Genomic DNA, 97,333 nt, shown 5'->3' on the forward strand with positions numbered 1-97,333 from the left:
CCATGATTTTATATCAGTAAGAGCCCTGAGAGATGATCAGGTAGATAGGTTAGAAGTGGAAGTGTGGCGACACATGTAGCGGACTAATACTAATAGCTCGAGGACTTATCCAAAGTAACTGAGAATATGAAAGCGAACGGTTTTCTTGGTTTGAATAGATATTCAATTTTGAGTAGGTATTACTCAGAGTTAAGTGACGATAGCCTAGGAGATACACCTGTACCCATGCCGAACACAGAAGTTAAGCCCTAGAACGCCGGAAGTAGTTGGGGGTTGCCCCCTGTGAGATATGGAAGTCGCTTAGCTCTAGGGAGTTTAGCTCAGCTGGGAGAGCATCTGCCTTACAAGCAGAGGGTCAGCGGTTCGATCCCGTTAACTCCCATTTAAGCGGGTGTAGTTTAGTGGTAAAACTACAGCCTTCCAAGCTGTTGTCGCGAGTTCGATTCTCGTCACCCGCTTTGAACTTTGTTCAAATTACATTACCAAGTTTTTAACTTGGGCGCGTAGCTCAGGTGGTTAGAGCGCACGCCTGATAAGCGTGAGGTCGGTGGTTCGAGTCCACTCGTGCCCATAGAGTTTGGTCCGTTGGTCAAGGGGTTAAGACACCGCCTTTTCACGGCGGTAACACGGGTTCGAATCCCGTACGGACTATTATGGAGGATTACCCAAGTCCGGCTGAAGGGAACGGTCTTGAAAACCGTCAGGCGTGTAAAAGCGTGCGTGGGTTCGAATCCCACATCCTCCTTTTGTATTAACGCGGGATGGAGCAGCTCGGTAGCTCGTCGGGCTCATAACCCGAAGGTCGTAGGTTCAAATCCTGCTCCCGCAATAAGGCTCGGTAGCTCAGTTGGTAGAGCAATGGATTGAAGCTCCATGTGTCGGCGGTTCGATTCCGTCTCGCGCCATATTTTATTTATAACTTGGAAGGGTAGCGAAGAGGCTAAACGCGGCGGACTGTAAATCCGCTCCTTCGGGTTCGGGGGTTCGAATCCCTCCCCTTCCATTACTTTAGTTACGGGCATAGTTTAAAGGTAGAACTAAGGTCTCCAAAACCTTCAGTGTGGGTTCAATTCCTACTGCCCGTGTTAATATGATTATGGCGGGTGTGGTGAAGTGGTTAACACACCAGATTGTGGCTCTGGCATGCGTGGGTTCGATCCCCATCACTCGCCTATTTTATATTATTGGGGTATAGCCAAGCGGTAAGGCAAGGGACTTTGACTCCCTCATGCGTTGGTTCGAATCCAGCTACCCCAGTTACTATTTGCCGGCGTGGCGGAATTGGCAGACGCGCTGGACTCAAAATCCAGTGTCCGCAAGGACGTGCCGGTTCGACCCCGGCCGCCGGTATAGTATAGAGCTAGGAACGTAGTTAATCTTCGTTCCTTTTTTGTATTATTTTTGGTATAATAGTAGTTATTCAAATTTCATTTAGATTAAGAAAGAGTAGGATAGTATGTCTCGTTCTATCGATTTATTAAAACATCGGTATTTGAAAAATATTAAAGAAAATCCTGAATTATTTATTGGGGTTGAGCTGGAATATCCTGTTGCAAATTTAGAGGGGCTTGCTACAAATGTTGATGTTATAAAGGAACTGTTTAATTATTTAGTTTCTGCTTTAGATTTTATTGTAGAGAAGGTAGATGATTTTGGAAATCCTATCCAGTTAGTGGATCCGATAAGTCAGGATGCTATTTTATTTGAAGTTTCTTATACAACGATTGAGTTTGCATTTGGTAAGGCTGAAACGATTCAAGAGGTCGAAAATCGTTTCAATAATTATATGAATGTAATTCAGAGAAAATTAGACGAATCTAATCATGCTATTGTTGGCTGTGGCATTCATCCCAACTGGGATAAAAATGAGAATTGTCCAGTGGCTTATCCACGCTACCAGATGTTGATGGATTATTTGAATTTGAATACAAATATTACTCAATCAGATCTACATCATTTCCCTGAATATGGTGCTTTTATCTGTGGGAGTCAGGTTCAGTTGGATATTTCAAAATCCAACTACTTACGGGTTATTAATGCTTTTACTCAAATTGAAGCGGCTAAGGCTTACTTGTTTGCAAACTCTGAGTTTTCGGGAGCAGATTGGGACACGAAAATTTCAAGGGATATTTTCTGGGAAGAATCCATGCATGGTATCTATACAGAGAATGTTGGGGTTAATGCTAGACTCTTTAATGATGAAGCTGATTTTTTTGACTATCTAAATCATTCTGCAATTTTTACTGCAGAACGTGATGGGCAAACATATTATTTTTATCCGATTCAGGCAAGAGATTATTTGGCTATGCCTGAAATCCAGACATTTGCTTTGAATGGGGATGAGGTTATTATTTACCCTCAAGAGAAGGATTTTGAAACTCATCGCAGTTATCAGTACCAAGACTTAACGACTCGCGGAACAATTGAGTTTCGTAGTGTGTGTACACAGCCACTTGATAGGACTTTTGCTTCTGCAGCTTTTCACTTGGGATTATTAGTTAATTTAGAGAAACTTGAATCTTACTTAGAAATCGCACCTTTCTTTAAAGCATTTGGGAGAAATTATAAGTCTTTAAGGCGGCAATTTTCTAAGAAAAAGCTAACAGATGAGGAGAAAACTGCGATTATAGAGTTTTCAAAAGACTTACTCTTGCTAGCTGAGGAAGGCCTGAAGATGAGAAATAAACAAGAAATGATTTATTTAGAGCCTTTGAAGAAAGAATTGGGACTATAATTTCTCTTATAAAGGGAGAATTTTCTGAAAAATCATGATATAATGGAAGAGACTATAGATAAAGGATAGAGAGTAATGACATTAGTTTATCAATCAACGCGTGATGCCAACAATACAGTAACTGCTAGCCAAGCAATTTTACAAGGTTTGGCAACGGATGGTGGTTTGTTTACACCAGTTACTTATCCAAAGGTAGATTTGGATTTTGAAAAATTGAAAGATGCTTCTTACCAAGAAGTTGCTAAGTTAGTTTTGTCAGCCTTTTTAGATGATTTTACGGCTGAGGAGTTGGACTACTGTATCAACAATGCCTACGATAGCAAGTTTGATACTCCAGCTATCGCGCCTTTGGTGAAATTAGACGGGCAATACAACTTGGAACTGTTCCATGGTTCTACGATTGCCTTTAAGGATATGGCCTTGTCTATCTTGCCATACTTTATGACGACTGCTGCTAAAAAGCATGGTTTGGAGAACAAGATTGTCATTTTGACAGCGACATCTGGTGATACTGGGAAAGCTGCTATGGCGGGATTTGCGGATGTGCCTGGTACAGAGATTATCGTCTTTTATCCAAAGGATGGTGTCAGCAAGGTGCAAGAGTTGCAAATGACCACTCAGACTGGCGACAATACTCATGTTATCGCCATTGACGGTAACTTTGACGATGCGCAAACAAACGTTAAGCATATGTTCAATGATGTGGCTCTTCATGAAAAATTGGTGGCCAACAAGTTGCAATTTTCATCTGCAAACTCTATGAATATCGGTCGTTTGGTGCCACAGATTGTTTATTATGTTTATGCCTATGCTCAGTTGGTTAAGTCTGGTGAGATTGTGGCTGGTGATAAGGTCAACTTCACAGTACCAACTGGAAACTTTGGAAATATCTTGGCTGCCTTTTATGCTAAGCAAATTGGTCTACCAGTTGGCAAATTAATCTGTGCTTCAAATGACAACAATGTTTTGACAGACTTCTTCAAGACACGTGTTTACGACAAGAAGCGTGAGTTTAAGGTAACAACTAGTCCATCTATGGATATTTTGGTATCTTCAAACTTGGAGCGCTTGATTTTCCATCTTTTGGGTAATGATGCGGTTAAAACAGCTGAACTCATGAATGCTTTGAATACACAAGGTCAATATGAGTTGACTAATTTTGATGCAGAGATTCTTGATCTCTTTGTGGCTGAATATGCTACTGAGGAAGAAACAGCGGCAGAAATCAAGCGTGTTTATGAGTCAGACTCTTATATTGAGGATCCTCATACAGCAGTTGCCTCGGCAGTTTATAAGAAATACCAAGTGGCTACTGGCGATGCGACTAAGACAGTGATCGCTTCAACAGCGAGTCCATACAAGTTCCCAGTGGTTGCAGTAGAAGCTGTAACTGGAAAATCAGGGCTTGGCGACTTTGAAGCCTTGGCTCAATTACATGATATTTCAGGAGTGGCAGTGCCGCCAGCAGTTGACGGTCTTGAAACAGCTCCTGTTCGTCATAAGACAACTGTTACAGCAACAGACATGCAAGTAGCGGTTGAGGCTTATCTAGGACTTTAAGACAGAGGGAGTAAACTCGGTTGGGAAACCAACTGAGTTTCTTTTCATCAGGAGGAGAGATTGTTTAAGAAAAATAAAGACATTCTTAATATTGCCTTACCAGCTATGGGTGAAAACTTTTTGCAGATGCTCATGGGAATGGTGGACAGTTATTTAGTTGCTCATTTAGGATTGATAGCTATTTCAGGTGTTTCAGTGGCTGGTAATATTATTACTATTTATCAGGCGATTTTCATTGCTCTGGGGGCAGCTATTTCTAGTGTTATTTCAAAGAGTTTGGGGCAGAAGGATCAGTCTAAGCTAACCTATCATGTGACTGAGGCATTGAAGATTACTTTACTATTAAGTTTCCTTTTAGGAGCTTTGTCTATCTTCGCTGGACAAGAGATGATAGGACTTTTGGGGACTGAACAGGCTGTGGCCGAGAGTGGTGGACTCTACTTATCTTTGGTAGGCGGATCGATTGTTCTCTTGGGCTTGATGACGAGTTTGGGAGCCTTGATTCGTGTAACGCATAATCCGCGTCTACCCCTCTATGTGAGTCTCTTATCTAATGCCTTGAATATTCTTTTTTCAAGTCTAGCTATTTTTGTCCTTGATATGGGCATAGCGGGTGTTGCTTGGGGGACTATCTTGTCTCGATTAGTCGGTCTTGTGATTTTGTGGTCACAATTAAAACTGCCTTATACGAAACCAACTTTTGGTTTAGATAAGGACCTGTTGACCTTGGCTTTACCAGCAGCTGGAGAGCGACTTATGATGCGGGCTGGAGATGTCGTTATCATTGCCTTGGTCGTTTCTTTTGGGACGGAGGCAGTGGCTGGAAATGCGGTCGGAGAAGTCTTGACCCAGTTTAACTACATGCCTGCCTTTGGCGTTGCTACGGCAACGGTTATGTTGGTGGCCCGAGCAGTTGGAGAGGCTAATTGGGAAAGAGTAGCTAGTTTGAGCAAGCAAACCTTTTGCCTTTCTCTGTTTCTCATGTTGCCCTTGACCTTTAGTATCTATGCCTTAGGAATACCACTGACTCATCTCTATACGACTGATCCTCTAGCGGTTGAGGCTAGTGTTCTAGTGACACTTTTTTCACTACTTGGTACTCCCATGGCGACAGGGACAGTTATTTATACGGCAGTTTGGCAGGGTTTGGGGAATGCTCGGCTTCCATTTTATGCGACAAGTATTGGAATGTGGTGTATCCGCATTGGAACAGGATATCTGATGGGGATTGTGCTTGGTTGGGGTTTGTCTGGTATTTGGGCAGGGACTCTCTTGGATAATGGTTTTCGCTGGTTATTTCTACGCTACCGTTACCAGCGTTATATGAGCTTGAAAGGATAGGAAATGCAAAAAACAGCTTTTATTTGGGATTTAGACGGGACTTTATTGGACTCTTACGAAGCGATTTTATCAGGGATTGAGGAGACTTTTGGTCAGTTTTCTATTCCTTATGATAAGGAGAAAGTGAGAGAGTTTATCCTTAAGTGTTCTGTGCAGGATTTGCTTGTGCAGGTGGCTGAAGAGCGAAAGCTAGATGTGGAAGTACTAAATCAGGTGCGTGCCCAGAGTCTGGCTGAGAAGAATGCTCAGGTAGTTTTAATGCCAGGTGCGCGTGAAGTGTTAGCTTGGGCAAAAGAAACAGAGATTCAGCAGTTTGTCTATACTCATAAGGGGGACAATGCTTTTGCCATTCTAAGAGACTTGGGGTTGAAATCCTATTTTACAGAGATTCTAACCAGTCAGAGTGGCTTTGCGCGGAAGCCAAGTCCAGAAGCGGCTACCTATCTGTTAGACACGTATCAGTTGGATCCTGAGAAAACCTATTATATAGGAGACCGGACTCTGGATGTGGAATTCGCCCAGAATAGTGGGATTCAAAGTATCAATTTTTTAGAGTCGTCTTATGAAGGCAATCACAAGATTCAAGCGTTAGCAGATATTTCCCGTTTTTTTAAGGCTGAGCGATAAAAAGATTGTGTCAGTTTTGTGACAGAGACCTAACAAACTATTTCAAGTAATCGAGTTTGTTACAAGGAATAGACAGTTCTGTTAAATAGGCCCGCGAGGGCTTTTTTTCTGCATTTTTTGTGTTATCATAGACAGGTACTCATTTGAAAGGAATTTGAAAGAATGAAGAAAAGAATATTATTAGCATCAACAGTAGCCTTGTCATTTGCCCCAGTATTGGCAACTCAAGCAGAAGAAGTTCTTTGGACTGCACGTAGTGTTGAGCAAATCCAAAACGATTTGACTAAAACGGACAACAAAACAAGTTATACTGTTCAGTATGGTGATACCTTGAGCACTATTGCAGAAGCCTTGGGTGTAGATGTCACAGTTCTTGCGAATTTGAATAAAATCACGAATATGGACTTGATTTTCCCAGAAACTGTTTTGACAACGACCGTCAATGAAGCAGAAGAAGTAACGGAAGTTGAAATCCAAACACCTCAAGCAGATTCTAGTGAAGAAGTGACAACTGCGACAGCAGATTTGACAACCAATCAAGTGACCGTTGATGATCAAACTGTTCAAGTTGCAGATCTTTCTCAACCAATTGCAGAAGCTCCAAAAGCGGTAGAAACTCCAAGCGCAAAAGAAGTAGCATCAAATTCAGAAGTTGCAGAGACAGTGACTGCTGCAGAAGAAGTGGCATCTTCTACAGGAACTTCTGCTTCAGAGGAGCAAACAGCCGAGACAAGCAATGCAGTTGCAGAGGCAGCTCCTCAGGCAACGACTCCAGCTGAGAAAGAGGAAACACAAGCCAGCTCTCAAGCTGCTTCAACAGTGGAAGAAACTAGAACTCCAGTAGAAGAAAAAGCAACCGAAACAACTGCAACCAGTTCAGAAGAAGCAAAAGAAGCCTCATCAAATGAAGCTACAACAGCAGTTTCTACTTATCAACCAGAAGAGACGAAAACAACTTCAGCAACTTACGCAGCTCCAGCTGCGCCCGATTATGCTGGACTGGCAGCAGCGAAATCTGAAAATGCTGGCCTTCAACCACAAACAGCTGCCTTTAAAGAAGAAATTGCCAACTTGTTTGGTATTACATCCTTTAGTGGTTACCGTCCAGGCGACAGTGGAGATCACGGAAAAGGTTTGGCTATCGACTTTATGGTACCAGAAGGCTCAGAACTAGGGGATAAGATTGCGGAATACGCTATTCAAAATATGGCCAGCCGTGGCATTAGTTACATCATTTGGAAACAACGTTTCTATGCTCCATTCGATAGCAAATATGGACCAGCTAATACTTGGAATCCAATGCCAGACCGTGGTAGTGTGACAGAAAACCATTATGACCACGTTCACGTTTCAATGAATGGATAAACCATACTTTGTAATATCATTTTGACGAATGAGATCTAGCTTTCGTGATAGAAAGCGATTCTCGTTCGTTTTTTCTTTATCATACTCTTCAAAAATTTCTTCAAACCACGTTAGTTTCGCCTTGCCGTAGGTATGGTTACTGACTTCGTCAGTCTTATCTACAACCTCAAAGCAGTGCTTTAAGCAACCTACGGCTAGCTTCCTAGTTTGCTCTTTGATTTTCATTGAGTATCAATATGAATGGAAAATGGAAGTTAGCATTTTGTAATGATTGAAGCAACATTCTTGCAATCTATTTTAATTTATATTATACTTGATTAGTCAATTATTGATAAATCAATCGAAAAGAGAAAAGAAATGATAGAGATTCAAGATCTGCTTTATCAACTCCGCTTGTCTGAGCAAGCGAGTACGCAATTGTTTGAAAAAAGACTTGGGATTAGTTTAACACGGTATCAGATTTTATTATTTTTGCTGGAGAATTCTCCCTGTAACCAAATGGCGGTTCAGGAGCGTTTGAAAATTGATCAGGCTGCTTTGACACGGCATTTCAAGATTCTGGAAAAGGAAGGTTTGGTGGAGCGCCATCGCAATCCTGAAAATCAGCGAGAAGTGTTGGTAGAGGCTACGAAGTATGCCAAGGAGCAGTTAGTGGTGAATCCCCCTCTGCAACATATCAAGGTTAAGGAAGAGATGGAAAGTATCTTAACAGAGTCTGAAAGAACAGAACTCAGCCGTTTATTAAATAAATTGGTTTTGGGTATTGAAAATATAGAAATTTAAGGAGAAATAGATGTCAATTATTACAATCATTTTAGCAACGATTATTGCTTTGGAGCATTTTTACATTTTTTATTTGGAAAGTATTGCAACGCAATCAGATGCGACTAGTCGTGTCTTTAACATGGACAAGGAAGAACTGGCTCGTCCGTCAGTAAGTTCATTGTTTAAAAATCAAGGGATTTATAATGCTCTGTAGGAGTCTTTCTCTTGTATGGGATTTATTTCTCACAGAATTTAGAAATTGTGACTATTTTTGTTTTATTTGTGATTGGTGCTGCGGCTTATGGCTCTCTCACAGCAGATAAGAAAATTATTTTGAAGCAAGGTGGACCAGCTATTTTGGCCTTGATTAGTATTTTTCTCTTTAAATAAACTTTAATGCCGGTCTGATCCTCTCTAGTCCTTTTCACTCCAGAATAAGGGAAATATGTTATACTTGTTTTTAAGAAAATAGTTTCATGGAATTGGTTGTAAGGAGTTAGAAATGAAAGTATTAGTGACAGGTTTTGAGCCCTTTGGAGGGGAAAAGGTCAATCCAGCTTTGGAGGCCATTAAAGGTTTACCAGCTGAAATCCATGGTGCTGAGGTCCGTTGGCTAGAAGTGCCAACAGTCTTTCACAAATCGGCCCAAGTATTGGAAGAAGAAATGAGTCGTTATCAACCGGACTTTGTCCTTTGTATCGGCCAAGCAGGTGGAAGAACCAGCTTGACACCTGAACGAGTAGCCATTAATCAAGACGATGCACGCATTCCTGATAACGAAGGTAATCAGCCGATTGACCTTCCCATTCGAGCGGATGGTGCTTCGGCCTACTTTAGCAGTTTGCCGATTAAAGCGATGGTTCAAGCTATAAAAAAAGAAGGCTTGCCGGCCTCTGTTTCCAATACGGCAGGGACTTTTGTCTGCAATCATTTGATGTATCAGGCCCTCTATTTGGTAGAAAAGAAATTTCCACATGTTAAGGCAGGTTTTATGCATATTCCTTATATGATGGAACAGGTGGTGAATCGACCGACTACCCCAGCTATGAGTTTAGTGGACATTATGCGAGGGATAGAAGCAGCAATCGGGGCTATTATAGAACATGGAGATCAAGATCTCAAGTTGGCAGGCGGAGAAACTCATTGATAGAAAAAAGCTTGAGGGGCCACCTTCAAGCTTTTAGACGTTTTCGAGCCAATACTGCTCGGTAAAAAATCATTTTATTAATTTGAATGTAGGGTAGGAGTGAGAAACTAGCAATCCCAAAAGTAATCCAATTGAGGAAGTACCAAGGAAGGAGTTGTAAGTCTAGGACGAAACGCTGGAACTTGTATCCTTTCATCAGGAAGCGGCTGGTTTTAAGGATTTGTCCTGGTCTAGCTTGTCCTAAGTCTAGGGTGTCACAGAGGAGAAATTCTACCTGTGAATAAGCATAGTATTGTGGAATATAGAGACTATTTCCGACAATCATCAAGAGGATACTTGCTAGAAAGTAAAGACCAAAGGTCATGAGGAAACGCTCGGTTTCAATTGACGTGAGATCCAGATTGGGAAACTCAGGGTGAAGGGCAACGAATTTCTTTGCAAGAAAGCTACTGTAAAAGAGGAAGTAAATTCCAAGTAAACTAGGAATGCTCCATAAGAAGAGATAGAAACGTTTGAGAAGGAGAGTCAAAAAGGTTTGTGAAAAGTGCTCTTCGTTAAAGAGAGTGAGACTATTTTTGACGAATAGTTCTGTATCTGGATTCTTGATGAGTTTCAGAGTTGTATAAACTGAACTGGTTAGAAGTATTGTTCCGATAAAGGAGACTAATAGAGGAAAAAGGTAGGCTTGGAATACATGGCCAAACACGCTTAAAAAGGGTTCTTCTAAAATAGCTTCGTTGATACGCTCTAAGGGATTAAGAAAGCCAGACAAGATGACCAGTATACTAGGTAAGAGATAGACGAGAAAGAGGCGGGGATTTTCAGCCTGAAATTGTCTGGCCTGCAGACGAATGGTTTTTAAATCAATTTTTGGGTATTTCATTCTCTCATTATACCATAGTTCGTGACAGTTCCTACTTTTTTTGATAAAATCATACAGTATGCCCTTGTGCACAAAGTATGAACTGGGACTGTCTTTCCCAGCTTCGGAGGTAAAAAATGTCAGATTCACCAATCAAATATCGTTTGATTAAGAAAGAAAAACACACAGGAGCTCGTCTGGGAGAAATCATCACTCCCCACGGTACCTTCCCAACACCTATGTTTATGCCAGTTGGGACACAAGCCACTGTCAAAACTCAGTCGCCTGAAGAATTGAAGGAGATGGGTTCGGGAATTATCCTATCCAATACCTATCATCTCTGGCTTCGTCCTGGAGATGAACTCATTGCTCGCGCAGGCGGTCTCCACAAGTTTATGAATTGGGACCAGCCTATCTTGACAGATAGTGGTGGTTTTCAGGTTTATTCCTTAACAGATAGCCGTAATATCACAGAAGAAGGAGTAACCTTTAAAAACCATCTCAATGGTTCTAAGATGTTCCTATCGCCAGAAAAAGCTATCTCTATTCAGAATAATTTGGGCTCAGACATCATGATGTCCTTTGACGAATGTCCTCAGTTTTATCAACCTTACGACTACGTTAAGAAATCAATCGAGCGTACCAGCCGTTGGGCTGAGCGTGGTTTGAAGGCTCACCGTCGTCCACATGACCAAGGTTTGTTTGGAATTGTGCAGGGGGCTGGATTTGAAGACCTGCGTCGCCAATCGGCTCATGACCTTGTCAGTATGGATTTCCCAGGCTACTCTATCGGTGGCTTAGCAGTGGGAGAAACCCACGAAGAGATGAATGCGGTCTTGGACTTTACAACACAACTGCTGCCTGAAAATAAACCTCGTTATCTGATGGGTGTGGGAGCGCCAGATAGCTTGATTGATGGGGTGATTCGTGGGGTGGATATGTTTGACTGTGTCTTGCCGACTCGAATCGCTCGTAATGGGACTTGTATGACCAGTCAAGGTCGTTTGGTTGTCAAAAATGCCCAGTTTGCTGAGGACTTTACGCCACTGGATCCTGAGTGTGATTGCTACACATGTAAGAACTATACACGCGCTTACCTTCGTCACCTGCTCAAGGCCGATGAAACCTTTGGTATCCGCTTGACTAGTTACCATAACCTTTACTTCTTGCTTAACCTGATGAAGCAAGTGCGACAAGCCATCATGGATGACAATCTCTTGGAATTCCGTGAGTATTTTGTGGAAAAATATGGCTATAATAAATCAGGCCGTAATTTCTAAAATGGAAGTGATATAAGCTAAAAATCCTAAGTTTTCTCTTGGGATTTTTCTTCTTTTTTTGATAGAATAAAGTGTATAATGAAAGGGAGAATAAACTCGTATGCGCATTAAATGGTTTTCCTTGATTAGGATTACAGGTTTACTTTTGGTACTCTTGTATCATTTCTTTCAGACCATCTTTCCTGGAGGATTTTTCGGGGTAGATGTCTTCTTTACATTTTCAGGTTTCCTGATTACAGCTCTACTTATCGAAGAATTTTCTAAAAATCATGAAATTGATTTGGTTGGATTTTTTAGGAGACGCTTTTATCGTATCGTGCCACCTGTGGTTTTGATGGTCTTGGTAACCATGCCCTTTACTTTTCTAGTTCGGCAAGATTATGTGGCTGGAATTGGGGGTCAGATTGCGGGTGTCTTAGGCTTCATGACCAACTTCTATGAACTGCTAACAGGTGGGAGTTATGAATCTCAGTTCATTCCTCATTTATTTGTTCATAATTGGAGTTTGGCTGTTGAGGTGCACTACTATATCCTCTGGGGATTGGCAGTTTGGTTCTTATCTAAACAGTCGAAATCAAATGGTCAGTTGAGAGGGATGGTCTTTCTTTTATCTGCTGCTGCCTTCTTGATTAGTTTCTTCTCAATGTTTATTGGTAGTTTTCTAGTAACCTCTTATTCATCTGTTTATTTCTCCAGTTTAACTCATGTCTATCCATTCTTTTTGGGAAGTGTGTTAGCAACTATCGTAGGCGTTCGTCAGACGACTTCTCTCGTCAAGCAGTTGGATAAAATCTGGGATTTACGCAAGACCCTGTTGGTTTTTGCAGGAGGTTTTGGCTTCTTACTCATTTTGACCTTCTTTGTCAAATTTACCTATCTCTTTGCCTATCTTATGGGCTTCTTGCTTGCCAGTCTTGCAGCCCTTGCTATGATTCTGGCAGCGCGTGTCTTACATGAAAAGACTCCTAATATGCAGGAGCCAAAGATGATCAGTTTTTTAGCGGATACTAGCTATGCGGTTTATCTTTTCCATTGGCCTTTCTATATCATTTTCTCGCAGTTGACATCAAATCTTCTTGCTGTCTTACTGACTTTGATTTTTTCTTATGGATTTGCCAGCCTGTCATTTTATGTGTTGGAACCTTGGATTGCAGGAAAGAACACACCTATTATACAAACCCTTCGTCCCTTGCCTCATATTCACACAATCCTTGCAGCAAGTACAGGTATCTTGACTTTCATTGTCTTCTTAGTGACCTTGTTGGCACCACAAGTGGGAGCGTTTGAGACAGACTTAACTGTCAATGGTTTGAAGCAAGCCGCGACAAATATTGGACAGACCAAGGTGATGGCAGAACGGGCAGAAGCTGATAGTTTAGGAATTGCTGATGGCACTATGTTAATTGGTGACTCGGTGGCCTTGAGGGCAAATACAGCCCTACAGACAGCTCTTCCTGGAGCACAGATTAATGCGCAGGTTAGCAGAACAACCAAGACTGCCAATGAAATCATGCTAAACAATAGCCAGAATAAATTTTTACCAAAGATGGTTGTCATTGCAACAGGGGTAAATAATCCTGAAAATTACAAGGAAGACTGGGATAGTATCGTGAAAAATCTTCCTAAGGGACACCATATGGTTTTGGTGACTCCTTATGAGGGAGATAAGACAAAAGAGACCTATGGCATCGTTGAGAAGGCTGCTGCCTATATGAGAGAACTGGCAGAGAAGACTCCTTACATCACGATAGCAGATTGGAATCAAGTTGCGAAAGAGCATCCAGAAATTTGGACTGGAACAGACCAAGTCCATTTTGGAAGTGACAACAGTAAAATTGAAGCAGGAGCAAAATTGTATGCAGATACGATTGCTACAGCCTTGCAAACAGCTCAAGACAAGCCAGTCAAATCAAAATAACTTGTATTTAAAAGAGAAGAGTTGGAGAAATCCAGCTCTTTTAAAATATCTCTAGAAAATAGGTCTATACCATTTACAAATAAAAAAGAAAGGTTTATAATGTAATTGACATAATAAATTATAGAATCAATCTTTTAAGGAGGTTAACATTATGCCTAACTATATTAAAGCGGATCAATTTTTCTACCCACACGGAGTTCGTCGCGGTGGTTACTTGGAACTTGTGGACGGCAAGTTTGGAAAACATGTCGAGCAGATTCCTGAAGGCTCTGAGGTGATTGACTATACAGGTTATAGCATTGCTCCAGGACTTGTCGATACCCATATTCATGGATTTGGCGGTGTGGATGTTATGGATAATAATATCGAAGGAACCCTTCATACCATGAGTGAAGGACTCCTCAGCATGGGGGTAACGAGCTTCTTGCCAACCACTTTGACATCATCTTATGAGCAATTGCTCGCGGTAACTGAAAATATTGGTGCTCGTTACCAGGAAGCAAGTGGAGCCAAGATTCGTGGAATTTATTTTGAAGGGCCTTATTTCACAGAGAAATACAAGGGGGCTCAAAACCCTGCCTACATGAAAGATCCTCGCATGGATGAGTTTCGTGCTTGGCAAAAAGCAGCTAATGGCTTGCTTAATAAAATTGCTCTTGCGCCAGAGCGTGAAGGTGTAGAAGACTTTGTACGGACTATCACTGGAGAAGGTGTGACGGTTGCTCTTGGGCACTCAAACGCGACTTTTGATGAAGCTAAAAAAGCAGTCGATGCTGGAGCGAGTGTTTGGGTACACGCCTACAATGGAATGCGTGGCTTGACTCACCGCGAACTGGGTATGGTTGGAGCCATGTACCAATTGCCACATACCTATGCAGAGTTGATCTGTGACGGCCATCACGTAGATCCAAAAGCCTGCGAAATTCTTATCAAACAAAAAGGAACTGAAAATATTGCCCTTATCACAGACTGTATGACAGCGGGTGGATTGGAAGACGGCGACTACATGTTGGGAGAATTCCCAGTTGTCGTTGCCAATGGAACTGCTCGTCTCAAATCGACAGGTAACTTGGCAGGTTCTATTCTCAAACTCAAAGACGGTTTGAAAAATGTTGTCGACTGGAACATTGCCTCTCCACACGAAGCAGTTATGATGGCCAGCTTCAACCCAGCAAAATCTGTTCACATTGATGATGTTTGTGGACAAATCCGTGAAGGCTATGACGCGGACTTTATCGTACTAGATAAAGATTTAGAATTGGTAGCAACCTACCTAGATGGCGTGAAACGTTATCAAGCATAAGAGAGAAGGCAGGAGTTAAAGACTGATTTCTTTTCAGGTTTTATAAAGAATCAATTGCACCCCAAAAGTTAGATTTTTTCCGACTAACTTTCGGGGTGTTTTCGTTGTGTGTAAAACAGAACTAAATCTCTAGATAAACTATTCATCTAACTTTTTTTGGGAGTACTGTTATGAAAATTTTTTAATTTCCTTAAACTCATTCTTTTTCTATAGGTAAATCTCCTTAAATGAGTAGTAAAAGTACAAATAAGAAAATTTTTTGTTGTCTTGAAGTGGCTTCCTTTTGTCTTTAGAAAATACCTCTAAATATGGTAAAATAGTAGGAGAATAATGTGAGGAAAATGAATGTCAAACAGTTTTGAAATTTTGATGAATCAACTGGGGATGCCTGCTGAAATGAGACAGGCTCCTGCTTTATCACAGGCTGATATTGAGCGAGTTGTAGTTCATAAAATTAGTAAGGTATGGGAGTTTCATTTCGTATTTTCTAATATTTTACCGATTGAAATCTTTTTAGAATTAAAGAAAGGTTTGAGCGAAGAATTTTCTAAGACAGGCAATAAAGCTGTTTTCGAAATCAAGGCTCTGTCTCAAGAATTTTCAAATCAACTCTTGCAGTCCTACTATAGGGAGGCTTTCTCTGAAGGGCCATGTGCTAGTCAAGGTTTTAAGTCCCTTTATCAAAATTTGCAAGTTCGTGCGGAGGGCAACCAACTCTTTATTGAAGGCTCCGAGGCGATTGATAAGGAACACTTTAAGAAGAATCATCTTCCTAATTTAGCCAAACAACTTGAAAAGTTTGGTTTTCCAACTTTTAACTGTCAGGTGGAGAAGAATGATGTCCTGACTCAAGAGCAGGAAGAGGCCTTTCATGCTGAAAATGAGCAGATTGTGCAAGCCGCCAATGAAGAAGCGCTTCGTGCTATGGAGCAACTAGAACAGATGGCACCTCCTCCAGCGGAAGAGAAACCAGCCTTTGATTTTCAAGCGAAAAAAGCTGCAGCTAAACCCAAGCTGGATAAGGCAGAGATTACTCCTATGATCGAAGTGACAACGGAGGAAAATCGTCTGGTCTTTGAAGGGGTTGTTTTTGATGTAGAGCAAAAAGTGACCAGAACAGGGCGTGTTTTGATCAACTTTAAAATGACTGACTACACTTCAAGTTTTTCGATGCAAAAGTGGGTTAAGAACGAGGAAGAGGCTCAGAAGTTTGATCTAATTAAGAAAAATTCTTGGCTCCGAGTGCGTGGGAATGTGGAGATGAATAACTTCACACGCGATTTGACTATGAACGTGCAGGATGTGCAGGAAGTTGTTCACTATGAGCGGAAGGATTTGATGCCAGAAGGTGAGCGTCGGGTTGAGTTTCATGCTCATACTAATATGTCGACCATGGATGCTCTACCAGAGGTAGAAGAAATCGTTGCTACAGCTGCTAAGTGGGGACACAAGGCGGTTGCCATCACGGACCATGGGAATGTCCAGTCCTTCCCACATGGCTATAAGGCGGCCAAGAAAGCGGGAATCCAGCTGATCTATGGTATGGAAGCCAATATCGTGGAGGACCGTGTCCCTATCGTCTATAACGAAGTAGAGATGGACTTGTCAGAAGCGACCTATGTGGTCTTTGACGTGGAAACAACGGGACTTTCAGCTATTTATAATGACTTGATTCAGGTTGCGGCCTCTAAGATGTACAAGGGGAATGTTATTGCCGAATTTGATGAATTTATCAATCCTGGTCATCCCTTGTCAGCTTTTACTACTGAGTTGACTGGAATTACAGATGACCATGTCAAAAATGCCAAACCACTAGAACAAGTTTTGCAAGAATTCCAAGAATTCTGCAAGGATACAGTCTTAGTTGCCCATAATGCTACCTTTGACGTTGGCTTTATGAATACCAATTATGAGCGTCATGGTTTGCCTAAGATTAGTCAACCAGTGATTGATACGCTTGAGTTTGCTAGAAATCTCTATCCTGAGTATAAACGTCATGGTTTGGGGCCTTTGACCAAGCGTTTTGGTGTGGCCTTAGAGCATCACCACATGGCCAACTACGATGCGGAAGCTACAGGTCGCCTGCTTTTCATCTTTATCAAAGAAGTAGCAGAAAAACATGGTGTGACCGATCTGGCTAGACTAAATATTGATTTGATTAGTCCAGATTCTTATAAAAAAGCTCGGATCAAGCATGCGACCATCTATGTCAAGAATCAGGTGGGGCTAAAAAATATCTTTAAGCTGGTTTCCTTGTCTGATACCAAGTACTTTGAAGGGGTGCCACGGATTCCAAGAACGGTTCTAGATGCCCATCGGGAAGGTCTGATTTTAGGTTCAGCTTGCTCTGAAGGCGAAGTTTTTGATGCGGTCGTTTCCCAAGGTGTGGATGCGGCGGTTGAGGTGGCCAAGTATTATGACTTTATCGAGGTCATGCCACCAGCTATCTATGTGCCATTGATCGCCAAGGAGCAGGTCAAGGATATAGAAGAACTCCAGACCATTATCAAGAGTTTGATAGAGGTGGGAGACCGTCTTGGTAAGCCTGTTCTGGCTACCGGAAATGTTCACTATATCGAACCGGAAGAAGAGATTTATCGTGAAATTATCGTCCGTAGTTTGGGACAGGGGGCTATGATTAACCGAACCATCGGTCATGGGGAACATGCACAACCAGCACCTCTTCCCAAGGCTCATTTTAGAACGACTAATGAGATGTTGGATGAATTTGCTTTCTTGGGAGAGGAACTGGCACGAAAACTAGTTATTGAAAATCCCAATGTCTTGGCAGAAACCTTTGAACCTGTTGAGGTTGTTAAGGGGGACTTGTATACGCCTTTCATCGACAAGGCTGAAGAAACGGTTGCTGAACTGACCTACAAGAAAGCTTTTGAGATTTATGGTAATCCGCTGCCAGATATCGTTGATTTGCGGATTGAAAAAGAATTAACTTCTATTCTGGGGAATGGATTTGCTGTGATTTATCTGGCTTCGCAGATGCTAGTGCAACGTTCCAATGAACGGGGTTACTTGGTTGGTTCCCGTGGATCTGTAGGATCTAGTTTCGTTGCGACCATGATTGGGATTACGGAGGTTAATCCTCTCTCTCCTCACTATGTCTGTGGTCAGTGTCAGTACAGTGAGTTTATCACTGACGGTTCTTACGGTTCAGGTTTTGATATGCCCAATAAGGACTGTCCAAACTGTGGTCATAAACTCAGCAAAAACGGACAGGATATTCCTTTCGAGACCTTCCTTGGTTTTGATGGGGATAAGGTTCCTGATATTGACTTGAACTTCTCGGGAGAAGACCAGCCTAGCGCCCACTTGGATGTGCGTGATATCTTTGGTGAGGAATATGCCTTCCGTGCAGGAACGGTTGGTACGGTGGCTGCCAAGACTGCCTATGGCTTTGTCAAGGGTTACGAGCGAGATTATGGCAAGTTTTATCGTGATGCAGAGGTGGAACGTCTTGCTCAAGGCGCTGCCGGTGTCAAGCGTACAACAGGACAACACCCCGGGGGAATCGTTGTTATTCCTAACTACATGGATGTCTATGATTTTACGCCTGTCCAGTATCCAGCAGATGACGTGACGGCTGAATGGCAAACGACCCACTTTAACTTCCACGATATCGATGAGAACGTCCTCAAACTCGATGTACTGGGACATGATGATCCGACCATGATTCGGAAACTGCAGGACTTGTCTGGGATTGACCCTAATGAAATTCCTATGGATGACGAAGGCGTTATGGCCCTTTTTTCTGGGACTGATGTGCTAGGGGTGACACCTGAGCAAATCGGGACGCCAACGGGCATGCTAGGGATTCCTGAGTTTGGGACCAACTTTGTCCGAGGGATGGTAGATGAAACGCATCCGACGACTTTTGCGGAGTTGCTTCAGCTGTCTGGTCTGTCCCACGGTACCGACGTTTGGCTGGGCAATGCCCAAGATTTGATTAAACAAGGGATTGCTGACCTATCAACCGTTATCGGTTGTCGGGACGACATCATGGTTTACCTTATGCATGCGGGTCTCGAACCTAAGATGGCCTTTACTATCATGGAACGGGTACGTAAGGGCTTGTGGCTGAAGATTTCAGAAGATGAGAGAAATGGCTATATCGAAGCCATGAAAGCTAATAAGGTGCCAGAGTGGTATATCGAGTCCTGTGGTAAAATTAAGTACATGTTCCCTAAAGCCCATGCGGCAGCCTACGTTATGATGGCCTTGCGTGTAGCTTACTTCAAGGTTCACCACCCCATTTATTATTACTGTGCTTACTTCTCAATCCGCGCCAAGGCTTTTGATATCAAGACCATGGGGGCGGGCTTGGAGGCCATCAAACGCAGAATGGAAGAAATCTCTGAAAAACGGAAGAACAATGAGGCTTCTAATGTGGAAATTGACCTCTATACCACTCTTGAGATTGTCAATGAAATGTGGGAACGTGGTTTCAAGTTTGGGAAGTTAGACCTCTACCGTAGTGATGCGACAGAATTCCTCATCGATGGGGATACCCTCATTCCGCCATTTGTAGCAATGGATGGTCTGGGAGAGAACGTTGCCAAGCAGTTGGTGCGAGCGCGTGAAGAGGGAGAATTCCTCTCCAAAACAGAACTACGCAAGCGTGGTGGACTCTCATCAACCTTGGTTGAAAAAATGGATGAAATGGGAATTCTGGGCAATATGCCAGAGGATAATCAGTTGAGTTTGTTTGATGAGTTGTTTTAAAAAATTGCTTATTTTGATCAAGTGGACAAAATATGTCCACTTGATTTGTTATAATTCTCTTAAAAATAATAGAAAAGAGAGTATAATATGGTGGATCAAGGAATTTTAAATTCTAATGTGTCAATTGAAGAGGAAATTTATAATTTTGAAAAAGGCTTGAAAGATGATGGGAATGATTGGACCGGATTCCCACAAATAGACTTAAAAGAAGATTCTCAATGTATTTACATTTGCGGTATTTCAGAGACTGATAGATGGCATTTGTTTTATTATACGTTAACTAAAATAAAACCTGTTACTCCAATAGCATCACTTGCATATTATCGAGTGAGAGATAATTTGATTTTTTCTAAACATAGTCAATGGATGAAACTGCAAATGGGGTATACAGAGTATGATTTGATTTTTCTGGATGGAGTTCAATTTTTGGGAGAGGCTGATCAAAGGGTACAGGAATACTGGATGCAGCGATTCAAAGAGAGTAAGAAAAGAAACAAACTCTTCATTGTATATTCAGACTGCTTACCCGAAGACTTAAAAAATATGGCTGAATCCGTAGTTGAGTTCTTCGAATCTGGCATAGTGGTACAGTTGAAATCACCTAAGGGCTAGTTTATTTTGCTTTAATCGTTTTGAATATAAAGTGCAAAGTTAGAGGTTAAAATGATGAACAATACAGGATTAGATAACAAATATCAATTAAAAAATTTTCTAGAAAAAGATGGTAATGATTTAGCAAAGAAAGGGGCCGTAGCTGTAGTAGAAAACTTAGGGTTACAATATAATCCCCTTTATATTTATGGGGAATCGGGTTCAGGTAAAACACATCTCCTTCAAGCTATTGGGAATAAGGTGCTTGAGAACAATCCAGAAAAACGAGTAAAATACATTTCTGCCGAAAACTTATTGGAAAATGAGCTAGAAATACAAAAAGTTAGAAGTGAGGAGTTTGATCTCCTAATTGTAGATGATATTCAGGTATCGGGAGAAAAAGATGATATGATTCAAGAAAAATTTTTTAATCTATTTAATTCTCAACATATTAAGAATAAGCAAATTGTTTTATCTGGTGATTCTGAACCAGATCAGTTGAAAAATGTTCAATCTCGTTTAATTGTGCGTTTTAAGTGGGGGATGACAGCGTGTTTAACATCGCTTGAAAAATAATAAGAAGGACTGAAAATGAATGATCAAGAGAGACTACTAACGATTTTTTTACGTTTACAGTTAGGTACTTCATTTGAAAAAAAGCAATTGGCTCAGGAATTTGAGGTTAGTGAAAAGACTATACAGAGAGATTTTTCGCTACTCCGTGATATTTTATCTAGTAACACCAGTTATAGTGGAGATTTTCTTTATAACCGTAAGACGAATAAGTATTGTTTAGCAAGTAAGTCAGTTTTTAATAAAAAGGATATTCTCGTTATTTCAAAGATTTTATTGGAAAATCGAGCACTGAACAGACCAGAAATTGATAGCTTACTAAAAAATTTGCTGGTTTTAGTTCCTCGTGATGACCAAAAAGAAATTGAGCAGATTATTGGCAGTGAAAAGCTGAACTATGCTCCCTTAACGGATCAACAAAATAGAATAGAGAAAATTTGGAATTTATCAGAAGCTATTTTGCATGAACAGGTTCTAGATATTATCTATCAAAAACCTTATTCTGAATCTTCTAAGAGGCAGACTGTTTTGCCAGTCTCTCTTTACTATGATAATCATTATTTCTATCTGGTTGTTTACCAGTTGAAACATGCTACTTATATTACTTTAAGAGTAGACCGTATCCAGTCCTGGTCTTTTAGTGGTATAGAGAAACCTTCTATTTCTTATCGAGATAAATTTAGAGATGGTGATATTCGTAACGAGAGAGTGGATGCTTTTATCGGGAAGAAAATCAGTATTGAAATCGAGTACTTGTACGATCCGACGATTGTGATGGATCAATTTCCAAATGCAAAAATAGTTGGGAAAAATGGCGATTGGACTCATTTTCAGTTTGAAAGTCAGCATACACCGGGGCTTAAACGCTGGTTGCTGGGGCAAGGAGAAGCGGTTACTGTTTTGTCTCCTCGGATTTTAGTAGAGGATATGAAGCAAACAGCTCAAGAAATGATAGATAAATATAGATGAGGGTAAAATGACTATTCAATTTACTTCTAAAAAGGTTGGAGAACTATTGAAAGAAGGGAATTTGCGAATTCCTTCTTATCAAAGACCATATAAATGGAACAGAAAACATATCCGTAATCTTTTTTATGATTTACGAGATGCTATGGGGAAAAAGGAATATCAGATTGGTTCCGTTATCTTGCATGAAAATGATGAAAATGATGGAAATGATAGATACTTAGATATTGTCGATGGACAGCAACGGCTAATTTCTATTTCCTTGTTTCTTCATTTATTAGATGATTTAGAGAATTATAAGGGTGCTAATCAACTGCTGAGTGCTGAATTTGGAGAGCTATCTTGCTATCATGCGAGTGAAAATTATAACGAGTGGGAAAATTTGACTCAATTGGTTAGCGAAAATGAGGCAAAAGATATTTGCAACTTTTTATTAGAGAATTGTGCTGTCTCTGTGATTATTATGCCCAAAAAACGATTATCAGAGGCTTTTCAGCTATTTGATTCTCAGAATAATCGTGGAAAACCTTTAGAACCTCATGATTTGCTCAAAGCCTATCATCTCCGCAAGGAAGATTCAGAAGATGAAAAGATTGTTGAAAAGTGGGAGCAATTTGTAGAAGATAAAGATTTAAGTCTCAAAGAGTTGTTTGATAAACATCTTTTCCGTATGAGACGTTGGTCTCGAGGAGATACAGGATTGACAAAAAAGCGTTATGGATCTTATCTCCGTTTTACAGAGGATTTTATTGACGATTTTAAAGGCGTTGATTTGAATCAGAACTTTCCATACTTAGAATTGTATCGTCATATTGAAAATCTCCCCATGTCCATTACTATGCCAATCATTGATGGAAGTAAATTTTTTGAGTATATTGAATCTGCTCATGAAACTGTTAAAAATCATAAAGATTTTTTAAATGAACAGTTAGGAATATCTAATGAGTTAGAGGAGGAAGGACAAAATTTAGCTTACCCAGAAGGTATGTTAAACATTTACAATAGCTCAAAAGGACGCTATCTTAAATGTCACAATATATTCCTAAATATTTGCTCGCTTTTCGCAGATAGATTTGGAAAAGAGGAGCTATCAAAGGAGATAGTAGAGACCTTGTTTATTTGGTCTTACTACCCTAGAGTTAAATCTAAAGCCATATATGATGCGACAGTTGGGAACTATGCTGCTGGTGGAAGGTTTAGACAAAAAGAGGTTCAAAAGCTATTTCAACTTTTATCTCATGCTGTCACTCCGAATGATTTTATGGTCAAAATAGATAGAGAGCTATTTGAAAATTATACTGTGGACAAGATTATAGAAGAGGAAAAAGATAAATGGTAGAAACACATATAAGCTTATCAGTTAATCGTTTGTTAAATGAAGATACCTATGCTATCCCTCTTTATCAGAGAAATTTTGCTTGGACTTATGATGAAATTGAGCAGTTATTGAACGACGTAGCAGATGCTGTTCAAGAAAATAGAGACAATTACTATATTGGAACATTAGTCGTTAATAAAGAGAATGACATTTTCAAAATCATAGATGGGCAACAACGAACAACAGCCCTTAATTTGATTGCCTTAGCTTTGAAGCATGAGTTTGGTTTTGATAGATTGAAAGCTGTCAATCTTACCTTTCCAGCTAGGAAGAAATCAAATAAGAATATTCAAGATTTATTTTCCAAGAAAAAAATTTTAGAGGGCGATGAAAATGAGCTGACTAGAGGTTACGGACATGCTAGAGACGCATTGAAAAAAGTGTTAGAAGAGCGCCAATTGAATCCTCAGTCTTTCGTTGGTTATCTTTTTGAAAAGGTCATCATTTTTCGGAGTATACTTCCTGAGGATTTAGATTTGAATCTTTATTTCGAACGTTTCAATTCTCGAGGAGAACAACTAGAGGCTCATGAAATCCTTAAGGCACAAATGATGTCTAAATTTGGTGAAGATCAAGAAATGGCGCAAAAGTTTGCAAGAATTTGGGATGCCTGTGCAGAGTTTGATAAGCCGGTAGCAAGTCAGTTTAAGATGCGACGGAAGAGAGCAGATGACTTTCAAGAACGTGAACGTATTTTTGGATGGCATTTTACAAATTATTCATTTCATAATATTTATAATGATATTGATTTTCATCAAAATGAAAGAAGAAAGTTATCAGATATATTAGGAAAAAAGATAAATGAAAAAAATATAGAAGTAGAAAAAGATTTTGGCGATTATACTACAATCATTGATTTTCCAACATTCTTACTCCATGTATTGGCAATTGCGGAAGGTAAGAAAACTGATGAGATTCAACTAGATGATAAGAAACTCTTAGCACTATTTGATATAAAAAATAAAGATAAAACTTGGGTTATTGAATTTAGTGAATTTCTTCTTAGAATAAAACACATTTTCGATAATTACATCGTTAGAAATTCGAATATGGACTCTTCAAGTAGAAATAAGGATGAATGGTTTTTACAGAAGGGGACTTATTATGAATATCAACCAAATGGAAAATCTAAAGAGCATTATATAGTCGAAGAACGTTTTACTAATAATACGTTTTCGGATTCGGAAATTAACCAAAACATCATTCTTCTCCAATCCATGTTTGCTGTGACCTTTACTGCTAATCGTGATAGTCGTTGGTTATATGAAATCTTGCAATTCCTGTTTAACCATATTGAAGAGTTAAATCAAACAGAATTTGCTAGTCTCTTTAAGGATTTTCTTGAAAAAATGGCAGTGAGATATGCTGAGGAAAGATTGTTTACCGAAGATAAAAGTATCAAAAAATATGGGGCAATTCCTGTTTACGCTTTTAACTTTGTAGATTATGTTTTATGGAAAAATCGTGAAGAATTGAAGAAAGATTACGATATTGAGTTTAAAGATTTTAAATTTGCTTATCGTCGCTCCGTAGAACATTGGTATCCTCAGAATCCAAATGGACATGATGGAGAGAGCCAATTACCTGCTGAGTTTTTACATTCCTTTGGCAACCTTTGTATTATTACCGATAGTCAGAACTCTAGGTTTGGCAACTCCTATCCAGAAGCTAAATTAAAACAATGGGAAAAAGAAGATATATTCCATCGCCAGAGTTTAAAATTACAGATGATGGCAGAGATAACTTCTAAAAAAAATAGATGGGATATTGGTGAGATTCAATCTATGGAAAAAGAAGTGGAAAGATATGTACAAAATTTTTGTAATAGCTAATTAAAACAAGCTTCAGTAAGCTTGTTTTTTAAAATACCAATATATGTGATATACTAGTAAGGGAAGGATTTTGTAAAAGACAAACCAGCTCAAAATTTTTTGACTATCAATTAGAACTTGCTGATCAGACAATTCTTCTATCAACAGCACTCTTGTCAGGTGCTATTGCTTTAGCAGGATTATTCTCTGCCTTGAAAGAAAAATAAAAATAGAAAAGAGAAACAACATGGTTTTACCAAATTTTAAAGAAAATCTAGAAAAATATGCGAAATTATTGGTTGCAAATGGAATCAACGTGCAACCTGGTCACACTTTGGCTCTCTCTATCGATGTGGAGCAACGTGAGTTGGCTCACTTAATCGTCAAAGAAGCTTATGCTTTGGGTGCACATGAGGTGATCGTTCAGTGGACAGATGATGTCATCAACCGTGAGAAATTTCTCCATGCGCCGATGGAGCGTCTGGACAATGTGCCAGAATACAAGATTGCTGAGATGAACTATCTCTTGGAGAACAAGGCTAGCCGTCTCGGAGTTCGTTCATCTGATCCAGGTGCCTTGAACGGAGTGGATGCTGATAAGCTATCAGCTTCTGCTAAAGCTATGGGACTTGCTATGAAGCCAATGCGAATCGCAACTCAATCTAACAAGGTTAGCTGGACGGTAGCAGCCGCTGCTGGACTTGAGTGGGCTAAGAAAGTCTTTCCAAATGCTGCGAACGATGAAGAAGCAGTCGATCTCCTTTGGGACCAAATCTTCAAAACTTGCCGTGTCTACGAAGAAGATCCTGTTAAGGCTTGGGAAGAGCATGTAGCTATCTTGAAGAGCAAGGCCGATATGCTTAATAAAGAGCAATTTTCAGCCCTTCATTACACAGCACCAGGAACTGATTTGACACTTGGCTTGCCGAAGAACCACGTTTGGGAATCAGCTGGTGCTATCAATGCGCAGGGTGAAGGATTCTTGCCGAATATGCCGACAGAGGAAGTATTCACAGCACCTGACTTCCGTCGCGCAGATGGTTATGTCACTTCTACAAAACCGCTTAGCTATAATGGAAATATCATCGAAGGAATTAAAGTAACCTTCAAGGATGGACAAATTGTGGATATTGCTGCAGAAAAAGGCGATCAAGTCATGAAAGACCTTGTCTTTGAAAATGCGGGTGCGCGTGCCTTGGGTGAATGTGCCTTGGTACCAGATCCAAGTCCAATTTCTCAGTCAGGCATTACCTTCTTCAACACCCTTTTTGATGAGAATGCTTCAAACCACTTGGCTATCGGTGCAGCCTATGCGACTAGCGTCGTTGGTGGAGCAGAGATGAGCGAAGAAGAGCTTGAAGCTGCAGGGCTTAACCGTTCAGATGTTCATGTGGACTTTATGATTGGGTCTAGTCAAATGGATATCGATGGTATCCGTGAGGATGGGACACGTGTACCACTCTTCCGTAACGGAGATTGGGCAAATTAAGGAGATAATATGTTAGGAAGTATGTTCGTTGGTCTCCTAGTGGGATTTTTAGCAGGTACTCTAACCAATCGTGGAGAACGCATGGGATGTTTTGGAAAAATGTTTCTCGGATGGATTGGTGCCTTTATAGGGCATTTGCTTTTTGGGACTTGGGGACCGATAATAGCAGGAACTGCCATTATTCCGGCAATACTAGGTTCCATGATTGTCTTAGCGATTTTCTGGAGACGAGGAAGTTAATTCCTTAAATCTGATACTCAATGAAAATCAAAGAGCAAATTAGGAAACTAGCCGCAGGTTGCTCAAAGCACTGTTTTGAGGTTGTAGATAGAACTGACGAAGTCAGTAACATATATACGGCAAGGCGACGTTGACGCGGTTTGAAGAGATTTTTGAAGAGTATGAAACGAAAAGGAGGTTGGTCATTGTACCAGCCTCCTTTTGAGTATGATATAATAGTTCTATGAGATTGGATAAATTTTTAGTTGCCTGCGCTGTGGGGAGCCGAACTGAGGTCAAAAACTTGCTCAAGGCTGGTCGCGTGACGGTAAATGGTAAAAAAGAAAAGTCAGCTAAATTGCAGATTGATGAAGAAAGAGATGACATTCGCTTTGATGGGAAAGTGTTGGAGTATGAAGAGTTTGTCTACTACATGATGAACAAGCCCAAAGGGGCTATTTCAGCGACTGAGGATCCCAAACACAGAACCGTTCTGGACTTGCTGGATGATATTGCTCGGAGCAAGGAAGTTTTCCCAGTAGGACGCTTGGATATTGACACGCATGGTCTTTTGCTCTTGACTAATGACGGCCAGCTTGCCCATGCTCTTCTTTCACCCAAGCGTCATGTGGATAAGACCTATCTGGCACAGGTTAAGGGAATTATGACCCAAGAAGACGTAGAGATATTTGCTAAGGGAATTCCTCTCAAAGACTTTACCTGTCAGCCCGCCAGACTGGAGCTTGTGTTGGTAGATTCAGAAAAGAATCAGAGCCAAATCCGTGTGACTATTGCAGAAGGGAAGTTCCATCAGGTCAAGCGTATGGTGGCCTACTGTGGTAAGGAAGTAGTAGACCTACAGCGTTTGACTATGGGAACTCTGATGTTAGATGATAACTTACAAAGAGGGGAATGGCGTCGCTTGACCAAGGAAGAGTTAGAAGCTCTCCTTGCGAATATTGCCTAATTTGATTTATATTCGAAAAGGTGAGGAAGAATATCCTTGCCTTTTATGTTTTTCAGTTGCTTACTTTGTGAAAAGCGTTATAATAGACTGTAGAATAAAAGGAGGAATCTATGAACGCGATTCAAGAATCATTTACTGATAAATTATTTGCCAACTATGAAGCAAATGTAAAATACCAAGCGATTGAAAATGCTGCTAGCCATAATGGAATTTTTGCAGCCCTAGAACGTCGCCAAAGCCATGTAGACAACACACCTGTTTTCTCATTGGATTTGACCAAGGACAAGGTAACAAACCAGAAAGCGTCTGGTCGTTGCTGGATGTTTGCAGCCCTTAACACCTTCCGTCACAAACTCATCTCTCAATATAAATTGGAAAACTTTGAGTTGTCACAGGCTCATACATTCTTCTGGGATAAGTATGAGAAATCCAACTGGTTCTTGGAGCAAGTCATTGCAACCGCAGACCAAGATTTGACGAGCCGTAAGGTTAAATTCCTACTTCAAACACCTCAACAAGATGGCGGTCAATGGGATATGGTCGTTTCTCTCTTTGAGAAATACGGTGTCGTGCCTAAGTCAGTTTACCCTGAGTCTGTTTCATCTAGTAGTAGCCGTGAGTTAAATGCAATACTTAACAAATTGCTTCGCCAAGATGCTCAAATCTTGCGTGACTTGCTTACTTCTGGTGCGGACCAAGCGACTGTTCAAGCTAAGAAAGAAGACCTCTTGCAAGAAATCTTTAATTTCCTTGCCATGTCATTAGGACTTCCACCACGTCAGTTTGACTTTGCTTATCGCGATAAAGATAACAACTACCAAAGCGAAAAGGGCATTACACCACAAGAGTTTTACAAGAAATATGTCAATCTTCCTCTAGAAGATTATGTTTCTGTTATCAATGCTCCAACTGCTGACAAGCCTTACGGAAAATCTTACACAGTTGAGATGTTAGGAAATGTGGTTGGTAGCCGTGCGGTTCGTTACATCAACGTGCCGATGGAGCGCTTGAAAGAGTTGGCAATTGCTCAAATGCAAGCAGGTGAGACTGTTTGGTTTGGTTCTGATGTCGGCCAGCTCAGCAACCGTAAGGCTGGAATCCTTGCGACAGATGTTTATGACTTTGAATCAAGCATGGACATTAAACTCACTCAAGACAAGGCTGGACGTTTGGATTACAGCGAAAGTTTGATGACCCACGCCATGGTCTTGACAGGTGTTGATTTGGATGAAAATGGGAAGTCAACCAAGTGGAAGGTTGAAAACTCATGGGGAGACAAGGTTGGTACCGATGGGTACTTTGTTGCCTCAGACGCTTGGATGGACGAATACACTTACCAAATCGTTGTCCGTAAGGAATTGCTGACAGCAGAAGAACAAGCTGCCTATGAATCAGAACCAATTGTACTCGCACCATGGGATCCAATGGGTGCCTTGGCCGAATAAAAGTATAGAAAAAAGGAATCAGATTTTAGAACCTGATTCCTTTTAAGTTGCTTGATTACATGATGTGAAGAACATGTGCCACAATACCCACTGCGAAGAGTGCAAGGATAATAGTGATTGGAGATACTTTTTTCTTAAGCAAGTACATGCAAAGGAGAGTAAGGAGTAGTCCTGATAGTCCAGGGATCAACATATCCAAGTTTTGTTGGAAAGTAGTAACTTTTTCAGGTGTTTGAGACAATCCTTGTCCTACTTGTGCGAATGCTTCTTGGATACCTTTAGATCCTTCTGGCAATTTATCCCAATGGATATAAGCCTTTTCATCTAGTTGAACTTTGGCAACATCGAAAGCAAATTTAATATTTACCCAACGTTGAACAAGGACAGCAAGAATGAACATACCAAGGATAGAAGCTCCTTTAGTGATGTCTTGAAGGATACCGCCAGACATATCTTTAGTGATTTCTGATCCAGCCTTGTATCCAATCTCTTGTGTATACCACAAGAATGACATACGAATCAAGTTCCAAAGAACGAAGAAGAGGATTGGACCTAAGATATTACCAGTAAGGGCAAGTGAAGCACCGAGTGATCCAAGGATTGGGCGTACTGTAAACCAGAATACTGGGTCACCGATACCAGCAAGAGGTCCCATCATACCGATTTTAACCCCTTGGATAGCAGCGTCATCAATTTCAACACCGTTAGCACGTTCTTCTTCAAGTGCAAGAGTAACCCCCATGATTGGAGCGGCTACGTATGGGTGAGTGTTGAAGAACTCAAGATGGCGTTCAAGAGCAGCGATTTGATCTTCTTTTTTAGTGTAGAGTTTTTTAAGAGCTGGAATTAATGAGTAAGCCCAACCCAAGTTTTGCATACGTTCATAGTTCCAAGAACCTTGTAAGAAAGTTGAACGCCACCAAACTTTTTTACGATCTGATTTAGTTAATTGAAGTTTTTCAGTCATGATGTTTTCAGTCCTTTCTTATCTTAGTAGTCTTCTAGGATATCGCCGATTGGGTCGTTAGAAGTTGCGGCTCCTCCGCCACCATTTCCACCAGTTTTAGAAAGGTGAAGGTAGATAAGAGCGATAGCAACACCGATAGCACCAAATCCGATTAGAGTAATATCTGACACGGCAGCAAGCACGAAACCGATAGCGAAGAATGGCCATACTTCACGAGTTGCCATCATGTTGATAACCATAGCGTAACCAACGGCAACGACCATACCACCACCGATAGCCATACCATCTTTAAGCCAATCAGGCATAGCATTTAGAATGCTTTGTACTGTTTCAGTTGGTACCATTAGAAGGAGTGCTGCAGGGACTGCAATACGAAGACCTTGAAGAAGAAGTGCGACAAAGTGAGCACGTTCAACTGCTTTGAAGTCACCTTTTTTAGCAGAAGCATCAGCAGTGTGAACCAATCCGACAGAGAGTGTACGGACAATCATAGTCAAGAATAGACCAGCAACTGCAAGAGGGATAGCAACCGCTTGGGCAACACCGATACCTGTCTTAGTAAAGTCGCCACCAAGAACCATGATAATGGCAGCAGCAACAGAAGCAAGAGCAGCGTCAGGAGCTACGGCAGCTCCGATGTTAGCCCAACCAAGGGCGATCATTTGAAGAGAACCACCAAGGATAATCCCTGCTTCAAGGTTACCGGTAACAAGACCGATAAGGGTACAAGCTACGATTGGTTGATGGAATTGGAACTGGTCGAGGATACCTTCAAGACCTGCTAGGAAGGCTACAACGACTACTAAAACCATAGAAATAATAGACATCTTTAAAATCCTTTCATAAAATCGATTATTGCACGTTTGCTTTGTTGATCAAGTCAAACAAATCTTTTTTGGTGTCGTTTGGTACTTTACGTACATCAAATTCAACACCAAGGTCACGCATTTTTTCAAATGTAGCAACGTCTTCTTTATCCATAGACAAAACGTTGTTAACCATTGTTTTACCAGTTGAGTGAGCCATTGATCCAACATTAAGAGTTTTGATTGGCACGCCACCTTCAATAGCACGAAGGGCATCTTGAGGTGTTTCAAACAAGATAAGGGCATGTGTTCCTCCGAAGCGAGGATCTTTTGCAACGTCGATTAGTTTTTGGATAGGAACAACGTTTGCTTTCACTTTACCTGGAGCTGCTTGTTTAATCAATTCTTTACGTAATTCATCTTTAGCTACGTTATCTGAAGCAACGATGATACGATCTGCTTTTGAATCTGGAGTCCAAGCAGTTGCAACTTGACCGTGAAGTAAACGAGTGTCTAGACGGGCAAGGTTGATTTTGAGTTTACCGTCTCCGATGACAGTTCCTTCTGGAATAGCAGCTTGGGCAACTGGAGCAGCTGCAGCGCTTGCTACTTCCTCAACTGGGTTTAGCTCTTCTGGAAGAGCTTTGATGCCATCTTTGGCTTCTTTAATGATATTAGCAGCGACTTTTTCTACACCTGCAGCAGCGTCCATGAGGCGCTCTGTGTAGGCTTGAATTAACATCGGTAAGTTCAGTCCTGTGATGATGGCAAACTTACGCTCAGGATTTTCTCCCATCACGCGACTAGCTTGGTTAAATGGAGATCCACTCCAAAGGTCAGCCAAAACTAGAACCTCATCTTCTGCGTCAAATGCAGCAACAGCGTTATTAAACTTAGCGTATAGATCATCAGGACCTTCGTTTGGCATAAAGGTTACAACTTGAACCTTTTCTTGTTCACCAAAGATCATAGATCCTGACTGATGAATACCCGCAGCAAATTCGCCGTGGCTCGCAATAATGATTCCGATACTCATTATTGTCATTCCTCCTTTTTTGTTTTAGTTTTCGTTTAAGAAAACTTTAAGACTTTTTAAGTATAAACCGTTTTCATCAAAAAATCAACTATTTATCATAAAATAATTAAAAAGATTACATCTGAAAATATTGATATATTGAGTTTTAGAGAAGTTTTTTTGAATCCTTATTAAAAAATTTAATATAAAAAAGTTGGAAGCGTATTCCAACTTTTAAAATAGGTTTTTATTAGATTAGTGGGTGAAGTCGAGTACCATACGTCCTTGGATTTGACCTTTTTCCATTTCGTCGAAAATGGCTACGGCATCTTCTATTGGACGTTTTTGAACAACTGGAACTACTAAACCTTCTGCACCGAATTGGAAGGCTTCTTCCAAGTCTTTACGAGTTCCAACAAGAGAACCGATGACTTGGATTCCATCTAGAACGGTTTTGACGATGCTGAGTTCCATCATTTCAGAAGGAAGACCAACAGCGACTACGCGACCACCGGCACGAACTGAGTCAACAGCCTGGTTGAAGGCAACTTTAGACACAGCAGTTACGACAGCTGAATGAGCTCCACCATCAGTTTTTTCCTTGATGAGTCCAGGTACATCTTCAACTTCGAGTCCGTTAATAACAATGTCAGCGCCTACTTCTTTTGCAAGGGCAAGTTTGTCGTTATTGATATCAACGGCGATGACATGAGCATTGAATACTTTTTTAGCATATTGAACAGCTAGGTTACCAAGGCCACCAGCGCCGTATAGAACAACCCATTGACCTGGTTCAACTTTGGCTTCTTTAATGGCTTTATAGGTTGTTACACCAGCACATGTGATAGAAGAAGCTTGGGCTGGATCAAGTCCGTCAGGAACTTTGACAGCATAGTCTGCAGTTACAATACATTGTTCAGCCATACCACCATCTACTGAGTAGCCAGCATTTTTCACTGTACGGCAAAGAGTTTCACGGCCAGTAGTACAGTATTCGCAAGTGCCACATCCTTCAAAGAACCAAGCAACGCTGACGCGGTCGCCGACTTTAAGGCTTTTTACATCTGGGGCAATTTCTTTAACGATACCAACACCTTCATGTCCTAGAACACGGCCTGGTACTTGACCAAAGTCACCATGGGCAACGTGGAGGTCAGTGTGGCAAACACCACAGTATTCAATTTCTACAAGTGCTTCCCCAGTTTCAAGTGGACGGAGTACTTTTTCTTCAACAGCAACACCAGTGCTTTCTGGATTTACAACAACAGCTTTCATAGCTATCCTCCTTGATATTGACCGAGAACAGGGATAACGGGACTGGATTGATTTTGTGTCAACAGAGTCGAGTATGACGAGCTCTCTTGTATTTATATGTGAATTATATCACAAAAGAAAGCCTTTTCCAAGGTTTTGGGGGTAAAAAATAGAATAATCGATTAACTAGTTGATGAGATTGTGAAAAGAACACAAAGACCAGCTCGCAAGCTGGTCAGTAGGGGCTATAAGAATAAGTCTTGCAGGGTTTTGGCAACCCCATCTTGGTCGTTGGTCAGGGAAATTTGCTCATCCGCATAAGGGAGTAGCTCTGGATTGGCATTTTTCATGGCATAGCCCTTTCCAGCAAAAGCTAGCATTTCGGTATCATTGTGTTCATCTCCAAAGGCAATCAAATCTTTTTTGTCACGGTTCATTACCTTGAGCAAGTAGTCCAAAGCAAAGGCCTTATTAACTCCTTTGGGTGTACACTCAAGGATATTGAGCGGACCTCCCCAGGTATTGATAGAAAGTTGATGCTGGTAGAAGGCGTTCATTTCTTTTGCCAAGGCATATTTGTCACTGGCTCTGGTCTGCAACAGGATACAGTTAGGGTCCTTGGTCACCAACTCAGGCTGGAATTGATCTTCAGGCTGGAAAGCTTCTACACCAAATAGTTTGGGATTGGCAATTTCTTCATTAGGATTTGTAATGTAGAATTTTTTACGGTATTCTCCAGCGATAAAATCGGCTTGAATGTCCTCTGAACGTCGAACCATGTCTAGCAGATATTTTTTGTCCACCGTCAAACACTTTTCAAAGTCCCAAGTTTGGTCTGGTAAATGAGTAAGGGAGCCGTTGAAATTAATCATAGGAGTGTCTAAGCCTAGTTCACGGTAGAAATCTTTTGACATGCGGTAAGGGCGACCCGTTGTAATAATAACCTGATGCCCTTTTTCGGCAACTTTTTTTATGGTTTCTTTGGTAAAGTCAGAAATTTGACTGTCTGAGTTGAGTAGGGTTCCATCCAGGTCAACTGCAATAATTTTTTTCGTCATAGGGACCTTTCTAGTGTCTTTTCAGATAAGATGTCTACTATTATAACAGAAAGCAGGAAGAAAAGCAGATTCGAAACCAAAAAAGAAATTCCATCAAATTCTTAAATAAATCAAACAAAGATATTGAAAAAGTGAATGATAAATGATATAATTCTATTATTGTTCGTAAAAATTAAAAGGAGATTGATAATGGACAAATTATTTAAACTAAAAGAGAATGGTACAGACGTTCGTACAGAGGTTCTCGCTGGTTTAACAACTTTCTTTGCAATGAGTTATATTCTCTTTGTAAATCCACAAATTCTTTCGCAAACAGGAATGCCTGCTCAGGGTGTGTTTCTCGCAACAATTATTGGTGCAGTAGCAGGTACCTTGATGATGGCTTTCTACGCTAACTTACCTTATGCCCAAGCGCCAGGTATGGGACTTAATGCCTTCTTTACCTTTACAGTTGTATTTGGACTCGGTTATTCTTGGCAAGAAGCCCTAGCTATGGTCTTCATCTGTGGGATTATCTCATTGATTATTACCTTGACAAATGTTCGTAAAATGATCATTGAATCGATTCCAAATGCTCTTCGCTCAGCTATTTCAGCTGGTATCGGTGTCTTCCTTGCCTACGTAGGAATTAAGAATGCTGGATTTTTGAAATTTACGATCGATCCAGGTAACTATACTGTTGTAGGAGAAGGGGCTGACAAAGCTAAAGCAACGATTGCAGCAAACTCTTCAGCAGTTCCAGGATTGGTTGACTTTAATAACCCAGCTGTTTTGGTGGCACTTGCAGGACTGGCCATTACAATCTTCTTTGTTATCAAAGAAATTAAAGGGGGAATTATCCTCTCTATCTTGACAACAACTATTCTTGCTATCGCAGTTGGTTTGGTAGATTTGTCAAGCATCGATTTTGCTAATAACCATGTTGGTGCAGCCTTTGAAGATTTGAAGACAGTCTTTGGTGCAGCTCTTGGTTCAGAAGGTTTGGGAGCTTTGATTTCAGATACAGCTCGCTTGCCTGAAACTCTGATGGCTATTCTTGCCTTCTCATTGACAGATATTTTTGATACAATTGGTACCTTGATCGGTACAGGTGAAAAAGTTGGTATCGTAGCGACAAATGGTGAAAACCACCAATCAGCTAAGTTGGATAAGGCTCTTTACTCTGACTTGATTGGTACTTCAATTGGTGCCATCGCTGGTACTTCGAACGTAACGACTTATGTCGAGTCTGCTGCTGGTATCGGTGCAGGTGGACGTACTGGTTTGACAGCCTTGGTCGTGGCAATCTGTTTTGCGATCTCAAGCTTCTTTAGCCCACTTCTAGCGATTGTACCAACAGCCGCTACAGCTCCAATCTTGATTATCGTTGGGATTATGATGTTGGCTAGCTTGAAAAATATCCATTGGGATGATATGTCTGAAGCGGTTCCTGCTTTCTTCACATCTATCTTTATGGGATTCAGCTACTCTATCACTCAAGGGATTGCAGTTGGTTTCTTGACTTACACTTTGACTAAGCTTGTTAAAGGTCAAGCTAAAGATGTTCATGTCATGATTTGGATTTTGGATGCCTTGTTTATCCTTAACTACATCAGCATGGCCTTATAATAGGATAACCCAGGGGGATTTTCCCCCTTTTTAATACAAAGGAGATAGGTGATGAAAGAGAAAAATATGTGGAAAGAATTATTGAATCGTGCAGGTTGGCTGTTAATCTTTTTTCTGGCGACAATTTTATATCAGATTCCTATAGGGGTTACTGCTATTTTAACTTTAAATGCAGTACCACTGTTGCAGTCAGGACTGATAGTTTCTGGTATTTCGATTGTGATTCTGGTGCTGTTTATTATTGGAGCTCGTAAAACGCAGTTAGCAAGTTTTAATTTTTCTTTTTTTAGAGCGAAGGATTTGGCACGTTTGGGATTAAGTTATTTAGTCATTATCTGTTCAAATATACTTGGTTCCATTTTATTGCAACTATCAAATGAGACGACAACAGGGAATCAGTCTCAGATTAACGACATGGTTCAGAATAGTTCTCTGATTTCCAGTTTCTTCTTGTTGGCCTTGCTTGCTCCAATTTGTGAGGAAATCTTGTGCCGTGGGATTGTTCCTAAAAAGATTTTCCGAGGAAAAGAGAACTTGGGATTTATAGTCGGTACGATTGTGTTTGCTTTATTGCATCAACCAAGTAATTTACCTTCTTTATTGATTTATGGAGGTATGTCGATCGTTCTGTCTTGGACGGCTTACAAGACAGAACGTTTGGAAATGTCTATCTTACTTCACATGATTGTGAATGGGGTTGCTTTCTGTTTGCTGGCTCTCGTGGTGATTTTGAGTCGGACATTAGGGATTTCTGTTTAAGATTTTTGACAATTGCTTACCTGTTTCTACTGGGAAAAAGATGAATGCAATCGTGTCCATCTTTTTCTTTTTATGGTAAAATAGAGAAATAATATGGTGAAAAGCCTTGAGGGAGTGACCGATATGTCAACTAAAGCCAATCATGCAAAGACAGCTATTTGCGGAATTATCAATGTAACCCCAGACTCCTTTTCGGACGGTGGTCAATTTTTTGCTCTTGAGCAGGCGCTTCAGCAGGCTCGTAAATTGATAGCAGAAGGAGCCAGTATGCTAGATATCGGCGGAGAATCGACTCGGCCGCGGCCGGGAAGTAGTTATGTTGAGATAGAAGAGGAAATCCAGCGTGTTGTTCCAGTGATCAAAGCTATTCGCAAGGAAAGTGATGTCCTCATCTCTATTGATACTTGGAAGAGTCAAGTAGCAGAAGCTGCTTTGGCTGCTGGTGCCAATCTAGTCAATGATATCACTGGTCTTATGGGTGATGAGAAAATGGCCCATGAGGTTGCTAAGGCTGGTGCGAAAGTAGTCATTATGTTTAATCCAGTCATGGCACGACCTCAGCACCCTAGCTCGCTCATCTTCCCTCATTTTGGCTTTGGTCAAGCTTTTACAGAAAAAGAGTTAGCTGACTTTGAAAAATTGCCAATCGAAGAGTTGATGGAGACTTTTTTTGAACGAGCACTAGCGAGAGCAGAGGAAGCTGGGATTGCTCAAGAAAACATCCTGCTGGATTCAGGAATTGGCTTTGGTCTGACCAAGAAAGAAAATCTGCTTCTTTTACGGGATCTGGATAAACTACATCAGAAAGGCTATCCAATCTTTCTCGGAGTGTCGCGCAAGCGGTTTGTCATCAATATTCTTGAAGAAAATGGTTTTGAAGTCAATCCTGAGACAGAACTTGGTTTCCGCAATCGAGATACGGCTTCGGCTCATGTAACCAGTATCGCTGCGAGACAGGGTGTGGAAGTGGTGCGCGTGCATGATGTAGTTAGTCACAGGATGGCAGTTGAAATTGCCTCCGCCATTCGTCTGGCTGATGAAGCGGAAGATTTAGATTTAAAACAATATAAATAAGATGAAAGAAATTGAAAATAATCAGTGGATTGCTAACTACCGGACGGACCAACCGCATTTTGGCTTGGAACGCATGGTGGAACTGTTAGCTTTGCGTGGCAATCCCCATCTCAAACTCAAGGTTATCCATATCGGAGGAACCAATGGCAAGGGTTCGACCATTGCTTTTTTGAAAAAGATGCTAGAAAAGCTAGGGCTGAGAGTTGGCGCGTTTAGCTCGCCCTATCTCATTCATTACACAGATCAGATTAGCATCAATGGGGAATCTATCCCAGAAGCGAAGCTAGAAACCCTCATGGCAGACTATCAGTCTTTGCTGGAGGGAGAAGCGGTCGCTAATTTACAGGGCACAACCGAGTTTGAGATTATCACAGCCATAGCCTATGACTACTTTGCTTCAGAGCAAGTAGATGTGGCTATCATGGAAGTCGGCATGGGTGGGCTTTTAGATAGTACCAATGTCTGTCAGCCCATTTTGACAGGAATTACGACTATTGGATTGGACCATGTAGCCCTACTTGGTGACACCTTGGAAGCCATAGCAGAGCAGAAAGCTGGTATTATCAAACAAGGTATTCCCTTGGTGACAGGTCGTATTGCTCCAGAAGCTTTGGCTGTGATTGACCGCATTGCGGAAGGGAAAGATGCACCGAGACTTGCCTATGGGAAAGATTATCAGGTCAGTCACCAAGAGAGTGTGGTAATGGGAGAAATCTTTGATTATACCAGTTCGGTCAGACAAGGTCGATTCCAGACTGGTTTGCTTGGTTTGCACCAGATAGAGAATGCTGGGATGGCCATAGCTTTACTTGATACTTTTTGTCAAGAAGATGGCCAAGAGCTAGCAAGCAATGACTTGATTGCTCAAGCCTTGGAAGAAACAAGATGGCCAGGGCGTCTGGAGGTCGTGTCAAGGGAACCCTTGATGATTTTGGATGGAGCCCACAATCCTCATGCTATCAAGGCTTTAATAGAAACCTTGCAAGAACGTTTTGCGGATTATCATAAGGAGATCCTCTTTACCTGCATCAAAACCAAGGCCTTGGAAGATATGTTGGATTTGTTGGAGGAAACCCCAGATACCGAGCTTACCCTGACACATTTTGACGATAGTCGGGCGACTGATGAAAGCGTGCTGAAAGAGGCAGCTAAGTCTAGAAATCTCAGCTACCAAGGTTGGCAGGGTTTTCTAGAGCAGAAATTGATAGATAAAAAAGAAGAGAAACAAACAGTTAGGATTGTCACGGGTTCCTTGTATTTCTTGAGCCAAGTGAGAGCCTATCTGATGGAGAGGAAGAACGAGAATGGATACACAAAAGATTGAAGCAGCTGTAAAAATGATTATCGAGGCTGTAGGAGAGGACGCTAACCGCGAGGGCTTGCAGGAAACACCTGCTCGTGTCGCTCGTATGTACCAAGAGATTTTTTCAGGTCTTGGTCAAACAGCGGAGGAACATTTGTCAAAATCCTTTGAGATTATCGATGATAACATGGTAGTAGAAAAGGATATCTTTTTCCACACGATGTGTGAGCATCACTTTCTGCCATTTTATGGTAGAGCGCACATTGCCTACATTCCAGATGGTCGTGTGGCAGGATTGTCTAAGCTAGCCCGTACGGTTGAAGTTTATTCTAAAAAACCACAAATTCAAGAACGATTGAATATCGAAGTGGCCGATGCCTTGATGGAGTATCTGGGTGCTAAGGGAGCCTTTGTTGTTATTGAGGCGGAACATATGTGTATGAGCATGCGTGGTGTCAGAAAACCAGGTACTGCAACCTTGACGACAGTAGCTCGTGGTTTGTTTGAAACAGATAAGGACCTCCGAGATCAGGCTTATCGTTTAATGGGACTATAATACTCTTCGAAAATCAAATTCAAACCACGTCAGCTTCCATCTGCAACCTCAAAACAGTGTTTTGAGCAGCCTGCGGCTAGCTTCCTAGTTTGGACTTTGATTTTCATTGAGTATAAAAAGAATCCGCTTTGGGCGGATTTTTCTAGAAAGGACTAGTTATGGATCAACTGCAGATTAAAGATTTGGAAATTTTTGCCTACCATGGTCTGTTCCCTAGTGAGAAAGAATTGGGGCAGAAGTTTGTCGTTTCAGCCATCCTATCCTATGATATGACCAAGGCAGCGACAGACTTGGATTTAACAGCCTCTGTCCATTATGGAGAACTGTGTCAGCAGTGGACGACTTGGTTTCAGGAAACCACTGAGGACTTGATTGAAACGGTAGCTTACAAGTTGGTAGAACGTACTTTTGAGACCTATCCTCTTGTCCAAGAAATTAAGTTGGAACTGAAAAAACCTTGGGCGCCAGTGCATTTGCCACTAGATACTTGTTCGGTGACTATTCATCGTCGTAAGCAACGGGCCTTTATCGCCCTAGGAAGCAATATGGGGGATAAGCAAGCAAATTTGGAGCAAGCTATTGACAAACTGCGAGCTCGTGGCATCCATATTCTCAAAGAGTCCAGTGTCTTAGCGACGGAGCCTTGGGGTGGAGTGGAGCAGGATAGCTTTGCTAATCAAGTGGTTGAGGTGGAAACCTGGCTACCAGCACCAGTCTTGTTAGAAACCTTGTTAGCCATTGAGTCAGAGCTGGGACGGGTGAGAGAAGTGCATTGGGGACCTCGTTTGATTGATTTGGACCTGCTCTTTGTAGAGGACCAGGTTGTTTATACAGACGACCTCATCTTGCCCCATCCTTACATAGCGGAACGCCTGTTTGTTCTTGAGTCTCTACAAGAAATTGCGCCTCATTTTATCCATCCGACATTAAAGCAACCTATCCGCAACTTGTATGATGCTTTGAAAAAATAGAAAAAACTCTAGTTTTCAGTCGTTTGTAACTGAAGGCTAGAGTTTTTATACTCTTCGAAAATCTCTTTAAACCACGTCAGCTTCCATCTGCAACCTCAAAACAGTGTTTTGAGCAGCTTGCGGCTAGCTTCCTAGTTTGCTCTTTGATTTTCATTGAGTATTAAAATAGGTCATTTTCTTCTGGGAGGAGTATAGTCTCTCTACCATCCATGTCTAAAACCAGTACTCTCGGGGGATAAAGAGGGTCGAATGGATGGTTAAAATCAAAATCAATGGCTGTAGGGAGGTGTTGGCTTGAGAAGTGGAAGGTAATTTTTCCTTGGTTATTGAGCAATTGAAACTCGAGTTCCTCCTCCAATTCAAAGACATTTTTTAAGAAGTGGTCGATGATATACCAAAAAGAGTCAATGACATCATCAGGCAAGCTGGTAACAATGCCAAAACTAGCAGACCGCATCTGGGTATTGGTAAAAGCCATATTTCTGCCCCCCTTTCTTTTCCCTTATCATACAGCAAATAGGATTAAAAATCAAGAAAAGGTGATTTTTTCTTCATAAACATAGCTTCCTATGAAATTTTTTCAAATAATCTTCAAAAAAAGCTTGAAAGTGTTTACAAATAGTGATAAAATGGAATAAGTAGAATCATGAAAACGAAATTTTCATACCGTCTCTTTTTTAGAGTCTCGTGAGGTATGATATAGAAAGGAAATGGAATGAATACAGACGATACAGTAACGATTTATGATGTCGCCCGTGAAGCAGGGGTTTCAATGGCGACGGTTAGCCGTGTAGTCAATGGCAATAAGAATGTAAAAGAGAACACACGTAAAAAAGTGCTTGAGGTGATTGATCGTTTGGATTACCGTCCAAATGCCGTGGCGCGTGGTCTTGCAAGTAAAAAGACAACTACTGTCGGTGTCGTGATTCCAAATATCACCAATGGTTATTTTTCAACGCTTGCTAAAGGGATTGATGATATCGCTGAAATGTACAAGTACAATATCGTCCTTGCTAACAGTGATGAGGATGATGATAAGGAAGTTTCAGTTGTCAATACACTGTTTTCTAAGCAAGTAGATGGTATCATCTTTATGGGTTACCACTTGACTGAAAAAATTCGTTCAGAGTTTTCTCGTTCTCGGACACCGGTTGTTCTTGCAGGAACTGTGGATGTAGAACATCAGCTTTCAAGTGTCAATATTGACTACAAACAAGCTACGATTGATGCAGTGACCTACCTTGCTAAAGAAAATGAGCGCATTGCTTTCGTAAGCGGTCCATTAGTGGATGACATCAATGGTAAGGTTCGTTTGGTTGGCTACAAGGAAGCCTTGAAAAAAGCAGGGATTTCTTATAGCGAAGGATTGGTATTTGAATCTAAATACACTTATGAAGACGGCTATGCCTTGGCAGAACGCTTGATTTCATCAAACGCAACTGCAGCAGTTGTAACAGGTGATGAATTGGCAGCAGGTGTCTTGAACGGTCTTGCTGATAAGGGTGTGTCAGTACCAGAAGAATTTGAAATCATTACTAGTGATGATTCACAAATCTCACGCTTTACCCGTCCAAACTTGACAACTATTGCCCAACCTCTTTATGACCTTGGTGCTATTAGTATGCGTATGTTGACTAAGATTATGCACAAGGAAGAGTTGGAAGAACGTGAAGTTCTCTTACCTCATGGTTTGACAGAACGTCGTTCGACACGAAAACGGAAATAGAAAAAATCAGGGAATCGTGAAGATTTCCTGATTTGTTTTTAGAGAAGAGACTTACCCTTCCATATAGTCTTTCAAAGCTGGCCCTGTTAGTCCGGCATTGAGGGCGATGAGGAGTTTCAAGCGGGCTTTTTGGGCGTTGAGTTCTTTAACAAAGAAGACACCAGATTTTTGCAACTGCACGCCCCCACCTTGGTAGGCATAAACAGGCTCGGCAATACCGTTAAAGCATCGTGAAACCAGGGCGACTGGTATTCCTTTTTGCAGAAGGGTTTCTAATTTTTGAGCCGTTTCTTTTGGAATATTACCAGCTCCGAAGGCTTGGATAATCAAACCGTCCAATTGTTCCAAATCCAGCATATCAATCAGCTCATCTGTCATACCAGCATAAGCAGAGATGATAGGGACTAATCCTTGTATGTGATCAAGGTCAAAGCGGACACGAGGTTCAGCTGTTTTAAAGTAGAGGATTTCCTGTTTCATAATCAGACCAAGTGGCCCGTGTGTTGGAGTCTGGAAGGTGCTGACGTTGGTTGTATGCGTTTTGGTAACATACTTGGCAGCGTGGATTTCATCGTTCATAACGACCAAAACTCCTTTGTCAGCAGCCCTGTCATCGCTAGCCACTCGTAAAGCACTCAGATAATTATAGACACCGTCACTACCGAGTTCGTTGGAGCTACGCATGGCCCCTGTTAGAACGATAGGCATATGGGGAACTTCCATGGTATCAAGGAAATAGGCTGTTTCCTCTAAAGTATCGGTCCCGTGTGTGATTACCACTCCATCGTAGTTAGCAGTTTCCTCTTTAATTTTCTGGTAGAGGGCTAGCATATGCTTGGGTTTGATATGGGGGCTTGGCAGGTTAAAAAAGTCTAAGGCGTGGACTTGGATTCCTTCAAGTGGGTTGGACACATGGTTCATGGGATTATCTGAACTCGTCACAACAGCGCCAGAAGCATCGGCCTGCATGGAAATAGTTCCACCCGTATGTAAAACAAGGATTTTCTTAGGCATGATTTACTCACTCTTTCTGAAATGTGGTATAATCATTGTATCACAAAAGGGGAGATTGGGATAGGATGGAAGTCAAAGCTGTTTTTTTTGATATCGATGGAACCTTGGTCAACGATCACAAGAGTGTTTTGAAATCCACTAAGGACGCGATTAAGATTGTCAAAGAACAAGGGGTGCTTGTCGGTGTAGCGACAGGACGAGGACCTTTTTTTGTTAAGGAATTGATGGACGATTTGGATCTGGACTTTGCGGTAACCTACAATGGCCAGTATATCTTTACTAAAGACAGAGTCTTGTTCACGAGCCCAATTTCCAAGTTACATTTGCGCCAGTTAATCAGTTATGCTAAAAAAGAGGGCAAGGAGATTGCTCTAGGGACCAAGGATGCCATGTTGGGTTCCAAAATCATGTCTTTTGGTCTGGGTTCTTTTTCCCAACGAATCAGTCGCTTCGTTCCCTCAGTTTTAACTCGGACAGTGAGTCATTCCTTTAATCGTATGGTCAGCAAGGTTGTTCCCCAAAAGGAAGAAGACCTGCTTGATCTGATGAATCAGCCTATCTACCAAGTTTTGATGCTGATGACGCCAGAAGAATCTGAGAAGGCAGCAGCTGATTTTGAAGACTTGAAATTGACACGTAGCAATCCTTTTGCAGCGGATGTTATCAATCAAGGAAACTCTAAGTTGGAAGGCATACGCCGAGTCGGGAAAGAATATGGTTTTGATCTCAACCAAGTCATGGCCTTTGGTGATTCAGATAACGACCTTGAAATGCTTGCAGGTGTTGGTATGTCGGTCGCTATGGGAAATGGTAGTAGCAGTGTCAAGGAAGTTGCCAAGCACATTACCACTAGCAATCAGCAAGACGGAATCCACAAGGCCCTGGAACATTTTGGTGTTCTAGCTTCAGAAAAAGTCTTTGTCAGCCGTGACTATCATTTCAATAAGGTCAAGACCTTCCACCACATGATGGATGAACGAACCCAAGAAGAACCACGAGCTTGGGATTTAGAAGGTGCAACCCACAGGGCTGGCTTTAAAATAGAAGAATTGGTGGAATTTGTTAGAGCTGCCAGTCCTTCTGAAGAGGACTTTGGTCGAGCTCTATCGCAACTTCATCAAGCTCTTGATAAGGCGGCCGATAAAGTGGCTAAGAAGACGCCTGCTCAGCAAGATTTGATAGGTCAGGTAGATGCCCTGATCGACACGCTTTACTTTACCTACGGTAGTTTTGTCTTGATGGGGGTGGATCCAGAACGTATTTTTGATATTGTCCATCAGGCCAATATGGGGAAAATTTTTCCAGATGGCAAGGCTCACTTTGATCCAGTGACCCATAAAATCTTAAAACCAGATGATTGGGAAGAAAAATATGCTCCAGAACCTGCTATTAAAAAGGAACTGCAGCGCCAGCTCAAGGCTTATGAGCGTCATAAAGAGAGAAATAATACTCAATGAAAATCAAAGAGCAAATTAGGAAACTAGCCGCAGGCTGCTCAAAACACTGTTTTGAGGTTGTAGATAGAACTGACGAAGTCAGTAACATATATATACGGCAAGGCGACGTTGACGTGGTTTGAATTTGATTTTCGAAGAGTATAAATAGTAAACAAAAAGGAGCGCTGAGCTCCTTTTCTTTGTGATTATAAGGTTTTTTCTTGTTCTCTCACAACCAGCAAATCAACCTTAGCATGGCGGAGAATGTATTCAGATGAAGAGCCGACCAAGAGGCGTTCAAAGGCGTTGAGACCAGTTGCGCCAACGAGGATGAGGTCCACTTCCTCAGCATCGGGAATAGTACGTGCTAGTAGGGTCTTTGGATTTCCCATTTCAACGACGATATGAACATCTGCCACACCAGCATCCCTTGCACGTTTTTCGTACTCTTTCATCAGACTTTCAGCGTCGACTTGGAGTTCTTCGTAAACTTCAGCATCAAAGGTGGATACGCTTTGGAGTGCGCGTGTGTCAATGACATGTGCGATGGTGAGTTTAGCGTCGTTTCGTAGAGCAGAATGAACTCCCTTGACAAAAGCCAAGTCCGCTTCCTTAGAACCATCGATTGCGACCATAATATTTTGGTAACGTTGTGCCATAATGAAACCTCCTGAAATTTTCTTACTATAATTGTAAACCTTTTCACTATAGAAGTAAAGCAAAAAAAGTATTTTTCAAAAGAATGTTAGCGATTAAAATCTATATAAATATATGATAAAATAAAAGAAAGGATAGCAGGAAAGAAGTGAAGGGAGGGAGAATGATGAAAAACGCTTTTCAAGAAACAAAAAAATCAAATTTCCTTTATTATGGAATCATCCTAGTTTCAGTCTTGCTAGAAGTTATCATGATCTGGCAATTAGAGAAGCTAATTCCGCTTCTCTATCCAGGTTTTGTTGGCTTTTTAGTCTTTCATTTACTCTACCATTTGGTATTATTCCTAGTTGCAAAACGAAGTGGGCGTTGGGATTACTTGATGATATGGGGACTTTTCCTCATGTTCAATCTTCTTTATGACTCCTTTTTAGGATTGCTTTTTCTAGGTTTATCTTTTGGTATGTGATGTGACTTTCGCAAAATACCTGCTATCTCCCCTGTCTTGGCCTCGCTTTTAGCGAGGTTTTTCTTCTATCTTAATCTAGTAAAACTCAATGAAAATCAAAGAGCAAACTAGGAAACTAGCCGCAGGCTGTACTTGAGTACGGCAAGGCGACGTTGACGTGGTTTGAATTTGATTTTCGAAGAGTATAACACATTTCAGTAAACTTGTCGCATTCTCTTTCTAGTGGTATAATGTTACTATCCTGATGAATTGAGGAAACAAGATGAAAGAATATAACAAGTCTAGTAAGTTAGAGCATGTTGCTTATGATATCCGTGGTCCTGTTTTGGAAGAAGCCATGCGAATGCGAGCAAATGGAGAAAAGATTTTACGTCTGAATACAGGAAATCCAGCAGAATTTGGTTTTACAGCGCCAGACGAGGTCATTCATGACTTGATTATGAATGCGCGTGATAGTGAAGGTTACTCTGACTCCAAAGGGATTTTCTCAGCCCGTAAGGCTATCATGCAGTATTGTCAATTGAAGAAATTTCCAAATGTAGATATTGATGATATCTACCTTGGAAATGGTGTTAGTGAATTGATTGTCATGTCTATGCAGGGGCTTTTGGACAACGGGGATGAAGTCTTAGTGCCAATGCCAGACTATCCTCTCTGGACAGCAGCTGTCAGCCTAGCTGGGGGAAATGCCGTTCACTATATCTGTGATGAAGCTGCAGAATGGTATCCAGATATTGACGATATCAAGTCAAAAATCACTTCCAATACCAAGGCGATCATCCTTATCAATCCAAATAATCCAACTGGAGCCCTTTATCCTAAGGAACTCTTGTTGGAGATTATTGAGATTGCCCGTCAAAACGATTTGATTATCTTTGCGGATGAAATTTACGACCGCATGGTCATGGATGGACATGTGCATACGCCTGTGGCAAGCTTGGCACCAGATGTTTTCTGTGTCAGCATGAATGGTCTGTCAAAATCTCACCGTATCGCTGGTTTTCGTGTAGGTTGGATGGTCTTATCTGGACCTAAGACACACGTCAAGGGCTATATTGAAGGTCTCAATATGCTGTCCAATATGCGTCTTTGCTCTAACGTTTTGGCCCAACAAGTCGTACAAACTTCCTTGGGTGGTCACCAGTCAGTCGATGAATTGCTTCTTCCTGGTGGACGAATCTATGAGCAAAGAAACTTCATCTACAATGCTATTCAAGATATTCCAGGCTTGTCTGCCGTTAAACCCAAGGCGGGACTCTATATCTTCCCGAAAATCGACCGCAACATGTACCGTATCGATGATGATGAGCAGTTTGTCCTTGATTTCTTGAAGCAGGAAAAGGTTCTATTAGTTCATGGTCGAGGCTTCAACTGGCAGGAACCAGACCACTTCCGTATCGTTTATCTTCCGCGTGTTGATGAACTAGCCCAAATCCAAGAAAAGATGACTCGTTTCTTGAAACAGTATCGTAGATAGGGCTTACATTAGAAAAAGCTGGAAACATTTGCCTAGAGCTATTGACAAAAGTGAAAGAATCAGATAGAATAGTAAAGTATGTTTAGTAACTGATCACTTTATAGCCGGCTAAACGAATACAAAATCTATGAGGAGGTATTCATCGTGAAACGTACTTATCAACCAAGTAAACTTCGTCGTGCGCGCAAACACGGATTCCGTAACCGTATGTCAACTAAAAACGGTCGTCGCGTATTGGCAGCTCGTCGTCGTAAAGGACGCAAAGTTTTGGCTGCATAATCCAAACGAACTATATCAAAAATCAGTAGGAACTCGAGTCTACTGATTTTTATTTTTGTAAAAAAGTACAAAAGGCTTTATATTTTTGCTCAAATGGTGTATAATATTTCACATACTGTAAAAAATGGAGAATAATCATGAAGAAATCAAAAGTTATGCTTTTTGGAGCTATGGCTTTGACAGCAGGTCTAGCTTTAGCAGCGTGTGGGTCATCTCAATCAAGTAATGCAGATAAGACTTACTCTTATATCTTTGTCAATAACCCAGATACCTTGGATTATATTACTTCTACTCGAGACTCTACATCTAGTATCACAGCCAACTTGATTGATGGCTTGTTGGAAAATGACCAGTATGGCAATCTCATCCCCTCTATGGCTGAGTCATGGACGGTGTCAAAAGATGGTTTGACTTACACTTATAAAATCCGTCAGGGGGCTAAATGGTATACTTCTGAAGGAGAAGAGTATGCGGATGTAACAGCTCATGACTTTGTGACTGGTCTCAAGTATGCGGCTGATAAAAAGGCTGAAAACTTGTACTTGGTACAAGACTCCATCAAGGGTCTAGCAGACTATGTTGAAGGAAAATCATCTGATTTTGGAACTGTTGGTGTGAAGGCTGTGGATGATTACACACTACAATACACCCTCAACCAACCTGAAACTTATTGGAACTCTAAAACAACAGCAAGTATTCTTAGTCCTGTAAATGAAGCCTTCTTGAAGTCTAAGGGAGATGACTTTGGAAGTGTGACACCATCAAGTATCTTGTCAAATGGTCCTTACTTGTTTAAGTCCTTCACCTCAAAATCTTTGATTGAATTTGATAAAAACCCTAATTACTGGGATAAGGATAATGTTAAAATCGAGAAAGTGAAACTCTCATTCTTTGATGGATCTGATCAAGACAGCATTGCTAGAGGCTTCTTGGATGGTAACTATACAGACGGCCGTATTTTCCCAACAAGTTCAGTCTTTGCTGAACTCAAGAAGGGAAATGAGGACAAGATTACCTATACACCGCAAAACTCAGTTACTTTCTATTATCTTTTCAACGTCAATCGTCAAAGTTACAAGCAGACTATGAAACAGTCTGATAAGGAAAAAACAGATTCACGCGCAGCTATGCAGAATAAGGATTTCCGTCAGGCTATCAACTTTGCCTTTGACCGTCATGCTTATGCAGCACAGACAAATGGTGAAGATGGAGCAGACCGTATCTTGCGTAACACGGTTACACCAAGTAACTTTGTCCAAGTTGGCGATAAGAACTTTGGTGATATTGTCAATGAAAAAATTGTCAACTATGGTAAAGATTGGGCCAATATCAACCTAAACGATGGTAAGCAAGCATTCTTGAATCCTGAAAAGGCCAAAGAGAAGTTTGCTAAGGCCAAAGAAAGTCTGCAAGCTCAGGGAGTAACTTTCCCAATTCATTTGGATATGCCAGTTGACCAGACTGCTAAGTTAGATGTACAACAGGCCGGTTCTTTCAAACAAACAGTAGAAGAAACCCTTGGTAAGGAGAATGTGGTCATCGATGTTATCCAACTATCTCCAGATGAAAAAGACCAAGCAACCTACTTTGCAGATACAGCAGAGCAAAAAGACTACGATATTGACATTTCAGGATGGGGTGGAGATTATTCAGATCCTAAGACGTACCTAGATATCCTTGATCCAGAGAAAGGTTCTCAGTTGAAAAACATGGGCTTGTCTGAAGGAAAAGACAAAGAAGTCAAGGACAAGATTGATCTTGCTGACTACAAGAAACTCTTGGATCAGGCAGACGCAGAAATCACAGATACTCAAGCCCGCTATGAAAAATATGCTGAAGCCCAAGCTTGGTTGACAGATAGCGCCTTGTTCCTACCAGTTCAAAGTGGTGGAGCCAACCCAATCTTCCGTAAGACTGTACCGTTTACAGGCCCATTCTCATTCGTTGGTCATAAAGGAAATGCGGACAACTACAAATATGTTGAATTACAAAAAGAGCCAGTAACTGCTAAACAGTACCAAGAACTCTACGAAAAATGGCTAAAAGAAAAAGCTGAGTCAAATAAAAAAGCTCAGGAAGATTTAGCTAACCACATTCAATGATATTCCTAGTCATGCTTTTCAGTTAATACTCTTCGAAAATCTCTTCAAACCACGTCAGCGTTGCCTTACCGTATATATGTTACTGACTTCGTCAGTTCTATCTGCAACCTCAAAACAGTGTTTTGAGCTGACTTCGTCAGTTTCATCTACGACCTCAAAGCAGTGCTTTGAGCAGCCTGCGGCTAGCTTTCTAGTTTGCTCTTTGATTTTCATTGAGTATAAGCATAGTGACTGGATTCAGAAAAAAGGTCCTACCAGATGCTTCTTGGTTCTGGTAGGGCCTTTTCTTTATTCTTTTAAGTGATAAGAGTAGCTAGCGACAACGACGTCTTGGTGCCAACGAAGGGCGTATTTGAGTTTGAGGCTCATTTGATTGTGCAGGATATTTTGCCAAGGTTTATTAGGGATAAACTGGGGGACGAGGACAGTGACTGTATAGTTCTTTTTCTGAGCTTCCTCGGAAATTCGTTTGACATACTTGACAGTAGGGGTGATGATGTCGCGGTAGCTGATCTTGATATTTTTTAGAGTAATGGTTGGGAAGTAATCGGCAAATTCTTGAAGAATCTCTTGGTCTTTTTCTGCTGTTTCTTTGGTAGAAATATGCATGGCTAGGACTTCGTCACCGATACTTTGAGCGTAGTTAATGGCTCCGACGCTGACTCGGGTGACATTTCCTACTAGGACGAGGACAAGATTGCCATCGTAGGTACGTTTTTCGATTCCTTCATAGAGTCGCAGTTGTTGGGCCACTTTTTGGTAATGACTGTGAATCGCCAAGAAGAGTAGAGTGAGTACGAGAATAATCGGGAAGAAAGGCCAGATATCACTGAGACGGAAAAAGAGCAAGATTAGCACAATCGCGTAGCAAATGATAGCTCCAAGGATATTAGCAAGAGCAGGTTTTAAGAAATTTGCCCCCTTTTCTTTTTTCCAATGGCGAATCATCCCAGTCTGAGAAAGGGCAAAGGGAACGAAGACCCCGATAGTATAAAGAGGAATCAAACGTTCGGTATTGCCATTAAAAATGAGAAGAAGAATCATAGCCCCAAAGGCCAGAGTTAAAATTCCATTAGAGTAGCCTAGGCGGTCTCCTTTTTCCATAAAGAGGTGGGGCATGTATTTGTTTTTAGCCATATTGTAGGCCAGCATAGGGAAGGCTGAAAAGCCAGTATTTGCAGCTACGGCTAAAATCAAGGCTGTGGAGAATTGGAAGGTATAATAGCCAAGGTGACCTAAGAAGGAATTGCCAAGGATGGCTTGAGCCATCTGTGAAAGAATAGTTTCTCCGTGTTGAGGCATAATCCCCATCCAGTAGTTTAGGAAGGTGATACCAGCAAAAAGAAAACCTAAAATCAAGGCCATGATGGTCAAGGTCTGAGCAGCATTCTTTTCTTTCGGAGTCTTGAAAAAGGGAACGGCATTTGAAATAGCTTCAACTCCTGTCAGAGAGGCAGAACCACTGGTAAAGGCTCTTAGAATGAGAACGATAGACAGACTCGGTACAGCATGCCCGATAGGAGAAGTTGCCTGATAGCTGAGAGAACCAGTTACTAGTTGAAAGATTCCATAGAGCAAGAGAAAGACAGTACTGATGATAAAGAGATAGACAGGAATCATCAGTGAACTGGCAGATTCTTTTAAGCCCCGTAAATTCAAGAGCATAAGCAAACAAACTAGAAAAATGGAAATGTGGAGGTTGTAAGGGTGGAGAGCAGGGAGAGCTGCTGTGATAGCATCGGCTCCAGATGACACCGATACCGCCACAGTCAGCATGTAGTCAACCAGCAGACTACCTCCAGCAATTAAGCCAAGTTCGGGAGATAGATTTTCTCGAGTAACCATATAGGCCCCTCCTCCTTGAGGGTAGGCATGGATGATTTGACGGTAGGAGACGGTCAGGCTAGCTAGGAGCAGGAGGACAAAGAGGCCGATAGGAAGGCTCCACCATATAGCAAGTGGAGAGAGACTAGCCAAGACGAGAACTACTTGCTCAGGTCCATAGGCAATGGAGGACAGAGCGTCGCTTGACAACATGGCTAGTGCCTGCATTTTTCCCAGTAGTCCCCCTTCGCCTTCTGTTAAGGATTTAAGAGGCCGACCGATAAATGTATGTTTTAATTTTGTAAACATGGTCATTTCCTTTTCTGAAAATTTCAATAAGTGCTATTATACTGCTTTGGAAAAATAGCGTCAAGAGACGACGATGGATTTTAGAATATTTTTTACAGATGAGGAGAGAAGGCAGTTTTTTGGTATAATAGAAGATAGAAAACGAGGTTAGAAGAGATGATTTTTGATACACATACACACTTGAATGTAGAAGAATTTGCAGGTCGTGAGGCGGAAGAAATTGCCTTGGCTGCTGAAATGGGTGTGACACAGATGAATATTGTTGGTTTTGATAAACCGACGATTGAGCGTGCTTTGGAGTTGGTAGAAGAGTATGACCAACTCTATGCGACGATTGGTTGGCATCCTACAGAAGCTGGAACTTACTCAGAGGAGATTGAAGCCTACTTGCTTGATAAGCTCAAGCATCCCAAAGTAGTTGCCTTGGGTGAGATTGGTTTGGACTACCATTGGATGACAGCGTCCAAAGAAGTGCAGGAGCAGGTTTTTCGCCGTCAGATTCAGTTATCTAAGGACTTGGATTTACCTTTTGTGGTCCATACCCGTGATGCGCTGGAAGATACCTATGAGATTATTAAGAGCGAGGGCGTTGGTCCTCGTGGTGGTATCATGCATTCTTTCTCAGGAACTCTTGAATGGGCAGAGAAGTTTGTCGAGCTTGGTATGACTATTTCCTTCTCAGGAGTGGTGACTTTTAAGAAGGCAACCGATATTCAAGAGGCGGCTAGAGAACTTCCTTTGGACAAGATTTTGGTAGAGACGGATGCGCCTTATTTGGCTCCTGTTCCTAAACGTGGTCGCGAAAACAAAACAGCCTATACTCGCTATGTAGTAGATTTTATCGCGGATTTGCGTGGCATGACGACAGAAGAGCTAGCGGCGGTAACGACTGCAAATGCAGAGTGCATTTTTGGATTGGAAAACAAGTAATGAAAGAAAAAATTTCCCAAGTCATCGTGGTTGAAGGTCGTGATGACACGGCCAATCTCAAACGTTATTTCAATGTAGAGACCTATGAGACTCGAGGTTCTGCCATCAATGACCAGGATATAGAGCGGATTCAGCGTCTACACCAACGCCATGGAGTCATTGTCTTTACAGACCCAGATTTTAATGGGGAGCGGATTCGTCGCATGATTATGACGGCCATTCCAACAGTTCAGCATGCTTTCCTCAAACGAGATGAAGCTGTTCCCAAGTCCAAGACCAAGGGCCGTTCTCTGGGAATTGAGCATGCCAGCTATGAAGACCTGAAAACGGCTCTAGCTCAGATTACAGAACAATTTGAACATGAGAGTCAGTTTGATATCAGTCGTAGCGACTTGATTCGCCTTGGTTTTCTAGCAGGGGCAGACAGCCGTAAGCGTAGAGAATATCTAGGAGAAGCCCTCCGGATTGGCTATTCCAACGGCAAGCAACTTCTCAAACGCTTAGAGTTGTTTGGGGTCACCTTGGCAGAAGTGGAAGAAGCTATGAAATCTTATGAGAATAGTTAAGCAGACCCCAAATGTAAGGGGAATGTGTTACAATAGTAGTAGCAGATAGTAGTAGCAGATAATAGAAAAGAGAATAGATGAGAATTGCAGATTATAGCGTGACCAAGGCAGTGCTGGAGCGTCACGGTTTTACCTTTAAAAAGTCCTTCGGGCAAAATTTCTTGACGGATACCAATATTCTTCAAAAAATCGTGGATACGGCTGAGATTGATGACCAGGTTAATGTCATCGAAATCGGGCCAGGGATTGGTGCCTTGACGGAGTTTTTGGCTGAGCGTGCAGCTCAAGTCATGGCTTTTGAGATTGACCATCGTTTGGTGCCTATTTTGGCAGATACCTTGCGTGATTTTGACAATGTGACCGTAGTCAACGAGGACATTCTCAAGGTCGATTTGGCGCAGCATATCCAGAATTTTAAAAATCCTGACCTGCCAATTAAGGTAGTAGCCAACTTGCCTTACTACATCACGACGCCTATTCTCATGCACTTGATCGAGAGCGGAATTCCTTTTAGTGAGTTTGTGGTCATGATGCAAAAAGAGGTAGCTGACCGCATTTCCGCTCAACCAAATACCAAGGCATATGGCAGTTTGTCAATCGCGGTGCAGTATTATATGACTGCCAAGGTTGCCTTTATCGTACCTCGTACGGTCTTTGTGCCAGCACCAAACGTGGACTCAGCCATCTTGAAAATGGTGCGCCGTCCAGAGCCAGCTGTAGCAGTGGAAGACGAGAGCTTCTTCTTTAAGATTTCTAAGGCTAGTTTCACCCATCGCCGTAAGACCTTGTGGAATAACCTGACAGGTTACTTTGGCAAGACTGAGGAAGTTAAGGACAAGCTGACCAAGGCTTTGGACCAAGCAGGCTTGTCACCAAGTGTGCGTGGAGAAGCACTCAGCTTGACAGAATTTGCCAGTCTAGCAGACGCGCTTAAAGGGCAAGGACTCTAAGATGCAGGGACAAATTATTAAGGCCTTGGCAGGCTTCTACTATGTAGAGAGTGATGGTCAGATCTATCAAACACGCGCGCGTGGGAATTTCCGTAAAAAAGGCCATACTCCCTACGTTGGGGATTTAGTAGATTTTTCTGCCGAGAAAAATTCAGAAGGCTATATCCTCAAGATTCATGAACGGAAAAACAGTCTGGTCCGTCCGCCTATTGTCAATATTGACCAAGCTGTGGTGATCATGTCTGTCAAGGAACCTGATTTTAACAGCAATTTGCTGGATCGTTTCTTGGTTCTTTTGGAGCACAAGGACATCCATCCCATCGTTTATATTTCTAAAATGGATTTGTTGGAAGATAGAGGAGAACTGGATTTTTATGAACAGACTTATGGTGACATCGGCTATGACTTTGTGACTAGTAAAGAGGAACTCCTGCCTTTATTAACAGGCAAGGTTACGGTCTTTATGGGGCAGACAGGTGTTGGGAAGTCAACACTTCTCAATAAAATCGCACCAGACCTCAATCTTGAAACAGGAGAAATTTCAGACAGTCTGGGTCGCGGGCGCCACACTACTCGAGCTGTTAGTTTTTACAACCTCAATGGGGGTAAAATCGCAGATACACCGGGATTTTCATCATTGGACTATGAAGTGTCAACGGCTGAAGACCTCAATCAGGCCTTCCCAGAGATTGCTAGTGTCAGTCGAGACTGCAAATTCCGCACTTGTACCCATACCCATGAGCCGTCCTGTGCAGTGAAGCCGGCAGTAGAAGAGGGTGCCATTGCCACCTTCCGTTTTGACAACTACCTGCAATTCCTCAGTGAGATTGAAAATCGCAGAGAAACCTATAAAAAAGTCAGCAAAAAAATTCCAAAATAAGGAGAAACCTATGTCTCAATACAAGATTGCTCCGTCAATTCTGGCAGCAGATTATGCCAACTTTGAACGTGAAATCAAACGCCTAGAAGCAACTGGGGCAGAATATGCCCATATCGATATCATGGATGGGCACTTTGTGCCACAAATCAGTTTTGGTGCAGGTGTGGTCGAAGCTCTTCGCCCTCATAGCAAGATGGTCTTTGACTGCCACTTGATGGTAGCTAATCCTGAGCATCATTTAGAAGACTTTGCGCGTGCGGGAGCGGATATCATCAGCATCCATGTGGAAGCAACACCCCATATCCACGGAGCCCTCCAAAAGATTCGTTCGCTCGGTGTCAAACCTTCGGTTGTCATTAACCCTGGTACGCCTGTTGAAGCCATTAAGCACGTGCTTCACCTAGTTGACCAAGTCTTAGTCATGACGGTAAATCCTGGATTTGGCGGACAAGCATTTCTACCTGAAACTATGGATAAGGTTCGTGAGTTGGTTGCCCTTCGTGAGGAAAAAGGTTTGAACTTTGAAATCGAAGTCGATGGTGGGATTGATGACCAAACTATTGCTCAAGCCAAAGAAGCTGGTGCGACTGTTTTTGTAGCAGGTTCCTATGTCTTTAAGGGAGATGTCAATGAGCGAGTACAAACTCTCAGAAAACAACTGGACTAGAGTTGCCGTTTTTGCAGGCGGAGACCGCGGTCACTACCGGACGGATTTTGATTGCTTTGTCGGTGTGGATCGAGGCTCAATCTGGGTCTTGGAAGAAGATCTGCCTCTCGCTCTAGCAGTTGGGGATTTTGATTCGGTGACTGTAGAAGAGTGTCAGGTAATTCAAAAAAATGCCCAGCACTTTGTCCAAGCCCATCCGGAAAAAGATGATACAGATCTGGAATTGGCTCTCTTAACCATCTTTGAGCAAAATCCTCAGGCTCAGGTCACTATTTTCGGTGCTCTTGGTGGTCGTATTGACCATATGCTGGCCAATGTCTTTCTGCCTAGCAATCCCAAGTTGGCACCCTTTATGCGTCAGATAGCGATTGAGGATGGGCAAAACTTGATTGCCTATTGTCCAGAAGGGATCAATCAGCTTGAACCACGTTCGGATTACGATTATCTAGCTTTTATGCCAGTTCGGGATAGCCAGCTGACGATTATCGGTGCCAAGTATGAGTTGACAGAGGAAAATTTTTTCTTTAAAAAAGTGTACGCTTCTAACGAATATATAGATAGGGAAGTGTCGGTGACTTGCCCAGATGGCTATGTGGTTGTCTTGCATAGCAAGGACAGGAGGTAGGATGGAAAGTTTACTTGTTCTATTATTAATTGCCAACCTAGCTGGACTTTTTCTCATTTGGCAAAGGCAGGATAAGCAGGCAAAACATCTAAGCAAGAGCTTGGAGGATCAGGCAGATCATTTGTCAGACCAGTTGGATTACCGCTTTGAACAAGCCAGACAAGCCAGCCAGCTGGACCAAAAAGATTTGGAAGTGGCTGTCAGCGACCGTTTGCAAGAAGTGAGAATAGAATTGCACCAAGGCCTGACTCAAGTTCGTCAAGAAATGACAGATAATCTCCTCCAAACTAGAGACAAGACTGACCAACGCCTTCAAGCCTTGCAGGAATCAAATGAGCAACGCTTGGAACAAATGCGCCAAACGGTCGAGGAAAAGTTAGAAAAGACCTTGCAGACACGCTTGCAGGCTTCCTTTGAGACAGTTTCTAAGCAACTGGAGTCGGTAAATCGTGGTCTGGGAGAAATGCAGACAGTTGCGCGTGATGTCGGGGCCCTCAACAAGGTTCTCTCTGGAACCAAGACGCGAGGGATTTTGGGTGAATTGCAACTGGGACAAATCATCGAAGACATCATGACACCTGCCCAGTACGAACGAGAATACGCAACGGTTGAAAACTCTAGTGAACGAGTGGAGTATGCCATCAAGTTGCCTGGACAGGGTGACCAGGAATATGTCTACTTACCGATTGACTCCAAGTTTCCACTGGCAGATTATTACCGCTTAGAAGAAGCCTATGAAGCGGGTGACAAGGACGAGATCGAACGCTGTCGTAAGTCGCTCCTAGCCAGCGTCAAACGCTTTGCCAAGGATATCAAGAGCAAGTACATAGCACCGCCTCGGACTACCAATTTTGGAGTTTTGTTTGTTCCGACAGAAGGTCTCTACTCAGAAATCGTCCGCAATCCGGTCTTCTTTGATGACTTGAGACGGGAAGAGCAGATTATTGTCGCAGGTCCAAGTACCCTATCAGCTCTTCTCAATTCCCTATCAGTTGGTTTCAAAACCCTTAATATCCAAAAGAGTGCTGACCATATTAGTAAGACTCTTGCTAGTGTTAAGACCGAGTTTGGCAAGTTTGGTGGCATTCTGGTCAAGGCACAAAAACACCTCCAACATGCCTCTGGCAATATTGATGAACTATTAAACCGTCGTACCACAGCTATCGAGCGGACGCTCCGTCACATTGAGTTGTCAGAAGGTGAGCCTGCGCTTGATCTACTCCATTTCCAAGAAGATGAGGAAGAATATGAAGATTAGTCACATGAAAAAAGATGAGCTATTTGAAGGCTTTTACCTAATCAAGTCAGCTGACCTGAGGCAAACTCGAGCTGGGAAAAATTACCTAGCTTTTACCTTTCAAGATGATAGTGGCGAGATTGAAGGGAAACTCTGGGATGCCCAACCTCATAACGTTGAGGCCTTTACCGCAGGTAAGGTTGTCCACATGAAAGGACGCCGAGAAGTTTATAACAATACCCCTCAAGTCAATCAAATTACCCTCCGCCTGCCTCAGCCTGGTGAACCCAATGATCCAGCTGATTTCAAGGTCAAGTCGCCAGTTGATGTCAAGGAAATCCGTGACTATATGTCGCAAATGATTTTTAAAATTGAAAATCCTGTCTGGCAACGGATTGTCCGAAATCTCTACACCAAGTATGATAAGGAATTTTACTCCTATCCAGCAGCCAAGACCAACCACCATGCCTTTGAAACGGGTTTGGCTTTCCACACTGCAACCATGGTGCGTTTGGCAGATGCTATTAGCGAAGTTTATCCTCAGCTCAATAAGAGCCTGCTCTATGCGGGGATTATGCTGCATGACTTGGCTAAGGTCATTGAGTTGACGGGACCAGACCAGACCGAGTATACAGTGCGAGGCAATCTCCTTGGGCATATTGCTTTGATTGATAGCGAAATTACTAAAACAGTTATGGAACTCGGTATCGATGATACCAAGGAAGAAGTCGTTCTGCTTCGTCACGTCATCCTTAGTCACCACGGCTTGCTTGAGTATGGAAGTCCAGTCCGTCCACGCATTATGGAAGCAGAGATTATCCATATGATTGACAATCTGGATGCAAGCATGATGATGATGTCAACTGCTCTTGCTTTGGTGGATAAAGGAGAGATGACCAATAAAATCTTCGCAATGGACAATCGTTCCTTCTATAAACCAGATTTAGATTAATAATTTAAGAAAAATGAGCATTTTTAGGATAAGAATGTTCGTTTTTTTATGTGAATATGGTATAATAGATAAAATATCAAAATTAAATGAAGTGGGAAATAGAAATGAAATTAAGAAGAAGTGATCGGATGGTTGTCATTTCCAACTATTTGATTAATAATCCTTATAAACTAACTAGTCTCAATACTTTTGCTGAAAAGTATGAATCTGCTAAATCATCCATCTCAGAGGATATCGTGATTATCAAACGCGCCTTTGAGGAAATTGAAATCGGTCATATCCAGACAGTAACTGGTGCTGGTGGTGGTGTCATTTTCACACCATCAATCTCAAGCCATGATGCCAAGGAAATGGTTGAGGACTTGCGTGCCAAGTTGTCAGAAAGTGACCGTATCTTGCCAGGTGGCTATATCTACCTGTCTGATTTGCTTAGCACACCAGCTATCTTGAAAAATATTGGTCGCATTATTGCCAAGAGCTTTATGGACCAAAAAATTGATGCGGTTATGACAGTAGCGACTAAGGGTGTTCCACTTGCAAATGCAGTTGCCAATGTCCTCAATGTTCCTTTTGTTATTGTGCGCCGTGACCTGAAAATTACCGAAGGTTCAACTGTCAGCGTCAACTATGTATCCGGTTCAAGTGGTGACCGCATTGAGAAAATGTTTCTATCAAAACGTAGTCTCAAGGCAGGCAGCCGTGTCTTGATTGTGGATGACTTCTTGAAAGGTGGCGGAACTGTCAATGGGATGATCAGCCTCTTGCGTGAGTTTGATTCAGAATTGGCAGGTGTAGCGGTCTTTGCGGATAATGCCCAAGAAGAACGTGAAAAGCAGTTTGACTACAAGTCACTCTTGAAAGTAACCAATATTGATGTCAAGAACCAAACTATCGATGTTGAGGTTGGCAATATCTTTGACGAAGATAAATAAGAGATAAAACTAAAGGTTGGAACGATTGTCCCAGCCTTTCTTTGCAAATAGAATAGAAGGAAACTTATGAAAACACCATTTATTAATAAAGAAGACTTAGAAGCGATTGTTGCCGAGTTCCCGACTCCCTTTCACTTGTATGATGAGAAGGGAATTCGTGAGAAGGCAAGAGCCGTCAACCAAGCCTTTTCGTGGAACAAGGGCTTTAAGGAATATTTTGCAGTTAAGGCTACTCCAACCCCAGTTATTTTGAAAATTCTCCAAGAGGAAGGTTGTGGCGTGGACTGCTCTAGTTATGTAGAGCTCTTGATGAGCCATAAACTGGACTTTCCAGGTTCTGAGATTATGTTCTCTTCTAACAATACGCCAGACAAGGAATATGCCTATGCGCGTGAATTAGGTGCGACCATTAACTTGGATGCTTTTGAAGATATTGAACATCTAGAGCGAGCGGCAGGCATTCCAGAAATCATCTCTTGTCGTTACAATCCTGGCGGTATTTTTGAACTGGGGACCGACATTATGGACAATCCTGGAGAAGCCAAGTTTGGGATGACTAAGGACCAGCTTTTTGAAGCCTTTGCGATTTTGAAGGAAAAAGGAGCTAAGACCTTTGGGATTCACTCCTTCCTAGCATCCAATACAGTGACCCATCTCTATTATCCAGAGTTGGCTCGTCAGCTCTTTGAATTGGCTGTTGAAATCAAGGAAAAGTTGGGTATTTCGCTAGACTTTATCAATCTTTCTGGCGGTATTGGTGTCAATTATCGTCCAGACCAGGAGCCGAACGATATCGCCTTGATTGGTGAGGGAGTTCGTAAGGTGTATGAAGAGGTCCTTACGCCAGCAGGTCTTGGTCAGGTTAAGATTTTTACCGAATTGGGTCGCTTTATGTTAGCACCTCACGGTGCTTTGGTCACAAGAGTTACTCATAAGAAGAAAACCTACCGTACCTATCTAGGTGTGGATGCATCAGCAGTCAACCTTATGCGTCCAGCTATGTATGGAGCCTACCATCATATTACTAACGTGACCCATCCAGATGGGCCAGCTGAAGTGGTAGATGTGGTTGGTTCACTCTGTGAAAACAATGATAAATTTGCAGTGAATCGCGAACTGCCTCATACAGAAATCGGTGATTTGCTGGTAATTCATGATACAGGTGCCCACGGATTTTCAATGGGCTACCAGTACAATGCCAAACTTCGTTCTGCGGAAATCCTCTATACCGAAGAAGGCAAAGCCCGTCAAATCCGCCGTGCAGAGCGCCCTGAGGACTATTTTGCAACCTTGTATGGTTTTGATTTTGAAGAATAAAATGATAATTAATTGAAAATGAAATTGAAAAACAGATTGCTTTCTAAAAAATAGGCAAAAATCTTGTTTTTCTTTCAAGTCATGATATAATAAAACTATAAAACGTTTTCAAGGAAGGTAACGATATGTCTGAAGAAACAATTGATTATGGACAAGTGACAGGAATGGTGCATTCGACAGAAAGCTTTGGGTCAGTAGATGGGCCTGGTATTCGCTTTATTGTCTTTTTGCAGGGCTGTCACATGCGTTGCCAGTATTGCCACAACCCTGACACTTGGGCTATGGAGTCCAATAAGTCACGTGAACGGACGGTAGATGATGTCTTGACTGAAGCCTTGCGTTACCGCGGTTTCTGGGGGAATAAGGGTGGGATTACAGTCAGTGGAGGAGAAGCCCTCTTGCAGATTGATTTCTTGATTGCCCTCTTTACCAAGGCCAAAGAACACGGAATCCACTGTACCTTGGATACCTGTGCACTGCCTTTCCGTAATAAACCACGTTACCTTGAGAAGTTTGACAAACTCATGGCTGTTACTGACTTAGTTCTCTTGGATATCAAGGAAATCAACGAAGAACAGCACAAGATTGTCACTAGCCAAACCAATAAAAATATCTTGGCTTGTGCCCAGTATCTATCAGATATTGGAAAACCTGTCTGGATTCGCCACGTGCTAGTTCCAGGATTGACAGATAGAGATGATGACTTGATTGAACTTGGGAAGTTCGTCAAGACCCTCAAAAATGTGGATAAGTTTGAAATTCTACCTTATCACACTATGGGTGAGTTCAAATGGCGTGAATTGGGAATTCCATATTCCCTCGAAGGGGTTAAACCACCAACAGCAGATCGCGTCAAGAACGCTAAGAAACTCATGGATACCGAAAGTTACCAAGACTATATGAAACGTGTACATGGATAAAAAAGAAGCCTGATGGAAACATCGGGCTTTTGATACTCAATGAAAATCAAAGAGCAAACTAGGAAGCTAGCCGCAGGCTGCTCAAAACATGGTTTTGAGGTTGTGGATAGAACTGACGAAGTCAGTAACATATATACGGCAAGGCGAAGCTGACGTGGTTTGAAGAGATTTTCGAAGAGTATGACTTGCAAAAAAGACTTAGCAAACTAGCTAAGCCTTTTTCTTCTTATCTCGAACGTTGTTTTCCAGCGTTGCGATTTTTGTGTTTTTTCTTGCTTGTGATAGCAGTTGGTTGTTCAGGGGTAACGTCTTTTCGTCCACTTGGTGTAGAGAAAGCACGTGCTTTTGGTGGGTTCTTTGCCAGTTCTTCACGGACTTTTTTGCGAAGTTTTGGACGAACGATATAGTTGACGATAAACTGTTGGAGAATCATCATGAAACCACCGACAACCCAATAAAGTGTGACACTAGCTGGTGAGATGAGGGAGAAGCCGGCAATCATGACTGGGCTCACGTAAGCCATTTTCTTGATTTGATCTCTTTGCGTTTCATCTTCTACTCCGTGAAGTGAAAGGAGTGATTGAAGATAGTAAAGGACACCAGCGCAGGCAGCTAAAATCATACTTGGAGAGCCTAGAGGAATTCCTAGGTAACTTGCTTGAGCAACACCTTCAGTATATTGGGCAGCAAAGTAAATTGCAGAGAAGAAAGGCATTTGAAGGAGGATAGGGAAACATCCTACACCACCAAACATGCTGATACCGTGCTCTTTTTGAGCTGCAAAGAGAGCTTGTTGGGCTTCGAGTTTTTCTTCTTGAGTTGTTGCTTCCTTGAGACGTGTTTGGTGTGGCTCAAGGACGTGCTTGAGGGCGTTCATCTTTTCAGAGTGAAGCGTTGCCTTCCATGATTGGTAGATACCAAGTGGCAAGATAATCAAGCGCACGATAATGGTTACGATGATGATAGCGACACCAAAGCCTAGACCTTGATCGGTAGCGAAGTACTTGATAGCTTCAGCCATAGGCGCTCCGAAAGTATTCCAAATAAATCCTGTTGGCTCTCCTGTTGCTTTATCGACGCTAACACAGCCAGTCAAGACAAGCAACATAGCCACTCCCATAGCCGAGAGTGCAAAACGTTTAATAGATTTCACTGTTTTTATTCCTTCTTAAAAAATTATACCTTTCTATTCTACTGTTTTTTTACAAAATATACAATAGTTCTAGAGACCTAATTTGCGATTTTAAAGTCAGGGTAAGGAGGAAAGTTGCTCAGTTGGACATCTAAGTAGCTGACTTTTGAAAAAGGTGTGGGTCCTTTGCGGATTTCTTGGATAAATTTTGCCATGGTAGCAGATGAGTCTGCTTGGGCTAAAATTTCCACTGTACCGTCGTCATTGTTCCAAACTCGTCCAGTAATACCACCGATTTCAAGCGCCAGGCTGTAAACACCCCAACGAAATCCAACTCCCTGCACTCTACCTTGGGCAATCATTCTAACCTTTTGCATACCAAACCCCTTTGATTGTGTTATAATATTTCTATGACTATTATAACCTCAAAAGCCAATTCTGTGGTAAAAAATGCCAAGAAATTACACCAAAAAAAATACCGCAAGTCTGCCTATTTGATTGAAGGCTGGCACTTGTTTGAAGAAGCTGTCCAAGCTGGAGTGACGATTGAGAAAATCTTTGCCCTAGAAAGTTATCGAGAACAGTTAGCCTCGTTTCCGCAAACTGTCTGGGTTTCAGAGGATATTTTGCTAGATTTGGCGGATTCTCAGACTCCGCAGGGAATCGTCGCGGTGGTTCAAAAAGAAGAAGTAGGACAAGCTGACTTGAGTCAGGGCAAGTTTTTATTTTTGGAAGATGTGCAAGATCCTGGTAATGTGGGAACTATCATTCGGACTGCGGATGCAGCAGGTTTTACAGGAGTAATTGTTTCAGATAAATCGGCAGATATCTACAGTCTCAAGACCTTACGTTCCATGCAAGGCAGTCATTTCCATCTGCCTATTTACCGGATGTCTAGTCAAGCGCTTCTTAAGGAAATCAAAGAGGTTGCTATCCCAGTGCTGGCAACAACCCTATCTAAAGATTCTGTTGATTACAGAGAACTGCCTCCTATAGAAAATTTTGTACTAGTCATGGGAAATGAGGGGCAAGGAATTAGTCCCCTTATGGCTGAAAGTGCAGACCAGTTGGTCCATATTAGCATGAAGGGGAAGGCAGAGAGTTTGAATGTTGCCGTTGCAGCTGGTATTTTAATTTTCCATTTAAGCTAATTTTAACTTTCTTTGTTATAATCAAGGAAAGATGTTCATAGAAAAGGAGAAAAGATGAATCACACTATTATTCACGACCGCGCAGGTCTCAATCAATTTTATGCTAAGGTTTATGCCTTTGTTGGTCTGGGGATCGGACTATCCGCTTTAGTATCAGGTCTTATGTTGACCGTCTTTCAGTCTCAGTTGGTTTACTTTTTGATGCAGGGACGCCTCTGGTTGACCATTGCTACTTTTGCAGAGCTAGCTCTGGTCTTTGTTGCCAGCAGTATGGCTTCGAAGAATAGTCCAGCGGCTCTTCCAGTATTTTTACTTTACTCAGTATTAAACGGCTTTACCCTCAGTTTTGTGGTGGCCTTCTATACTCCAGGTACAGTTTTATCTGCCTTTGTATCAAGCGCCCTTCTCTTCTTTGTCATGGCGGCAGTCGGTATGTTCACCAAGAAAGATTTGAGTGGCCTTGGTCGGGCTATGATGGCGGCTCTTATCGGTTTGTTGATTGCTATGGTAGTCAATATTTTCTTGGCTAGCGGTTTCTTTGATTATATGATTAGCGTAGCCATGGTCTTGGTCTTCTCTGGGCTGATTGCTTGGGACAACCAAAGAATTCGCTATGCATATGAGCAATCACAAGGTCGTGTAGAGACAGGTTGGGTTGTGTCAATGGCTCTCAGTATCTATCTTGATTTTATCAATCTTTTCCTAAGTATTCTACGTATCTTTGGTCGCAATGACTAAAAGGTCCCTAACATCAGTGTTCGAAGGAGCGCTGATTTTTTTATATTTGGTCTTTTCTTTTCTTGGAAATAGGTGTATAATGCTTTTAATTAAATTTTTGAGGAGTAGTTTATGAAGAAAAGTTTTATTCATCAACAAGAAGAGATTTCCTTTGTCAAAAACACTTTTACCCAGTATTTGAAAGATAAGTTAGAAGTTGTCGAAGTTCAAGGTCCTATCTTGAGTAGGGTCGGTGACGGGATGCAGGATAATTTATCAGGTGTTGAGAATGCCGTATCAGTCAAGGTTCTCCAAATCCCTGATGCTACTTATGAAGTGGTGCACTCACTTGCTAAATGGAAACGCCATACTTTGGCCCGTTTTGGTTTCGGTGAGGGAGAAGGTCTTTTTGTCCACATGAAGGCCCTTCGTCCAGACGAAGATTCGCTGGATGCGACCCACTCTGTTTATGTTGACCAGTGGGACTGGGAAAAAGTTATCCCAAATGGTAAACGGAATATCGCTTATCTAAAAGAAACAGTTGAGAAGATTTACAAGGCCATTCGCTTGACTGAGCTAGCTGTTGAAGCCCGCTATGACATCGAATCAATCTTGCCAAAACAAATCACTTTTATCCACACAGAAGAGTTGGTAGAACGCTACCCAGACTTGACACCGAAAGAACGTGAAAATGCTATCTGTAAAGAATTTGGAGCAGTCTTCTTGATCGGTATCGGTGGGGAATTACCAGACGGTAAACCGCACGATGGACGTGCACCAGACTACGATGACTGGACGAGCGAATCTGAAAATGGTTACAAGGGTCTGAATGGCGATATTCTTGTTTGGAATGAGTCTCTGGGGGGAGCCTTTGAGTTGTCTTCTATGGGAATCCGTGTAGATGAAGAAACGCTTCGTCGTCAGGTTGCCATTACAGGTGATGAAGACCGTTTGGAATTGGAATGGCACAAGGCTTTGTTGAACGGCCTATTCCCATTGACAATCGGTGGGGGAATTGGACAATCTCGGATGGCCATGTTCCTACTTCGCAAGAAACACATCGGAGAAGTGCAAACAAGTGTTTGGCCTCAAGAAGTCCGCGATACTTACGAAAATATTTTGTAGAGAATCGAACCGTAAGGTTCGGTTTTCTTTCTCTTTTCGCCCATAATTTGGTATAATAAACGGTATGAAAATCGTATCAGGAATCTATGGGGGACGTCCCCTCAAGACACTAGAAGGAAAGACGACAAGACCTACTTCGGATAAGGTTAGGGGAGCTATTTTTAACATGATTGGTCCCTACTTTGAAGGGGGGCGGGTCTTGGACCTTTATGCAGGTAGTGGTGGCTTATCTATTGAGGCAGTATCGCGTGGCATGGCCAGTGCTGTTTTGGTGGAACGAGACCGTAAGGCTCAGGCTATCGTGGCTGAAAATATCCAGATGACCAAGGAAGTTGGAAAATTTCAACTCCTCAAGATGGAGGCGGAAAGGGCTCTGGAGCAGGTATCTGGGGAATTCGATCTCATTTTCTTAGACCCTCCTTATGCCAAGGAACAAATCGTAGCAGATATTGAAAAAATGGCTGAGAGAGAGCTTTTTTCTGAAGATGTCATGGTCGTGTGTGAGACGGATAAGGCCGTTGAACTTCCAGAAGAAATTGCCTGCCTGGGCATCTGGAAGGAAAAGATTTATGGAATTAGTAAGGTGACAGTCTATGTCAGATAAGATTGGCTTATTCACAGGCTCATTTGATCCGATGACAAATGGGCATCTGGATATCATTGAACGGGCGAGCAGACTTTTTGATAAGCTCTATGTCGGTATTTTTTTAAATCCCCACAAACAGGGATTTCTCCCTCTTAAAAATCGTAAACGGGGGCTAGAAAAGGCTTTGGAACATTTGGAAAATGTTGAAGTCGTGTTTTCACATGATGAATTGGTGGTTGATGTTGCAAAAAGACTGGGGGCTACCTTTCTGGTACGAGGCTTGAGAAATGCAACGGATTTGCAATATGAAGCCAGTTTCGATTACTACAATCATCAGCTGTCTCCTGATATAGAAACCATTTATTTACATAGCCGACCTGAACATCTCTATATCAGTTCATCAGGTGTTAGAGAGCTTTTGAAGTTTGGTCAGGATATTGCCTGCTATGTTCCTGATAGTATTTTGGAGGAAATAAGAAATGAAAAAAAAGATTAGATGGCCCTTATATGTCATTGCGGCCTTAATTGTGACTTTCTTGGCATTTGTAGTGCCCTTGCCCTACTATATAGAAGTTCCAGGTGGTTCGGAAGATATTCGCCAAGTCCTTAAAGTCAATGACACAGAAGATAAGGAAGCTGGTGCCTATCAATTTGTTACGGTTGGTGTCCAGCACGCTACTTTAGCCCATATGATTTATGCGTGGTTGACGCCTTTTACAGATATTCGTAGTGCCCAAGAGACTACAGGTGGCTCTTCTGATGTTGAATTTATGCGGATTAATCAATTCTACATGCAAACATCGCAAAATATGGCCAAGTATCAAGGGCTAAAAACAGCTGGTAAGGATATTGAACTAAAATATCTTGGGGTTTATGTTTTGACTGTGACGGATAATTCGACCTTTAAAGGGATTCTTAACATCTCTGATACGGTCACAGCAGTCAATGATCAAACCTTTGACAGTTCCAAAGACTTGATTGATTACGTCAATTCTCAAAAACTAGGGGACTCCGTCAAGGTCACCTATGAAGAGGATGGGCAAACCAAGTCTGCAGAAGGTAAGATTATCACCTTGGAAAATGGCAAAAATGGAATTGGAATCGGTTTGATTGACCGTACAGAAGTGACCAGTGATGTTCCAATTCGCTTTTCAACAGCCGGTATCGGTGGCCCAAGTGCTGGTCTCATGTTTAGTCTGGCCATCTATACCCAAATAGCTGACCCTGGCCTTCGTAATGGTCGTATCGTTGCCGGTACAGGAACCATTGACCGCGATGGGAATGTGGGGGATATTGGAGGTATTGATAAAAAAGTTGTAGCTTCGGCTAGAGAAGGTGCCGCGATTTTCTTTGCCCCTGATAACCCTGTTAGCGAAGAAGAACAAAAAGCGCATCCGGATGCTAAAAACAACTACCAAACAGCTCTGGAAGCAGCTAAAACAATCAAGACAGATATGAAAATCGTGCCTGTTAAAACCCTACAAGACGCAATTGATTACTTGAAAAACAATCCCTAGTTTTAAGTTAAGTTTCCAAACTAGCGCACAAACAGAGAAGATGGTATAATAGTCAAATGGTTCAATTATTATTCACTCTAAGCAGTCACATGCTCTTTATTTATGTGAGTTTTTACCTTTTAAAGGATCTTGTTAGATGGGAAAAGGTTTTAAAAGTGACAACTGAGAATACAGGAAAAGTTCGTTTACTAGTAGCCTTTTTCAGTATTGTAATGGGCTACATCATGAGTTCTTTCTTTATCAGCCTATATCAGTTGTGGCAAGAAGCGCTTAGAGGATCATTATAATTTGCGTGTTTAAGAAATTACTTTCAAGATATTATTAAACTTATAGGGAGAAATAGAATTCATGGATATTATAATCTTATTGTTGATAACGCTATTAATTTATTTGTTACCTCAAAATAAGGAATATCTAAATGTTAAATCTACATCAGGGCTTAGAGGATTTCTAGCTATAGGAATAATATTTCATCATTTGTCACAATGGGTTACATCTGGTGATGAATTTTCTAATTTTTCCTATATGGGAACTTATATCGTTTCTATTTTCTTCTTTTTATCAGCCTATGGATTGTATTTTCAGAACGAAAATAAGAAAAACTATCTAGATAATTTTTTAGTTAAGAGACTTTCTAAAATTCTAGTTCCATTTTTTTCTATATCTTTGATTTATATGTTTTACAGATTTTTAAGCGGTCAATTAATGGATTTAGATTTTTTTGCTAACTTATTTAAAAAAGGAAGTACAATTATTTATAATGGATGGTTTGTCGATATTATAATTCTAATGTATATATTTTTTTATATATCATTTAAGTTTTTCAAAAATAAGTTTATTTCTATTGTTATCAATACAGTATTCATAATTGGTTATATTTGTTTAGCTATAAAATTAGGTTACGGTTTTTGGTGGTATAATAGTGTTTTCCCCTTCATAATTGGCTTAATATGGGCTAAAAATAAAGAGAAAATTGATGGAGTTTTAGATAGACATTATTTTATCATACTTGTTTTAGTAACTGTGTTACTCTTTATTTCACATCAATACGATATTTTGTTGAGGTATGTGCATTTAGAAGATAGTTATAGTTATGCGTTAGCTGCTAATTTAGATAATATTATTTTTACAATCTACTTTATTATTGTTTTTTTGAAAAAAATAAATTTTTCAAATATATATTTGATTTTAATAGGTAGTATATCGTTTGAATTATATATGATACATGGATTAGTTATTTCTATGCTAGGAAAAACACTTGTGTCATCCAGAATAAATGATGTGATATTTACATTTTTTGTGCTGGTCCTTAGTCTAATTTTAGCTTGGATTATTAATAAATTAGTTAATAGAATTACAAAGAAAGTAAGTCTATTACAAAATCAAGAGTAAAGGAAATAAGTATGGAAAAAATTGTGGTTCAAGGTGGCGATAATCGTCTGGTAGGAAGTGTTACGATCGAAGGAGCAAAGAATGCAGTCTTGCCCTTGTTGGCAGCGACTATTCTAGCCAGTGAAGGAAAGACCGTCTTGCAGAATGTTCCAATCTTGTCAGATGTTTTCACTATGAATCAGGTGGTTCGTGGTTTGAATGCCAAGGTAGATTTTGATGAGGAGGCTCATCTTGTCGAGGTGGACGCGACTGGCGATATCACTGAGGAAGCTCCTTACAAGTATGTCAGCAAGATGCGCGCATCCATCGTTGTTTTGGGGCCAATTCTTGCCCGTGTAGGTCATGCTAAGGTATCCATGCCAGGTGGTTGTACGATTGGTAGCCGTCCTATTGACCTTCATTTGAAAGGTCTAGAAGCTATGGGTGCTAAGATTAGTCAGACAGCTGGTTACATCGAAGCCAAGGCTGATCGCTTACATGGCGCTCATATCTATATGGACTTCCCAAGTGTTGGTGCTACGCAGAACTTGATGATGGCGGCGACTCTGGCTGATGGGGTGACAGTGATTGAAAATGCTGCGCGTGAGCCTGAGATTGTGGACCTAGCCATTCTCCTCAATGAAATGGGAGCCAAGGTTAAAGGGGCTGGTACAGAGACCATTACCATTACTGGTGTGGAGAAACTTCACGGTACGACTCACAATGTGGTCCAAGACCGTATCGAAGCTGGAACCTTTATGGTGGCTGCTGCCATGACTGGTGGTGATGTCTTGATTAAAGATGCTGTTTGGGAACACAACCGTCCCTTGATTGCCAAATTGCTTGAAATGGGAGTGGAAGTGACAGAGGAGACTGAAGGAATTCGCGTTCGCTCTCAATTAGAAAATCTAAAAGCTGTCCATGTGAAAACCTTGCCCCACCCAGGATTTCCAACAGATATGCAGGCTCAATTTACAGCCTTGATGACCGTTGCAAAAGGCGAATCAACTATGGTGGAGACAGTTTTTGAAAATCGTTTCCAACATCTAGAAGAAATGCGCCGCATGGGCTTACATTCTGAGATTATCCGTGACACAGCTCGTATTGTTGGTGGACAGCCTTTGCAGGGGGCAGAAGTTCTTTCAACTGACCTTCGTGCCAGCGCAGCCTTGATTTTGACAGGTTTGGTAGCGCAAGGAGAAACTGTGGTTGGTAAATTGGTTCACTTGGATAGAGGTTACTACCGTTTCCATAAGAAGTTAGCGCAGCTGGGTGCTAAGATTCAGCGGATTGAGGCAAGTGATGAAGATGAATAAGAAATCAGGCTACGTAGCCAAGCGTTTGCTTTTAGTCATTCTGGTACTGATTTTAGGTGCTTTAGCCCTAGGAATCGGTTTGATGGTCGGTTATGGAATCTTGGGCAAAGGTCAAGATCCATGGGCTATCCTGTCTCCAGCAAAATGGCAGGAATTGATTCATAAATTTACAGGAAATTAGGCTGGTAGACCAGCCTTTTTCTAGAGATAAGGAGAAATATGAACAAAAAAACAAGACAGACACTAATCGGACTGCTGGTATTGTTACTTTTATCTGCGGGAAGCTACTATATCAAGCAGATGCAGTCGACAGCAAATAGTCCCAAAACCAAGCTTAGTCAGAAAAAACAAGCGTCTGAAGCTCCTAGTCAAGCATTGGCAGAGAGTGTCTTAACAGATGCAGTTAAAAGCCAAATAAAAGGGAGTCTTGAGTGGAATGGCTCAGGTGCCTTTATTGTCAATGCTAATAAAACAAACCTAGATGCCAAGGTTTCAAGTAAACCTTACGCTGATAATAAAACAAAGACAGTGGGCAAGGAAACAGTGCCAACCGTAGCTAATGCCCTCTTGTCTAAGGCTACTCGCCAGTACAAGAATCGTGAAGAAACTGGGAATGGTTCGACTTCATGGACTCCTCCAGGCTGGCATCAGGTTAAGAATCTAAAGGGGTCTTATACCCATGCGGTCGATAGAGGTCACTTGTTAGGCTATGCCTTAATCGGTGGCTTGGATGGTTTTGATGCCTCGACAAGCAATCCTAAAAACATTGCTGTTCAAACAGCCTGGGCAAATCAGGCTCAAGCCGAGGATTCGACTGGTCAAAACTACTATGAAAGCATGGTACGTAAGGCCTTGGACCAAAACAAGCGTGTCCGTTACCGTGTAACCCTTTACTACGCTTCGAATGAGGATTTAGTTCCTTCAGCTTCACAGATTGAAGCCAAGTCTTCAGACGGAGAATTGGAATTTAATGTTCTAGTTCCCAATGTTCAAAAAGGGCTTCAACTGGATTACCGAACTGGAGAAGTGACTGTTACTCAGTAAAATACAAAATAAACTCCTATGTCACTTGTGGATATAGGAGTTCTTTCTTACTAGTTTAAGCAGGGCTACAATAGACACTGATACTCAATGAAAATCAAAGTGCAAACTAGAAAGCTAGCCGCAGGTTGCTTAAAGCACAGCTTTGAGGTTGCAGATGAAGCTGACGTGGTTTAAAGAGATTTTCGAAGAGTATGAGAAAAAATAATATGTATTGGACTATATTTTGTGATATAATAGAGGGTAAGATACTATTTTAGGAGAAGAACTATGGAAGACCCAAGTAGTCAGAATTTGTTGCTACAATTTGTTTTATTGTTTATCTTGACGGTATTAAATGCCTTTTTCTCAGCTACAGAAATGGCCATGGTGTCACTAAACCGTGCGCGAGTTGAACAAAAGGCAGAAGAAGGAGATAGACGCTATATCCGTCTGCTGAAGGTACTAGAAAATCCTAACCACTTTTTATCAACTATTCAAGTAGGAATTACCCTGATTACGATCTTATCAGGGGCGAGTTTGGCAGACACTCTGGGACGAGAAATTGCATCTTGGCTTGGAAATGGTGAAACATCTTATGCCGTTGCAAGTTTTCTGTCTTTAGCATTTTTGACTTATATTTCCATCGTTTTTGGGGAATTGTATCCTAAGAGAATCGCTCTTAATCTAAAGGATGCCTTAGCGATTCGTACAGCGCCAGTTATTATTGGATTGGGGAAACTAGTTAGTCCCTTTGTTTGGCTCTTATCTGCATCTACCAATCTCTTGAGTCGCTTGACTCCTATGACCTTTGACGATGCTGACGAAAAAATGACCCGTGATGAAATTGAGTACATGCTGACAAATAGTGAAGAAACACTAGATGCTGACGAAATTGAAATGTTACAAGGGATTTTTTCACTGGACGAATTAATGGCCAGAGAAGTTATGGTTCCTCGAACAGATGCCTTTATGGTCGATATTCAGGATGATAGTCAAACCATCATCCAAAGTATTTTAAAACAAAATTATTCTCGTATCCCTGTCTATGATGGGGATAAGGACAATGTGATTGGGATCATTCACACCAAGAGTCTCCTTAAGGCGGGCTTTGTGGACGGTTTTGACAATATTGTTTGGAAGAAAATCTTACAAGATCCACTTTTTGTTCCTGAAACTATTTTTGTGGATGACTTATTAAAAGAACTGCGCAATACTCAAAGACAAATGGCAATCTTGCTGGATGAATACGGTGGGATGGCTGGTTTGGTGACCCTAGAAGACCTCTTAGAGGAAATCGTTGGGGAAATCGATGACGAAACAGATAAAGCGGCAATAGATGTTCATCAAATCGGTGAGGATACTTACATTGTTCAAGGTACCATGAATCTCAATGATTTTAATGACTACTTTGATGTTGAACTGGAAAGTGATGACGTTGATACCATCGCTGGTTACTATTTGACAGGGGTTGGGACCATTCCAACGACTGAGAAACTCAGTTATGAATTAGTCAGCCAAAACAAACAGCTTATCCTTACCAATGATAAAGTGAAAAATGGACGCGTTACCAAGGTAAAAGTCCAAATTACCGAAGTTGAAATAGAAGAAGAAACAGAGTAAACTAGAGGCTTTTGTCACCAGGCGTGACAAAGCTTTTTTCAGTTGATTTCAAAAGGAAATTGTGTCCTCGAAAAACTCAGCCCCAAACTTGCCTCAAAAGTTTTTTAAAGTTATACGTATTTATTCAAGGAAAAAGAAAAAAGCCCTTTAAATTGGGCTTTCTGTTTAAATGAAACCTGATAAATCAAGTTAAAGAAGGCGGTAGACGGATTTGAACCGACGATCAAGCTTTTGCAGAGCCGTGCCTTACCACTTGGCTATACCGCCTTAACGTTTATTATTATACCTTGAAAATGATTTTCAGTCAATAGCTTTTTCAGATTTTTTGTATCAATAAGCCTAAATATTCTGAAAATTCGTTTACTTTTCTTGAAATCTATGATATAATTGATGATAACCTATACTTTATTTATAAGAGGAGTAAATAAATGAAAAAAAGTCAAGTGCTTGCTGTAGCGGGAGCTACCTTATTAGCGTCAGGAGTTCTAGCTGCGTGTTCAAACACTAGTTCGAATAATGCTAAACTAGCAAAAGATTACCAATATGTTTATCAAACAGATCCAGAAACCTTGGATTATATCGTCAGCAATATCGATTCAACATCATTCGTCACAACAAATGCTGTAGATGGTTTGTTGGCTAATGATAAATATGGTAACTTGGTTCCTTCTATTGCTGAATCATGGACAGTTTCAAAAGATGGTTTGACTTATACCTATAAAATCCGTAAGGATGCTAAATGGGTTACAGCAGAGGGAGAAGAATACGCTCCTGTAACTGCTAAAGACTTCGTTACTGGTTTGAAACATGCCGTAGATGGAAAATCAAAAGGACTTTCAATCGTTAGCTCTTCTATTAAGGGATTAGAACCCTATATCAAGGGTGAAACAAGCGATTTTTCAACCGTTGGAGTAAAAGCGCTTGATGATCAAACACTAGAATATACCTTGAACCAGCCAGAAACTTTCTGGAATGACAAGACCACTAGTGGTGTTTTGATGCCGGTTAATGAAGAATTCTTAACTTCAAAAGGGGAAGGTTTTGGTGCCCCAACCGATGCTAACTCTATTCTTTATAACGGTCCATTTGTCTTAAAATCTGTAACTCCAAAATCATCTATCGAGATGGCTAAAAATGATGCTTACTGGGACAAAGAAAATGTAAAAATTGAGAACGTTAAGTTCACTTTCTGGGATGGTAAGGACCAAGATGTGATTGCTAAAGGTTTTGCTGATGGTCAATATAGCAAGGCTCGTATCTTCCCTACAAGTTCTACATATGAAAAATATGCAGCTGACTTTAAAGATAACATTTACTTTAATGAACCAGGAGCGGGTGTTGCAACTGTCAGCTTGAACTATGGCCGTACAACCTATAACCACACTGCCAAAACAAGTGATGCCCAAAAGACATCTACTCAGAAAGCATTGCTAAACAAGGAATTCCGTCAAGCCTTGAACTTTGCGGTTGATCGCAATTCTTACTCAGCTCAAACAAATGGTACTGATGGAGCTGCAGTAGCCATCCGTAATACATTTGCACCTTATAATCTTCAAGTTGGTAAGAAAACATTTGGTGAATTGGTACAAGATAGCTTGGCTAAGACAAATTCTTCTACTTGGTCAAACGTGTCTCTAGCAGATTCTCAAAATGGCCTTTACAATGAAGAAAAAGCTAAAGAAATCTTTGCTAAAGCAAAATCAAGCCTACAAGCTGAAGGTGTTGAATTCCCAATCCACTTGGATGCCTTGGTTATCCAAGAATCAACAGCGGTTGTAAACCGTGTTCAATCATTGAAACAATCAATTGAAAAAGTATTGGGTTCAGATAATGTTGTTGTAGACTTACAACAAATGACTCAAGCAGAAGCTTTACCAATTTCATTTAGCGCTCCAACAGCTAAAGAGCAAGACTGGGATATCCATACCTTGCTAGGATGGAACCCTGACTATCAAGATCCTTCTACTTTCTTGGATCAATTCGTCCTTAAGGGAGGAAGCACTCGTCTTTACCTTGGTATTGACCAAAACACAGATGCATCAGTAGTAAGCAAACTTGGTTTAGCTGACTATGGAAAATTACTTGATGACGCAAACAGCGAAAACCAAGATGTTCAAAAACGTTATGAAAAATACGCGGTGGCACAAGCTTGGTTGACTGATAATGCTTTGACAATTCCAGTAATGGCTTCTCCTAAAGAAACAGCCGTTTCATATGTTTCAAAAGTTCTACCATTTAGCTCTTCATATTCAGTAGCCGGCCTTAAAGGTGAAAATTCAGGATACTTGAAGTACACTGAAGTTGGTGAAAAAGCAATCACCAAAGAAGAGTATGAAAAAGCTCGTGAAAAATGGTTGAAAGAAAAGACTGAGTCAAACGAGAAAGCTCAAAAAGAATTGGCAAGTCATGTGAAGTAAATAATTTTCAATAGAACTTTCTCTCCATGAGGAGAAGGTTCTTTTGGGATTTTTAAAGGAAATGATATGAAAAAATATATTTTTATGCGTGTTTTGCGGTCATTGGTTTCTATCTTCTTAGTAACAACCTTGACTTACACGATCATCTATACAATGGTTCCTCGAAAATTGATTTTCAAACAGGATACCAACTATAATAAGATTGCGACAACTGCTGATAAACGTGATAACTATGAGAATACTGTTTATGAGCGTATGGGCTATATCGAGTACTACGATACCAAAGAGTTGCAAGAAAAAGCTAGCCAGATGGATGCTTCTGTAACAGTTGAAGCCAATGACACCAACAAGGCTATCTATGAAAAATACATCAAACAAATCGGTCATGGTTGGACCCTGGGAGAATTTACTGAAAGTGGCCAATTCTACGCTACTCGTGAAATCCCGATTTTTGAACGTGTTTTTCACTTCTATGCTAACTTGATTGACATTGATCATACTAATAAAATTCAAGACCCTGAAAATCCAGACTTGAAACGTTACCTTCGTTTTGAAAATGATCCAGCTATCGGATGGTCCTTGGTTGGTTCAGGAACTAAACACAAATATCTCTTGTACTTCAACAGTCAGTTCCCATTTGTGCATCAAAACTTTGTGAACATTAATTTAGGTGACTCTTATCCAACCTATGCTAATAGCCCTGTTTTACAGGTTATTACTCAGGGTCAAGGGCAAACAAAAACATCTCAAGTTCAGTTCCCAACAGGTAAGAAAACTTCTTCTGTAAATATTTACTCAAGAACCTACAAGTCTCCTAGTCAGGCTGATTCACGTGAAGTAGCTAACTATGGGAAAGATGACCCATATACTGCTACTGAAAGCAACTACCAATATCCTTCTATGATTGCTAGCTCTGCAATCGTTGGATTGATCGGTTTGGTGATTTCTTATGCGATTGCCGTGCCACTTGGTTCAGCTATGGCTCGCTTCAAGAACACTTGGATTGATAGCTTCTCAACAGGGGCTTTGACCTTCTTGATGGCTCTTCCAACCATTGCTTTGGTTTACATTGTTCGTTTGATTGGATCATCAATTGGTCTTCCAGATTCATTCCCTATCTTGGGTGCTGGAGATTGGCGTTCGTATGTTTTACCAGCAGTTATCCTTGGTTTATTGGGTGCTCCTGGTACCGCTATTTGGATTCGTCGTTACATGATTGACTTGCAATCACAGGATTTTGTTCGTTTTGCTCGTGCAAAAGGTTTGTCTGAAAAAGAAATTTCAAACAAACACATCTTTAAAAATGCCATGGTTCCGCTGGTTTCAGGGATTCCTGGTGCTGTTATCGGGGTTATCGGTGGTGCAACCCTTACTGAAACAGTCTTCGCCTTCCCAGGTATGGGTAAAATGTTGATTGACTCTGTAAAAGCATCTAATAACTCTATGGTCGTAGGTCTTGTCTTCATCTTTACATGTATTTCTATCTTCTCACTTCTTTTGGGAGATATTTGGATGACTATTATTGACCCACGTATTAAATTGACTGAGAAAGGAGGCAAATAATGTCTACAATCGATAAAGAAAAATTTCAGTTTGTAAAACGTGACGATTTTGCCTCTGAAGCCATTGATGCGCCAGCTTATTCATACTGGGGTTCAGTGTTTAGACAATTTATGAAGAAGAAATCAACTGTAGTCATGTTGGGAATCTTGGTAGCTATCATTTTGATGAGTTTCATCTACCCAATGTTTTCTAAGTTTGATTTCAATGATGTCAGCAAAGTGAACGATTTTAGTGCTCGTTATATTAAGCCAAATGCTGAGCATTGGTTCGGTACTGACAGTAACGGTAAATCGCTCTTTGACGGTGTTTGGTTCGGAGCTCGTAACTCTATCCTCATTTCTGTGATTGCGACAGTGATTAACTTGGTTATCGGTGTCTTTGTCGGTGGTATTTGGGGAATTTCGAAATCAGTAGACCGTGTGATGATGGAAGTTTATAACGTCATCTCAAACATCCCATCTCTTTTGATTGTCATTGTCTTGACTTACTCAATCGGAGCTGGATTCTGGAATCTGATTTTTGCAATGAGTGTAACAACATGGATTGGGATTGCCTACTCAATTCGTATCCAAATCATGCGTTACCGTGACTTAGAGTACAACCTTGCTTCACGCACACTCGGAACTCCAACATACAAAATTGTCATTAAAAATATCATGCCACAATTGGTATCTGTTATTGTTACGACTACATCACAAATGCTTCCAGCATTTATCTCCTATGAAGCCTTTCTGTCATTCTTTGGACTTGGATTGCCTATTACAGTACCAAGTTTAGGTCGATTGATTTCAGATTATTCACAGAACGTAACAACAAATGCATACCTCTTCTGGATTCCATTGACAACTTTGGTCTTGGTATCCTTGTCACTTTTCGTAGTTGGTCAAAACCTAGCGGATGCTAGTGATCCACGTACACATAGATAGGAGTAGAAATGACAAAAGAAAAAAATGTAATTTTGACTGCTCGCGATATTGTCGTGGAATTTGACGTTCGTGACAAAGTATTGACAGCCATTCGCGGCGTTTCCCTTGAACTAGTTGAAGGAGAAGTATTAGCCTTGGTAGGTGAGTCAGGATCAGGGAAATCTGTTTTGACAAAGACTTTCACAGGTATGCTTGAAGAAAATGGTCGCATTGCCCAAGGAAGTATTGACTACCGTGGTCAGGACTTGACAGCCTTGTCTTCTCACAAGGATTGGGAACAAATTCGTGGTGCTAAGATTGCGACTATCTTCCAAGATCCAATGACTAGTTTGGACCCAATTAAAACAATTGGTAGTCAGATTACAGAAGTTATTGTAAAACACCAAGGCAAAACAGCTAAAGAAGCGAAAGAATTGGCGATTGACTACATGAATAAGGTTGGGATTCCAGATGCAGATAGACGTTTTGATGAATACCCATTCCAATATTCTGGAGGGATGCGTCAACGTATCGTTATTGCTATTGCCCTTGCCTGCCGACCTGATGTCTTGATCTGTGATGAGCCAACAACTGCCTTGGATGTAACCATCCAAGCACAGATTATTGATTTGCTAAAATCTTTACAAAACGAGTACCATTTCACAACAATCTTTATCACCCATGACCTTGGTGTGGTAGCAAGTATTGCGGATAAGGTAGCAGTTATGTATGCGGGAGAAATCGTTGAGTATGGAACTGTTGAGGAAGTCTTCTATGACCCTCGCCATCCATATACATGGAGTCTCTTGTCTAGCTTGCCTCAGCTTGCTGATGATAAAGGGGAACTTTACTCAATCCCAGGAACACCTCCGTCACTTTATACTGACCTGAAAGGGGATGCCTTTGCCTTGCGTTCTGACTATGCAATGCAGATTGACTTTGAACAAAAAGCTCCTCAATTCTCAGTATCAGAGACACATTGGGCTAAAACTTGGCTACTTCATGAGGATGCTCCAAAAGTAGAAAAACCAGCTGTGATTGCAAATCTTCACGATAAGATCCGTGATAAAATGGGATTTGCCCATCTGGCTGACTAGGAGGAAGGAAATGTCTGAAAAATTAGTAGAAATCAAAGATTTAGAAATTTCCTTCGGTGAAGGAAGTAAGAAGTTTGTCGCGGTTAAAAATGCTAACTTCTTTATCAACAAGGGAGAAACTTTCTCGCTTGTAGGTGAGTCAGGTAGTGGGAAAACAACTATTGGTCGTGCTATCATCGGTCTCAATGATACAAGTAATGGAGATATCATTTTTGAAGGTCAAAAGATTAATGGTAAGAAATCGCGTGAACAAGCTGCAGAATTGATTCGTCGTATCCAGATGATTTTTCAAGACCCTGCCGCAAGTTTGAATGAACGTGCGACTGTTGATTATATTATTTCAGAAGGTCTTTACAATCATCATCTGTTCAAGGATGAAGAAGAACGTAAAGAGAAAGTTAAAAATATTATTCGTGAAGTGGGGCTTCTTGCTGAGCACTTGACTCGTTACCCTCATGAGTTTTCAGGTGGTCAACGTCAACGTATCGGTATCGCCCGTGCCTTGGTCATGCAACCAGACTTTGTTATTGCAGATGAGCCAATTTCGGCCTTGGACGTTTCTGTACGTGCCCAAGTCTTGAACTTGCTCAAAAAATTCCAAAAAGAACTTGGTTTGACTTATCTCTTTATCGCCCATGACTTGTCGGTTGTTCGCTTTATTTCAGATCGTATCGCGGTTATTTACAAGGGTGTTATTGTAGAGGTTGCAGAAACAGAAGAATTGTTTAACAATCCAATTCACCCATATACTCAAGCCTTACTTTCAGCGGTACCAATCCCAGACCCAATCTTGGAACGTAAGAAGGTCTTGAAGGTTTACGACCCAAGTCAACACGACTATGAGACTGATAAGCCATCTATGGTAGAAATCCGTCCAGGTCACTATGTTTGGGCTAACCAAGCCGAATTGGCACGTTATCAAAAAGGACTAAACTAATAATGGTTTTATAATTTCCATGTCAACTTTTATGGAAATTATAAACCTTTTTTGTTGGACTGATTTGAAAAACTTTGAAAGTAGCTTGAAAGAATTTTCGAAAAATTTTAAAAAATTCTGAAATATTCTGAAATATTCTTGACAGGTGATGAAAAAGGTGGTAAGATAGGAAACATCAAAAAAGAAAGCAGAAAAAGAAATGAATAAGAGACAAGCTGTAACAATGAATCAAAACTTTTACTTTAGCTACTTTAGATAGTGTTTGTAGACATGTCACCATGGATGCAAACAGTTCAAGCAATTTGTTTGTATCTATGTGGCTAAGATTTTTGATTGTGGTCCATATAGATGAATATCTAAATGGACTAGCAAAGTTATAACTTGTTAGATTATTTCAAGCATCCGTTTAGGTATTATCTAGGCGGTTTTTTGTTTTATACTCTTCGAAAATCAAATTCAAACCACGTCAACGTCGCCTTGCCGTACTCAAGTACAGCCTACGGCTAGTTTCCTAGTTTGCTCTTTGATTTTCATTGAGTTTTATCTTTTCTGAGAAGGAGTTTCATTATGAAAGTTGTTCGAAAATTACTAGCCCCTCTCTTGGTAGTAGGGATCCTCTTGATCTCTCTGATCAGTTTGCATCAGTTGAAGGCGGATAAGAAAAAAGATGTGTTTCGTATCGGTATTTCGCAGTTTATTACCCACCAGTCCCTAGACGCTACTAGAGAGGGATTTGTGGATGAGCTGGCCAAGCAAGGTTATGTGGAAGGGAAAAATATTGAGATTGATTTGCAAAATGCACAGGGTGAACAAAGAAATCTAAAAACGATTTCCCAGCAACTAGCAGAATCTAGTGATGTCGTTCTAGCAATCGCAACGCCTTCTGCTCAGAGCTTGGCTAATACAACACAAACGACACCGGTTATCTTTTCAGCTGTAACAGATCCTGTCAGTGCCAAGTTGGTTGAGTCAAGAGAACATCCTGGGGGCAATGTAACTGGGACAAGCGACCAGTCATCAGATGCCATTTCAACCCAAATCAATTTGATAAAGAAAGTGTTGCCAAAGGCTAAAACAATTGGAATTCTCTATACTCAGAGCGAGCCAAACTCAGCTGTCCAAAAGGATGAAGCTAAGCGACTTCTGGAAGAAAAAGGCTTTACCGTTGTTGAAAAAACAATCTTGGACAGTAACAACGTCAAGGCTGCAGCAGAGAGTTTGATGGCTGAAGTGGATATGGTTTTTGTACCAACGGATAATATCATTTCGTCAACCATGGAAACAGTCAAGCAGGTTTCTATTAAACACAAGGTTCCAGTATTCGGTGGTTCAACAGAAATGATTGCGGTTGGTGGCTTGTATAACTACGGAACCAATTATGAAGAATTGGGACGGCAGACAGCTCGTATGTTGATTCGTGTTTTAAAAGGTGAGAAGCCAGAAAATATAGCAGTTGAGTTACCTGAAAAATTGGAATTGCATACTAATAAAGAAATGGCAGATGCACTAGGAATTGATATTAGTAAGTTAGAAAGCAAGGAATAGGGAGGTTTAAGATGAGTTTTGTATTATCTAGTTTATCAGAAGGTTTGTTGTGGTCGATTATGGCCATTGGAGTCTACTTGACTTTCCGTATTTTGGATATTGCGGATATGACTGCTGAAGGAGCCTTTCCTCTGGGGGCAGCTGTCGTTGTATCGCAGATACAGGCAGGGGCAAATCCTTGGATTGCGACCTTACTTGCTTTGCTGGCAGGTATGATTGCTGGTCTTGTATCAGGAATGCTCCACACCAAGATGAAAATCCCAGCTCTCTTGACAGGGATTGTGACCTTGACAGGGCTTTATTCAATCAATATTAAAATCATGGGAAGTGTGCCCAATCTTTCCTTGGGAGATTCTTCAACTGTCTTTCAACAATTGGCGAGCTTGGGGCTGACAACTGAAGAAGCTGTTTTCACGCTCAGCTTGGTTTGTCTCTTACTTGTTTGTTTGGTCTTGACTCTTTTGATGAAAACGGAGATTGGATTAGTCTTGCGTTCGACTGGAGACAATATTCCGATGAGTGAGGCCAATGGGGTCAATGTAGACACCATGAAGATTGTTGGTTATATGATTTCAAATGGTCTGATTGCTCTGTGTGGTTCCTTATTTGCTCAGAATGATGGATTTCCAGATGTGACTTCTGGGACAGGGACCATCGTTGTTGGTTTGAGTGCAGTCATTATTGCAGAAGTATTGATACACGACTTGACCATTGGAGGTCGCTTGTTATCTATCGGAATCGGTGCTATTGTTTACCGTTTGATTATTTTAAATATCTATGAAATTCCAAATCTAGATCAAAACCTGGTCCGTCTCTTTAATGCAATCTTGTTAGCCTTGGTTCTATTTGCACCAGAGTTGCAAAAGAGATTAAAGATTCGTGGTTTGAAACTGAGAAATGAATAGGAGGAGAAAGTTATGGCAAGTTTGTTAACACTTGAAAATATTCACAAAACATTTGAAGCAGGGACGGTCAATGAAAACCATGTCCTCAAAGGATTAGATTTAGAGGTTGAAGAGGGAGATTTTATCTCTGTGATTGGTGGAAATGGAGCAGGGAAATCCACTTTGATGAATATCTTGGCTGGCAATTTATCTGTGGACGAAGGGGACCTTTTGTTGGAAGGGAAATCCATTAAAAATCTGAGTGTACGAAAGAGAGCCAAGGATATTGCCCGTGTTTTTCAAGATCCTAAGATGGGGACAGCTTCTCGTTTGACGATTGAGGAGAATATGGCCATTGCCTTGAGACGTGGACAGAAGAGAGGGCTTGGCTGGGGCGTGAAGGAGAAGGACAGAATCCAGTTCCAAGAGGCCTTGAAAGAGTTGAATATCGGTCTTGAAAATCGTTTGAAAGTGGATGCTCAATACCTTTCAGGAGGACAAAGACAGGCCTTGACCCTAGTCATGGCAGCCTTGGTGAAACCTAAGCTCTTGCTGTTGGATGAACACACTGCAGCCCTTGACCCGAAAACGAGTCAAATGGTGATGGACTTGACGCAAAAGATTGTGGAACACCATCAGTTGACTACTCTGATGATTACCCACGATATGAACCATGCGATTGAGTACGGCAATCGTCTCATTATGCTCTATCAAGGTAAGATAGTGGTGGATGTCAAAGGAGAAGAGAAAAAGCATCTGACAGTTGAAGACCTCATGCATCTCTTCCAGAAAAATAGTGGCCAAAACCTCGTCAGTGATGAATTAGTTTTGGGATAAAGAAAAATACCACACTTTGTAAGACACAAGGTGTGGTTGTATTTTATCTCTTAGACCAAGTCCTCTTCATGAAGAGAAGTAGGATTGGGTATATCTCCAAGCGCCCTGCAATCATTGCAAAGGAGAGGAGAATTTTTGAGATAGGACTAAAGATTGAGAAACTAGAAGTGGTTCCTAGAATAGGTCCTATATTATTGAAACAGCTAAAGACAGCGCTAGTCACAACCAGAAAATCATTGCTATCTAGGCTGACAATAAAGATAAGGGATAGCAAAATCATAGAATAGATGACAAAGTATTTGAGAATCTTATGCTGGGTATCCTTGTCAATCACCGTTTTATTAACATGGAGGGTCAAAACACGGTGGGGCGATAGGATTGACAAAATCTGATTTTTAGCAATTTTTGAAAGGATGAGGCCTCGAATAACCTTGAGTCCACCTGCGGTTGAACCAGCAGAACCACCGATTCCCATGAGGAAGAGAAGGATAAACTGGGAGAAGAGGGGCCAGTTGGTAATGTCTCCGTAACCAAAACCAGTCGTTGTAATGATATTGGAAACCTGGAAGAAGGCCATTTCAAAACTCTTTGAAAATCCTGGATAGAGATAGAGGGTATTAAGGCTAATCAAGCCTGTAGAAAGCAGAACAATGACCAGGTAAGCACGAAGTTCCTCGTCACCAAAGAAGGCTTTGACCCGACGGAGCATGAGGTAGTAGTAGAGATTGAAATTTACCCCAAAAACCAAAACTCCGATACTAACTAGATAGGTAATCAGTGAGCTACCATAGTGGGCGATTCCATCGTTATAGACTGTAAAACCTCCTGTACCTGCTGTTCCCATGGCAATGACAAAACTATCAAATAGGGGCATGCCAGCCAGATAATAGATGATGACAAAGAGGGAGAAGAGAGCTAGATAAAGGAGATAGAGAATCTGGGCAGTATTTTTGAGTTTGGATACAACCTTGCCAAAAACAGGGCCAGGAACCTCAGCTTTCATCACTTCTAGGTGGCTATTCTTGGCATTGTCCATAATAGCAAGTGCAAAAACAAGCACTCCCATCCCTCCAATCAAGTGGGTAAAACTTCGCCAGAAGAGGAGGGAACGACTGAGAACCGAAACGTCGTTCAGAATAGTTGCTCCAGTAGTTGTAAAGCCAGAACTGATTTCAAAAAAGGCATCGATAACGCTGGGAATTTGCTTAGCAAAAACAAAGGGGAGACCGCCAAAGAAGGACCAAAGGATCCAACAGAGGGCAACAATCAAGACTCCCTCCTTGGCATAAATCCGTTGATTTTTGGGCTTTTGTAAAATTCCTGAACCGCCTAGTAATACGAGAATCCCTATTGTTGAAAAGAGGGCCGTAAAGACTTGGCTCGATTCACGGTAATAGATAGCAATAGCTACAGGAACCAAAAGAAGAACAGCTTCAATCAAAAGTAATTTTGAAAGGAGGTAACGAATCATACTTTTATTCATTTCTTACCTCGCGATCAAGTCATAAATCTTGGTGATGTTTGGCAACAAAGTTGTTACTAGGAGCTTGTCTCCAACTTCCAACATATCCTCCCCAGTAGGGAAAATAGTCTTGCCCTTTCGAATGATGGCTGCTATAAGAACCCCTTTTTTCAGTTTTAATTGAGAAAGAGGTTTGGCAGTCATTTTATTAGCTTCCTTGATATGAAATTGCAGGGTTTCGATTTGGCCATTGGCTAGATGGTGCATGGCTTGAAGGTCTGAATACTGGGCATTAACACGACCCCGAATAAAGTGCATGATTGTATCTACAGCGATGCTTTTAGGTGTGATGATACTTGAAAAATCAGGCGCATTGATAATCTCGAGGAGACTGGTACGATTGACCTTGGTGATATTTTTTTGTACACCTACCCTGTCAAGGAACATAGAGGTAATCAGATTTTCCTCATCGACTCCTGTTAGAGTCGCAACGGCATCATAGTTTTGAGCACTTTCTTCCAGCAGGATATCTTTTGCGGTACCATCTCCTTGAACGATATAGAGATTTGGGAATTTTTCGCTAAAGAAGCTGGCGATTTCAGGATTGATTTCAATAACCTTGGTATCGATACGACTGTCTTGGAGGATACCTAGTAGATAATAGGCAATTCTACCAGCACCAACAATAAGAAGACTCTTCACGGCACGAGACTTGAAATAATTATGGAAGAGCATCATGTCAACACGGTTACCAGTGACAAAGATTCTATCTTTATCCTGTACAGTCATGTCGCCACTTGGAATGATAATTTGATGATCCCTCTCTATCGCACAGACAATGACATTGCCGAATTTTTTCCGAAAATCAGAAATGGGCATTTGGCAAAGACCACTGGAGGATTTAACAGTGAATTCCATCAAGCTGACCCGTCCACCAAAGAAACGTTCGACAGAGAGGGCGTTGGGGAAGTCAATGATATTAGCAATAGCGCGGGCAGCCAAGAGCTCAGGATTAACGATAAGAGAAAAACCGAGAATATTCTTTTCCTTGAAATAAGAGTTAGAATATTCAGGGTTCCGCACCCGAACAATGGTCTCTTTAGCTCCCATTTTTTTGGCTAGAACGGCTGCAATCATGTTCACTTCATCGTATTCAGTCAGAGCGATAAAGATATCACAATCCTGGACACTGGCTTGCTCAAGGATGGTAAAATCAGCCCCGTTACCAAGGATACCCATGATATCAAAGCGATTAACAATATGATTGAGAACAGCTTCGTCTTGCTCAATCAGCAAAACATCGTGCTTTTCTGCAACCAAGGAGCGACAGAGGGCAAAACCAACTTTTCCCCCTCCGACAAGGATAATTTTCATAATAAAACCTACTTTTTCATGATGTAACTATCATACCTTTTTTCAAGAAAAAATGCACCTACTAGCTAATAACAAGAGCTTCTAGTAGGAAATTTGCTATAAGGTAAAACTATACCCTATACCTGCTAAATCTGGCCATTAAGTACCTTTGCACCATTCCTCTGGCTATTATCTTTTTGATGACAACTCATCCTAGTCAGTTTGCTTCTAGTTTAAATCAAATCGGTGTGCCTTATAAGATTGCCTATTCTGTCAGTCTGACCTTGCGCTATATTCCAGATTTGCAGGAAGAATTCTTTACTATCAAGATGTCTCAGGAAGCGCGTGGGATGGAATTATCCAAGAAAGCTTCTCTTATGCAACGAATCAAAGGTAATCTGCGCATTATCACTCCCTTGATTTTTAGCTCGCTAGAACGCATTGATACCATTGCGACCGCCATGGAACTTCGCCGCTTTGGGAAAGAGAAAAAACGCACTTGGTATAGTTATCAGGCCTTGAAAAAAGGAGACTATATTACCTTGCTCTTGGCAGCTTTATTTTTAGTAGCTAGTTTACTACTTATCTTGCAAAATCACGGACGATTTTACAACCCTTGGAAATAGCTTGAAAAAATTGAAAAAATCAAGTCGTTTCTATTGACAATGATTCTGAAAGTGTTATACTAAGAAAGTAGTTTCGCTGATTTACTTCAAACCTGTTGTGAGGTAAGTTAACGATGCCTTAACCACGCTGTTTGCTGAGCTTGACTCCGGGCAGTGTGGCTATTTTTTTGCAATGGTAAAAGGAAGCAAGTCATGACAAATCACATTGTATTATTTGAGCCACAAATTCCACAAAATACAGGTAATATCGCGCGTACCTGCGCTGCGACCAATTCTCCCCTCCACATCATCAAGCCAATGGGCTTTCCTATTGATGACCGCAAGATGAAGCGAGCTGGGCTGGATTATTGGGATAAGCTAGAGATTTATTTTTACGACAGTTTGGAAGATTTTACGTCTCAGATGAAGGGAAAACTCTATCTGATTTCGAAATTTGCGGAAAAAGTGTATTCTGATGTGGATTTATCGACTGATGAGGACCATTATTTTCTCTTTGGACGTGAAGACAAGGGCTTGCCTGAGGACTTTATGCGAGAACATCCTGAGAAAGCTCTCCGTATTCCCATGAATGATGAACATGTCCGTAGTCTCAATGTGTCTAATACCGTCTGCATGATTGTCTATGAGGCTCTTCGCCAGCAGAACTTTGCAGGTCTTGAGCTCGTCCACACCTATGAAGTGGATAAATTGAAATAAAAAATGAAAATGAAAATGAACAAAATGCTTGCGCTTGCAAGCGTTTTTTGTTATGATAAAAGAGTCTTCAGGGCAGGGTGAAATTCCCGACCGGCGGTAAATTTGACTATCTATTTTAGTTTTCTCGTCGTTGTCTTGTCTCGATATACTTTAAGTATTATCTTCGACTGCGACGCCTAGATAAATCTAAAATATCTTAGCCAAATAAGTCCGCGAGCGCAAGCTGATGTGGTGAGATTCCACAACCGACAGTATAGTCTGGATGGGAGAAGACGAAAGAATAGCTTTGTCTGTTCTGATAGATTTATAGCTAGATTGTAACCGCTTGCTTTTGTTTTCTTTAATAGAGTAAGAGGAAAGATTTGGGATATAAAAGGTGAGAATAGATAGAGGGATCCTTTCTAACTTCTTCTGATTTTATAGAAAATTGGAGGAACCTGTTATGACAAACACACGTCGACTTTCGACCATTGCGATTTTATCAGCCATCTCATTTGTGCTGATGTACTTTGACTTTCCGCTTTTACCAGCGGCGTCCTTCCTCAAGATTGAATTTAGTATCTTGCCAGTCCTTGTGGGCTTGGTAGTCATGGATTTGCCTGCTGCTCTAGGAGTTCTCTTGCTTCGCTCACTCTTAAAATTGCTTCTTAATAGCCAGGGAGTGAATACCTACATTGGTTTGCCAATGAATATCGTAGCTTTGGGAGTTTTTGTCATCGTATTTGCTTTGATTTGGAAAAAGGAACGGACAACTCTTCGTTTCCTACTAGGCTCTCTAGCTGGAACTATTGGCTTGACCGTGGCTATGTTGGTTCTCAACTATGTTTACGCTGTTCCTTTGTACGCTAAGTTTGCTAACTTTGATATTGGAAAAATTTTGGGACTTTCCAACTACCTAATGACCATGGTATTACCTTTTAACTTGATTGAGGGTGTTATCTTTGCCGTTTCATTCTGGTTGTTGTATGTTCTCTTGAAACCAACCTTAAAACATTATGAGAGATAAACAAACATTTTTAATGAAGGGCAGTTTTGCCCTTTTACTTTTCGTTATTCTTGGCTATATGGTCAAATTTTACCCTGAAACGCTGGTCGGTTTTGACCAACCGATTCAGGCTGCCGTTCGAGGAGACTTACCAGATTACTTGACGATTCTTTTTCGAGCCATCACACGCTTGATTGATATTCCAGTGATTATTACTTGGGTTGTCATTACAGCTTTTATCTTGTATCGTAAGCGGTGGAAGATTGAAAGCCTACTTATGCTGGGGAATTTGGCTTTAGCAGGTCTTTTAATCGTGATCTTTAAAAATATCTACCAGCGCCCACGGCCAACTATCTTACATCTGGTAGAGGAGAAGGGATTTTCTTTTCCAAGTGGGCATTCTTTGGCAGTGACGCTGATGGTAGGTACTTTGATTATCATTCTCAGTCAACGGATTAAAAATCCAGTCTGGAGAAAAATCGTGCAAATCGTTCTTGGCCTCTACCTAGTCAGTGTGCTGGTATCAAGAGTCTATCTGGGAGTTCATTACCCATCAGATGTTCTTGCCAGTCTCTGTGTGGGCTTGGGAGTCTTGTTTATCGAATTTCCCTTCTATGACAAGCTCCGCTTCCAATGGCGATTTAAAGGCAAGCAGAAGTGAGATAGGTCTTGCAAGAATGGTAAAAATCTGATAAACTAAGTAGTAATTGAATAGAAATCTGCAAGACTAGTAACTCAAGGGAAGTATATCAGGGAGGAGAGCCGTGACTGTAAGCTCTCTATATGAAAGCTGGGTGAATTCACTTGTGCATGGATTTAGAAATGAAGGTCTGACTTGTCAGATGAAAACGGATGGTACCGCGTGTCAACGCTCCGAGTGGAGTTTTTGGCATGTGGTTTTCTTTTTATCTACGAGAGACTGATGGAGGAATTATGTCAACTATTAAAGAACAATTAAAAGCGCTTCGTGAAGAAACGCTGGCTAGCTTGAAGCAGATTACTGCTGAAAATGAAAAAGAGATGCAAGATTTGCGCGTCTCTGTCCTTGGTAAAAAGGGGTCTCTTACTGAAATCCTCAAAGGGATGAAAGATGTCTCTGCTGAAATACGCCCGATTATCGGAAAACACGTTAATGAAGCTCGTGATGTCTTAACAGCAGCCTTTGAAGAAACAGCTAAGCTTTTGGAAGAAAAGAAAGTTGCAGCTCAATTGGCTAGCGAGAGCATTGATGTGACACTTCCAGGGCGTCCTGTTGCGACTGGTCACCGTCACGTTTTGACACAAACCAGTGAAGAAATCGAAGATATTTTCATTGGGATGGGTTACCAAGTCGTGGATGGTTTTGAAGTGGAGCAAGACTACTATAACTTTGAACGTATGAACCTTCCCAAAGACCACCCAGCCCGTGATATGCAGGACACATTCTATATCACAGAAGAAATCTTACTCCGTACTCACACGTCTCCAGTGCAGGCGCGTGCCATGGATGCCCATGATTTCTCTAAAGGTCCTTTGAAGATGATCTCGCCAGGGCGTGTCTTCCGTCGTGATACGGACGATGCGACTCACAGTCACCAATTCCACCAAATCGAAGGTTTGGTTGTTGGGAAAAATATCTCTATGGCAGACCTTCAAGGAACACTTCAATTGATTGTGCAAAAAATGTTCGGTGAAGAGCGTCAGATCCGTCTGCGTCCATCTTACTTCCCATTCACAGAGCCATCTGTTGAGGTGGATGTTTCTTGCTTCAAGTGTGGTGGAGAAGGCTGTAACGTATGTAAGAAAACAGGTTGGATCGAAATTATGGGTGCCGGTATGGTTCACCCACGTGTCCTTGAAATGAGTGGTATCGATGCGACTGTTTACTCTGGATTTGCTTTTGGTCTTGGTCAAGAGCGTGTAGCTATGCTTCGTTACGGAATCAACGATATCCGTGGATTCTACCAAGGAGATGTCCGTTTCTCAGAACAGTTTAAATAATGATTAGAAAAGTAGAAATGGCAGATGTTGAGGTGTTGGCTAAAATTGCCAAACAAACCTTTCGTGAAACGTTTGCTCATGATAATACGGAAGAGCAGTTACAGGAATACTTTGAAGAGGCTTATAGTCTGAGAGTTTTGTCAGCTGAGTTGGAAAATCCAGAATCCGAAACCTATTTCATTATGCATGAAGAGGTGATAGCTGGTTTTCTCAAAGTCAACTGGGGAAGTGCTCAAACTGAGAGAGAATTAGAGGATGCGTTTGAAATTCAACGTCTCTATGTGCTACAAAAATTCCAAGGATTTGGGCTCGGTAAGCAACTGTTTGAATTCGCTCTTGAACTTGCTACAAAAAATAGTTTTTCCTGGGCTTGGTTAGGTGTTTGGGAGCATAATACAAAAGCTCAAGCGTTTTATAATCGATATGGTTTTGAAAAATTTAGCCAACATCATTTTATGGTTGGTCAAAAAGTAGATACGGATTGGTTACTGAGAAAGAAATTAAGGTAAGAAGATGATTCTTCTATTGAAATGATAGGAAAGGAAAAGAACTAGAGTGGCAACTGTCATTCTGGAGAACTAAATTATGCTTGTATCTTATAAATGGTTAAAAGAATTGGTGGACATTGATGTTCCATCACAAGAGTTGGCTGAAAAAATGTCAACTACAGGGATCGAGGTAGAAGGTGTTGAATCACCTGCTGCTGGTCTCTCAAAAATTGTCGTCGGTGAGGTCTTGTCTTGCGAAGATGTGCCAGAAACTCACCTCCATGTTTGTCAGGTTAACGTTGGCGAAGAAGAAGCCCGTCAAATCGTCTGTGGTGCCCCAAATGTGCGTGCTGGTATCAAGGTTATGGTGGCTCTTCCAGGAGCTCGCATCGCTGACAATTACAAGATCAAAAAAGGGAAAATCCGCGGTCTTGAGTCACTTGGGATGATCTGTTCACTTGGTGAACTGGGAATTTCTGACTCAGTTGTACCTAAGGAATTCGCAGATGGCATCCAAATCTTGCCAGAAAATGCCGTTCCTGGGGATGAAGTCTTCTCATATCTAGACTTGGATGATGAAATCATCGAACTTTCAATTACACCTAACCGTGCGGACGCTCTTTCTATGCGTGGGGTGGCTCACGAAGTGGCAGCCATCTATGACAAGGCAGTCAACTTTAAAGAATTTACTCTTTCAGAAACTGACCAAGCTGCAGCAGATGCTCTTTCTGTGGGCATTGAGACAGACAAGGCGCCTTACTATGCCGCTCGTATCTTGGACAATGTGACTATCGCACCAAGTCCACAATGGTTGCAAAACCTTCTTATGAATGAAGGAATCCGTCCAATCAATAACGTAGTGGACGTGACCAACTACATCCTTCTCTACTTTGGTCAACCAATGCATGCCTTTGACTTGGATACCTTTGAAGGGACTGACATCCGTGTACGTGAAGCGCGTGCTGGTGAAAAATTAGTGACTTTAGATGGTGAAGAACGTGACTTGGACGTGAATGACCTAGTCATCACTGTCGCAGACAAGCCAGTAGCTCTTGCAGGTGTTATGGGTGGTCAAGCAACAGAAATCTCTGAAAAGTCTAGTCGTGTCGTCCTTGAAGCTGCAGTCTTCAACGGAAAATCAATCCGCAAGACTAGCGGACGTCTCAACCTTCGTTCTGAGTCATCTTCTCGCTTTGAAAAAGGGATTAATGTGGCAACTGTTAACGAAGCCCTTGATGCGGCGGCTAGCATGATTGCAGAACTTGCAGGTGCGACGGTGCGTAAGGGTATCGTTTCAGCGGGTGAGCTTGATACCTCTGATGTGGAAGTTTCTTCAACTCTTGCTGATGTTAACCGTGTCCTCGGAACTGATCTTTCTTATGCTGATGTAGAAGACGTCTTCCGTCGTCTTGGATTTGGTCTTTCTGGCAATGCAGATAGCTTTACAGTCAGTGTCCCACGCCGTCGCTGGGATATCACCATCGAGGCAGACCTCTTTGAAGAAATCGCTCGTATCTATGGATATGACCGCTTGCCAACCAGCCTTCCAAAAGACGATGGGACAGCTGGTGAATTGACTGCGACACAAAAACTTCGCCGTCAAGTTCGTACCATTGCTGAAGGAGCAGGTTTGACAGAAATCATCACCTACGCTCTGACAACTCCTGAAAAAGCAGTTGAGTTTACGGCTCAACCAAGCAACCTTACGGAACTCATGTGGCCAATGACTGTGGACCGTTCTGTCCTCCGTCAAAATATGATTTCTGGTATCCTTGATACAGTTGCTTACAATGTGGCTCGTAAGAACAAAAACTTGGCACTTTACGAGATCGGAAAAGTCTTTGAACAAACAGGCAATCCAAAAGAAGAACTTCCAAATGAGATTAATAGCTTTGCCTTTGCCTTGACAGGCTTGGTTGCTGAAAAAGATTTCCAAACAGCAGCAGTTCCAGTTGATTTCTTCTATGCTAAAGGAATCCTTGAAGCATTATTTACTCGCTTGGGACTAGAAGTGACCTATACGGCAACATCTGAAATCGCTAGCCTTCACCCAGGTCGTACCGCTATGATTTCACTCGGTGACCAAGTTCTTGGTTTCCTTGGTCAAGTACACCCAGTCACTGCTAAGGCCTACGATATTCCAGAAACGTATGTGGCTGAGCTCAACCTTTCAGCCATCGAAACTGCCCTTAAACCAGCTACTCCATTTGTGGAAATCACAAAATTCCCAGCAGTTAGCCGTGACGTTGCCCTCCTTCTCAAGGCAGAAGTGACTCACCAAGAAGTTGTGGACGCGATCCAAGCTGCCGGCGTGAAACGTTTGACAGATATCAAACTCTTTGACGTCTTCTCAGGTGAGAAATTGGGACTTGGTATGAAGTCAATGGCTTATAGCTTGACTTTCCAAAATCCAGAAGACAGCTTAACGGACGAAGAAGTCGCACGCTACATGGAAAAAATCCAAGCGTCTCTCGAAGAAAAAGTCAATGCAGAAGTGCGTTAAAGTATCAATCCATCCTTCGGGGTGGATTTTTGCTTTTTAAATAACAATTCAGGATCAAAAATAGACAGTTGAGGAACAGAGAAGATAAATTGGAGTTTACCACGGTATAATGGATTTATCACTAAAAACGCTCCATGCCATATTTTACATAGCATTAGCCTTATAAAAATGGACAGAAATTATTGTAAAGGCTATCAAAAAGGAGTATAATGAGTGCAAGACATTTCGGAGGTGAAAGATGCTAGAAGTAAGAAGTCTAGAGAAAAGTTTTGGACCTAAGCAAGTTTTGTTTGGTATTGACTTTCAAGCGCGACCAGGTCGTATTTTGGGATTAGTCGGGAAAAACGGTGCTGGGAAGACAACGATTTTCCACAGTATTTTGAAGTTTTTAGAATACCAAGGAGAAATTAGTCTGGATAATCAGGATATTCGACAAGAGACCTACGCTCGGATTGGCTATCTGCCTGAAGAACGCAGCCTCATGCCTAAATTGACAGTCCTTGAACAAGTTCGTTACTTGGCGACTCTAAAAGGTATGGATGCCAAGGAGATCAAGGAAAAACTCCCTCAATGGATGAAGAGGTTGGAAGTGAAAGGGAAGCTGACTGATAAAATCAAGAGTCTGTCAAAAGGAAATCAGCAGAAGATTCAGCTCATTATTACTCTGATTCATGAGCCAGACTTGATTATCTTGGATGAGCCTTTCAGTGGATTGGACCCGGTCAATACAGAATTGCTCAAGCAAGTCATTTTTCAGGAAAAAGAACGTGGGGCAACCATTATCTTTTCTGACCATGTCATGACCAACGTCGAGGAGCTTTGTGACGATATTCTCATGATTCGAGATGGCCGTGTGGTCTTGCATGGACCAGTTCAGGATGTCCGCAATCAATACGGGAAAACGCGTCTCTTTGTTTCAAGTGAACGAAGCAAGGAAGAATTGGAAAATCTTCCTCATGTCAAGCAGGTAAGTTTGACCAAACAAGGCAGTTGGAAATTGATCTTAGAGGATGAGAGCGCTGGAAGGGAACTCTTCCCAATCTTGACTCAGGGGCAATACATCGCAACCTTTGACCAGCAAGCGCCAACAATTGATGAAATCTTTAAACTAGAATCAGGGGTGGAAGTATGAGAAATATGTGGGTTGTAATGAAGGAAACCTATCTTCGACATGTCAAATCGTGGAGTTTCTTCTTTATGGTGATTTCGCCGTTCCTCTTTTTAGCCTTATCTGTAGGAATTGGCTATCTCCAAGGATCTTCTATGGCTCAGAGTGGCAAGATAGCAGTAGTCAGCACTGTTCCAGCTGTGACAGACAGTCTTAAATCTACCAATGGTCTCAATTTTGATTATCAGGATGAAGCCAGTGCCCAAGCTGCTATCAAGGATGAAAAATTAAAAGGCTATCTGACCATTGACCAAGAGGATAGTGTCTTGAAGGCAGTTTATCACGGTGAAACTTCCCTTGAGATTGCTATTAAGCTAGGAGTAACGAGCAAGTTAAATGAGCTTCAAGATCAACTCAATCGTTCGGCAGCCAATTTGTCACAAGAACAGGAAAAACGCTTGGAACAAACAGTTAACTTTACGGAGAAAATTGATGAATCCAAGGAAAATAAAAAAATGATTCAAACCTTTGCGGCCGCAGGGCTTGGTTTATTTCTTTATATGATTTTGATTACCTATGCTAGTGTCACTGCTCAGGAAGTGGCTAGCGAGAAAGGAACCAAAATTATGGAGGTGGTCTTCTCTAGTATCCGAGCTAGTCATTATTTCTACGCTCGCATGCTAGCTCTGCTTCTTGTGATTTTGACCCATATTGGCATTTACGTCGTGGGTGGACTTGCTGCCATTCTTCTCTTTAAAGACCTACCAATCTTGGCACAATCTGGTATTTTAAACCATATAGGAGAGGCTTTCTCGCTCAACACCTTATTGTTTGTCTTGGTTAGCCTCTTTATGTACGTTGTTTTAGCAGCCTTCCTAGGTTCTATGGTTTCTCGTCCTGAGGACTCAGGAAAAGCCTTGTCGCCTTTGATGATTTTGATTATAGGTGGTTTTTTTGGAGTGACAGCTCTAGGTGCAGCTGGTGACAATCTCATCTTAAAGATTGGTTCATATATTCCCTTTATTTCGACTTTCTTCATGCCATTTAGAACCATTAATGGCTATGCAAATGGGTTAGAAGCTTGGATTTCGCTTGCTATTACGATTGCTTTTGCAGTAACGGCAACAGTCTTTATCGGACGTATGTATGCTAGCCTCGTTCTGCAAACAGATGATTTAGGTCCTTGGAAAACCTTTAAACGTGCCTTATCTTATAAATAGAAGAGCCTCGCGAAAGCGAGGTTTTTTAGAGATAAAAAGAGTGGAATTCAGAAAAATATTTTTCATATCTATTGACTTTTAGGGGTGAAATTTGGTATTATAGTAGGCGGTATTGTTTACCCCATTTGAAAGGCCCCGGAACCTTCCAAATACTTTTCGATGGGAAGGAACACCCATCACCGTAAACAAAAATCGAACTATATATAGGAGAAATCATGAACAAAACAACATTTATGGCTAAACCAGGCCAAGTTGAACGTAAATGGTACGTAGTTGACGCAACTGATGTACCACTTGGACGTCTTTCTGCAGTAGTTGCTAGCGTACTTCGCGGAAAAAACAAACCAACATTTACACCACACACTGATACAGGTGACTTTGTGATTGTTATCAATGCTGAAAAAGTTAAATTGACTGGTAAAAAAGCAACTGATAAAATCTACTACACTCACTCAAACCACCCAGGTGGATTGAAACAAATCTCTGCAGGTGAACTTCGTTCTAAAAATGCAGTACGTTTGATCGAGAAATCAGTTAAAGGTATGCTTCCACACAATACTCTTGGACGCGCTCAAGGTATGAAGTTGAAAGTATTTGTTGGAGCTGAGCACACTCACGCTGCACAACAACCAGAAGTTCTTGATATTTCAGGACTTATCTAAGGAAAGGAACAATAAAGTATGTCACAAGCACAATATGCAGGTACTGGACGTCGTAAAAACGCTGTTGCACGCGTTCGCCTTGTTCCAGGAACTGGTAAAATCACTGTTAACAAAAAAGATGTTGAAGAGTACATCCCACACGCTGACCTTCGTCTTGTAATCAACCAACCATTCGCAGTTACTTCAACTGCAGGTTCATACGACGTTTTCGTTAACGTTGTAGGTGGTGGATACGCTGGTCAATCAGGAGCTATCCGTCATGGTATCGCTCGTGCCCTTCTTCAAGTAGACCCAGACTTCCGCGATTCATTGAAACGCGCAGGACTTCTTACACGTGACTCACGTAAAGTTGAGCGTAAGAAACCAGGCTTGAAAAAAGCTCGTAAAGCATCACAATTTAGTAAACGTTAAAACTTATTTAAACTTATTGAAAGCATTTCGTATCAAAAATACGGGATGCTTTCTCTGTTCACCCCAAATTTTTGTAACTAGGTGATACTTGAAATTAATACAAATTTGGTTGTTTTTGATAAATCTAAGCAACACTAAATGATGAAGTGAAAGGGGATGAATCTTTGATAGTATTCATTTATTGTGAAATATGATATATTTATTAATTAGATGGATGAATACTTCTAGAGTTAAATATAGCATAATAGGGACAGACTTTTTGGTTTATTTTTGTTTGTAGTCGGATTATGAAAGAATATCCAATATTATGCGATAAGATAGAATGTTACAAAAAAGAAAGGGGATGCAATCCGATGAAGAAAGACAGATTAATTGTATTGA

General features: G+C 41.4%; 88 protein-coding genes, 13 tRNA genes, 2 rRNA genes, 2 pseudogenes and 1 riboswitch. Of the genes and pseudogenes, 89 read left to right on the forward strand and 16 right to left on the reverse strand.

The window, feature by feature from the left end; all coding sequences use genetic code 11:
- The 19 genes from PAN07_RS10370 to PAN07_RS10460 form a co-directional block, all read left to right on the forward strand.
- Positions 1-113 (forward strand): 23S ribosomal RNA (locus tag PAN07_RS10370); the annotation flags it as partial.
- Positions 114-189: 76 nt separating this feature from the next.
- Positions 190-305: ribosomal RNA gene (gene rrf / locus PAN07_RS10375) — 5S ribosomal RNA — on the forward strand.
- A 4-nt stretch (positions 306-309) separates the two neighbouring features.
- Positions 310-382: transfer RNA gene (locus tag PAN07_RS10380), tRNA-Val, on the forward strand.
- Between the two features lie 5 nt (positions 383-387).
- A tRNA-Gly gene (locus tag PAN07_RS10385) sits at positions 388-458 on the forward strand.
- Between the two features lie 39 nt (positions 459-497).
- A tRNA-Ile gene (locus PAN07_RS10390) sits at positions 498-571 on the forward strand.
- A gap of 8 nt (positions 572-579) precedes the next feature.
- Positions 580-651 (forward strand) — tRNA-Glu (locus PAN07_RS10395).
- A 4-nt stretch (positions 652-655) separates the two neighbouring features.
- Positions 656-745 (forward strand) — tRNA-Ser (locus PAN07_RS10400).
- A gap of 10 nt (positions 746-755) precedes the next feature.
- Positions 756-829 (forward strand) — tRNA-Met (locus tag PAN07_RS10405).
- Positions 830-832: 3 nt separating this feature from the next.
- Positions 833-905 (forward strand) — tRNA-Phe (locus PAN07_RS10410).
- Positions 906-922: 17 nt separating this feature from the next.
- Positions 923-1,003 (forward strand) — tRNA-Tyr (locus PAN07_RS10415).
- An 11-nt stretch (positions 1,004-1,014) separates the two neighbouring features.
- Positions 1,015-1,085 (forward strand) — tRNA-Trp (locus PAN07_RS10420).
- A gap of 14 nt (positions 1,086-1,099) precedes the next feature.
- Positions 1,100-1,172, forward strand: a tRNA-His gene (locus PAN07_RS10425).
- A 13-nt stretch (positions 1,173-1,185) separates the two neighbouring features.
- A tRNA-Gln gene (locus PAN07_RS10430) sits at positions 1,186-1,257 on the forward strand.
- 9 nt (positions 1,258-1,266) lie between these two features.
- Positions 1,267-1,350, forward strand: a tRNA-Leu gene (locus PAN07_RS10435).
- 106 nt (positions 1,351-1,456) lie between these two features.
- Positions 1,457-2,734 carry a gamma-glutamylcysteine synthetase gene (locus PAN07_RS10440; RefSeq protein WP_084862044.1) on the forward strand — a complete coding sequence of 426 codons (1,278 nt, stop codon included), beginning with the start codon at positions 1,457-1,459 and terminating at the stop codon, positions 2,732-2,734.
- Between the two features lie 75 nt (positions 2,735-2,809).
- Entirely contained in the window at positions 2,810-4,294 is a 1,485-nt protein-coding gene (thrC, locus tag PAN07_RS10445) for a threonine synthase (protein ID WP_269797911.1), read from the forward strand.
- Between the two features lie 60 nt (positions 4,295-4,354).
- On the forward strand, positions 4,355-5,635 hold the full coding sequence (locus PAN07_RS10450) for an MATE family efflux transporter (protein ID WP_084862041.1): 1,281 nt from the start codon (positions 4,355-4,357) through the stop codon (positions 5,633-5,635).
- 3 nt (positions 5,636-5,638) lie between these two features.
- Positions 5,639-6,262, forward strand: a complete 624-nt coding sequence (locus PAN07_RS10455; protein ID WP_084862039.1) for an HAD family hydrolase — start codon at positions 5,639-5,641, stop codon at positions 6,260-6,262.
- Between the two features lie 162 nt (positions 6,263-6,424).
- Positions 6,425-7,627, forward strand: coding sequence for a LysM peptidoglycan-binding domain-containing protein (locus PAN07_RS10460; protein WP_265465123.1), 1,203 nt, complete (start codon positions 6,425-6,427; stop codon positions 7,625-7,627).
- Here the strand turns inward: PAN07_RS10460 and PAN07_RS10465 are convergent.
- The gene (locus PAN07_RS10465) at positions 7,613-7,852 is read right to left on the reverse strand and encodes a hypothetical protein (RefSeq protein WP_142358822.1); all 240 of its coding nucleotides are present in this window, start codon (positions 7,850-7,852) and stop codon (positions 7,613-7,615) included. The two genes, PAN07_RS10460 and PAN07_RS10465, sit on opposite strands and share 15 nt — an antisense overlap.
- Positions 7,853-7,984: 132 nt before the next feature.
- Between PAN07_RS10465 and PAN07_RS10470 the strand changes: the two genes are divergently transcribed.
- The 3 genes and pseudogenes from PAN07_RS10470 (at position 7,985) to pcp (ending at position 9,539) form a co-directional block, all read left to right on the forward strand.
- Entirely contained in the window at positions 7,985-8,410 is a 426-nt protein-coding gene (locus tag PAN07_RS10470) for a MarR family winged helix-turn-helix transcriptional regulator (RefSeq protein ID WP_192856273.1), read from the forward strand.
- A 10-nt stretch (positions 8,411-8,420) separates the two neighbouring features.
- Positions 8,421-8,782 (forward strand): annotated as a pseudogene (locus PAN07_RS10475) (DUF1304 domain-containing protein).
- 112 nt (positions 8,783-8,894) lie between these two features.
- On the forward strand, positions 8,895-9,539 hold the full coding sequence (gene pcp, locus PAN07_RS10480) for a pyroglutamyl-peptidase I (protein WP_269797912.1): 645 nt from the start codon (positions 8,895-8,897) through the stop codon (positions 9,537-9,539).
- 25 nt (positions 9,540-9,564) lie between these two features.
- Here the strand turns inward: pcp and PAN07_RS10485 are convergent, their stop codons facing one another.
- Positions 9,565-10,422 carry a DUF975 family protein gene (locus PAN07_RS10485; RefSeq protein WP_261019436.1) on the reverse strand — a complete coding sequence of 286 codons (858 nt, stop codon included), beginning with the start codon at positions 10,420-10,422 and terminating at the stop codon, positions 9,565-9,567.
- 116 nt (positions 10,423-10,538) lie between these two features.
- Between PAN07_RS10485 and tgt the strand changes: the two genes are divergently transcribed.
- The 13 genes from tgt to pepC all read left to right on the forward strand — a co-directional run bounded on the left by tgt (position 10,539) and on the right by pepC (position 29,078).
- A complete protein-coding gene (tgt, locus tag PAN07_RS10490; protein ID WP_269797913.1) occupies positions 10,539-11,681 on the forward strand; it encodes a tRNA guanosine(34) transglycosylase Tgt in 1,143 nt (380 codons plus the stop codon).
- A gap of 100 nt (positions 11,682-11,781) precedes the next feature.
- Entirely contained in the window at positions 11,782-13,599 is a 1,818-nt protein-coding gene (locus PAN07_RS10495) for an acyltransferase family protein (RefSeq protein ID WP_265465122.1), read from the forward strand.
- Positions 13,600-13,750: 151 nt separating this feature from the next.
- On the forward strand, positions 13,751-14,902 hold the full coding sequence (gene nagA / locus PAN07_RS10500; protein ID WP_070480137.1) for an N-acetylglucosamine-6-phosphate deacetylase: 1,152 nt from the start codon (positions 13,751-13,753) through the stop codon (positions 14,900-14,902).
- A gap of 345 nt (positions 14,903-15,247) precedes the next feature.
- Positions 15,248-19,639 carry a PolC-type DNA polymerase III gene (locus PAN07_RS10505; RefSeq protein ID WP_269797914.1) on the forward strand — a complete coding sequence of 1,464 codons (4,392 nt, stop codon included), beginning with the start codon at positions 15,248-15,250 and terminating at the stop codon, positions 19,637-19,639.
- Positions 19,640-19,726: 87 nt separating this feature from the next.
- On the forward strand, positions 19,727-20,251 hold the full coding sequence (locus PAN07_RS10510) for a DnaA/Hda family protein (RefSeq protein ID WP_049543659.1): 525 nt from the start codon (positions 19,727-19,729) through the stop codon (positions 20,249-20,251).
- A gap of 51 nt (positions 20,252-20,302) precedes the next feature.
- Positions 20,303-20,806 carry a DnaA/Hda family protein gene (locus PAN07_RS10515; RefSeq protein ID WP_269797915.1) on the forward strand — a complete coding sequence of 168 codons (504 nt, stop codon included), beginning with the start codon at positions 20,303-20,305 and terminating at the stop codon, positions 20,804-20,806.
- 15 nt (positions 20,807-20,821) lie between these two features.
- On the forward strand, positions 20,822-21,772 hold the full coding sequence (locus PAN07_RS10520; protein WP_049510060.1) for a WYL domain-containing protein: 951 nt from the start codon (positions 20,822-20,824) through the stop codon (positions 21,770-21,772).
- 7 nt (positions 21,773-21,779) lie between these two features.
- Positions 21,780-23,108, forward strand: coding sequence for a DUF262 domain-containing protein (locus PAN07_RS10525; RefSeq protein WP_049510058.1), 1,329 nt, complete (start codon positions 21,780-21,782; stop codon positions 23,106-23,108).
- Entirely contained in the window at positions 23,102-24,979 is a 1,878-nt protein-coding gene (locus tag PAN07_RS10530; RefSeq protein ID WP_261014238.1) for a DUF262 domain-containing HNH endonuclease family protein, read from the forward strand. Before PAN07_RS10525 ends, PAN07_RS10530 begins: the two co-directional genes overlap by 7 nt.
- 226 nt (positions 24,980-25,205) lie before the next feature.
- Positions 25,206-26,447: an aminopeptidase gene (locus PAN07_RS10535; protein WP_269797916.1), complete on the forward strand. Its 1,242-nt coding sequence runs from the start codon at positions 25,206-25,208 to the stop codon at positions 26,445-26,447.
- Between the two features lie 9 nt (positions 26,448-26,456).
- Positions 26,457-26,687 carry a GlsB/YeaQ/YmgE family stress response membrane protein gene (locus tag PAN07_RS10540; RefSeq protein WP_050252449.1) on the forward strand — a complete coding sequence of 77 codons (231 nt, stop codon included), beginning with the start codon at positions 26,457-26,459 and terminating at the stop codon, positions 26,685-26,687.
- Positions 26,688-26,910: 223 nt separating this feature from the next.
- Positions 26,911-27,633, forward strand: coding sequence for a pseudouridine synthase (locus PAN07_RS10545; protein ID WP_084947315.1), 723 nt, complete (start codon positions 26,911-26,913; stop codon positions 27,631-27,633).
- A gap of 110 nt (positions 27,634-27,743) precedes the next feature.
- Complete coding sequence (gene pepC, locus PAN07_RS10550) at positions 27,744-29,078, forward strand: aminopeptidase C (RefSeq protein WP_049499889.1); 1,335 nt, start codon at positions 27,744-27,746, stop codon at positions 29,076-29,078.
- A gap of 55 nt (positions 29,079-29,133) precedes the next feature.
- Here pepC and PAN07_RS10555 read toward each other — a convergent pair whose 3' ends face one another.
- The 5 genes from PAN07_RS10555 to PAN07_RS10575 all read right to left on the reverse strand — a co-directional run bounded on the left by PAN07_RS10555 (position 29,134) and on the right by PAN07_RS10575 (position 34,178).
- Positions 29,134-30,045, reverse strand: coding sequence for a PTS system mannose/fructose/sorbose family transporter subunit IID (locus PAN07_RS10555; RefSeq protein ID WP_000136864.1), 912 nt, complete (start codon positions 30,043-30,045; stop codon positions 29,134-29,136).
- Positions 30,046-30,068: 23 nt separating this feature from the next.
- Positions 30,069-30,872 carry a PTS mannose/fructose/sorbose transporter subunit IIC gene (locus PAN07_RS10560; protein ID WP_000022716.1) on the reverse strand — a complete coding sequence of 268 codons (804 nt, stop codon included), beginning with the start codon at positions 30,870-30,872 and terminating at the stop codon, positions 30,069-30,071.
- 25 nt (positions 30,873-30,897) lie between these two features.
- Positions 30,898-31,887 (reverse strand): PTS sugar transporter subunit IIB, encoded by a 990-nt coding sequence (locus PAN07_RS10565; protein ID WP_004258131.1) that lies wholly within the window; start codon positions 31,885-31,887, stop codon positions 30,898-30,900.
- Positions 31,888-32,121: 234 nt separating this feature from the next.
- On the reverse strand, positions 32,122-33,141 hold the full coding sequence (adhP, locus tag PAN07_RS10570; protein WP_000649185.1) for an alcohol dehydrogenase AdhP: 1,020 nt from the start codon (positions 33,139-33,141) through the stop codon (positions 32,122-32,124).
- A gap of 224 nt (positions 33,142-33,365) precedes the next feature.
- Positions 33,366-34,178: a Cof-type HAD-IIB family hydrolase gene (locus PAN07_RS10575; RefSeq protein WP_269797917.1), complete on the reverse strand. Its 813-nt coding sequence runs from the start codon at positions 34,176-34,178 to the stop codon at positions 33,366-33,368.
- Positions 34,179-34,367: 189 nt separating this feature from the next.
- On the opposite strand from PAN07_RS10575, the gene PAN07_RS10580 reads away from it, so the two are divergent.
- The 6 genes from PAN07_RS10580 to folK all read left to right on the forward strand — a co-directional run bounded on the left by PAN07_RS10580 (position 34,368) and on the right by folK (position 40,449).
- Positions 34,368-35,786 (forward strand): NCS2 family permease, encoded by a 1,419-nt coding sequence (locus tag PAN07_RS10580; RefSeq protein WP_049502246.1) that lies wholly within the window; start codon positions 34,368-34,370, stop codon positions 35,784-35,786.
- 51 nt (positions 35,787-35,837) lie between these two features.
- Positions 35,838-36,545 carry a CPBP family intramembrane glutamic endopeptidase gene (locus PAN07_RS10585; protein WP_237447175.1) on the forward strand — a complete coding sequence of 236 codons (708 nt, stop codon included), beginning with the start codon at positions 35,838-35,840 and terminating at the stop codon, positions 36,543-36,545.
- 93 nt (positions 36,546-36,638) lie between these two features.
- Positions 36,639-37,619 (forward strand): dihydropteroate synthase, encoded by a 981-nt coding sequence (gene folP, locus PAN07_RS10590; RefSeq protein WP_237447176.1) that lies wholly within the window; start codon positions 36,639-36,641, stop codon positions 37,617-37,619.
- A 1-nt stretch (position 37,620) separates the two neighbouring features.
- On the forward strand, positions 37,621-38,943 hold the full coding sequence (locus tag PAN07_RS10595; protein ID WP_237447177.1) for a folylpolyglutamate synthase/dihydrofolate synthase family protein: 1,323 nt from the start codon (positions 37,621-37,623) through the stop codon (positions 38,941-38,943).
- Complete coding sequence (gene folE, locus PAN07_RS10600) at positions 38,924-39,478, forward strand: GTP cyclohydrolase I FolE (RefSeq protein ID WP_000380917.1); 555 nt, start codon at positions 38,924-38,926, stop codon at positions 39,476-39,478. Before PAN07_RS10595 ends, folE begins: the two co-directional genes overlap by 20 nt.
- A gap of 158 nt (positions 39,479-39,636) precedes the next feature.
- Positions 39,637-40,449: a 2-amino-4-hydroxy-6-hydroxymethyldihydropteridine diphosphokinase gene (gene folK / locus PAN07_RS10605; protein WP_237447178.1), complete on the forward strand. Its 813-nt coding sequence runs from the start codon at positions 39,637-39,639 to the stop codon at positions 40,447-40,449.
- A gap of 160 nt (positions 40,450-40,609) precedes the next feature.
- Here folK and PAN07_RS10610 read toward each other — a convergent pair whose 3' ends face one another.
- Positions 40,610-40,927 carry a DUF960 domain-containing protein gene (locus tag PAN07_RS10610; protein ID WP_000886037.1) on the reverse strand — a complete coding sequence of 106 codons (318 nt, stop codon included), beginning with the start codon at positions 40,925-40,927 and terminating at the stop codon, positions 40,610-40,612.
- Between the two features lie 237 nt (positions 40,928-41,164).
- On the opposite strand from PAN07_RS10610, the gene ccpA reads away from it, so the two are divergent.
- Complete coding sequence (gene ccpA, locus PAN07_RS10615; RefSeq protein ID WP_269797918.1) at positions 41,165-42,175, forward strand: catabolite control protein A; 1,011 nt, start codon at positions 41,165-41,167, stop codon at positions 42,173-42,175.
- Positions 42,176-42,226: 51 nt separating this feature from the next.
- Here ccpA and PAN07_RS10620 read toward each other — a convergent pair whose 3' ends face one another.
- A complete protein-coding gene (locus PAN07_RS10620; protein WP_269797919.1) occupies positions 42,227-43,189 on the reverse strand; it encodes an asparaginase in 963 nt (320 codons plus the stop codon).
- A 65-nt stretch (positions 43,190-43,254) separates the two neighbouring features.
- Between PAN07_RS10620 and PAN07_RS10625 the strand changes: the two genes are divergently transcribed.
- The gene (locus PAN07_RS10625; RefSeq protein WP_049516517.1) at positions 43,255-44,646 is read left to right on the forward strand and encodes a Cof-type HAD-IIB family hydrolase; all 1,392 of its coding nucleotides are present in this window, start codon (positions 43,255-43,257) and stop codon (positions 44,644-44,646) included.
- A 185-nt stretch (positions 44,647-44,831) separates the two neighbouring features.
- Here the strand turns inward: PAN07_RS10625 and PAN07_RS10630 are convergent, their stop codons facing one another.
- A complete protein-coding gene (locus PAN07_RS10630) occupies positions 44,832-45,284 on the reverse strand; it encodes a universal stress protein (RefSeq protein ID WP_125447690.1) in 453 nt (150 codons plus the stop codon).
- A 161-nt stretch (positions 45,285-45,445) separates the two neighbouring features.
- On the opposite strand from PAN07_RS10630, the gene PAN07_RS10635 reads away from it, so the two are divergent.
- The 4 genes from PAN07_RS10635 to PAN07_RS10650 all read left to right on the forward strand — a co-directional run bounded on the left by PAN07_RS10635 (position 45,446) and on the right by PAN07_RS10650 (position 49,606).
- Positions 45,446-45,748, forward strand: a complete 303-nt coding sequence (locus PAN07_RS10635) for a hypothetical protein (protein ID WP_269797920.1) — start codon at positions 45,446-45,448, stop codon at positions 45,746-45,748.
- Positions 45,749-46,010: 262 nt separating this feature from the next.
- Positions 46,011-47,225: a pyridoxal phosphate-dependent aminotransferase gene (locus tag PAN07_RS10640; protein WP_033687296.1), complete on the forward strand. Its 1,215-nt coding sequence runs from the start codon at positions 46,011-46,013 to the stop codon at positions 47,223-47,225.
- A gap of 144 nt (positions 47,226-47,369) precedes the next feature.
- A complete protein-coding gene (rpmH, locus tag PAN07_RS10645) occupies positions 47,370-47,504 on the forward strand; it encodes a 50S ribosomal protein L34 (protein ID WP_000831905.1) in 135 nt (44 codons plus the stop codon).
- Positions 47,505-47,641: 137 nt separating this feature from the next.
- Positions 47,642-49,606 carry a peptide ABC transporter substrate-binding protein gene (locus tag PAN07_RS10650; protein WP_269797921.1) on the forward strand — a complete coding sequence of 655 codons (1,965 nt, stop codon included), beginning with the start codon at positions 47,642-47,644 and terminating at the stop codon, positions 49,604-49,606.
- 288 nt (positions 49,607-49,894) lie between these two features.
- Here PAN07_RS10650 and PAN07_RS10655 read toward each other — a convergent pair whose 3' ends face one another.
- Positions 49,895-51,739, reverse strand: coding sequence for an APC family permease (locus PAN07_RS10655; protein ID WP_269797922.1), 1,845 nt, complete (start codon positions 51,737-51,739; stop codon positions 49,895-49,897).
- A gap of 156 nt (positions 51,740-51,895) precedes the next feature.
- Between PAN07_RS10655 and PAN07_RS10660 the strand changes: the two genes are divergently transcribed.
- The 11 genes from PAN07_RS10660 (at position 51,896) to pflA (ending at position 61,715) form a co-directional block, all read left to right on the forward strand.
- On the forward strand, positions 51,896-52,669 hold the full coding sequence (locus tag PAN07_RS10660; RefSeq protein ID WP_269797923.1) for a TatD family hydrolase: 774 nt from the start codon (positions 51,896-51,898) through the stop codon (positions 52,667-52,669).
- Complete coding sequence (gene rnmV, locus PAN07_RS10665; RefSeq protein ID WP_269797924.1) at positions 52,669-53,235, forward strand: ribonuclease M5; 567 nt, start codon at positions 52,669-52,671, stop codon at positions 53,233-53,235. Before PAN07_RS10660 ends, rnmV begins: the two co-directional genes overlap by 1 nt.
- Positions 53,236-53,312: 77 nt before the next feature.
- Complete coding sequence (gene rsmA / locus PAN07_RS10670; protein ID WP_269797925.1) at positions 53,313-54,185, forward strand: 16S rRNA (adenine(1518)-N(6)/adenine(1519)-N(6))-dimethyltransferase RsmA; 873 nt, start codon at positions 53,313-53,315, stop codon at positions 54,183-54,185.
- Between the two features lies 1 nt (position 54,186).
- On the forward strand, positions 54,187-55,065 hold the full coding sequence (rsgA, locus tag PAN07_RS10675) for a ribosome small subunit-dependent GTPase A (protein ID WP_261121210.1): 879 nt from the start codon (positions 54,187-54,189) through the stop codon (positions 55,063-55,065).
- 10 nt (positions 55,066-55,075) lie between these two features.
- Positions 55,076-55,732: a ribulose-phosphate 3-epimerase gene (gene rpe / locus PAN07_RS10680; RefSeq protein ID WP_000084990.1), complete on the forward strand. Its 657-nt coding sequence runs from the start codon at positions 55,076-55,078 to the stop codon at positions 55,730-55,732.
- Positions 55,695-56,357 carry a thiamine diphosphokinase gene (locus PAN07_RS10685; RefSeq protein WP_269797926.1) on the forward strand — a complete coding sequence of 221 codons (663 nt, stop codon included), beginning with the start codon at positions 55,695-55,697 and terminating at the stop codon, positions 56,355-56,357. Before rpe ends, PAN07_RS10685 begins: the two co-directional genes overlap by 38 nt.
- A 1-nt stretch (position 56,358) precedes the next feature.
- Positions 56,359-57,615 (forward strand): DNA recombination protein RmuC, encoded by a 1,257-nt coding sequence (locus tag PAN07_RS10690; RefSeq protein ID WP_269797927.1) that lies wholly within the window; start codon positions 56,359-56,361, stop codon positions 57,613-57,615.
- On the forward strand, positions 57,605-58,546 hold the full coding sequence (locus PAN07_RS10695) for a 3'-5' exoribonuclease YhaM family protein (RefSeq protein ID WP_020903082.1): 942 nt from the start codon (positions 57,605-57,607) through the stop codon (positions 58,544-58,546). Before PAN07_RS10690 ends, PAN07_RS10695 begins: the two co-directional genes overlap by 11 nt.
- Positions 58,547-58,650: 104 nt before the next feature.
- Complete coding sequence (purR, locus tag PAN07_RS10700; RefSeq protein ID WP_004255834.1) at positions 58,651-59,478, forward strand: pur operon repressor; 828 nt, start codon at positions 58,651-58,653, stop codon at positions 59,476-59,478.
- Positions 59,479-59,544: 66 nt separating this feature from the next.
- Positions 59,545-60,795: a diaminopimelate decarboxylase gene (locus tag PAN07_RS10705; protein ID WP_269797928.1), complete on the forward strand. Its 1,251-nt coding sequence runs from the start codon at positions 59,545-59,547 to the stop codon at positions 60,793-60,795.
- A gap of 125 nt (positions 60,796-60,920) precedes the next feature.
- Positions 60,921-61,715: a pyruvate formate-lyase-activating protein gene (gene pflA / locus PAN07_RS10710; protein WP_001288286.1), complete on the forward strand. Its 795-nt coding sequence runs from the start codon at positions 60,921-60,923 to the stop codon at positions 61,713-61,715.
- Between the two features lie 226 nt (positions 61,716-61,941).
- Here the strand turns inward: pflA and yidC are convergent, their stop codons facing one another.
- Entirely contained in the window at positions 61,942-62,868 is a 927-nt protein-coding gene (yidC, locus tag PAN07_RS10715; RefSeq protein WP_269797929.1) for a membrane protein insertase YidC, read from the reverse strand.
- A 77-nt stretch (positions 62,869-62,945) separates the two neighbouring features.
- Positions 62,946-63,224: an acylphosphatase gene (locus PAN07_RS10720; protein WP_143952514.1), complete on the reverse strand. Its 279-nt coding sequence runs from the start codon at positions 63,222-63,224 to the stop codon at positions 62,946-62,948.
- 33 nt (positions 63,225-63,257) lie between these two features.
- On the opposite strand from PAN07_RS10720, the gene PAN07_RS10725 reads away from it, so the two are divergent.
- From PAN07_RS10725 to PAN07_RS10780, 12 genes are all read left to right on the forward strand, one after another.
- Positions 63,258-63,998, forward strand: coding sequence for an RNA methyltransferase (locus PAN07_RS10725; RefSeq protein WP_269797930.1), 741 nt, complete (start codon positions 63,258-63,260; stop codon positions 63,996-63,998).
- A 54-nt stretch (positions 63,999-64,052) separates the two neighbouring features.
- Complete coding sequence (locus PAN07_RS10730; protein WP_049510787.1) at positions 64,053-64,736, forward strand: Bax inhibitor-1/YccA family protein; 684 nt, start codon at positions 64,053-64,055, stop codon at positions 64,734-64,736.
- A gap of 111 nt (positions 64,737-64,847) precedes the next feature.
- Positions 64,848-65,840 (forward strand): aspartate--ammonia ligase, encoded by a 993-nt coding sequence (gene asnA / locus PAN07_RS10735; RefSeq protein WP_000748003.1) that lies wholly within the window; start codon positions 64,848-64,850, stop codon positions 65,838-65,840.
- 64 nt (positions 65,841-65,904) lie between these two features.
- Entirely contained in the window at positions 65,905-66,444 is a 540-nt protein-coding gene (gene rsmD, locus PAN07_RS10740; RefSeq protein ID WP_247949615.1) for a 16S rRNA (guanine(966)-N(2))-methyltransferase RsmD, read from the forward strand.
- Positions 66,434-66,922, forward strand: a complete 489-nt coding sequence (gene coaD, locus PAN07_RS10745; RefSeq protein WP_254754144.1) for a pantetheine-phosphate adenylyltransferase — start codon at positions 66,434-66,436, stop codon at positions 66,920-66,922. Before rsmD ends, coaD begins: the two co-directional genes overlap by 11 nt.
- Positions 66,906-67,943 (forward strand): SepM family pheromone-processing serine protease, encoded by a 1,038-nt coding sequence (locus PAN07_RS10750; protein ID WP_000727281.1) that lies wholly within the window; start codon positions 66,906-66,908, stop codon positions 67,941-67,943. The genes coaD and PAN07_RS10750 overlap by 17 nt, the downstream gene beginning before the upstream one ends.
- A 56-nt stretch (positions 67,944-67,999) precedes the next feature.
- Positions 68,000-68,230: a DUF1146 family protein gene (locus PAN07_RS10755; protein ID WP_084861990.1), complete on the forward strand. Its 231-nt coding sequence runs from the start codon at positions 68,000-68,002 to the stop codon at positions 68,228-68,230.
- Between the two features lie 61 nt (positions 68,231-68,291).
- Entirely contained in the window at positions 68,292-69,335 is a 1,044-nt protein-coding gene (locus PAN07_RS10760; RefSeq protein ID WP_084861988.1) for an acyltransferase, read from the forward strand.
- 11 nt (positions 69,336-69,346) lie between these two features.
- On the forward strand, positions 69,347-70,630 hold the full coding sequence (gene murA / locus PAN07_RS10765) for a UDP-N-acetylglucosamine 1-carboxyvinyltransferase (protein ID WP_269797931.1): 1,284 nt from the start codon (positions 69,347-69,349) through the stop codon (positions 70,628-70,630).
- Positions 70,623-70,811: a DNA-directed RNA polymerase subunit beta gene (locus PAN07_RS10770; protein ID WP_043901723.1), complete on the forward strand. Its 189-nt coding sequence runs from the start codon at positions 70,623-70,625 to the stop codon at positions 70,809-70,811. The genes murA and PAN07_RS10770 overlap by 8 nt, the downstream gene beginning before the upstream one ends.
- 38 nt (positions 70,812-70,849) lie before the next feature.
- Positions 70,850-71,674, forward strand: coding sequence for a DNA-entry nuclease EndA (endA, locus tag PAN07_RS10775; protein WP_269797932.1), 825 nt, complete (start codon positions 70,850-70,852; stop codon positions 71,672-71,674).
- Between the two features lie 267 nt (positions 71,675-71,941).
- A complete protein-coding gene (locus PAN07_RS10780) occupies positions 71,942-73,273 on the forward strand; it encodes a hemolysin family protein (protein WP_261105211.1) in 1,332 nt (443 codons plus the stop codon).
- A gap of 196 nt (positions 73,274-73,469) precedes the next feature.
- Here PAN07_RS10780 and PAN07_RS10785 read toward each other — a convergent pair.
- Positions 73,470-73,540: transfer RNA gene (locus tag PAN07_RS10785), tRNA-Cys, on the reverse strand.
- Between the two features lie 161 nt (positions 73,541-73,701).
- On the opposite strand from PAN07_RS10785, the gene PAN07_RS10790 reads away from it, so the two are divergent.
- From PAN07_RS10790 to PAN07_RS10825, 8 genes are all read left to right on the forward strand, one after another.
- Positions 73,702-75,690, forward strand: coding sequence for a peptide ABC transporter substrate-binding protein (locus PAN07_RS10790; RefSeq protein WP_049486662.1), 1,989 nt, complete (start codon positions 73,702-73,704; stop codon positions 75,688-75,690).
- 66 nt (positions 75,691-75,756) lie between these two features.
- Positions 75,757-77,253 (forward strand): ABC transporter permease, encoded by a 1,497-nt coding sequence (locus PAN07_RS10795; RefSeq protein WP_049543732.1) that lies wholly within the window; start codon positions 75,757-75,759, stop codon positions 77,251-77,253.
- Positions 77,253-78,179: an oligopeptide ABC transporter permease OppC gene (gene oppC, locus PAN07_RS10800; protein WP_049486660.1), complete on the forward strand. Its 927-nt coding sequence runs from the start codon at positions 77,253-77,255 to the stop codon at positions 78,177-78,179. The genes PAN07_RS10795 and oppC overlap by 1 nt, the downstream gene beginning before the upstream one ends.
- Before the next feature lie 8 nt (positions 78,180-78,187).
- On the forward strand, positions 78,188-79,255 hold the full coding sequence (locus PAN07_RS10805) for an ABC transporter ATP-binding protein (RefSeq protein WP_042900320.1): 1,068 nt from the start codon (positions 78,188-78,190) through the stop codon (positions 79,253-79,255).
- 10 nt (positions 79,256-79,265) lie between these two features.
- A complete protein-coding gene (locus PAN07_RS10810; RefSeq protein ID WP_001291301.1) occupies positions 79,266-80,192 on the forward strand; it encodes an ATP-binding cassette domain-containing protein in 927 nt (308 codons plus the stop codon).
- 567 nt (positions 80,193-80,759) lie between these two features.
- On the forward strand, positions 80,760-81,737 hold the full coding sequence (locus PAN07_RS10815) for an ABC transporter substrate-binding protein (RefSeq protein WP_084861978.1): 978 nt from the start codon (positions 80,760-80,762) through the stop codon (positions 81,735-81,737).
- An 11-nt stretch (positions 81,738-81,748) separates the two neighbouring features.
- Positions 81,749-82,642, forward strand: coding sequence for an ABC transporter permease (locus PAN07_RS10820; RefSeq protein ID WP_269797933.1), 894 nt, complete (start codon positions 81,749-81,751; stop codon positions 82,640-82,642).
- Positions 82,643-82,654: 12 nt separating this feature from the next.
- Positions 82,655-83,458, forward strand: a complete 804-nt coding sequence (locus PAN07_RS10825) for an ATP-binding cassette domain-containing protein (RefSeq protein WP_084861974.1) — start codon at positions 82,655-82,657, stop codon at positions 83,456-83,458.
- A gap of 43 nt (positions 83,459-83,501) precedes the next feature.
- Here PAN07_RS10825 and PAN07_RS10830 read toward each other — a convergent pair whose 3' ends face one another.
- Together PAN07_RS10830 and trkA are read right to left on the reverse strand one after the other, a co-directional pair.
- Positions 83,502-84,941, reverse strand: a complete 1,440-nt coding sequence (locus PAN07_RS10830; RefSeq protein WP_084861972.1) for a TrkH family potassium uptake protein — start codon at positions 84,939-84,941, stop codon at positions 83,502-83,504.
- Between the two features lie 3 nt (positions 84,942-84,944).
- Positions 84,945-86,294 (reverse strand): Trk system potassium transporter TrkA, encoded by a 1,350-nt coding sequence (trkA, locus tag PAN07_RS10835; protein WP_084861970.1) that lies wholly within the window; start codon positions 86,292-86,294, stop codon positions 84,945-84,947.
- Between the two features lie 119 nt (positions 86,295-86,413).
- Between trkA and PAN07_RS10840 the strand changes: the two are divergent.
- From PAN07_RS10840 to rpsI, 11 genes and pseudogenes are all read left to right on the forward strand, one after another.
- Positions 86,414-86,899, forward strand: a pseudogene (locus tag PAN07_RS10840) (energy-coupling factor transporter transmembrane component T); the annotation flags it as partial.
- A 192-nt stretch (positions 86,900-87,091) separates the two neighbouring features.
- Complete coding sequence (locus tag PAN07_RS10845) at positions 87,092-87,595, forward strand: tRNA (cytidine(34)-2'-O)-methyltransferase (protein WP_084861968.1); 504 nt, start codon at positions 87,092-87,094, stop codon at positions 87,593-87,595.
- A 59-nt stretch (positions 87,596-87,654) separates the two neighbouring features.
- A riboswitch (FMN riboswitch) is annotated at positions 87,655-87,873 on the forward strand.
- A 164-nt stretch (positions 87,874-88,037) separates the two neighbouring features.
- Positions 88,038-88,601, forward strand: coding sequence for an ECF transporter S component (locus tag PAN07_RS10850; protein ID WP_084861966.1), 564 nt, complete (start codon positions 88,038-88,040; stop codon positions 88,599-88,601).
- Positions 88,591-89,241 carry a phosphatase PAP2 family protein gene (locus tag PAN07_RS10855; RefSeq protein ID WP_084861964.1) on the forward strand — a complete coding sequence of 217 codons (651 nt, stop codon included), beginning with the start codon at positions 88,591-88,593 and terminating at the stop codon, positions 89,239-89,241. Before PAN07_RS10850 ends, PAN07_RS10855 begins: the two co-directional genes overlap by 11 nt.
- Positions 89,242-89,513: 272 nt before the next feature.
- Positions 89,514-90,560, forward strand: coding sequence for a phenylalanine--tRNA ligase subunit alpha (gene pheS / locus PAN07_RS10860; RefSeq protein ID WP_153192586.1), 1,047 nt, complete (start codon positions 89,514-89,516; stop codon positions 90,558-90,560).
- Positions 90,560-91,069, forward strand: a complete 510-nt coding sequence (locus tag PAN07_RS10865) for an N-acetyltransferase (protein ID WP_153192583.1) — start codon at positions 90,560-90,562, stop codon at positions 91,067-91,069. Before pheS ends, PAN07_RS10865 begins: the two co-directional genes overlap by 1 nt.
- Positions 91,070-91,145: 76 nt before the next feature.
- Complete coding sequence (pheT, locus tag PAN07_RS10870; RefSeq protein WP_269797934.1) at positions 91,146-93,551, forward strand: phenylalanine--tRNA ligase subunit beta; 2,406 nt, start codon at positions 91,146-91,148, stop codon at positions 93,549-93,551.
- A gap of 238 nt (positions 93,552-93,789) precedes the next feature.
- The gene (locus tag PAN07_RS10875; protein ID WP_000895284.1) at positions 93,790-94,683 is read left to right on the forward strand and encodes an ABC transporter ATP-binding protein; all 894 of its coding nucleotides are present in this window, start codon (positions 93,790-93,792) and stop codon (positions 94,681-94,683) included.
- The gene (locus PAN07_RS10880; protein WP_247930514.1) at positions 94,680-95,879 is read left to right on the forward strand and encodes an ABC transporter permease; all 1,200 of its coding nucleotides are present in this window, start codon (positions 94,680-94,682) and stop codon (positions 95,877-95,879) included. The genes PAN07_RS10875 and PAN07_RS10880 overlap by 4 nt, the downstream gene beginning before the upstream one ends.
- 215 nt (positions 95,880-96,094) lie before the next feature.
- Positions 96,095-96,541, forward strand: coding sequence for a 50S ribosomal protein L13 (gene rplM / locus PAN07_RS10885; protein WP_001044624.1), 447 nt, complete (start codon positions 96,095-96,097; stop codon positions 96,539-96,541).
- 18 nt (positions 96,542-96,559) lie between these two features.
- Entirely contained in the window at positions 96,560-96,952 is a 393-nt protein-coding gene (gene rpsI / locus PAN07_RS10890; RefSeq protein ID WP_000075964.1) for a 30S ribosomal protein S9, read from the forward strand.
- The last annotated feature ends 381 nt before the right edge of the window (positions 96,953-97,333 follow it).

This window comes from Streptococcus sp. SM5 (genome assembly GCF_027497975.1).

What these genes read in the sequence shown, in the direction of transcription:
- PAN07_RS10440 (WP_084862044.1), top strand. Translation starts at nt 1,457, where the DNA reads ATGTCTCGTTCTATCGATTTATTAAAACATCGGTATTTGAAAAATATT.
- thrC (WP_269797911.1), top strand. Translation starts at nt 2,810, where the DNA reads ATGACATTAGTTTATCAATCAACGCGTGATGCCAACAATACAGTAACT.
- PAN07_RS10455 (WP_084862039.1), top strand. Translation starts at nt 5,639, where the DNA reads ATGCAAAAAACAGCTTTTATTTGGGATTTAGACGGGACTTTATTGGAC.
- PAN07_RS10460 (WP_265465123.1), top strand. Translation starts at nt 6,425, where the DNA reads ATGAAGAAAAGAATATTATTAGCATCAACAGTAGCCTTGTCATTTGCC.
- PAN07_RS10465 (WP_142358822.1), bottom strand. Translation starts at nt 7,852, where the DNA reads ATGAAAATCAAAGAGCAAACTAGGAAGCTAGCCGTAGGTTGCTTAAAG.
- PAN07_RS10470 (WP_192856273.1), top strand. Translation starts at nt 7,985, where the DNA reads ATGATAGAGATTCAAGATCTGCTTTATCAACTCCGCTTGTCTGAGCAA.
- pcp (WP_269797912.1), top strand. Translation starts at nt 8,895, where the DNA reads ATGAAAGTATTAGTGACAGGTTTTGAGCCCTTTGGAGGGGAAAAGGTC.
- PAN07_RS10485 (WP_261019436.1), bottom strand. Translation starts at nt 10,422, where the DNA reads ATGAAATACCCAAAAATTGATTTAAAAACCATTCGTCTGCAGGCCAGA.
- tgt (WP_269797913.1), top strand. Translation starts at nt 10,539, where the DNA reads ATGTCAGATTCACCAATCAAATATCGTTTGATTAAGAAAGAAAAACAC.
- PAN07_RS10495 (WP_265465122.1), top strand. Translation starts at nt 11,782, where the DNA reads ATGCGCATTAAATGGTTTTCCTTGATTAGGATTACAGGTTTACTTTTG.
- nagA (WP_070480137.1), top strand. Translation starts at nt 13,751, where the DNA reads ATGCCTAACTATATTAAAGCGGATCAATTTTTCTACCCACACGGAGTT.
- PAN07_RS10505 (WP_269797914.1), top strand. Translation starts at nt 15,248, where the DNA reads ATGTCAAACAGTTTTGAAATTTTGATGAATCAACTGGGGATGCCTGCT.
- PAN07_RS10510 (WP_049543659.1), top strand. Translation starts at nt 19,727, where the DNA reads ATGGTGGATCAAGGAATTTTAAATTCTAATGTGTCAATTGAAGAGGAA.
- PAN07_RS10515 (WP_269797915.1), top strand. Translation starts at nt 20,303, where the DNA reads ATGATGAACAATACAGGATTAGATAACAAATATCAATTAAAAAATTTT.
- PAN07_RS10520 (WP_049510060.1), top strand. Translation starts at nt 20,822, where the DNA reads ATGAATGATCAAGAGAGACTACTAACGATTTTTTTACGTTTACAGTTA.
- PAN07_RS10525 (WP_049510058.1), top strand. Translation starts at nt 21,780, where the DNA reads ATGACTATTCAATTTACTTCTAAAAAGGTTGGAGAACTATTGAAAGAA.
- PAN07_RS10530 (WP_261014238.1), top strand. Translation starts at nt 23,102, where the DNA reads ATGGTAGAAACACATATAAGCTTATCAGTTAATCGTTTGTTAAATGAA.
- PAN07_RS10535 (WP_269797916.1), top strand. Translation starts at nt 25,206, where the DNA reads ATGGTTTTACCAAATTTTAAAGAAAATCTAGAAAAATATGCGAAATTA.
- PAN07_RS10540 (WP_050252449.1), top strand. Translation starts at nt 26,457, where the DNA reads ATGTTAGGAAGTATGTTCGTTGGTCTCCTAGTGGGATTTTTAGCAGGT.
- PAN07_RS10545 (WP_084947315.1), top strand. Translation starts at nt 26,911, where the DNA reads ATGAGATTGGATAAATTTTTAGTTGCCTGCGCTGTGGGGAGCCGAACT.
- pepC (WP_049499889.1), top strand. Translation starts at nt 27,744, where the DNA reads ATGAACGCGATTCAAGAATCATTTACTGATAAATTATTTGCCAACTAT.
- PAN07_RS10555 (WP_000136864.1), bottom strand. Translation starts at nt 30,045, where the DNA reads ATGACTGAAAAACTTCAATTAACTAAATCAGATCGTAAAAAAGTTTGG.
- PAN07_RS10560 (WP_000022716.1), bottom strand. Translation starts at nt 30,872, where the DNA reads ATGTCTATTATTTCTATGGTTTTAGTAGTCGTTGTAGCCTTCCTAGCA.
- PAN07_RS10565 (WP_004258131.1), bottom strand. Translation starts at nt 31,887, where the DNA reads ATGAGTATCGGAATCATTATTGCGAGCCACGGCGAATTTGCTGCGGGT.
- adhP (WP_000649185.1), bottom strand. Translation starts at nt 33,141, where the DNA reads ATGAAAGCTGTTGTTGTAAATCCAGAAAGCACTGGTGTTGCTGTTGAA.
- PAN07_RS10575 (WP_269797917.1), bottom strand. Translation starts at nt 34,178, where the DNA reads ATGACGAAAAAAATTATTGCAGTTGACCTGGATGGAACCCTACTCAAC.
- PAN07_RS10580 (WP_049502246.1), top strand. Translation starts at nt 34,368, where the DNA reads ATGGACAAATTATTTAAACTAAAAGAGAATGGTACAGACGTTCGTACA.
- PAN07_RS10585 (WP_237447175.1), top strand. Translation starts at nt 35,838, where the DNA reads ATGAAAGAGAAAAATATGTGGAAAGAATTATTGAATCGTGCAGGTTGG.
- folP (WP_237447176.1), top strand. Translation starts at nt 36,639, where the DNA reads ATGGTGAAAAGCCTTGAGGGAGTGACCGATATGTCAACTAAAGCCAAT.
- PAN07_RS10595 (WP_237447177.1), top strand. Translation starts at nt 37,621, where the DNA reads ATGAAAGAAATTGAAAATAATCAGTGGATTGCTAACTACCGGACGGAC.
- folE (WP_000380917.1), top strand. Translation starts at nt 38,924, where the DNA reads ATGGATACACAAAAGATTGAAGCAGCTGTAAAAATGATTATCGAGGCT.
- folK (WP_237447178.1), top strand. Translation starts at nt 39,637, where the DNA reads ATGGATCAACTGCAGATTAAAGATTTGGAAATTTTTGCCTACCATGGT.
- PAN07_RS10610 (WP_000886037.1), bottom strand. Translation starts at nt 40,927, where the DNA reads ATGGCTTTTACCAATACCCAGATGCGGTCTGCTAGTTTTGGCATTGTT.
- ccpA (WP_269797918.1), top strand. Translation starts at nt 41,165, where the DNA reads ATGAATACAGACGATACAGTAACGATTTATGATGTCGCCCGTGAAGCA.
- PAN07_RS10620 (WP_269797919.1), bottom strand. Translation starts at nt 43,189, where the DNA reads ATGCCTAAGAAAATCCTTGTTTTACATACGGGTGGAACTATTTCCATG.
- PAN07_RS10625 (WP_049516517.1), top strand. Translation starts at nt 43,255, where the DNA reads ATGGAAGTCAAAGCTGTTTTTTTTGATATCGATGGAACCTTGGTCAAC.
- PAN07_RS10630 (WP_125447690.1), bottom strand. Translation starts at nt 45,284, where the DNA reads ATGGCACAACGTTACCAAAATATTATGGTCGCAATCGATGGTTCTAAG.
- PAN07_RS10635 (WP_269797920.1), top strand. Translation starts at nt 45,446, where the DNA reads ATGATGAAAAACGCTTTTCAAGAAACAAAAAAATCAAATTTCCTTTAT.
- PAN07_RS10640 (WP_033687296.1), top strand. Translation starts at nt 46,011, where the DNA reads ATGAAAGAATATAACAAGTCTAGTAAGTTAGAGCATGTTGCTTATGAT.
- PAN07_RS10650 (WP_269797921.1), top strand. Translation starts at nt 47,642, where the DNA reads ATGAAGAAATCAAAAGTTATGCTTTTTGGAGCTATGGCTTTGACAGCA.
- PAN07_RS10655 (WP_269797922.1), bottom strand. Translation starts at nt 51,739, where the DNA reads ATGTTTACAAAATTAAAACATACATTTATCGGTCGGCCTCTTAAATCC.
- PAN07_RS10660 (WP_269797923.1), top strand. Translation starts at nt 51,896, where the DNA reads ATGATTTTTGATACACATACACACTTGAATGTAGAAGAATTTGCAGGT.
- rnmV (WP_269797924.1), top strand. Translation starts at nt 52,669, where the DNA reads ATGAAAGAAAAAATTTCCCAAGTCATCGTGGTTGAAGGTCGTGATGAC.
- rsmA (WP_269797925.1), top strand. Translation starts at nt 53,313, where the DNA reads ATGAGAATTGCAGATTATAGCGTGACCAAGGCAGTGCTGGAGCGTCAC.
- rsgA (WP_261121210.1), top strand. Translation starts at nt 54,187, where the DNA reads ATGCAGGGACAAATTATTAAGGCCTTGGCAGGCTTCTACTATGTAGAG.
- rpe (WP_000084990.1), top strand. Translation starts at nt 55,076, where the DNA reads ATGTCTCAATACAAGATTGCTCCGTCAATTCTGGCAGCAGATTATGCC.
- PAN07_RS10685 (WP_269797926.1), top strand. Translation starts at nt 55,695, where the DNA reads ATGAGCGAGTACAAACTCTCAGAAAACAACTGGACTAGAGTTGCCGTT.
- PAN07_RS10690 (WP_269797927.1), top strand. Translation starts at nt 56,359, where the DNA reads ATGGAAAGTTTACTTGTTCTATTATTAATTGCCAACCTAGCTGGACTT.
- PAN07_RS10695 (WP_020903082.1), top strand. Translation starts at nt 57,605, where the DNA reads ATGAAGATTAGTCACATGAAAAAAGATGAGCTATTTGAAGGCTTTTAC.
- purR (WP_004255834.1), top strand. Translation starts at nt 58,651, where the DNA reads ATGAAATTAAGAAGAAGTGATCGGATGGTTGTCATTTCCAACTATTTG.
- PAN07_RS10705 (WP_269797928.1), top strand. Translation starts at nt 59,545, where the DNA reads ATGAAAACACCATTTATTAATAAAGAAGACTTAGAAGCGATTGTTGCC.
- pflA (WP_001288286.1), top strand. Translation starts at nt 60,921, where the DNA reads ATGTCTGAAGAAACAATTGATTATGGACAAGTGACAGGAATGGTGCAT.
- PAN07_RS10720 (WP_143952514.1), bottom strand. Translation starts at nt 63,224, where the DNA reads ATGCAAAAGGTTAGAATGATTGCCCAAGGTAGAGTGCAGGGAGTTGGA.
- PAN07_RS10725 (WP_269797930.1), top strand. Translation starts at nt 63,258, where the DNA reads ATGACTATTATAACCTCAAAAGCCAATTCTGTGGTAAAAAATGCCAAG.
- PAN07_RS10730 (WP_049510787.1), top strand. Translation starts at nt 64,053, where the DNA reads ATGAATCACACTATTATTCACGACCGCGCAGGTCTCAATCAATTTTAT.
- asnA (WP_000748003.1), top strand. Translation starts at nt 64,848, where the DNA reads ATGAAGAAAAGTTTTATTCATCAACAAGAAGAGATTTCCTTTGTCAAA.
- rsmD (WP_247949615.1), top strand. Translation starts at nt 65,905, where the DNA reads ATGAAAATCGTATCAGGAATCTATGGGGGACGTCCCCTCAAGACACTA.
- coaD (WP_254754144.1), top strand. Translation starts at nt 66,434, where the DNA reads ATGTCAGATAAGATTGGCTTATTCACAGGCTCATTTGATCCGATGACA.
- PAN07_RS10750 (WP_000727281.1), top strand. Translation starts at nt 66,906, where the DNA reads ATGAAAAAAAAGATTAGATGGCCCTTATATGTCATTGCGGCCTTAATT.
- PAN07_RS10755 (WP_084861990.1), top strand. Translation starts at nt 68,000, where the DNA reads ATGGTTCAATTATTATTCACTCTAAGCAGTCACATGCTCTTTATTTAT.
- PAN07_RS10760 (WP_084861988.1), top strand. Translation starts at nt 68,292, where the DNA reads ATGGATATTATAATCTTATTGTTGATAACGCTATTAATTTATTTGTTA.
- murA (WP_269797931.1), top strand. Translation starts at nt 69,347, where the DNA reads ATGGAAAAAATTGTGGTTCAAGGTGGCGATAATCGTCTGGTAGGAAGT.
- PAN07_RS10770 (WP_043901723.1), top strand. Translation starts at nt 70,623, where the DNA reads ATGAATAAGAAATCAGGCTACGTAGCCAAGCGTTTGCTTTTAGTCATT.
- endA (WP_269797932.1), top strand. Translation starts at nt 70,850, where the DNA reads ATGAACAAAAAAACAAGACAGACACTAATCGGACTGCTGGTATTGTTA.
- PAN07_RS10780 (WP_261105211.1), top strand. Translation starts at nt 71,942, where the DNA reads ATGGAAGACCCAAGTAGTCAGAATTTGTTGCTACAATTTGTTTTATTG.
- PAN07_RS10790 (WP_049486662.1), top strand. Translation starts at nt 73,702, where the DNA reads ATGAAAAAAAGTCAAGTGCTTGCTGTAGCGGGAGCTACCTTATTAGCG.
- PAN07_RS10795 (WP_049543732.1), top strand. Translation starts at nt 75,757, where the DNA reads ATGAAAAAATATATTTTTATGCGTGTTTTGCGGTCATTGGTTTCTATC.
- oppC (WP_049486660.1), top strand. Translation starts at nt 77,253, where the DNA reads ATGTCTACAATCGATAAAGAAAAATTTCAGTTTGTAAAACGTGACGAT.
- PAN07_RS10805 (WP_042900320.1), top strand. Translation starts at nt 78,188, where the DNA reads ATGACAAAAGAAAAAAATGTAATTTTGACTGCTCGCGATATTGTCGTG.
- PAN07_RS10810 (WP_001291301.1), top strand. Translation starts at nt 79,266, where the DNA reads ATGTCTGAAAAATTAGTAGAAATCAAAGATTTAGAAATTTCCTTCGGT.
- PAN07_RS10815 (WP_084861978.1), top strand. Translation starts at nt 80,760, where the DNA reads ATGAAAGTTGTTCGAAAATTACTAGCCCCTCTCTTGGTAGTAGGGATC.
- PAN07_RS10820 (WP_269797933.1), top strand. Translation starts at nt 81,749, where the DNA reads ATGAGTTTTGTATTATCTAGTTTATCAGAAGGTTTGTTGTGGTCGATT.
- PAN07_RS10825 (WP_084861974.1), top strand. Translation starts at nt 82,655, where the DNA reads ATGGCAAGTTTGTTAACACTTGAAAATATTCACAAAACATTTGAAGCA.
- PAN07_RS10830 (WP_084861972.1), bottom strand. Translation starts at nt 84,941, where the DNA reads ATGAATAAAAGTATGATTCGTTACCTCCTTTCAAAATTACTTTTGATT.
- trkA (WP_084861970.1), bottom strand. Translation starts at nt 86,294, where the DNA reads ATGAAAATTATCCTTGTCGGAGGGGGAAAAGTTGGTTTTGCCCTCTGT.
- PAN07_RS10845 (WP_084861968.1), top strand. Translation starts at nt 87,092, where the DNA reads ATGACAAATCACATTGTATTATTTGAGCCACAAATTCCACAAAATACA.
- PAN07_RS10850 (WP_084861966.1), top strand. Translation starts at nt 88,038, where the DNA reads ATGACAAACACACGTCGACTTTCGACCATTGCGATTTTATCAGCCATC.
- PAN07_RS10855 (WP_084861964.1), top strand. Translation starts at nt 88,591, where the DNA reads ATGAGAGATAAACAAACATTTTTAATGAAGGGCAGTTTTGCCCTTTTA.
- pheS (WP_153192586.1), top strand. Translation starts at nt 89,514, where the DNA reads ATGTCAACTATTAAAGAACAATTAAAAGCGCTTCGTGAAGAAACGCTG.
- PAN07_RS10865 (WP_153192583.1), top strand. Translation starts at nt 90,560, where the DNA reads ATGATTAGAAAAGTAGAAATGGCAGATGTTGAGGTGTTGGCTAAAATT.
- pheT (WP_269797934.1), top strand. Translation starts at nt 91,146, where the DNA reads ATGCTTGTATCTTATAAATGGTTAAAAGAATTGGTGGACATTGATGTT.
- PAN07_RS10875 (WP_000895284.1), top strand. Translation starts at nt 93,790, where the DNA reads ATGCTAGAAGTAAGAAGTCTAGAGAAAAGTTTTGGACCTAAGCAAGTT.
- PAN07_RS10880 (WP_247930514.1), top strand. Translation starts at nt 94,680, where the DNA reads ATGAGAAATATGTGGGTTGTAATGAAGGAAACCTATCTTCGACATGTC.
- rplM (WP_001044624.1), top strand. Translation starts at nt 96,095, where the DNA reads ATGAACAAAACAACATTTATGGCTAAACCAGGCCAAGTTGAACGTAAA.
- rpsI (WP_000075964.1), top strand. Translation starts at nt 96,560, where the DNA reads ATGTCACAAGCACAATATGCAGGTACTGGACGTCGTAAAAACGCTGTT.